The following is a 115343-nucleotide window of genomic DNA, read 5'->3' as shown; positions in this document are numbered from 1 at the left end:
GCACGGCATCAGTATCGAGAAAAATGAAATGAACCTGCGCCTGCTTACCGGCTATATTACCAGCATATTCTGGACGTTCACTTTACCCAAAGACCGGTTGATTTTAAGCACCGAACTGGAGCACACCCTATGCCAGGCCATGGAACAGCAAACCGCGCCGAATAACAAGAAAATACTGTTTGGCGCTTACCAAAACACCAGCTTAAGTGCCGAAGCCAAAAGCCGCATTTACCAGGTATGGCTAACCCAAAAGCCGCCGGCCGGTGTTAAACTGGCCGAAGATGATTATACCGGCATGGCGCTATCGATAGCCCTGAAAAGCGATACCGTTACTTCGGTATTAAAGCAACAGCAAGCCCGGATCAGCAACCCGGAACGCAAAAACAGGCTGGCTTTCCTGGCGCCCGCCCTCTCGCTGAACGTGCAGGAACGCGACGCGTTTTTTAACAGCCTGGCCGACCGTAAAAACAGGGCAAAAGAAGCCTGGGTTACCACAGGGTTAAGCTATTTAAACCATCCCTTAAGGCAAAGCACATCTATCAAATACCTGCCCAAAAGCCTGGAACTGGTTGAAGAGCTTCAGCGTACCGGCGATGTGTTTTTCCCGCAATCGTGGCTGGGCGCGGTGTTGGGGAGTTATCAAACAAAAGAAGCTTGTCAAATTGTGCGCGATTTTCTGCAGCGGCATCCTGGTTATAACCCTAAGTTGAAGGATAAGATATTGCAGGCTACTGATAATTTGTATCGGGCGCAGGGGATATTGGGGCGTTGATTTCTGTCCCCGCGGGGTCTCTCCAATGCTATTAAGTTAAGCTATTCAACCCCGTAGGGGTATAACATTTGTAGAAAAAATAGAAAAATAATGCTCCGTGCCGTAGGTACGGAACTTATGAAGCGTACCTACGGCACGCAAAAATGTTGATTTACAAGTGCTACAAATGTTTTGCTCCGATGGAGCAACCTGTGAACTCCTTAACTTAATAGCATTGGAGAGATCCTGAGGGGCAAAATGAACATTGAAAGAGCACCACCACCAACCCCTTAACCCCGTTTAATTTTTTTGCTGCGACAGAAAAGTTACCAGTGACGCAAACTCATCGTATGATAGTGCGTTGGCAAGACCGGTTGGCATCATGGATGTTTTCAGCTCTTTGCGGCTCAGTATGTCGGCGGTGTTAATGGTGAAAACGTCGCCGGTAATATTCCTCATCACTATTTTGCGGGCCGATTCTTCGGTAATAAAGCCCATGTAGCTCTTGTTGCCTTTCGCGGATATCATTACTGTGGCAAAGCCCTGTGAAATGGATGCATTCGGTTTAAGCACAGATTCTGCAATTTGTTGCCGCGTCATGATCGAGCCTATCTGCCCCATAAACGGGCCTTTCTGTTTTTCGGCCCTGGTTAAACTGTGGCAGGCTATACAGCCCTGGCGGGCAAAAAGAACCTTTCCCTTAAAAGGGTCGCCCTTTATTTTTGCAAGCATCAGCATGATATCTTCAATAGATGATTTTCCTATCTGGCCTTTCTTGTTGGCAATTTTTGCCAGGTCTATCTTCACTTCTTTGGTGGTTTCGGTTTTTTCTTCGCCGCCAAAGGCTGCAATCCCCATTTGATGGCGGGCGTTTAAATCGGCAAAAAGCTGTTTCCCTTTCGGGGTTGATTTTGTCCATTCGGTTTTTAAAAAACCGGCAATCCGGGCCGAGCCATCCCAGGTAACACCCTTGTAAATTGGTCCGTGCGAATCGGGCCTTGTGCCCCACCACCACGAAGCATCATAGTCAGCTTCTTTTTTGTACAGGCGCGACAGGGTTACCAGTATTTGCTTTTTTGTTTTTTCGTCTTTAACGGTTGAGTACGAAGCTATTAATCCATCAACTGCTTTGGTATCATACATATACCTTAAAGCCCATAATGCCAGGGTTGAATGTGCCGTGCCGATAGCTTTAACGCAATCATTAACCGCGTTTAAACCAACAAGGGCCCTTACCGCCAAATGTGCCGGAATAATTGCCGAATTTGGTTTGGCATGCGGGCCTTCCGCATTTTTGCCCGGTGCTACAAAACTGGCGGGTACAGGTGTTGCCAATAAGGGCTGTGCCGCCGCCTGGTTGCCAATACGGCCCAGGCCCACAATAGCTGCTGCCTTCACACGGTCGGAAGGATCTTTCAGTCCGGCCAAAAATGGATTCAATGGGATATTTTGTATGCCTTGTTTCCTGTCGGCCAGGGCCCTTAAAGCAAATTCTCTTAAATTGCCGTCCTGCGTTAGTTGTATCAATGCAGGTACGCCTTTTTCGCGTGTTGCCTGGGCATAGGTAAATACACCGGCTACACGGGCATATAATGGCAAGGTAGCGTCAGTTGCAACGGCCAGCGATAGCCTGCCGACTTCATCGGCCGAACGGGTGATTAATTCTTGTGATGCATTTAGCCTGGTAACCGCGCTTGCCGATTTCAGGTAGTTAGCCAATTCGGTTGCCGAAGCAGCCTTAAGGTCGGGGAATGCTTTATAGCTCCAGTTACGGGGTACCGCCCGCACTACGTAGCCTTTGGCAGGGTCGCCGGAGTAGCCGGCGCCATCCCAGGCCGAAAGGTAAAGCCGGCCGGAGCCATCTACGTCAAGGTCGGTAATTTGCGGTAATGCTATAAATTCTTCTTCTTTTTGTTGAAAACTGGCGCCATCAGCGGTCACCCTGTTAATATACAATTCGCTTCGACCCCAATCGGCAGTCATGGGTACATCGTTGTATTTTTCTGGCCAGGTAGGTTCGTCCATAAACAACGATCCCGTGCCCGATCCTCCGCCCAAATCTACAAGGGCGGGTAAAATCTCGTCGGTAAAATGCTGGAACAATACAGGGTATCCGTACTCGGCCGATTGGATGTGGTGCGAAAAACGGATGTTCCAGCCGCCACCATCATTGGTATTATCCCTTGTGAAAATATTCATGTAAGGGTCAATGGCCACATCATAAATGTTGCGGGTGCCGTGCGTATAAATTTCCATCTCGGTGCCGTTTGGCCGTACCCGCACAATGCCGCCGCCCAGCATGGTTAGCTTTTTGCCGCTTCGGTCGGTAGCGTCATGAAAGCCGAAATCGCCGACGGCGATATAAATCCAGCCATCAATGCCCATTCGTATGCCGTTTGTCGCATGGTCAGTTCCCCGCTCGGCCAGCATGTGCGCGTTGCTGATATGTTCAATAAGTGGCTTTGCTGGTCCATCGGCAATACCGTCCCTGTTTTTATCTTCAAAAACTTCCAGGTTCATGCCGGTAGCTTTGCCGGTTTCTTTTGAGAAAACGGTATGCATTACAAAAACCTGGTCGCCCATTACCAGTATCCCCCGCGGATCATCCACCTCGGCAAATTCGGTATGTTTATCCAGCTTGCCATCATTGTCGCTATCCACCAGCCTTAAAATTTTTCCTTTGCCGGGCGTTTTACCTAACGAGCCTATCATATCCACGCCTACAAATACCTCGCCTGTTGGCGCTGCAGCAATACAAGCCGGGCTTGGTGTTAGTTCCGGCCCCGCAAATGTGCTCACCATTAAATCGGCAGGCCATTTCAATGTATCCGGGTGCGGGTTAGTGTTACGTTTTTTTTGATGTTGTAACGCTGGCTTAGGTCCACCGGGTTCTGGATTAAACATGGTGCCGGCTAAGTAGCTAAGCATACCTAAAAAAATAATGACGAAAATAAGGTTGAAGGAAACTTTAAGCATAGGTGTGTAAATTGGTTTTGAATGAGCAGGTTAATCAAAAGATAAATCTATGTGTTTAGTTGAAGTATAGGTACAATTATTTTCAAATTAATTTGGGGGGCTCAGCTAAACCTAATGAGTTGGCAGAACTTATGGTTGTAAAACCATGCTGACATGGGATTAAAATTCAGGTTTTAAACAATGCTTAAAAAAAATAAAATTCTTTTGGGGGGTAGGGCATGTTCAATGCATCCTGCATATATAAACCATGAGAAAGTTTAATTTCAGGAAAAAACAAGTCTCTGCTAAAGATCAATCTTTGCAGGAAGAAATCGTAAATCAGTATTTTGACGAATTGGATTTGGGTACCTTGCCCGAAGCAAATCATCATGGTGTTGAATTTAACGGCGATAAGGTATACAACCGTATTGCAGCTCAAATTGATGGCGGTGGTAAAATAAAAACCTTAACCAAACAATGGTTGGTTGCTGCATCGCTGCTTGCCGGCTTGTGCTTGTCGGCATATTTGTACCGTAATGATATCCTTAACTATGTTTCGCCGATTGCCACCAAACAAATTACGGCGGCCAATGGCAAAATTGTAAATATAACACTTGCCGATGGCACTAAAATATGGCTTAACGGCGGCAGTAAACTTACCTATCCCGATAAATTCCGGGGCGACCGCCGCGAGATTACTTTAACAGGTGAAGCTTTTTTAGATGTAGCGCACGATGATCGTCAATCATTCATTATTCATACCGGCGCTGTGCGCACCCAGGTATTGGGCACAAGCTTTAATATAAAAGCCTATCCCGAAGATCATTTTGTAAAAGTGGATGTGTTGAGCGGTAAGGTGGGTGTAATAGCGGCGGCTAACAATGCCAAAAAATCGCAAACTGTTTTCTTGACCCCCGCGCAGGAAGTGATTTTTAATAAGGATAATAACCAGGCCGTTAAAACCGAAATGGTTGATGTTGATGTACTGGTAAGATGGAAAAGCGGCGACCTGGTATTTAAACGCATGCCGCTGCCAGAGGTAATAAGTACCATTGAGCATCGCTTCAATGTAAAAGTTGATGTAGATATCAACCTCGTGAGATGTTCAATAACAGCCGACCTGACCAATAAATCGCTGGAAACTGTAATGAAAGTTTTATCAAAAATTGTAAAAGGCAAGGCTATACAGGATAAGGGGCGCTACCGCCTTAAGGGCAAAGGCTGTTAACCAATAAAATAAACCAATTCATCCAAAATATAACCAATTATTAGCTAACCTAAATAGAAGAGCATGACAACATAAATACATACAAAAAACCCTGATCAAAGGGATTTGAACAGGGTTACTAAAATGCAGCGTATTAATAAGTGCAACGTTTCGAGGTCCAATTCAGAACAAAGCACTCAATTTCAAACACTTTAATTATCTCAAATCTATGAATATATCTCTATTTTCAAATGGAGTAGTTCGTTATGTATTAATATTAATGAAATTTACCTCGCTCGCCTGCTTTGTTGTTTGCTTCATGTGCCTTTCGGCGGTAGCAAATGATTCATTTGGCCAACGCTTTTTGGAGATTTCGGTTACGCTGAAGCTCAAAAACGCAAGGCTTTCTGATGCGCTCGATAAAATATCGGCCGATAAACATATTAAATTTGCTTACGCGGATAATGTGCTGAAGCCGGATTTCAGGGTAACGTTGAATGCCAAAAATGAAAGCATCAAAACCGTGCTGAATGAGGTGTTAACTCCATTTAACCTTAGCTATAAAATTATTGATGACGTAATTGTTATTGATGAAAAAGCCGAGGTAGAAAGCAGTACAGGCGGCATACAGCAGGCCCCGCCGGTCCCCATTAAAATTACAGGTAAAGTAACCGACGAAACAGGCCAGCCATTTCCTGGCGTGGGCATCAAAATAAAAGGAACCACAACAGGGACCATAACTGGCGTAGACGGTACTTTTGCCCTGCCTAACGTGGGCAGCGATGATATACTGGTATTTAGCTTTATTGGTTACGCACCAAAGGAAGTACCCGTAAACAATCAAACCACCTTTACCGTGCAGCTATCGCCCGAACGTACTTCATTAAACGAAGTAGTTGTGATTGGTTACGGTACACAAAAACGGGCCAATATTATAGGCGCTGTTGATCAAATCTCGTCAAAAGCCATTGAAGGCAAACCGTCTGTAAATTTAACGCAGGCTTTGCAAGGCACATCGCCAAATCTTATCATTCAGCAAACCAACTCCGAGCCGGGCGCTTATCAAAACATTAACATCCGTGGTGTAAGTACTTTAGGCGATAACAGCCCGTTGGTGGTTATAGATGGTATTACCGGCGGCGATATCAACCTGCTTAATCCGCAGGATATTGAAAGCGTTTCTGTTTTAAAAGACGCCGGTAGCGCTGCCATATACGGTTCGCGATCAGCAAATGGCGTAATATTGGTTACCACCAAAAAGGGCAAGAAAAACTCCAACACTCAGCTTACCTATAACGGGCAGGGCGGTGTACAGGAACCACATGTGGGTTATAAGCCTGTTCACAGTTACGAAAATGCTATCCTCAGGAACGAGGCTGTGGTAAATGCAGGCTTGCAACCAATTTACAGCCCGCAGGACATCCGCAATTTTCAGCAGGCAGGCGATCAGCAGTGGTTTTTGGATGCTATTTTAAAAAATGCGGTATTGCAAAGCCATAACCTGGCATTAACCGGTGGTAATTCATCATCATCATACCTGGTTTCGGCCGGAGTAACGGATCAGCGGAGCAACCTGGTTGGGCCGAACTATGGTTTGCGCCGCTACAATTACCGCATGAACCTGAGTACCGAATACGGTAAATTAAAGCTGACCAGCATCCTGGCTTATTCCCGCACCGAAATTAAGGAACATTCCTACAACACATCAACCCTTATTGTAGATGCGGGCAGAACGCCAACTTATTATAAAATTAAAGACGATCAGGGCCGGTATTTAACCAATGATGTGTTAACTGAATTTAACCCGCTTGGGATTTTAGAAGCAGGCGGTTACCGCAAACGCGACAACGACAACATCTTCGGTAATTTAAATGCAGAACTGGCCATTACCAAAGACTTTAAACTGAAAGGTGTTTTTGGCGGAACACTTCTATCAAACCACATGTTTGGCAGGGTGATTGAAGTTGATTATTTCCCGAAAGGAACATACGGCGCAGATAGGAATACCAACGACGAAAACAACAAGAACTTGTTTTTAAATACACAGGTAATTGCGCAGTATACCAAAACATTCAATAAATCGCATAACGTAGATGTATTGGTGGGCGTGGCCAACGAGTCGACAACTAACCAGGGGAACAGCCTTTACCTGAAATATACCGACCCTGAGTTGGGTACGCCCACAACAGGTACCATAATTGACCCTGCATCGTCAAACACCAATAATAACACCACGGAAACAAGCTTGAACTCAGCTTTTGGAAGAGCAAGTTATAATTATCAGAATAAGATATATGGTGAGTTTGATTTCAGGATAGACGCCTCATCAAAGTTTAATACAAAAAACCGCAACGCTTTCTTCCCATCGGGATCGGTAGGTTACCGCGTTACCGAAGAGAATTTTATGCAAAGCTACCGCGATAACTATGGCGATTTAAAGTTGCGCGCATCATACGGTATTTTGGGTAACCAGAACGTTGGCGATTACCAATATCAACGTACTTACGGCCCATTCCAGAATGCTTATGGCTTTAATAATGCCGGCGTTGGCGGCGCAGCCATATCATTTGCCAATCCGGATATTCGCTGGGAGCGTGCTGCCACATTTAATGCGGGTATAGATGCGGGCTTTTTAAAAAACACCCTAACCATATCTGCCGATTATTTTAATAAAGTAACAAAGGATATTTTGCTGCCACCAATAGTGCCAGGTGTGTTTGGCGCCGGACTGCCCGATTATAACGCCGGTAAGGTGCAAAACAGGGGATGGGAACTGACTGTTAACTACCGCTTATCAGGCAAAAACTTTAACCATTCGTTTTCATTTAACGTAGCCGATACTAAAAATAAAGTATTATCGCTTGAAGGTGGCGATCAGATTAAAACCTACGACGAATTGCAGGTTATTAACAAAGTTGGCCTGCCGATTGGCTCATACGTTGGTTTAAAACGCGATGGCTATTTTCAAAACCTTAACGATATTGTTAACGGGCCAAAACCTGCCGGTTTAACTGTTTCGCCGGGCGATAACCGTTATGTGGATGTTAACAAGGATGGCGTAATTGACGATAACGACAGGTTTGTATTAGGCAATGGTTTCCCACGCTTAACATTTGGCTTTACCTATAACGTAACTTACAAGGGCTTTGACTTCAACCTGTTTATGCAGGGCGTAGGCAAACGCAGCATGTTTGTTCGTGGCGAACAGGTTGAGCCCTTCCATTTCAACTATTCGCAGGTGATCTATCAGCACCAACTGGACTACTGGACACCTCAAAATCCTGATGCCCGTTATCCGCGCCTGGCAGCTGCCGGCAGCCAGTCAAACACCAATAATTTCAGGCGCGGGTCTGATATGTACATTTTTGATGGTTCGTACCTGCGAGTTAAAAACGTAACGCTGGGTTATTCGTTACCGCAAAGCATAGCTAAGGCCATAGGCACTCATAAAGTAAGGGCTTACGTTTCAGGTCAAAACATCCTCACCTTTTCGGGCATAAAATTCCTTGACCCTGAGTCGACGGAGTTTGATGGTAATGTACAGGCTCGGGGTGCTAATAGCGGCAGGGCCTATCCAACGCCGATATATTATGGGTTTGGTATTGATGTAACATTATAATTTATTATAGATGAAGAAATTAACGACATATAGAACCGTGTTTTTTATAGCCCTGTTAACTGTTATGGTTTCAGCCTGTAAAAAGCTCGATCTGGCACCGGTAAATAAATTTACCGATATCAACTTCTGGACAACTACCGAAAAAGCGAACAGCGTATTAAATACCGCGTATTCGCAAATGTTTCGCTCAGATTATTTCTTTTACAATGAAGGCGCATCCGACAATGCGTACAATGGCCGCGGCGACGCCAATGGAGTGGCGTCACTTGCAGCCGGAACTTATGATCCTTCGCTGGGGCGTATTAAAGAGGAATGGCAATATCATTACTCAGGTATCAAAACCTGTAATATTTTTTTAGAGAATGTGGACAGGGTAACCTCAATGGACGCCGCCCTTAAAGCCCGCATGAAGGCCGAGGCTAAATTTATTCGTGCTTATCATTATTTTCAGCTGGCTACCTGGTTTGGCGATGTACCGTTGTTTGATAAGGATATTTCGATAGCCGATGCCAAAACCATTGCCCGTACGCCAAAAGCGCAGGTGATTGATTTTGTATTGAAGGAACTGGACGATGCAGCCGCTGCATTACCGGTAAACACAGCTTATGCCGCTGCAGACAGGGGGCGTATTACCAAAGGCGCTGCCATTGCGCTTAAAGCAAGGGTTTATCTTTATGACAGCCGCTGGCAGGATATAGCAACAACCTGCGAAAAGTTGATAAATGATAACAGCAATGGCACCTATAGCCTGTTCCCATCGTACGAAGGCGTGTTTTTACCGCAAAACGAGTATAACAGCGAAGTAATCCTCGACCTTGAATTTGTACCGCTTATTAAAACATACAGCCAGTTTTTTGATTTTGCCCCACTTGCAGTTGGTGCCCGCCTTAATGCCCTTGCCCCAACACAGGAACTGGTTGATAGCTACCTGATGGCCAATGGTAAAAAGATTACCGACGCAGGATCTGGCTACGACGAGAACAATCCGTACGTAAACCGCGATCCGAGGATGACTAATACGGTAGTTTATAACTTATACAAATGGAAAAAACCGGATGGCAGTACCCAAACCATTTATACCAAACCCGGATCTGATCCTGGTACGGATAAACTGGATGAATATGCACCCGGTAAAGTGAGTTCGCCAACAGGTTATTACATCCGCAAATATTACGACCCTACATCTGCCGTAAATTTCCAGTCGGGTTTAAACCTTATCCTCATTCGTTATGCTGATGTTTTACTTATGTATGCTGAAGCTAAAAATGAATTGGGCCAGTTGGACGGCGGCGTATGGGACAAAACCATCAAAGCTTTAAGGAGCCGTGCCGGTTTTACCGACCCCGCCGCGCTTACTTTCAGTGGCGCTCCCCAGGCCGATCTGCGTACCATTGTTCGGAACGAACGCCGTACCGAGTTGGCTATGGAAGGCTTACGCATTTTTGATATCCGCCGGTGGAAAACTGCCGAAGTGGTATTAAACGGCTGGTCGCATGGTGCCAAATTCGGGCCGGCTTCTGTAGATAACGGATACATCAGGGCCGATTTGCGCAGTTTTGATAAAAGCAAAGCCTATTTATGGCCGGTTCCGAGAGACGAACGTGCTGTCGATCCAAATCTTACACAAAACCCAGGTTGGTAGTTCAATAATTATTTGTAAAAATATTATAATCAATTAAGATCATGAAAAAAATTACTTTCTGCCTGATGGCAGGCATATTGGCATTAATAATTGTATCCGGCTGTAAAAAGGATAAAACCCTTAACCATACGCAGGTATCGGCAGTAAAAAACTTTTTTGCGCCTGTTGATAACAAATTCATAAAACTTGAGCCAGCTTCCGGTTCGGCATCGTTTGAATGGGAGCAGGCACAGGCCGAAGATAATGGCCTGGTGATGTATGAAGTAGCCTTTGATAAAACAACCGGCGATTTTTCCAAGCCGATTTTTACCATGCCATCTGATGGTAATGGCTTATACAACAAGCTAACCATCTCTTTTAAAGACCTGAACAAAATTGCCGATCTGGCAGGTATCCAACCGCAGGAAACCGGTAAATTAAAATGGACGGTAATGTCGTCAAAAGGGATCAACGTACAAAAAAGTAGTTTATCGCGCACTATTGAAGTGCAGCGCGCGCCTGGATTTAGCGAAATTCCTGCCGATTTGTATATTACAGGAACAGCAACCGAAGGTGGTGATGACTTAAGCAAGGCCATACATTTAAAACAAATATCAACCGGCGTTTTTGAAGCATATACTTCATTAAAAGCAGGAACACTTCATTTTGCCGAACGCAACACAGGTACACCAGCAACTTATTCAATTGATGGCGTTAAATTGTTAAAGGATGGCAATACTACCATTGCAGGCGCTACCAAAGTTGAGCGGATAGTGGTTGATTTTACTACAGCATCGGCATCGATGACAGAAGTTGTATCGGTAGGTTTATGGTTCGCTGCCGATAACAAAATCTGGTTTAACCTTCCATACGTTGGTGGCAGCAGCTGGGAAATTGATAATGCATCCATCGTTTTCCACCAGGAATCATGGGGCAGGGATGAGCGTTACAAGTTTATGTTTACGCTTAAAGATGCTGCAGGAACAACATCAACGCAGTACTATGGCAGTACCAATTCAGATAACAGCCCGGCTACCGCAACCACTGCCGCATCCTATTATTATATGGTGCCGGTTAACAATTCACAATATGATTACTGCTTTAAATTTGATCACCGTGCCGATAATGGTAAAGCGGATATTAAAATTATCTGGAGCGCGGATGTACCTGCATATACCCATGTTGTTACCGTTAAGTAATAAATAAACCATCAATTCTGTACCGGCATCATTTTACCGGTACAGAATTTAAAACACAATTTATGAAGATCATAACCCAACATATTCAAAAATGGGCACTTACCGGCTTGATACCGCTTGTGCTTACATCGTGCTTAAAGGATAAGCCCTTTCCGCTTTATCCTAACAATAAAACAGCAACGGTTGATTACAAATACGCCGCCACTGCCGACTCGTTGCAGGAAAAAACTTACAGTACCTATCTGTCGGCAAATGGAAATTATTTTGTGCAAAATAACGCCGGTAATACCAATTATAACTACTGGCCCCAGGCACATACGTTGGACATTTTTACCGATGCCTTTTTACGTACCAAAAACGACGTTTATAAACAACGAATGAAATCGTTGTTAAATGGCACCCGCGTTACCAACGGTAATAAATATCAAAACGAATATTATGACGATATGGAATGGCTGGCCCTGGCAAGCCTGCGCGCCTACGCTGCAACCAATGATAATGATTACCTTGATGCCGCAAATACACTTTGGACTGATATTAAAACCGGCCAAAATAATAACCAGGGCGGTGGCATAGCCTGGCGCAAATCGCAGCTGGATTATAAAAATACCCCCGCCAACGCGCCCGCTGTTATATTTGCCTGTCGCTTGTATGCTTTAAAAAAGAACGATGCGGACCTTACAATAGCAAAAAGTCTTTACATCTGGCTGAACGCTACCCTGGTTGACCCTTCAAGCGGGATTATTTGGGATGGCATTAATGGAAACCACGACGGGCAAATCAGCAAGAATAAATTCACCTATAATCAGGGTGTTTATATGGGGGCCGCGCTTGAACTTTACCATGTGACTAATAATGCCGATTACCTTGCCGACGCCGTACGCAATGCCAAAGCTTCCATTAACGACACGGATATTTCGCCGGGTGGTTTACTGAAATCAGAGGGACAGGGCGACGGAGGGTTGTTTAAAGGTATTTTGGTGAGGTATCTTACTTTGCTGATTGAAGAGCCGGCTGTAAGCTCGACCGACCGGGATGCCTTTGTTAAGTTTCTGAAATTTAATGCCCAAACTTTATACACCAAAGGCATTAGCCGGCCGGCGCTTTTTGTAAGTCCTGACTGGAAAAGCCTGCCATCGGGCACCACAGATTTAACCACACAATTAAGTGGCGTAATGATGATAGAAGCTGCCGCAGCTTTAAAAGCAGATGGTAAGTTTTAATTTTGAAAATATCTATGAAAAACATAATATTAACCATCAGCTTTTGCCTGGCAATAGTTTTGAATGCTACCGCCCAAACTACAGCCAGTTATAAGGAACGTATCGCCATCATTAATAAAAACGTCTATGATGGGTTTTACGATGCCAAGGCAAATCTGTACTTCGAAACCAATGATAGTGCGGCCAATAAAGGTAATCACTCCTTTTTGTGGCCCCTGTGCGCAATGGTGCAGGCCGCCAATGAAATGGAGGCTGGCAACCCTTCAAAAAATCACATAGCTCCCGTTATGAAAGCTATTGATCAGTACTATTCTGCCAGGCAGCCGGTGCCGGCTTACCAGGCTATGGTAGTTAAAGAAAAAGTTGATTCACGTTTTTATGATGATAACGAATGGATTGCCATCGCCTTGATGGATGCCTATGCGCGCAATCATAAAAAGGATTACCTGGAAACTTCTCAAATGATTTATCGCTTCCTGTTATCGGGCCATGATAGGGTTGGTGGCGGCGGCTTTTATTGGGTAGAGGGCGATAAAAAAGGGAAAAACACCTGTTCTAATGGTCCGGCTATATTGGTGGCGTTGCAATTATACCAGGCTACCCATCAAAAAGCCTATTTGGATACCGCAATCGTAACTTACAATTGGGCAAAAAAACATTTGTTATCATCTAATGGCGTTTATTACGACGCAGTGAGGGTACCATCGATGAAAGTGGATTCGGCTTATTATACTTATAACGCGGGGACAATGCTTCAATCGGGTGTGATGCTATATAATATTACCAAAAACAAAAGGTATCTCAATGATGCACAAAATGTAGCCAAAGCTGCCGAACAACATTTTTACCGGAACGGCCGCTTACCGGGCAACTACTGGTTTAACGCCGTACTGCTTAGGGGATACATTGAATTGTATAAAGTGGACAAAAACAAAGCTCAATTGCAGTTCATGATAAACGATGCCAACCGTATCTGGGCCCAGGAAAAAGATGATCAAAACCTTTTGGGCCCTAAAAAGGTAAAATCATTGATAGACCAGGCCGCTATGCTCGAGATTTATTCCCGGCTGGATAATCTGAAATTATAGTTACAGCCAACTATGTTCAGCACATGTTCATTTTTTTAATAAAAATGGACATGTGTTTATTTTGTGTCCACTTCATGGTCACGATTTTTTATTATCTTTTAGTTCCCGCACTTCCTGTTGAAGGATAACCACTTCCCCCTCGAGAACTTTGAGGCGGATTTCGTTAACCCTGTTTTGAGTTTCCTGGGTTGAGCGGACATCGCGTATATCCCCCTTTAATTGAAAGTAAGTTGTCATCACCGAAACAACTATACTTATCGTGCTGATAATAGTAACGGTGATGTTTTTGAGGGTAATCCCCCTGATTTCACGTTGATCGAGTGTTGTCATAACTGGTTGAATTAATTATTTTTCCGAAGCTGTAATATCGGGTTCGGATTGTTTTACTGCAAGCTGGGCAATTGCCCCCATGGTTGTGCCCACGGCAGCTATTATGCCTGTAACGGCAGCCGGAATGATGCCAACTCCGGTGAGTGAAACCGAAATAGCCACAAGGCCCGCACCTAAAATTTGAACTTTTTTAAAAAATGAGGGCGTATCACTGGTGATACGTTCCCAGAACGAATATTTCTTTTCCATGATGAGGTGGGGTAAATAGCCTTCGGTTGAATACGGTTATGGGGTGAATAATATTGATAGAGCCTAATTTAAGCCTCTTAGAAAGAGCGGGGAATTGTTTTACGGGAGATTTAGAAGGTTTTGTTTTATGCCTGTAAAAACGTACGGATCAAATGGTTTTAGGCCGATTCTTACTGTTCAAAAAAGGGCGCTCGAATGCTAAATAAAACAAATATGATATTCCTATTATTGTTGGCAGGCCGACTATAATGAGCGCATAATAGGCACACAGTTGCGTTAAGTTAAAAGGGCGGATAACGTATTGCCAAATTACCTGTATTAAAGGAGCGTGTATCAAGTAAATACTGTAAGCAAAACTTCCTGTAAAAACCAAAGGTTTATATGATAGCACCTTTTGTAAAAATATCCCCTTCTGGCGGCACACCCCAATTAGGAAACAGAACGATACGCATCCGAACAAAACGTCATCCAGCAAAAAAGAGTGGTGCATGGGTTTAAAGTATGGGGAATTTAATAAAACACGGCTAGTAACAAGTAATAAAAAACTCAGTAGCAACCAGGGTACGATAGAACGGATAATAAATGTTTGAGCACTAAATGATATGTGGGCAGCTAACATACCTAACGCAAACAGGATAATATAAGGATTTATACCATCCAATTCGTCATTGATTTTGATAGACAGGCAGTTGTTGAAAAAGTTAAGCAGTATAAAAATGATAATGGATATTAAAATGGAGGTTAAAAGAGTATACATCGGCCCCAACTTTCGCCAAACAAACAGCAAGAAGGGGAATAATAGGTAAATTCTGAATTCTACCGAAATAGACCACATTGCATGATTTATTTTGGCCGCAGTATTGGAAAACAAATCTTGAATAAGCAGTAAATGGGTTACTATATCGCTCATAGATACGGGTATGCTAACGTCCCAATGTGAGCCTGTTTTTTTCCCAATTAAAGTGGCAATGAGTAACAGTGAAAACAACAAAGCAAAAAAATAAGGTAATATAATGCGCCTAAATCTTCTGCTATAAAAAGTAATAATACCATTACTCAAGGCAAACTTATCTGCTTTAATTATGGGGATAGTAAGGCAAAATCCCGAAAGAACAATAAAAAAATTAACTGCATAATGGCCATAAAAAAAGATACTTGTACTGTGACTTTGGATGCTGTTAAAGCCTGAATAGTCAAACTTAAACTGTAGAAAAATATGGTGCATTACAACATATAAAGCTGCGATAGCACGTAAGCCGTCAAGATAAGGTAAGTAGCTTGATTTTTTAAATGCTTTGTGTTCCATGTTGCCGTGACAAACTTAGAATTTATAATTATTCTTAGAGCGTTATTGCTGTAATATCGAACGGGTAAAAAGGATAATCAATCAGGTCAAGGCATCGGTCAATAAATATCCAACGGGCATACCTTCCAGGTAAATATTGTCAGCCTGTACGGATTAATCTGCAAAATCTGGAAAATATTCTAATTCGACACCACTTAATATTGATAAATCAAAATGAAATCAAAAAATACTATCAAAAGATTAAATCCGCTTGCAACGTGTTTTAGGAGATTTTATGGCAGTCATTTTAAACAAATGTGCTTCAGATCGCCTTTTTATTTGCCAATTTAAGCCCATAACGCAGGCGTTTTAAACTGCTAAATAGGGCCTTAAAAGACGATTAAATTGTATTACAAAGCAAGCTTATGTGTTGCTTTGGCTAAGTGGCCAGCATCGTTAGGGTGCAAGCCATCAGGCCTCAATAACGATGCGCCGCCATTGTTTTTCATATAGGCATAACTATCGTCGAAAACAACGCCGGTTTCTAAGCAAGCCTGATTTGCCGCCAATACATGCGCTTCATGCCGTGTTAAATCAGCGGCTACAGTTACACCATAAAAACCAACATACCCATCTCTGCCAGGCTGCTCATAGTATGATGGACTTTCAACGATGATATCCCTTAACGGCCACTCTCTTGAAATAGCGATTGCAATTACTTCTTTTAGCTGTTGTTTGTAATTGACTGCTGTGAAGTTTACGAGATTTAATCCTACATCATTAGTTCCGTATGATATAAATAATTTACCATATCCGATCATATAAGTAGGTATTAACACGCTGGCCGCATCCCTGAAGTTTGGTGCACCGGTGGGGTTCAAAGGAGTTGAGTTTTGTAAAGGAACGCCACTTACTCCATGATTTTCCTCAATATCGCCCTTTGCCGCACAATATAAAGCGGACCAACGATGTGAGTCATCAGATGCGCCAACGCCCATCGTAATGCTATCACCAAAAAAGATATGAGTTTTTCGCCCCTTTAAATTTAATATATGATTTAATATACTCATCGTGAAATTGCTGCAAATAGGGTTGACATAGCTGTATCTAATATTGCTGCTTGCGTTGTTGTTAAGCCCTTGCCAACAGATATAAATCCTAATTCTTGTGGTGAATAAGAATCCGCAGTACCCCCATCCATACTTGCAAAAGCGGATAATTCAACACTGTTTCCCGATGAAGTTGGACTTAGGGCTGTACTTGCCACATTAACGCCGTCTATTAGCACATAAGCATTGGGGGTAGTATTACTGGCTATAAAACGTCCGTTGGTGTTTGTTGTATTATGACTTAATGCCGCGCCGATACTAAAATAACTCGGATAGCCTGATGATAACGGATTTACACTGATAAGTATTTCAGTTCCTGTTGTACCTCTAACACCTACAGCATCATGACCGGCCCCACCGCCGCCAGCCTCATTAAGTCTTAAATAGGCACAAACATGGATGGAACCACTATTGCCGTTTGAAATTGCAGACCCGCCATCGTCCGGACTTATACCTAATCCCATACGACCTGTTGCACCATCACCCTTTGATCCTGTGGCCGAATGAGTAATTGTACCGTGTATAACACCATTAGAAACCCCTTTAAAACCCAAAACATTTGTTGCGGCGGTCCCCCCCTCAAACATCCACGCTTCGGTAATTAAGTTATAAATACCGTTTTGTTTCATGGTATCCCAAAATTCCTGATATGCAGCCCTGCGAGGACTTGAAATGCTATAGCCCGCTGTTGACAAACGCGCCACCCATGCCGCCACCTCGATATTTGCGTTAGGCAATATGACCTCCCCGTTTTGAGTTATGGAGGCATTATAGGAAACGCCGTCATAAAAAAATACTAAAAGATTAACAGTACCAACACCGTTATCATAAGCAGATGATGAAGCTAATACTTTAAATGCTGATATGTCTGGGATATTCGTGCCATCCGAAATTATCCTCTGCACCGCCCCACACCCCGCAACCGCACCAACAGTATTTGGTGTTATAACCAATGCTCCGCTCATGGTATGATCGCCAACCACGGTAAGCATATTATTAAAAGGAATACTATTAGTATCTGCAATACTAACGGGTAATGAGCCGCTGCCGCCAGATGGTGTTACCCAAGTGGTGTCTTGATCTGTGTTGCTGGCTTTGGTTAGTACCTGCCCTGTTGTTCCACCGTCGGGTACGTCGCCGCCTGTGGCTGGTAATTGCGCTAATGGAACCTTACCTGTGCCGTCTAATCCTGCATAGCCATTGGCTGTACCTTTGTTGGCGGCGTTTTCGGGGGTAAAGCCTAAAGGCTCCTGTTTAGTGTTCGCCTTTGAGGCAATATCGTTAATTTCGGCGGCGGTTAAGGTATCACCGGTGTTTTTGGTTGCAACTGTATTGTTTGCCATATCTTTAGCTTAATATTAGGGGTAATGTGTAAGTAAATCCTTCGCCTTCAGCAGGCAGTTTATAGCGCAGTTCGCCGGTATCGGTTTTGTAAAGTGTATAGGCCGATAGCCCGGCGGTTACTGCGGCTGCCTCGTTGGCGCAAACCGGGGCCATGGCAATAAAGGCCCGCATATCAAAGCTGCCTGTTAGCGCATCTATCTGTTCCTGTAATTCCTCGTCTGCCGCGCTTCTCAACTCAGCCTCATTAGCTATGGCTTCGGCATCTGTGTTATCCAGCGAAAATCCGGCCGGCCAAACACCGGCTGTCTTTGGGCCGAAAAAGGTGTAGGTTGCTGTGTTAACATAATAATCGCCATTGGTGCCGGTATACAAATTGGAGGGGTTGGTAGTGCCGCTTAAAATGGTTTTGCCATTGGCTCCGGCCGGGCCGGTTGCGCCTTGCGGACCAGCAACCCCGGCAGGGCCTGTTTGCATGGAAAATACCTGCGCCCAGGAGCCTGCCGCTTTTTTATAGAAAATGCCGGTCAGCGTGTTTATATAGGTATCGCCATTTTTGCCAGTGGCGGTTGCCGGGATGCTGGTGCTGTACAAAACAGTACCGTCGGCCGCATTTCCAGAGGGGAGGGTGTAAACCACTGCCCAGGTGCCGGCTATTTTTTGCGCCAGGGTACCCGCGGCAGTGTTAATAAAAACGTCGCCATTTTTGCCCGATATGTTGGCAGGCAGGGTATTGCCGAAGGAGATGGCCGCGCCTACGGTTACCCCGGCGCCGATAAACTCCAGCAGGGTGTTGAATGCAAACTGGTAATCAATACCGTTTTTTACCAGGATGGAGCTGTCGGACGCGGCGATGGCGGATGCTACCGGCAGGTCGGTTATTTTTTTGTCGGTTGCCATCAGTTTAAAAATTCGGTAATGGTTAAATTGTAATTGTTGTAGCTACCCGGATAGTTAAAGTCGGTTTTATCCACACCCCTTATCCGCGGACCGGCCTGCCTGCTGCTTTTGTTTTTGGCGTTGTATCGCCATAGCGGGAAATCGGCCTTGTTATCCCACAAAAACTTTTCAATGTCGTTGGCGTAGGCGTTAGCAATGCTGCGTTGCTGCTGTACCAGTTTTACCACTTCGGGCGATGAAAGGGCATCGCCGTTTTCATGCCTTTTAATTACAGGGCCGATTGCTGTATAATGCACCGCATCGTTTTCAATAAAACGGGCAAAGGTGAAGTATACCATGGTAGGGGCAAGGCCTTCGTACAATACAATATGGCCATAATCGTCAAGGTACTCGGTGCCGTTCAACAGGTCTTTGTAGGGTTGCGGGGCATCATCCTGCAGGGTGCCATCTTCGTTAAAATGGTTTAAAAAATCATAGTACAGGGCATGCCCTAAAAAAGGCTTTAAATCCAGTTCCTGCGCTTTTTTAATGAATACCTTCAGGCGTTCGGGTTTTATATTTACAGTAATATCCTCGTATTGCTGAAACGTGGTTTGGTTGATGAGATAGATCATAGGATAGCCCCCTCTAAATCTCCCCCTGAAGGGGGAGACTTTTGATTATGTTAATAGATAAGTTTATTGTAAGCCCCCTCTGAATCTCCCCCTGAAGGGGAGACTTTGGGCCGATGGATTAATGTTTGTTTTTAACTCCTCCCTTCACGGGTGTCCGGGAGAAATAAAAAAAGCGGCGGGGGTGCGATTCCTTCCTTGGGGAAGGAGGAGGTAGGGGTTAAATCAGGCGTTCAAGCCACTTTGCAACTCTCCGCTCGTGTAAACCCCTCCCTGCCTTTGCGCTCATTTCCGACCGCACCCCTCCCGTGGGGAGGGACTAAAAATTCTTCCGAACACATATGGTCCTTCCTCGGGGAGGATTAGGAGGGGCTGACTGCTATTTACACATCGCCTCCGCTTCGGCTTGTTTAAAGCCATAGGCATAAACCAGGGCAGCAATTTTATTTTGCAACGGGATGGCAGATGAAAGCAGGTTATTAATTGCATTACCCGCTTTGATCCCCGGGCTATCATCAGCGGCTATAGCAGGCACAGGTGTAATGGCCCAATTACCGGCCGGATTGATGTTGGTATAAAAGTGACTGAATACTTCGGCCAGCGTTTCCGCCAGGTCCAGCCTGTCGGGCGCGGTATTGTCGTTAAATTCGATGATGGCCTGTTTCTTTTCGCCGCCGTTGCTTAAGCCGGATGATTTTTCGGGATTAACCAGTTCTTTCGGTACCGAAAAGCCTTTGATGATGCGGGCTTCAACAGATCGTTCGGTTGTTTCAAAAAGCTTATCGTTATTCTGGATAGGGTAGGCCTTAAACTCGGGCTTTGAATTTTCATCCTCATATTCAATAACAATAATTTTTTGCGCGCTTTTTGTTCCCTGGAAAGCACCTAAATCCTGTTCCAACTGCGATGGGGTATTTATTCCTGCAAATTCATCTGCATCAGGCCTGCTGTTATCGGCCTCTTCGCGGCGCGATTTCATGAACAGCATGGTTGATGGCAAAAAGCCCGTGGTAACCTCGCGGTTGTTAAAAATCTTGATGCCGGCTTCGGTTTCAAAATCCTCCCAAACAGAATCTGCTTCTATCAGGGGATAATCATCAATTTCGGGGTTAAAATAAAGCAACTGTCCTTTGTATTTGTCCCACCCGCCGGCGTCGTCAACCTGTTGCTGCACAACCGCGGGGTTGGGGTCATATTTATCTAAAAATATGACCTTGCTGCGCATAATGTTTTTCCAGGTTTTGCGGCCCCAATCGTTATAAATGGCAAACTTATTGGCAGTTTCGGGGCAATCGGTATCGCCCATGCGGATGTCCTCGAACTTAATGTAATTAACCGAAGCTATTTTAAAATTGGCATTGTAATTTACATGGATGCCGAAGCCGGTAAAAAGCGCTTTATCTGTTGCCAGCGCTTTCAAAAGCTTAGCCAGGGTTAAGCCTTTGGCATTGATGACCTGTTTGCCTAAACCAGCTGCTTCAAACCCATTACCGCCTATAAATTTGGTCCTTTTGTTCCAGCAATCCTTAGCCGTTGGCGATCCGGCAACCAGTTCAAGCATCCGTTGGGGATAGGCGTTATCCAGGTCGTAATTTAGTATCCCGTAGGTTTGGTTGGGCCTTACCAATATTCTTCGCTCAATTTGCGGTAAGTAGGTTTTCATTTTAATTATTGAATGAGTGAGTTATTGAATTATTGATTGATAAGGGGGGTAATTAGTGAGTTATTGAATGAGTGAATTAGTGATTGATAAGGGAGGGTGAATGGAGTGCTCGGATTTATAATCGGTCATAATTCAATGAATCACTAATTCACTAACTCGCCAATTCACTAATTAAGCCGCCAACAGCGCCTCGATAGCCGCAATAGTGCTGGTGTAAGTGGCCGAACCTGTTTCGGGTGCGATAGAGATGGCACGGGGAGGGTAGGGCTCTTTTAATTTATCGGGGTTAGTTAATTTTAGTTTGTAGCCACCATCCAGGGTTTCGTCGGCTGCGTTACGTTCGGCATCTGTAAGGATCAATCCGTTCACGGCGCCAAAAAGCTCGATTGCCGAGTCGCTCGATTTGTAGTTGTTAACCGCTATGGCGCGTAACCGGCCGTAGCCCATCGCCATCAGCTGGCCTTTAATATCAACAGATAAACCGGCAATGTTAAAATCTATCTCTTCGGTATAACGCGGTCCCACCTGCGTTTTGGTGAGCTTGCTCATGGTGTTAAAGCTATTGTTGGTACCCTCAAATTTGTAAATTTTGGCGCTGCCTACCGCTGCAAGGCCGGTAATGATTAATGGATTGGTGACATCATAAGTAAGGGTGATATCATCCTGGTTAAAAATGTAAATAACATCCTCTATTCCCGATGTTACAGGCTCGTCTGTACCCAGTTTAAAGCCCGCGTTTATTTTATTGTAAATTGACATTGATTAATTATTGAATTATTGAATTATTGAATGACTGAGTTAGTGATTTTAGTATCAAGTAGTAAGTATCAAGATTTTTGACTTTCGGACAAAAGACTTTCGGATTCAAACTTCCTGCAGCTGTCTTGCTACTTGATACTTACTACTTGATGCTCTTATGCGCTTAAGTAAAACAGTTCGTTGGCAAACTTGAAGTTTACGGCTGCTTTCATGCGGGCTTTCATGCGTACTACGTTATCGTTGGTGTAGGGCTTCATGTAAACTGTTGAAAGTTCGGAAGCATCGCCTAACAGATCGACACCTAAAAATAGGTTTGATGAGCGGGCGCCAAGGATGGTGTTGGCCTGCCAGTGGTTCATGATTTGCAACGGAATACCCAGGTAATCCATCTTTTTCATATCCGTAAAGGCATTGATAACGTTTAGCGCCTTATTGGCCTGTGCCTGTGCGTAAGCATAACCTACGTGTAACGGGATCTGCAGGTTAAAATCTTCCTGGATGCGATCGGCAGGGTCAAGCTGGGCGTAAACGCTGCCCAATACCTGCAAAACATTGCTTACGTTAATGTAGCTGATGGTTGCCGCAGATGATGTATTCAGGAATGTTGCCGGTTTGCGGCTGTTAACCTCATTGTAGTTGCGCACCAGCCTAAACGTGGTTGGCGTTAATACCTGGATAAAGTACGATTGGCCGGTTAAATCGATGCCTGCGCCGCCGTTGGTAGTATCCTTGCTGGTACCGGTAACCTGGGTAACGGTTACTACATCGCCATCGGCTAAGGTTGATGTATCGGCTACGCTAACCACGCCGGATGCATTAATCGCGGTTGCACTCATAGATGTTGTTGGTTTGCCCAGGGCTACTTTGTACACGCCCGATGCTGCGGCAATGGTTGGCAGTAAGCCGGCGAACGGGGCACTAAAGGTGGCTTCTTTGGTTGAACTTTTGCCTAACCAGTACAGGCGCTCGTTTGCTACCTGTATTTTGGTTAAATAGCGCTGCACCATAAAGTCGGAAAGGTCTACAATGCCTTCGTAGTCCATAAAGGCTCCGGGTTTAAGGGATTGTGCTTCCCAGCTTTGGGCCAGTTTGTCCCATTGTTCCTGCTTCATAAATTCGTAAACTACAGGGTCAAGGTAGCTTTCGGTTTGCATGGTGGTGGTACCCTGGTCGTGGAATATGCCAGATGGATCTTGCAGTACCACGTCGTCGTCCACATCAAGGATTATTTTGCGGGCTTTAACGTCGTTAATAACGGTGAGCAGTCCACGCTTTACTGAGTCGGCTTCCAGCAGCGTGCTTGCCATGAACCCGGCCAGCGCTTCGCCGGCATAGGTGTTGTTGGTGAATGTAAATTGAGCCATAAAAAGGTTTGCCCCCCAGCCCCCTAAAGGGGGAGCTTTTTGATTAATGTGATTGAATTATAGGGATTAGCCCCCCGGCCCCCTAAAGGGGGGAGTTTTTGATTGGAATAGTTTTGACTTTTGGGGATAGCTTTATTAAATAAAAAGGACTAAAATGAATTTGCGAACTATCGTTCCCCCTTCAGGGGGTTAGGGGGCTGCGATTGCCCTTTTCACCGCATTTTTAGCCAGTTCGCTTTGCGGGGCGAAGAAAGGTGTTGTTTCGGTTTTTGCTTTGTTGCTGCGTTTGGAGCCTTCGGGACTGTAGGTTGATTTTATTTCGTTTTTAACTTCGGTGCGGGTTTTTTGTAGGCGGTTACTTGCTTCTTCAAGTGCTGTGCGGGCTTCGGTTAACAGCGCGTTTTGAGCGTGCAGCCGTGCTTTCAGTTGCTGCAGGCGGTTTTGAATTTCGGTAGCTTTTTTTGCCGGGTTTAATTTGCTTGTTGGTACATCATCGTCCTCATCTTCGGCCTCGGGGTCGGCTTCCGGGGCAGCGGCTACTTTTTGCACCTGGCCTTCTTTTATGTCAATCTTTTTACCATCGGCGGTGGTGTAGATGTCGGTTGCTGCCGGGGTGCTCATGTCTTCGTCGTTGTACACTTCGGCGCCTTCGGCCAGTTCGCCGGCGTGGTGCAGGGTGCCTTTGTCGGTAATGGTTTGCTTGTTAACCACTTTTTTGAAGAAGTTCATAATCTTATCCAAAACCGACGTGGTTTTCTCGATAAGTTCTTTGTTTTCGATGTTCATGTTGTTTTTATTGTTTAAGATTTTGTTAATGCATCGCTGGTAAACCGCGGGGGCGGTGCTGGTGTATTTTTTAATGAGGGCACTGTTGGTAATATCCAGGCTGTAATCCTCCACCTGGTCAATAAAGCCCATGTCAAGCGCCTGGTCGGCAGTCATCCAGGTGACGGAGTTTATTAAACTATTTACTGTTACTCCGTCCAACCCGGACTTGTCCATGTAGATTTGCGCCAGGCGCGATTGTACTACATTCAACATCTGCACATCTTTTAAAAGCTCATCGGCGTTACCGCCGCTGCCAACCATTGGTTTGTGAATCATGAGCAACGCGTATTTGCTCATCACTATGCTTTTACCGCCCATGGCCACTATAGAGGCTGCCGAAGCAGCCAGGGCATCAATATAGGTGGTTACATTGCCAGGATATTTTTTAAGGAGATCATATATGGCAATGGCATCAAACGCGCTGCCGCCTACCGAGCTGATGTGCACTTCCAGGTCCTGCCCGGCGGCCTCCTGCAGCTGCGTTTGTATGTATGCCGATGATAAACTGCCCGACCCGATGCAATCGGTTTCGGTATCGTATAAGTAGATTTTGTAGGTCATCTTTTTTAGATTTGAGATGTTAGATATGAGATTTGAGATTTTTGTCCGGAAGTCCGGGAAGTCGGAAAGTCCGGAAGTTTTATTTGGCTCAGATTAGCCTGAATTCGATTATTATTACTGATGTTATTAATGCCGATTGGCATAATTCAAAGGTCGTTATTAGTTCTTGTTTTGGTGGTGACAGTAGTTTGTCAGTAGGTGAATTTTTTTGTCTGAACCGGGATTTTTCGGATTTGTCAGATTTTTTGGATTTTGATTAGCAGGGTTTTGAATTCTGTTAATCCTTGAATTCTGTAAATTCTGATTCTGACGATTGAACTATACAAATATCGGAACAATAGTTTAATGCGATGGTGACAGTAGTTTGTCAGTAGGTGAATTTTTTTCTGAACCGGGATTTTTCGGATTAATCAGATTTTTTGGATTTTGATTAGCAGGGCTGTCTTGTCCTTTAAAAATCGTGTAAATCCTTTAATCTGCTTAATCGTGGTTCAGACAACCGAACTATACAAATATCGGAACAATAGTTTAGTTTGATGGTGACACTACTTTGTCAGTGGTTGACTTTTTGTGAACCGGGATTTTCGGATTTATCAGATTTTTTTGGATTTTGATTTGCAGGGTTTGGATATTCCGCTAATTATTGGATTCTGTAAACGGCGTAGCCCTCTTGAACACCTCTTAAAAACAAACAAAAGGTGAAAAATTCTGATTCAGACAACTGAACAATACAAATATCGGAACAATGTTTTAATGCGATGATGACACTACCTTGTCAGTGGGCCGATTTTTTTGAACCGGGATGGCTTTGTCGAAATTCAAATTAAGTAAAGTATTGCTTATAAGCATACTTTACTTAACGTATTATCTTTAGTAATTAAAGAGCACTAAATTTAACTTGCTTTAAATATTTTTTGGCGCTTTTTACTTTTTCAGGAAATAGCGTTTTATCCTTTAATTTATCTGCAACTAAAGATAATAAGACAGATTCCGGTACCTCGACCAGTTTTTCTTGTTTTTCTGCTTTAGTTTTCATAATACAAATTTATACATTAATTATTCTTAATTACAAATACTGAGTCGTATTTCTCCTCCGGAACATATGGCTCAATGAGGTTTTTGGCTTTTGAACCTCCAAAAAAACTGTATAATACTTTTAAATCGTCATAGTTTTTATTTACATAATTTCTGTAAACGTTTATTCTCCTGTTTTGATTTTTACAAATGGAGGCGTCCCCCACATTTTTTTCTGCAGGTTAATTTGCAGTTTTCTACAAATTCTGGAGTGCTATCGCTACCCTCAACCATTATAATTCCGTCACTAAATGCCTGGAAAAATTTGGGGATGGTATTCAACACTGTATGAAAAACTTTATAGGTATCTCCGTTATCAGAATTGGATGAATCATTAACAGTATCATTCACAATATCATAATCGCCAAATCCAAGGTTGAAAACCCTTTTATTGTGCATTGTACCTACTTCATCGAAAGCCACAACCTTAATAATAGTTTTGTATCCTTCACTGATAAAAAAATGTTTGATGCCGTTTTTTGATATTGTTTCTTCCGTATTATAACCTGTAGTAGCCATGAAATAAATTGTAAGGTAAATATAGCTACCAGAAGCGTTAGTTTGCGGTTTGATATCAATTAATTAGAAGTACCGGCGTCATCTGTAAAACAATTCAAGGCCCGCCAGATGGTACGCTCATCCCTGCCAAATTTCACCTCGGCTTCCAGCACCGCCTGGTTTTTGGTGATATTGCGGATCTGCATCTGGGCGTGGATCCAAAGGTAAATTTCGCGGTAAGTGAAAATTTTAGTGGTGATAAACCCCGCCTTGTACATGGCCGAAAATACGCCATCGTCAAATAATGTGTTTGCTGTTTTAATATTCATTTTTTAAAGTCAAAAGTCAAAAGTCAAAAGTCAAAAGTCAAAAGTCAAAAGTCAAAAGTCAAAAGTCAAAAGTCAAAAGATATGTTCGTTATGCTTTTTGGCATGGATATTCTTCAGCATACTCCTGTTTTTGACTTTTTAATTTTGACTTTTGAATTAAAGATTCACCCTATCCACCGTTTGCGCCAGTATATTTTGTTGGTTGTTAACGTCCTTCACATCTACATAAATCGGGGGGAAGTTGTTTATCATTTGGTAGGCTACGGTGTTGGCCAGTTCTTTTACATCATTTACCGGTTGGTTATAGTAGCGGTTGGCATTGCCGCCATCGGTAAATATGCCGCCGATGGCGTAGCCTTTGCCCGGGTTTGGGGCCGAAAAATCACGGCCGCCGTGGGCTACGTTAATGGCGCTTACCAGATTACGGGCCCAGGGGTTGCGCATGGCTTCGGATACCACTACCGCCTCGCCCGAGCGCAGGTAGGCGTTGGTATTGTCAGTACGGCTGTAGCCGGGTAACAAAGCCCCACGGCCATCAGAAATAAACTGCCCACCTCTTGCAAATTTTGGCGGCTTTTGCGATGCTATGGTGGCTATTTGCATGGCCGTCATAGCTACATCTGCCGCTATAAACGGAATGGCAGCTGGCAGGGCCATGGTCGACAAGGTTTTTGTAACGGCGATGGCCCCGTTAATAACCGCCTGGGCTATTTGCATTTTTTGCTCGGCTTTAAAGGCTCTTACTTTTTCGTCGTTTTCCTTTTTCTTGTATTTGGCCTCGATGGCTGCTTTCTGGCTTTTGGTGAGGTTGGTGTTGCTTAGCTCTTTGGCCTTATCACTTTCTAAAGCCTGTACTTTGGCTTCGCTGGATGATTTAATGCTGTTGCTGATGAGGGAGAAAGCGGCGCTGGCAACTTGCTGGGCTATCTGTATCTCTTGGTCCTTGCGTTGCTTTCGGCTTTGTTTATCCAAATCGGCAATGGCTTTATTTCGTTTGGTTTCAATTTGTAATATTTTTACGCTGTTACCATTAGCCGCATCAACTTCATATTGGGCCTGGTCCCATATTAGTTTCTTTTGTGCTGCCAGTTTTGCTGAAGGATTATTGGCGTTATCAACTTTTGATTGATCCTCATCAATATTATCCTGGTCTTTTTTTAGCTTTTCTTTTTGAGTGGTTTCTTTATCAATTTTCGCTAATTCCGCTTGTGTTTGGTTTTCAATTTCAATACGTTTGGCTGCGTTTGTTGCCAGTAGCTTTTCCTTTGCGCTTATTTTTTGGGCCAAAAGGCCTGCATCTTTGGTGTCGCCGGTAGCTATTGCCAATGCCATCTGAATCTGGAGGTTTTGCTGCTGTGCAATTATTTCATCGTCGCTTTTTTTAATTTGTTGTAAGCTTTCTTGCTGTTGCTGTATCAGGATTTTCTTTTGTTTTTCAGCGCCCTCCTGCATTCCTTTGTTTTGCAGGTCAATCAACTCGTTTTGGGCCTGCTCTGCTTTAGCTGCATCTTCACGGTTATACTTATCTATAAGTTTGCTTAAGTTACCATTGTGCTCGGCTGTAAGTTGTTTACTTACTTTATTAAACTCTTCCTGGCTGATCTTCTTTTTGGCTAAAAGGGTTTTCAGTCCTCCCAGTTCCTGTTCGTATCTCTTGTTTTCTGCCTGAGCTTCGGCACCATAACCCTCAAAAATAGTTTGAAGCTGCCGGGCAAGGGAATCCTTACGGAGTTTTTCGGCCTTGGATAGATAGTCTGTGTGGTCTTTTTTTTCTGGCGGGGTAACATCACGAACTGTGCCATTAAGTATATCAAGCTTTATTTGTAGTTTTTCAATTTCTTTAAAAGTTTTTGAACCAATAACCCCTGCGTCGGTTGCTTTTTTTAGCTTTTCAATCTCGGCTTTGGTTTTGTTTATTGGGCTATTTTTCTCTATTTCAGCAGCTTTTTCCATATAGTCAGCCGCAATTTTTAACAATGATTTTTCCTTTTCTTCAAACGGTTTCGCCGCATTTTTTCTGTTTTGTGCGGCGTTGTGTTGATACATTTTTTTTTCGGCCTCTCCGGTGGCATTTGCAAGACCGCTGGTTAAATAGTCTACACTTTCTTCATCCGATTTTGCCAGTTCTTTCTGCGCTAAAATTTGATTTTCTGCAGCTTCTTTTATTGTTGACATTGCCGCAGCTTTAAAAAGCATAGTTTTTACATAGTTGCTGGCATTATCTTTTAACATTGTTTCAACCTGGTCCAAAGATTTTACCTGGCCAATGGCTTGCCCAATCGTTTTATTGTACTCCTTAACCACCTCCGATTTATCAGTCATACCTTTTTTCGCAAGATCTACTTTTATCTTAAGTTGATTTAGATTTTCTATCGCGTTAGAATAATCTGTAGATGACAAGCCCTTATTTAGGCTATTCAAACTAAGCTTAGCTTGGTCAATAGCGTCTTTTCCTTTCAGTAAAGCCGAAACCCACTTAATTATTTCGGGACCAAAAGCTGTTATTACGGCCAGTCCTCCAGTTAAGGCAATTTGCCAGCCTTTTAAGGTTTCGGTAACCAGTGTTATAACGTTGCCCCATGTAGCAAAGGAACTCGAAAGATCAGCCAGCTTATTTGTAGCTTTATCTCCAGAGTTGATAAATTCCTGGTTTTTGGCATTGAGCTTATCCATCGAGCCGGTAAATTTCGTGAGGTCATTATTTAAGGAATTTAAATTGTTGGAGATTGTATTTAAAGGTTTTGAAAGATTTGTGATCGAGCTACGCAGATTATCAAACGCCTGTATGTATTGATCAAGTTGTTTCTGACCATCACTGTTAATATTAACATCAATGGATATCTTGTTATCATCGGCCATTATTTTGGTAGTTATTTTATTTGTAAATAAATATGAAGTGTGATTTAATAATTGTGAAAATGTTAGATTGAGAGCACAAAGGGTTAAACAATTCTTTAAACTAAGCAGATTATGTTCTTGATTCCGTTTGGCATAATTGGTCTAAAAAAACGGCCAACTAAGAACAGTCTGATATTATTATTTGCCTTTTTTTACTATTTTTTTGAGGGTAAAGTTAAATGATGGGTTAGAAAAAGCCTCTTTATCACCTTGGCCTATTGAATAACCTGTAAAGTCGATATTTCCTGTAACATCCTTTTCAAAGAACCCGTTAACTAAAACTGTATCGCCGCGCAATAATTCTTTAAGCGAATTTTTAAGTATGTTATCTGTTTGATCAACTTTGGCATTCAATACAACGGCATTAAAATCTGGATATTTTTCATCTAATTTAATTCCCTTTGAGATTAATAACGTAACGTCGATATAATTGATTGGATACTTTACCATGCTTATTTCGTGAACAATAGCGGGCCATTCTTTTACATCGGAGTGTAACGTGTCTATGATAAATTTTGAAATGTCACTCTTTCCTTTTTCAATTGCCTCTGTCTTTTTTATCTCATTTTCACTCGCGTTATATGCTGAATCAGCGATGCTAAGTCTTTTGATCAGGGATAGCTCGGTAGCCGGTCGGTTATCAACGGGCTTATTCATATAGCTTTGGTCGCAACTGGCAAGTAAAATTGATAAAAAAAGAATGTAAGGTAATTTCATGTTAAGGTTTAAAACGTTTAGTTGTTTTTTTTGCTAATTTTATTGGTAAAAATAATAAACACATTTGTTTGTTGCAAATAAGCCAACAACTTTATTTTTAGTATCATCCCAGCTTCACCAACTCCACCTTAGTTGGCTGGCCTTTGCGCCAGCTGTCAATTTTATTGATGTAGTAGTAACAGCTGTCCTGCTCCAGGTAAACGGGTATCAGCAAGTCAAGATCCAGGATGTCGTGCGGTGTAAGTAAAAAATAGCGCACTACCTTTTTGGTTTGCTGTAGTATTTTTTCCAGTTCGGGATAATACAGGGTTTTTAAACCTGGTAGCATTTTGCCCTGGCCGTTGCCCGGCATATCGGCAAAGCATAGGTTGTGTTCACCGTCGGGCTTGTAAAAATAGGGTGCCGATATAAAGTCGTTTACAAGCATATCATTGGCTGCGTCGCCATCGGTAAATTTGATGGTTTTGCCTGCCAGCGGCAGTTTGTGATCTATCAATATCCGGGGCGTAACGCCAATGCTGAAACTGTTATCGTCGGATGTATCGTCAATCATTTTTATCTGGGCAACGGTGCCGCCAATATAAGGCCGGTTAAGGGTGGGGGCAAACTGGCTTTCAAACAAATCGGCAGTGGCGGGCAGGGTTTTATCGGCTACTTTTATCTGCGCATCGGCAAAGTTTTTGGGTAGCACATTGTCGTCGGTTTTGTATTTCATGTTGTTTACCTGCGCGTAGCCACCCAGCTGGAAGCTTACGGTTTTACCCTGGTCGAGGCATTTGCTTGTCCAGTTTTTGGCCTTGGGGATATTGCCTACGATATCCTTAAAGGATGCGAAATTAATGGTACGCGTGGTATTGTCGGTTTGGCAGATAACGCCAAATCGCTGCAAGGTATCTTTCAGTAGGTCTTTCTGGCTGATATCCGGAAAAATACGTTCGCATTGAACATCCTGACCATATAACACCTGCTGATTTTGAACCGTTACTGTAAATGTAGCGCCTGCGTATATTGTAAAGTTGTAGGGGGCTTCGCCGTGAAAATCGTACTCGATGTGCAGCTGCTGGCCGGCGCCCAACTCCAGATCGGCTGTTTTGATAACCGTTCCTATGTATGTTTTGCCAGCCTTTAACGATTTACCACTTCCTTCGTATGTATCAAAGCCATCGTCGAAATTAAATGTCTTTATTGCCGGCGACTGCATACCTTCCCCTGGTGTATCCAAAATAATGCTGATATCTACCGAGCTTTTGTTATCACCTGCACTTCCGTAAAAATGGAACCTGGGAATGGTAAGGGTAGCCTGAACCGTAACAGTTTCACGCGCGGTGTATTTTCCATCGGTATAGTGGTTTGTTGGGTCCCATTGTACATTCGGAAAGGCAATAAGGCCGCCGGGTTGATGGCCCGAATTTTTTTTCTCTGCCTTAACGATGTCCATTCCATTGTAATAGCTGATTCCGTTGGTTGCCGGCTGATTTTGGTAATCACTGCCATGGTCAAAATTATCATTGCTAAACTGCGCTATCAGCAGCGGGTAAACCGGGTTTTTAAGTAACGAGCCCGTTGCCTTATACCCGTTACTCACCAGCATCAAATCGATAGCTGTTTTTATAAAAAAGCCCGGCCTTAACTGGCGTACATTGATTTCGTTATCGTTGGTAACCTTGTAAACCAGGCTACCATAATCAACAACAGGCCAAATCCAGCCATCTGTTTTTACTTGCGATTTTGCCGCATTTTCCACAGTCCATTTGTGCTGATAGGCATCGAAGGGTTTGTTAATGCCATACGGCGTTTTGTTATCGCCCATATCATACATCTTACCTTCAATAGCATCAAAAAAATCAACATTGCCGCTTAGCACGGTTATGCTGGCTGTATTTTGTTCGATGGTGTTTAGCTGGGCAATGCCGTAGGGCACAATCTCTAACCCATCCTGTAAAATGCGGGCATCGTAGTAACTGTAGGGTTGGGCAGTAGTAAAGGCCACATCATCGGGGAAGCCCAATATTTGCCGGTTGCGCTGGGTAAGCGGCAGTTTAAACTGGTTGCTGGTATTGCCCTGCTGGTTTTTAACCTCGGCCAGGTTATTAATCTGGAAGGTAAGCGCAATCGGGCTATCGTCGCTCAGATCGGCCTGCTGGTCATTGATATATAATTGTAAATCGTTCATCTTGTTGGTTCATTAGTTCACTGGTTCATTGGTTCATTGGTGCAAAGTTCATTAGTTTACTGGTAAGGCTGGCGTAATAGCTATTAGTTTTGATCCATTGGGCCCCACCTTATCCAACCAGACAAGACCAATGAACTAATAAAACAGTGAACCAATGAACGCTCACTGCGTTTGTATATTGATAGATGGCATATTAAACGTGATGCTGAAAGGGGCCTGGCCGTTGCGGGTTTCATACTCGCTGAAGGTGGCGGTGTTGATGACGATGGTTTGCCATTTAACCGGGTTTTTGTTGACCAGCATTTGTACTTTGGGTGAGTACTTGATGGATTGCAGGCCTTTAATATCAGCTACCGAGAGGTCTTCGGCCATTACTTTCATTTTTTGGCCTGCCGTTTTGCTGATCACTTCTTCAATACCCTGCTGGTTTTCCCAATCGTGTACGTAGTTTTTGATGATGGTGGCATTTTGCACATCAAGGCTAAGCTCCTGGTTAAAAACAAAACGGTAATAATTCCATGAACCGCTCAGCCCAATCCAGCGCAGGTAAACCGATTGATCGTCAACGGCGTCATCTATCCTTAGTGTCTGCGTTTGGGTAACTGTATGTGTGCCATGCTCATCGTCATACTTAAGGGTAAGGTTAAAGTAAAACGCCTCGCGGGGGAAGCTGTTATTAATCATTACCCGGTTTAAGCCCAACTGGCCGGGAACAGGAAAGGTTACCTGATTTTGCGCGGCAATGATGTATTTGCTCCCGTCCTGATTTAGCAGCCATGAGCCATCTTCGTTTAGCAGACTGCTTACCCCGGTTCCGCCGGCTAAGGGCTGGCGGTTAATATTTAGCAAGGTTAATTCGCAGTAGAGTTGCCGGCCAACCATCTCTTCGCTGTAAATAAATCCAATATCAAAAGGATAGCCTATGGAGTAGGCTGGTTCGGTAAAGTCGGTTATCCAGCGGGCGCGTTGGGCGGGGTTAGTTACATTGGCAAAGGGAACAAATGCAGCCAGGTTACCGGCATAGGGTTCACCCAGTTGCTTTGCGGCGTAAACAATATAGTATGGGTGTACTAAATTTACGTACTCCGATGTATGCCCATCGGTTGTGCCATCGTCCCAATGTTGGGCATATTGTATTTGGTAGCTGGCGCTCAGGTTATCGTCGCGGAAATTGGTTTGGGTATAATCGCTGTTATCGATGGGTAGTAAAAGGCTTTGCAAAAAGTTAGATAAATCTGCCTTTACCAGCCCCGTTCCATCGGGCCGGTTGTTTGAGGTGATGGTTTCCTGGCGGCCGGTGAGTTTATCGATATAGGTTATTTGGGTAATTACCTTGTAATAAGGCCGCAAATTATTAATGTTGATAAAGCCTGTTGCATCGCCAATAAATGGCGTTTTTATAACCAGCTGATTATAAGTATAGGGTTTTACTATTTCATAAACACCCTGGTAAAAGCCCGCGTTGATATAAATTTTGTCGCCGGTTTTTACCAGGTAGTCGCCGGCAAGGTTGGTTAGGTTTGTGTTTAGGGTGATGCAGGCGTAGCCGGCTTCGGAATTAACGGTAACGGCCGATACGCTAAAATCTTTACGCTGGTATGTGAACACCACGGGGTTAAATGCCGCGTTCCAGCGGGAGGTATTGCCGCCGATGGTTACCGATGGATCGCTGATCAGCAGATCGGATAGGGTAGGGATGTTTACCGAACCATAGGCGGTACAGCCCAGGCTGTTGCCATCTTTAACTTCGACTGAGAATATACCCCCGCTAAAGTTTGTAAACGTAGCCCCGGTTTGCCACGTGGTACCAGCATCAGTACTGTACAGGATAGGGCCATAGGTTGATGACGCATTAACCGTAACCTGGGCATCGGCTGCCCCAGGCGCAGATTCGGGCTTATCTATATGGATGAAATTGATCTTCAGGTCGCAGGTGTTTACCGGTGGCTCCGGATCGGGCACGGTGCCCAGCTGTGGCGTACTGAAAGTAACAAAGTAACCGGTTATTTTATCGGCAATTAGTCCGCCAAATATTTTGATGCTTTGCCCGGGTATGGTTACCGACCTTGTAGATATGCTGCCGTTTATATTTTGGGTAAAGGTTACAACAACGTTATTGCCATTAACAGGCTGATTAGTTTCAGAATCTGTTAAAAAAATGTGAGCGTCGCCATAAACCTGGTCGTCGCTGGGGCTGGTGGTGTTGGTAATGGTGATGTTTGCTACTATAGCCATATTTTTAATGTTTTGATTTTTAGGTGGTCATAGGTCAGCTTAAAATGTATCGTAGTACATGGTTGGGAGGGTTATAGTTAGCCCAATCCCCGTTGTATTTACATCAAACTTATTATAAACGGGCAGGCATTTTGCCTTGATGCCTGCCTTGATGCGGAAGTACCGGCCTTCGCCCTCGCGGTACTTTGATGCTTTTACTATAAACTGGTTGGCCATTTGCAGCGCCTGCTGCACATAGGTTTCATTATCAGCAGTAAACTGCCCGAAATCTGTTTTGAACAAAAATTCAAGATAGATGGTAAAAGTGTTATCAACAGATCCGTTTACCTGCGGCGATACCTCGATGGGCTGCAGAGGGTACAGAAACACACACGGGAAAGTTTTATCATCTGCCAGGGTGTTTAGCTCGTTTTGGGTACCGTAAGCAAATGTTGGGCTGCCGGTTAATGAGTGTACGATGGTTTCTAATTGGTTGCGCATAAAATTGAGCCCCCCGACCCCCTGAAGGGGGAGTTTTGAATATTTATTGCCTTACAGGGATAGGCGTTGTTAATAATTTAACTGTTGTTCCCCCTTCAGGGGGTTAGGGGGCTAAATCGCCGTACCTTTTCTGGTATTCTGCCTCGGTTTTGTTGAGCAGGAGTTTGGTGAGTACCCTTTCGTAGGGCATGTTCAGGATGATGTCCCATTTGGTGATATCGCCATCGGCAAGGGCGTTTATGGTGTTGATATATTTAAACTTTTCGAACGATTGGATGCCCGCGCGTTTTTCCAAAATTGTTGCAGGCGATGCCAGAAGCTTATTTTCGGTTTCGATAAGCTGGGATAACAGGAAAAAAAATGCTTCGAGATGGGCAGTGCCTCCGTTACCCGCATGTTTTTTATATGGTTGATAAATTCTTCGGCCTGGTATTCGTTATAGGGTTTGCTTGTTACCCGGCAATAAAAATAGTGGGCCAATACCTGGCAACAGGCGTTTAATGATGGGTTAAAGTTTTCTTTCCAGTCCTCTTCGCCAAATTGTTTAATGTGGGTGGTTACCTCATCGGCAATAATCTCCCGTGCGGCCATAAAAGCGCCTGCGGGCTCCACCGATAGGTTATCTAACACTTTTACTGTTTTCGGCCGGTTTTGGCCTGGCAGCAGGAAACTCACCTGTTTGGGTATCGCGTCGCTGTTGTACAGGTATTTAATCTGGTATGCCAGCGCAAGCACGGCGTCAGCAAAAACAAGAAAATCATTGGCATCTTTTACTTGTTGAAGTTCTTGAATAGCTATGCCCGATAAAATGCTGATGGCTTCAATGTCGTTTAAATTGGGTTTGGCCTGCATGGCCATCATTTGCCCAAGCGTAACATCGCTTAATTGAGTGGGAATTTTGATGTGCAGTTTGCCGGTAGTTGTTTTTAAAGTTTTTTCTATCATAATGAGCCCTCCAGCCCCCTGAAGGGGGAGTTTTTGATTGGTTAATTTACAGGGATAATGTTATTGGTTGCCCCAGCCCCCTGAAGGGGGAGTTTTAATGGTCGATTAAAAACGCGAGCCAATTAGTTCATCGAACATGCTGCGGCCAATTGATTTTGGATTATATGGCAGCCGAGATTTTAGTTTGGTGTCGCGATTTATTGTTAGTTTATTTAAAGCCACATACCTTAGCGCATCTATCAAGTGGTTGTAGGAATCTACGGCTTCGTTGATGGTTTTGCCGCTGCGGTCGATGCGCCATTTATAACGGTCGAGCTCCTTGCGCAGGTTAACGCTGGCGCGGGTTACATTTAATTTGTACCTTTTAAGTATATCAATAGAATTGTTGATGCTATCGGCACCTTTTTTTGCCCCGGTGATGTACCAGCCCATGCGTTTAAATTCTTCTATCGATTTTGGCTCGGCGCTATCGGCAATAATCTCGGTTTTAATGCTCAGACCTTCGGCTTTTAGCCTTGTGGCTATATCGGTATTGGTGAGCCCAGTTTGGTATATCAATTCGTGTATCCATAGCTCGCCATTTTGAAGGTATACCTGTAAGCAGGCTGTGGGGTCGTTGGTAAAACCAAAATCCAGGCCGGTGGCAATTAGCCTGGCCTCGGGAGGTATCTGTTCGCAAATATACCAGTTAGGGAATATGAGGCCCGATATTTTACCGGTAAGGCCCCGGGCATACACTTTCCATAATTCGATATCCTCAGTTCTTAGCGATTCTATTTTGGCCCTTACGCTATCATCCAAAAAGGGGTTATGCCTGTGATCGGATATAATGGTTTGTACTCCCGGCCTGCCTATTACCTGTTCATGAACCCAAAAGGTGCTGTTGGGGTTATAATCTATATAAATGCGTTTGCGGGTTCGCAAGGCCAGCTCGGCATAAACCGCGTAGCTGATGCCATTGGCTTCGTTTATAAACAGGTAATCGCGCTTGCCCGATTTGGCGTCCTGCGGATCGGCATAGCTTTTAAATTCGATTAGCGTACCGTTATGGAACTCAAATATCCGGTCGCTTTTATTATAGCTTTTCACCGCCGTTTGTAATACAGCCGAACTATTGTAAATGCTTAGCGCATCGCGCAGCACACCTGCTTTTAAATTGGGGATATCCTGGCCTACTATGGTTATAACCTGTTTGGGTGCCTGGCAAGCTATACAAAACAGCACCTGCCCAATGGCGTAGGTTTTACCCGAGCTTGTGCCACCCTGGTTTACCACAACATGGGCATCGGTATTATAATTTTGCCCAAACAGGATGGATACTTCAAATTTGGGGTCGTCGGTTAGTTGGTCATTAGTCATTTCGCTGCGCTGTCATTAGTCATTGGTCATTTCGCTGTGCTGTCATTGGTCATTGAATGGCGGGCAATCAATTTTCAAATTTTCAAATCCTCAAATTTTCAAATTCGAAAAATCCTCAAATTAAAACATCCACTTCCTTTTCGGTAGATGCAGGTTTGGGGCCGGTGCTGGTCATCTCGACCTTGAGGGTTTTGTGGGTTTCGGTTGATGTTTTAGTTGCTCCCGGCTTGTCATTCCAGCCCATGCTTTTCAGTGCGAATATGGTAGCGGTTGGTTTTTCAAAAAGTAATTGCTGGTATGCAGCTTCAATACGCAATCTGGCATGGTTAAAAGGTCTTGAATACTTTCGCATCTCTTCATATTGCTTAAAATCTGTCATACTATCAAATCCCAGGAATAAAGCCAGGCTGCTAATGGTAGGGAATTCTGGTTCACGGCTATAAATTTTCTGAATTGGTTTTGCTGATCGTCCTTTTGGCTGTGTTAATTCATACTCTCCTTTAATGTATAAAAAATAATCGTCTATCAATTCCCCCAACTGTTGGGCGTTTTTGAATTTATAAGAAGTTTTCATTGTTATGTTTAAAATGCCGATTGGCATAAAGTAGAATCAAATGTAAGGATTATTTTTTAATTATGCTAATTTTTTTGGTAAAATATTTTGGTTCATTGGCTCATTAGTTCATTAGTTCATTGGTCTTGTCTGGCGGTGCATGCCGTTTAATACGGCCGGTTCATAGTATTTTTCGGCGATATCACCATTTTAATTATCGAAGCGATACCAATGAACAAATGAACCAGTGAACCAATGAACTAAAAGAACTAAATTATTTTCTTTTTAAAAAGAAAATAATTACATTTGTGTATGAAATCAGTAAAAGGGCAATATACCACAACAAAGGTTGAGCAGGCGCCTTCAAAGCCGTATGTAATTCCTGAACATGATGCATCGGCATTTATGTTACGTGATTTTTTTGTGCCTTACGAAACGTATTTTAAATCGCCCCTGGCCAAGCTTGGCGCTATAAAACAGGGTTTGCAATCTGCTGCCATTACCGATTTGATTCGTGTTACAGGGGCCACGCAAATTGATGTTGCTAAATGGCTTGATATTACCGAACCAACCCTGCGTAAACACATCCAGGGTTCACGGGATTTGAACCAGGGCCTGAGCGAGCACATTATCCAGCTTTTTGAGCTTTTTAATAAAGGCCTTGATACCTTTGGTACGCTTGATGAATTTAAAAGCTGGTTAAAACATTATAACCCAGGTATTGATGCTGTTCCCTTTGATTTGCTCGATACCATCACCGGCATAAACATTGTAATAACCCAGCTTATTCGTATTGATTACGGGGTACTTGCTTAATTAATTATTGAATTATTGATTGTGCATGGTTGCCTCAAATTTAGATAATCCGACTAAATCAATAATTCAGCAATTCAGTAAATCAATAATTCAATAAATCAATAATTCAGCAATTCAATAATTAAACTTGCTCACCTACCGCATAAGCCAAACCAAATATGCCTATGACCGTAAAGGCTCAGGAATCGACGGGAGATGGAACTCGTTGGGGCAGTATGTAATTTACACCGGCGGTTCGCTGGCGCTTTCCTGTTTAGAGAAACTTGCCCATTCGGTTGGTACGTCGTTACAGAGCGGCGATTTTTCGGTGATCATTATTGAGGTTCCGGATAAGTTGGCTATCACCGAAATTACGATCAGGCAACTTACCAAACTCAACCAACACTGGGCTAAAGTGATTAATTATCCCATTACCCAACAGTTGGGCGATGAGTGGCTGTATAAAATGGAAACCGCGATTTTAAAAGTGCCATCGGCAATTATCGACCTGGAATATAACTACCTGCTTAACCCGGCCCATCCGGATTTCGAAAAAATTAAAATTCGTAGCGTAAATAAATTTACCTTCGATCCCAGGTTAAAGGCGCAATAGGCAATTAAGGTAATTCTATCATAAATTTGACACCTGGTTATTTAAAAATGACAATGACCATTTATATTGTATTTTTGTTGATAAGGGTAAACTAATTAAATAAATGAATAGGATATATTTAGCAGAAGCTAAACTACAGGGTTACCGAACTATTAAAAATCTGGACGTTAAGCTAAACCCAGGTTTAAATATCATTATTGGTAAAAATGGTAGCGGTAAAACCAATTTTATAACATTTTTAAATGACGTTTTAACTTATAACCATAAAAACCTGATTAACAGTAAAACAAGATTGACTTTCACCGGAAAGGATAAATTTGAAATATCTTCCGATAAAACTATCGACATAAATATAAGCGACGCTGCTGATTTTAAAGAGTTTCTTGCCAATGATAACGGAAAATTTATTTTTGAATATAACGGAAAACCTAAACGTTACAACTCTTCTAATTCACTTCAAAAAGAAATTTTAGAAAAAGGGCTATATTGTTTCCCTATTTTGCTACCTCATGGTTTGCGGAATCCTGAAAACAATCTGATTATTTCTTCACCCTTTTCTTTTGAAGTTGGTGGCACCATAGGAAATAACAAGTTGATTGAGACAACCAGTGAGGAACAAAATTCTTATTATTTAAGAACCGTTTCATTTGATTTGTTTGTTGAATTATCTCAAGTTAGAAAAAAACTTAGAAGTGGTAATATTTCAATTGTTGGTGAGTCGACTGAGATTATCTCCAATTATTTTAAACTGCAATGCGACCTTTTCAACCAATCAATTAGTAGCTATCTTCCAATTCAAAAAATTAGGCTAAGTCCATTTTTCAAAGTATACTTTGATGAAAGTAATAAATTGTTAAAAGTGGAAAATGTAGTTTTGGAATATCTTATAAATGATGATTGGTTGCCTTTCTCGAGTCTTTCTGATGGAACCAAAAGAATGTTTTGTTTATATGCAGACATTTCAATAAAAGAAACTCTAAGTGAGCTCCCAGGTGATGATCTAACCGCAGATCGAAGCAGGATAATTTTACTCGAAGAACCTGAATTAGGTATCCACCCGCACCAGTTAGAGCAATTTATGAACTTTTTAAAGATTGCTTCAGAAGATGCGCAGATAATTATTACAACCCACTCGCCCCAGGCATTGGATGTTTTAACTAAGGATACCCTGAGTTCTCTTTTTATATGCAGCCATGACCCTGAGAATGGAACAACCATATCAAACTTAAATGCTAATCAAACCGAAAAAGCAAAAGCTTATATGGATGAAATGTATTTAAGTGATTATTGGCGCTACTCGGATTTAGAAAAATAGTATGAAGATTGGGTTAGTGGGTGAAGCTCCACACGATACAAATTGCATAAGTGTGTTATTGAATCAGATTTATAACGATGTGCTGTTTTTTCCGTTGATTAATCACATTCGCGGATCGCAGCTTGATCAGGTTCAGCCAACCAAAAGATTATTGCGCCTTGAGTACCAATATGAAAAACCTGATCTGGTGATTTTTATCCGGGATTTAGATGGCTTAATTAATGAACAAGACAAAATAAGATTGAGAAAAGAGTACTTTGCCGAATATAGGCGGGTAGTAGATGGCAAAGCTATTTTCCTGTTAAATATTTATGAACTGGAGGCGTTGATATTTTCGGATATAGATAAATTCAACCATATATATAAATGCAATATTCCGCAACACAGCGATCCATCTTCGATACCCGATCCCAAGGGCGAACTTAAGTTGCAAAGCAAAGGAAGGTATTCAGAAACCCATAATTTAAGAATCTTTGAAACTTTGGATATTCAAACAGTTGCTACAAATTGTTCGTATTTTAACCAGTTCTTAAATAGCCTTCAAAATCATCTGGATATTAATTAAGAATTGTCAAGCCGAAAGGTTGAGTAATTATGCTATACTTGCAATTTTACCGAACTTTAAAATGCCAATAATAATGCCTGGCAAAAAAATATTCACTTTTAGCTTTGCACTCATTGTCCTGTTGTTCAGTTGCACGATTTCCTACGCGCAGGATAAAAAGTACATCCCCCTTGGTCACTCTAAACTTAAAGATACCATTGTTGTCGCCCCGGCCGATACCGCCAATGAAAAAGATATTATTGATGTTATCAGCTCGGTTTTTGTTAAGGCTGATAAAAATGCAAAGGTCGATTCTATTGGCACAAAACCTGTTATTTCCATTTTACCGGCTTTTGGCTATACTCTGCAAACATCACTGGCAGCTACCATATCCGGTAATATCGCTTTCCGCACGGCTTTAAAGGCCCGTATATCTACAATAACTGTAAACCCGGCCTATACCGAAAAAAAGCAAATTATAATCCCGCTGCTGGCCAGCATCTGGACGAAGGACAATCAATTTAATATCATCAGCGATTTAAGGTATTTTAAATATCCGCAAAGTACCTTTGGCCTTGGCAGTTACTCTAACATCGCCAACGAAAATCCGCTCGATTACTCTTTTTTCAGGATTAATGAAACGGTGCTACGAAATGTAGGCGGGAACTTTTTTGCCGGCCTGGGTTATATTTTTGACGACCGCTGGAATATGCAGGAAAAAGGCCAGCTAAACGGTGGAGTGTCCGATTACGAAAAATACGGACCCATAAAACGTGCCATATCAACCGGCCTGACTGTTAACGCATTGTTTGATAGCCGCGATAATTCTATAAACCCGGCGCACGGCTTTTATACAGCAATAACTTACCGGGATAACTTTACATTTTTAGGCAGTACAACACCCTGGCGTTCGCTCATTATTGATATCAGGAAGTACTACCATTTGCCTGGCAACTCTGATAACGTTTTTGCCATATGGTCATACAACTGGCTTATACTTAACGGGCGCCCTGCTTACCTTGATTTGCCCTCAACGGCTAATGATCAAAACTTCACAACCGGCCGGGGCTATATCCAGGGGCGTTTTCGTGGCGCCCAGATGATGTATCTTGAGGGGGAGTATCGTTTTAAAATTACCCGCAATGGTTTGTTAGGCGGGGTAATGTTTGTAAATGGCCAGTCGTTTTCGGCAGCACCGGGCAGTGGTTTGCAGGCTGTACAGCCTGGCTACGGGCCTGGCTTGCGTATTAAACTTAATAAAGTATCAAAAACAAATATCGCCATTGATTATGGCTTTGGCCGGGAAGGATCAAAGGGCTTGTTCATTAACGTAGGTGAAGTTTTTTAGGCCTGTAATAAGTATCCGGATACGGCGTGCATACCCTCTTTCGGGGAGCTTGTTAATTAATTATATTGGGGGCTAACCGGTGATATTTTTAATAATATCCTGAACAATAATAAGGTAACGTTATTTATTTATCATAAGGGCGTTAAAAAAAGTTAAATATTTACTGAATTAATTTGAATTGATAAAATTTTAGAATTTTTATTGTTAGCTTTAACCATCAAATAGCCTATGAACGGTATCCGGTTTACTAAATGGTTTGCGTTATATGCCTTGCTCATTTCGATGGTGGTTTCATCCTGCCAGAAAGATGAGAATGTTAAGGATATGGAAACCACTAAGCCGGCAACTGCAGCTGATAGTACTGCCTTAGGTATTATTAATACCCCCGGTAATTTTTTAGCAGGCAAAGGTGTGTTAAAAATAACTATCGAAGATTCTACCTACACTTTTGACGCCGCTACAGATTCAATAGCCTTCATTAACGTACATAACAGCGATAATAAGTATTTTGGTATTACAGCTATTAACAAAGCCCATACCATGAGTTTTGGTATAAGCTCGGAGGGTCTTGCCTCGGGCAGTGTTAACAGCAAGGTTGCCGGCAGCCAGTTTTTATTTACAGTTGACGAGAAAAAGCCACTGCTGCAATACACACTGACTAAATTTGTTGGCAAGGATGACGCGGGCAAAATTACCATTGATAAATACAATAAAGATAATATGATAGCGAAAGGTACATTCTTTACCTTTTTAGCTAAAGACGATAAAGAAAACTCCCCATTTTATCGTGTAGAGGGTAGTTTTGAGCTCCAACTGAAATAATTATCATTCAGTTTAACAGCAGTTATTTATATTGTAAGCCAGTATTGTTTGCGTAATTTAAAGGTAAAAAAGCCGTTGCAACTAAGCTATTTATAAAGGCAGCAGCTAAAATCCCCCTTATTTTTTGTACCTTTATGCAAATTTTAAAGACATTGATGAAAGTATTTATTGCAGGGCTTCCTTTAGAAGTAGATGAGGCCGAATTAACAGCAGTTTTTGGTGATTTTGGGCCGGTTAAGTCCCTCAGGATCATTAAAGACCGCGAAACAAAAGAGAGTAAAGGTTTTGGGTTTGTAGAGATGGTGAACGATAACGAAGCGAAGGAAGCGATAAGGTGTATGAATGGTGCAAGTTATTATGGACGCAGGATTACGGTTAACATAGCCGAAGACAAGGGTCCTGGTTTTAACGGCGGTGGTAACACCGGCGGTGGTAAAGGCGGTTTCAGACGCAACTAAGAGCTTTAAAATTTATTCTTTTTTAAATATAAGCCGGGCATTGCCTGGCTTTTTTATTGGGGTTATTTCCTGCTTTTATTCAATTCAAATGATTGTGCCGGTTATTAGTGTTTTCGAAATAATTGTATAAATTAGGCAATGATTATATGGTGTTATAAAGCTATATAATTAAATATTGATATGCCCAAACCTGCATCTGTTTTTCTGCAATTTCTGAAGAATAAAAACAGGCATCGGTTGGTTTCACAATTTAACCTAAGCACGTGCGCTCATCTGTAAAAATCGGGGTATTCTTTCTGCTTTGGCTGGCGGCTTTAACTGTTTTTGGGCAGGCACCGGTAATTACTTATACAACACCAAATGTTTATAAAGTTGGCACAGGCATACCTGCCTTAATCCCGGCTAATACCGGCGGCGCCGTGCCAGCGACGGTTTACGGCCAGACAGATGTGTTTGCGGGCACTGGTTTACACGGTACACAGAATGGTAATACAAACCAGGCACAGTTTACTGAGCCGTATGGGATGACGATTGACGCCGCGGGCAATATTTACCTGGCCGATGCCGATAACTACCGCATCCGAATGATAACACCTGCAGGCCTGGTATCAACACTTGCCCCGGATGGCATTCCGGGTGGTCCCAATTTTGCTTCACCCAAATTTAACCTGCCACATGGCGTGGTGAGGGACGCCGCGGGTAACCTGTTTGTAGCCAATTATAATAACCACAATATATTAAAAATTGTGCCTGATGGCACAATTACCGTATTTGCAGGCGGGTTATTAATTGGTACGCCGTTGGATGGACAAGGTACGGCTGCCAGTATTATTAACCCCAATGCAATAGCGATTGATGCAGCCGGTACGCTGTATGTATCTGATGGGAATAACCTTATCCGCAAAATTTCTCCCACTGGTTATGTGTATACATTTGTTGGTAGCGGGGCAGCAGCCACAGTTGATGGTAAATACAATACTGCAAGTTTTAACCAGCCGGCCGGTATAGTTGTTGATGCCGCAGGAAATATTTATGTGGCCGAGCAAAGAGGGAATGTGATCAGAAAGGTAACGCCATTTGGTGATGTAACTACTATAGCAGGCAGCGGGCAATTTGGAGCAAATGATGGCACGGGCTCAGCAGCAAGTTTTGCTTCGCCTACCGGCATCACCATTGATAAATCTGGAAATTTATATGTAACCGATTGGGGTAACGGCAAAATAAGAAGAATATCTCCGGATAATGTTGTTACTACCATAGCTGGCGGCGGGCCACAAGGAACAAATAGCGGGGTTGGCAGCCAGGTTTATTTCAATCTTCCGGCGGGTATTATTTTGGATAACGAGGGTAACTTACTTGTATCTGAACTCAATGGCAATATTATCAAAAAGGTTATTGCTACGGGCTATACTATTGATAAAGCGCTTCCGCCCGGTTTAGTATTTGACCCTAAAACAGGTATTATTACCGGAACGCCTACTGTGGTATGGCCACCTACCGATTATAAGGTTACAGCTTATAATGCAGGGGGCAGTAGCAGCTTTACATTAAATATTGAAGTAAAACCCAATGTTTTCCCCCCGGTTACAATAGCCCCTCCCAAAATTAGTTACACAACTCCCAATGTTTATATCGTAAATAAAGTTATACCTGCGTTGACTCCTAAGAACACCGGTGGGCCGGTGCCTGCAACTATTTACGGGCAGGTTACTACTTTTGCAGGTGGTGGCAAAGGCGACTATTTTAACAGCCCAACGCGGCTTGCCCAGGACCCATCCGGGAATTTGTATCTTGCCGATAGGGATAACAACCTGATAAAGAAAATTACGCCCGATGGAGTTGTAACTGTATTTGCAAGTGGGTTCAACCAACCCAATGGAGTTACTGTTGATAGCAAAGGAAATATATTTGTGGCTGATGCTGCAAGTAATCAAATTAAAAAGATTACTCCTGACGGAACTGTTTCTGTTTTTGCAGGTAGCGGCTCGCGCGGAAATGCAAATGGTCCGGCGGGTTCGGCAAGCTTTTATTACCCTTACTCGGTAGTTGCTGATAAAAATGATAACCTTTATGTAGCGGATTCTCAAAATAATCTTATCCGAAAAGTAACACCGGCCGGCGATGTTTCGGTACTTGCAGGAAGTGGAGCTGCCGGGTTTGACGATGGTGATGGTATCCTGGCTTCTTTTTATAGCCCCAGTGGTGTAAATATAGATGCCGATGGAAATATATACGTAGCAGATCATCATAGAATAAGAAAAATAACCCCTGCCGGGGCTGTAATCACTATTGCAGGCAGCGGTGGAATCGGTTCAGCTAATGGAGCTGCGTTGTCAGCAACTTTTAACGGTACTGTCGGTGTAGCAGTTGATGCTGCCGGTAACGTTTATATTGCAGACATATTAAATAACCTGGTCCGGAAAATGGACCCACAGGGAATTGTTACAACGCTTGCCGGTAGTGGTAGTTCGGGGGTTGCCGATGGGGTAGGGGCTTTAGCGAGTTTTAGTCACCCTAACGATGTGCAGGTAAACCCTAACGGCTTTTTATATATAACAGACTCTGGTAGTAGCCTGGTACGAAAAGTTGTTGTTACCGGCTATACCATTGATAAAGCGCTTCCGCCCGGTTTAGTATTTGACCCTACAACAGGCATCATAACGGGCACTCCAACAGTAACCTGGCCTGCAACAGATTATTTGGTTACAGCTTATAATACAGGTGGCAGCAGCAGTTTTACATTAAACATCGAGGTTAAAACCCAAACTACGCCACCGGTACTTGTAGCCCCTCCCAAAATTAGTTACACAACTCCCAATGTTTATATCGTAAATAAAGTTATACCTGCGTTGACTCCTAAGAACACCGGTGGGCCGGTACCGGCAACCATTTATGGCAAGGTAAGCACTTTTGCCGGTAGTGGAGTACAAGGTAATACCGATGGCACAGGCACCGGTGCCACCATGTATTTTCCTTTTACTGTTGCCACCGATTTGCAAAACAATATTTATGTGGCAGATGAAGGTAACCATAATGTGCGCACAATAACACCTGCCGGCGTTGTAAAAACACTGGCAGGCAATGGCAATAGCTTTTCTGTTGACGGAAATGGCCTGGCTGCAAGCTTTGATGTCCCTTTGGGGATATCCACTACTGCAGAGGGTAATATATTTCTTTCAGATGCAGCTTCAAATCTAATACGCCAAATAACCCAGGCAGGTGACGCTACTACGTATGCTGGTAGTGGTGCTCAGGGTTTTGATAATGGGCCGCGCCATACAGCTACTTTTAAAAATTCTGCAGGTACGGTGACCGACGCTGCGGGCAATCTATATATTGCTGATCTGGGCAATAATGTAATCAGGAAAATAGATGGGAATGGCAATGTAAGTACGTTTGCAGGTAGCGGAATTGCCGGTAATGTTAATGATTTGGGTTTGGCTGCCAGTTTTAATGCACCTAACGGACTTGCTATTGATGGTAATGGCAATATATATGTTGCCGATGAAAACAATAACCTTATACGTAAGGTAACACCTGCCGGGCTGGTTTCAACGCTTGCCGGGAGCGGAGTTGCCGGAGCCCAAAATGGTACAGGTACAGCGGCTTCTTTTAATCTTCCAATATCTGTGACTGTTGATGCTGCCAATAATGTCTACGTCGCGGAACTTGGAAACAACCTGATACGTAAAATAACTCCGGATGGTGTGGTGACCACTTTAGCAGGCAGCGGGCAAGGAGGGGCTATTGATGGTATTGGCAGCCAGGCATCTTTTAACGGCAGTACAGGCGTGGCTGCAGATCACAACGGAAACCTTTATGTTGGCGATTTTGGTAACCATAAAGTGCGTAAGATACTGATTACCGGCTATACTATTGATAAAGCCTTACCTGCAGGTTTAGTTTTTGACCCAACAACAGGCATTATTACCGGCACACCTACCGTTTTATGGCCTGCAACAGATTATTTGGTTACGGCTTACAATGCAGGTGGCAGCAGCAGTTTTACATTAAACATCGAGGTTAAAAACCAAACTACGCCACCGGTACTTGTAGCCCCTCCCAAAATTAGTTACACAACTCCCAATGTTTATATCGTAAATAAAGTTATACCTGCGTTGACTCCTAAGAACACCGGTGGGCCGGTGCCTGCAACTATTTACGGGCAGGTTACTACTTTTGCAGGTGGTGGCAAAGGCGACTATTTTAACAGCCCAACGCGGCTTGCCCAGGACCCATCCGGGAATTTGTATCTTGCCGATAGGGATAACAACCTGATAAAGAAAATTACGCCCGATGGCGTTGTAACAGTGTTTGCAAGTGGTTTTAATCAGCCCAATGGAGTTACTGTTGATAGCAAAGGAAATATATTTGTGGCTGATGCCGCCAGTAATCAAATTAAAAAGGTTACTCCTGATGGTACTGTTTCTGTGTTTGCAGGCAGTGGCTCGTCCGGAAGTAATAATGGCCCGGCCGGGGGGGCAAGTTTTTATTACCCTTATTCGGTAGTTGCTGATAAAGATGATAACCTGTATGTGGCCGACTCACAAAACAATTTAATACGCAAGGTAACACCGGCCGGCGATGTTTCGACACTTGCAGGTAGCGGTGTTCCAACATTTGCAGATGGTGACGGTATCCTGGCGTCTTTTAATAGTCCTACTGCTGTAAATGTGGATGCCGATGGCAATGTGTATGTAGCAGACCCGTATAATTACAGGGTAAGGAAAATAACCCCTGCGGGCGCTGTTGTCACTATTGCCGGTAGCGGCGGGGTCGGCTCGAATAACGGAGCGGCATTGTCGGCAACTTTTAATGTTCCTGCCGGTGTGGCAGTTGACGCTGCCGGTAATATTTATGTGGCCGATATATCAAATAACCTGATCAGGAAAATAGATGCGCAGGGAGTTGTTACAACGCTTGCCGGTAGTGGTGGTTCAGGGGCTTTTGATGGGATAGGGGCCTTTGCAAGTTTTAGCCGCCCTAACGACGTACAGGTAAACCCCAATGGTTTTTTATATGTAACAGATTATGGTAACAGTCTGGTAAGAAAAGTAATAGTTACCGGCTACACCATTGATAAAGTACTTCCGGATGGTTTAGCGTTTGACCCGACAACCGGTATCATAACCGGGACGCCAACAGTAACCTGGCCTGCAACAGATTATTTGGTTACAGCTTATAATACAGGTGGCAGCAGCAGCTTTATTGTAAATATTAAAGTAACAGAATTGGGTGGTAGTATTTCGGCTTCAACGGTAAGCGGAAATATAAGTAATTGCGAAAACGTAGCTTCGGCCTCATATCAGCAATTTACGGCTTCAGGTACCCTTTTGTCTGATAATATTAAAGTTACAGCGCCCGCCGGTTTCCTTGTTTCATTAAGCCCAACTGCCGGCTACAATAATTCGATCTCGCTTGCCCAAAGTGGCGGTAAGGTAAGCCCAACAAAGATTTATGTAAAACTGGCTGATAAAGCGATTGCCGGTAATTACGCAGGTAGCGTAATTTTATCATCTGCCGGTGCTACTGATGTTTTGGTACCTGTAAGCGGCGAAGTGCACAAATTACCGGTGGTTGATCCCATATCTGATCAGCCTGGAATTTGTAGCGGTGCCACGCTAACTGTAAACTTTGCAGGTACAGCAGATGTTTACAGCTGGGCAAATAGCGACACCCGTATCGGGCTTGCTGCAAGCGGTACAGGCAATATATCCTTTAAAGCTCAAAATAGCACCAGTGTACCCATAACAGCAACAATAACCGTTACACCAAATTCAACATCGGGCGTGTGCCCTGGTAAACCGGTTACTTTTAAAATTACGGTTACACCTTCTGTTACGCCTGTTGTCGATATTAAGCAAGTGAATGTTACCTGCCCGGGTCAGGTAGTAATATTTAATGCTACGGCAGGTAGTGCGGGCATTAGTCCTGTATATCAATGGCAAGTAAACGGCTCAAATGCGGGTATCAATAATGCGGTATTTAGCAGCAGCACTTTGCAGGCCAATGATTTGGTTACATGTGCAGTTACCAACACCGGCAATTTTTGCAATGTACCGGCTTCGTCAAATACACTTAAAGTATTTTATAAGCCTGATGATGTGCCGCCAACCGTAAGTATAGATAAAGTGGGTGACGTTAGCGGATGTGCAGGGACAGATTTTTCTTTCACGGCTATTGCGGTAAAAGAAGGCATTAACCCAGCCTATCAGTGGTTGTTAAACGGCCTGCCGGTCCCCAATAATACGGGCAAAACCTACACCAGTAATACATTGGCCAACGGCGATAGGATAACATGTGTAGTTATTAATAATGATGGCTGTAATCCAATTGTTTCACCTGTATCAGCACCGGTAAATATTGTTATTTCACCATCTCAGCAGGTAAGCACCGTAGTTATTAATTCGTCGGTTAACATGCCGGTATGTGCAGCAAGTACGCTTACTTTTACCCCAACACCGGCAAACTATCAAACAGCCGCAGGGGTACCAACTTATGTTTGGTATGTTAATGGGAGCATTGTTGGCAATAAAGATACCTATACTACAAATACCCTTATCGAAGGCGACCTTGTGTATTGCGTTATGACTACCTATGAAAAATGTTTTGCCCCGCACCAAACTAAATCAAACACTATTAAAGTAATAAACAGGCAGGCCCCGGCACCGCCCTCGGTGAGCATTAGCCCCAATGGTGGGATTGCTTCTTGTGCAGGCTTTCAGCTTGTGTTTACAGCGGCCAGCCAGGGCGCGGGCAGTAATCCAACTTACCAATGGATGGTGAACGGCCAGCAAATTAATAATCCAGGGAGTGTTTTTACCACGAGTACACTGGCGGCTGGCGATAAAATAACCTGTATAGTGATTAATAACGATGGATGCACATCAGTTTCTTCGCCGGTATCTGAAACTGCTGATATTATTACAACGCCGGTTCAGATAAGCACGGTAACTATTTCGGCTTCTGTAACAATGCCGGTATGTGCTGGAAAAGAAATAACCTTTACACCTACACCCTCAAATTATCAAACATCGGCAGGTGTGCCAACTTATGTCTGGTATGTTAACGGCATGCTCGTAAGTGATAAAGATACTTATACCACCAAAACCTTAGCCGATGGCGACCAGGTTTATTGCATCATGACCACTTATGGCAAGTGTGTTGCCCCCACACCTGCCCAATCAAATATCATCAATATAAGTCTTGCCCCAGAAAGTGGCTGTATAATACCGCCAATAGTTATACCCAATGCCTTTACGCCCAATGGCGATGGTCAGAATGATACCTGGAACATACCGGCCCTGGCAAATTATCCCGGATGTATCGTAAGTGTGTTTAACCGTTATGGGATTTCGGTATTCAGATCGGTAAATTATGCAAAGACATGGAACGGGAATTATAACAACAGCGCGGTGCCATCCGGAACCTATTATTACATTATTGATCCTAAAAACGGCCAGGCAAAATTATCTGGATATGTGGTTGTTATAAGATAGGGGCATAAAGTAAAACAAGCAAAGCCACCCTCGCTCAAAGCAAGTGTTTTTATGTTGATAAAGGTCAATTAAAAAGATTGCGATAACTCTGCGCCATCTGTATTGAATTTACTCAATAAGCTGTCGAGCTTGCTATTTAACTCGTTTAAATGAATTTTACCCTCGTTAAAGGCTTGTGTTAACTGCGCTATTTCAAGCTCAATTTCGGTTAAGGCTGTTGTTTTGCTTTCAATTTTTTCGCGCCTTAGCTGCTGCTTGTTTTCTAACGCGTTAATTTTATATTCGGCAGTTGTGAGCAGGTAAAGTTGTTGCACATCATCAGTGTAGATGTTGTTACTTACCTTGCTACTTTGTTGCTTATTAAGCATAACTAAAATAATTGCGGCAACGATACCACTAATTAAAAGTGACATTACAGGATCCATCTTTATTCTTCTTCTCTTTCGTTTATAATTTAGTTTGCACAGTTTTGGAGTATTAACCGTGACATTGGCTGAAATAAATATATGGTTATTGTATATGAATGTTTAGTATGTGTTAATAAATCGGTCAAATGTTAATAACTATTGTATAAATCGATGTTATTAAGTGTCTTATAGACTAAAAATGCGATATTTATTGGCGTTTGCAAGTTGCTTATCTAAACAGGCAATAATTGCGGGCTATTTACTCATGCTCTAATCGAGTCGTTTTTCGTAACAATAAAATCGCAGGCCGGGCCTGAAATTTAAGCCAATCTCTCCGGCAAAAACATATCCCAATTTGGGGAACAACATTTGAGTGGCCTTATTATGTGTGTTGGTATCAATCCTAAGTGTTTTTATGCCACGCCGGATAGCCTCAAATTCAGCTTGCTTCAATAATGCAGCAGCGATGCCGAGGCCGCGATAATTCGGGCTTACTGCCAGTCTGTGTGTAACAATAGCCACCTCAGTAATATCCCAGCCCACTTGCGTGTATTCCGCCTCTTGGTTGGTTGTTATAGCGGTAACGCCGGCAATCATTCCATCTATCTCTGCCACCCAAAGGTAGCCAAGAGCTACATCATCTGTAAAAACACCTGTGTTGGGGTAAGTGCTATCCCATTGAAGGTTGCCAGAGGCAATCATTTCGGGTATAAGCCCCGCAATAACTTCCATTATAAAAGGGATGTCATTTAATGTAGCAAGCCTGATAAGCATAAATTGAAAGATTAAACAGTGAAATTATGATTAATCTGCTTATGGCTGGAAGGGTATAAAAGATTTTCAGCGGGTATTACTGGCCAGGTAACTCTTTTTGGTTCACTCGGATATTGCCCGCTGCCGGATAGGTAGATGTTTAGTTTGTAGCTGCGCAATAATCAGGCAAACTAAAAAGGCTAACATCCCGTAAAAAAGGATGTTTTGCAAGGCACTGCCAACGCTGAGTTGCTGGGCGATAAAATATGGTACCTGGCTTGCCATGTTTGTTGTTTATATTATAAACGAAACGGTCATTAAAAAATTGTTTTACAGCTTTTGGGAATATAATAAAGATAAAATTTATATCATTGGTACGGGTGCCGCTGCAATATAAACCGGATACAGTGCAGGGGAACCGCCCGTTTGTTTATACCTTTGTTGGGGTATATAAACAGCGGGTTATAAAGTTAAATAATAAATTATGAATCCCGAAGAGTTTTTGAAACAAATAAAAAAGGAATCGGTTGATATTGAGGGTTTAACTAAGCGTAACTACTTTGTACACCTTGATAAGATGTTTAAAATGATAGCTTATGATGGCGATCGTTTAAATAAAAAGCACAATCTTATGATTACTCCTTACCTGCAATATTTGAGTAACACCAGCCGGGATGATTTCAGGGAAGCCTTATCCCAAACAGAACTGGATGAGTTGATTGAAAGTGTAAAAACAGACCTCGACTGTATAATCTTCAGGATGAGTCCGCCAATCTCTTGAACGCAGTATCTGCACACTTGAAATTTGAAATCTGCACATCAGTTCTCTTAGATTAATGATTGTGTTTTTTATGAATGTCTTTTACCAGGCAAAGTTTTTTGATATCGGTAATGTTGATAGGGAAGGGGGCGTATTTTAGGCGATTGCCAATCATTTCGGTGGTATTATCCGAGTGTGCTATCACTTCATCGGGGGTATCCCCGGCCAACAGCCTTTTATACATGCGATAATCGCCCCATTCAATATAGTAAACTTCGCCCGGTAATATTTTCTTATCGTGAATAATTTTTAAGGCTACCCAGCAACCATTTTCCAGGTATGGATACATGGAGTGTCCCCAAACTGGTAAAGCAAAGTCACAATCCTCGATGCCCGGGAAGTTCATGCGCCCCACTGGTTGGGAGTCATTAATGTCATTATACACTTCTACACCCGATGCTGTGGCAATAATTTCATACATCGGAATGCCTTCTTCTGTTTTATTTACTGTAGTTTTTTCTTGATTTATTGATGGTTTCTTGCTATGGATAAAATCTTTATATTTTTCTTTAAAAATTCTGAATTTTTCTGGATCGATATTCTGCCTGCTTTTTACAATTTCGGTAATGGAGCTGGGTGAATTAAAGCCTAATGCTTCTGCGAGTTGTGCATTGCCCGCAAAGGCTTTTCCTTTCAATTGAGTATATAAAATAATAAACTCTAATGTTTCGGGGCGAATTGTCTTGATTTTGCCGGGTTTTAATGCATCATCCATGGTAAAAAAATATTACAGATTTTTCTTGATTATATTAAAGATAATTCTTTATATTTGTCCTGTTGTCTTTTGCTAATTTAAAGTAAATTAAATCAAAAACAAATTTAATTACATAAAATTTAAAGAAATTCAATACAGAGAAATGTTTAGCAATTAATAGCCGGAAATATAAATAACCAAAATCTACTCATATGCATATTGCCTACTCAGCCTTAAATCAACCAAATGCAGCCGCGGTGTTTCCACTGGATTCAAATATCGATAGTAACGATGATTTGCCCGAGTCACTGCTGCGTTACCAGGCCTACCTGGCCGCCTGTCAAAAACTCAGTAAAGAAATTACAGCCATTCAAAAATACAGCCCCGGCTGGATGCCTGCCTTTCGGTGAGCAGTTTGCGGTTGGCAGTTTGCAGTTGCCAGTTTGCAGATAGCAGTTTACAGTTGCCAGTTTGCAGTTGTCAGTTTGCAGATAGCAGTTTACGCTGGCAGTCCCCTGCCAGGCAATGACCAATGACCAATGACCAATGACCAATGACCAATGACCAATGACCAATGACCAATGACCAATGAACTAATGAACCAGTGAACCAATAAACTAACATAAAATGAAAATTACACAAAAACTAAAAGACCAGCTATGGTGGATGATTATATCTGTTGATTACGATTATAGCCGCATAGCCATTGCCGATTATGAACTTACCGACGATGCCCTGATTTTATGGCTGGAGGACAAGCAGGATTTTAAAAACTCGCTGGATGAATGTTTGCAGCTGGATGTAAAAGCACGCGATTTTGCAAAGGTAATTAAGGCCGAGAACCTGAATAGCTACGAGGGCAGCAAAATGCACCCTACAAAAAGCTTTGTTTATAAAGCCCGTATCGAAATTAATAGCCCGCTTAAATGGTACCAGGAGGATGCCTCGGCTATTGAGCAGCAATGGGCGCGTGAGGCAACATTGAAGGCTATACTTACCCAGCTTGTAGAAACAGAAGCCGCTGTTACTTACGATTGATTTATGCTGATTGGAATTGTAAGCATATTTAAATCCTTGTCAACTGCCTTGAATTTTATCCGCTGTTATCAAGGTTTATTCTTCAGGGTACCTAAAAATGAATTAAAATCAGCATAATAAACAATTATTATGCTGATTTTAATTGCAGTCAATTCGCTGCTGGTTTAATTTACCGAACATCAACTTAGCCTGTTTGTTTATTTAACTTTTACCTGTTGTTGTTCTTTTTCCAGTTGCTCTATCAATTCCTCTACTTCGCTTAATGCCTCGGCTGGCTGGCTGGCGTAATTGAGTTTACGGAAACGCCATTGGGCAAACGCTGGTTCCTGGAAACGGTTTATCAGTTTAAAAAATTTAGGAAAATTGTGTACCTCTTCCAGTAACACGCCTGTAACAATGCCATTATTATCCAGTATCTCACGAATGGTGTATTCCTTATCCCTGGTTATCCAAATCTCAAAATCACGCCGTATTTCTTCGCTTTTTTCGGGATCTATCTTATCATTAATGCAAATTACCTTATCTCCTGGTTTCATATAGTATTAGCGTTTTAAAATGTTGTTTTGTTGCGCTATATTAAGTAAATACAAAGTACTGCTTTTTAAAGCAGATAAAAAAAAGAGCTTACTAAATTACTGCATAGTAAAATCGTTAAACATTGAGCAAAAGAAAGCTTTAAACTATCCCCTGGTTAACCGCCCGTTAAGCTGTTAAAAACTTTTATTAAATATGCCGTAACCAATAGTTTAAAATAAGCGTATTACGTGGTAGTTAATCACTATTTATTTTAATGTTATGGACGCTTTTTACTTTTTTGTAATCCTGGGATCTGCCGCTGTGTTTTTAATATTACACTTTGATAAGCAACAACGCCGTAAAGTGAACCAAATATTACATCAAACCAATGATGTTGAGCCCTTGTTGCTAATGCAAAGCCTCGGACAAAAACTGGAAAGGTTAAATAGTGCCTTTAATAAAACCGCTGCACCCTCAAACGCCGAACAACAATTCCAAAAGCTAACTTCAGACTATAAATCGGGACGAATGAGTATCAGCGCCTACAACAAGCACCTTACCGAACTATTGCATATGGTAGAAGTTCCAAAGCAAGAAATTCGGTACTAATTTGTTCATTAGTTCATTGGTCTTTTCTGGCGGGATTGCCAGATAGGCAGGAGACATTCAGCCAAAAAGCCATTTGCCCGCTATGCCCGCGTTCCAATGAACCAATGAACCAATGAACCAATGAACCAATGAACCAATGAACCAATGAACCAATGAACCAATGAACCAATGAACCAATGAACCAATGAACCAATGAACCAATGAACCAATGAACCAATGAACCAATGAACCAATGAACCAATGAACCAATGAACTAACGAACAAATTGTTTATTATTGCAGGCATAATATGTCTGACGAAGCAATAATAAAACGGTTAAAAGTAATTGTACAGGAGCATGGCGGTCAAATGGGCTTAGCCACGGCTATCGGTGTTGATCAGGGTTTTATCAGTAAAGTGGTTAATAAAAAACAGGATATCAGTTACTATCTTATCCGTAAACTTTGTTTCCAGCTTAAATACTCGCCCGAGTGGCTTATCCTGGGTACAGGCGAAAAAAAAATCAACAAACCCGAATCGGCCAAATTAATTACCGAAATACAAATGATGCGTACCGAAGTTGATATTTTGCAGGCCCGGATGCGTGCCTATGAAATGGAGTTAAAGGAATTACGCGATCATCTGCACGATGAGGGCAGAAAAGCGGTTTAAAAATTCAAAATTAAAAAGTCAAAATTCAAAAAATATAGAGGGCCAGGTTTCGTAACGATGCCTGGTTTTTTTATAGGGCTAAGATTTGCCGGGCTATAAGTACGATTGTTCTTATTTGCAATATTTTGCGATAATCGCCGGGGCATCTTTCGATCCAAACTCGGCGGCTTTGCTCATATCGGCACAGGCCCCGGTCTTATCATTAAGCGCTATTTTGGCAAGGCCGCGTTGCAAATAGGCGCGGGAGTGTTTCAGGTTGAGCTTTATAGCCAGGTTACAATCGGCAACTGCGCCGGCGGCGTCCTTCAGGTTTACCTTGGCAGCGGCACGGTCGGTATAAGTATCGGCGCTGTTTGGGTCGGCTTTTAGGGCTGCTGCAAAATCGTCATTTACACCTTGTGTATCGCCCAGGTAACTTTTGGCTATACCGCTATGAGATAGTGCCCTGGCGTAGGTAGGGTTAAGGTAGATGGCGTTATGATAGTCGTCGGCCGCACCGGCATAATCTTTTAAAATAAGCTTCAAATCGCCCCTGAATAAAAAAGTCTCCTCGTTTGAAAATATGGAAACCGCCTTGTCAAGATCTTTCATCGCGGCTTTATAGTTGCCTTGTTTGGTTTCTATGTAGCCCCTGTTTTGGTACGGCAATGCTGCCGCGTCAGATGTTGAATCTATCTTTAATGATGTATTAAAATCGGCCATGGCACCTATGTAATCGTCTTTGGTGGTTTTAACCAGGCCGCGTTTAAGTAGTATGGCCGTGTTTTTGGGAGCTTTGACCAGGCCGGCATCAAAATCGGCCATGGCGCCTGCAAGGTCGCCTCCTGCAGCCTTAGCCTCGCCACGATGCAGGTAAAAATTTGAATTGGCCGGGTTTAGGGCGATAGCTGCAGTAAACAATTGCACGCCGTTGGTGGTGTATTTATAAAAATTGCTCACATTCCCCAGCCGTGTATATGCTTCTTCCTTTTTTGGTGCTATAGCTATCAGTTTTTCAAAATCTCTCACGGCGCCAATCTTATCATTCATCTTATCTTTTTCAATCGCCCGGTTTAAATAAGCATATGTGTAATTTGGATTTACCTGGATGGCTTTTGTGTAATCATTTATGGCGGCTACCATATCACCAAGATCGCGGTGGGTATCGCCACGCACCAGGTAGGCTTCGTCGCTTTTGCCATTAATGGCTATAGCCAGGGCAAGGTCGGCCATTACACCGGTGGTATCCTTCATGGCCAGTTTTGCTTTACTGCGGCTTATATAGCCATTTATGTTTTTAGGATCAATGGATATTGCAGTATCGGCATCCAGTTTAGCTCCCGAAAGGTTGTTTGCAGATAGCTTTGCATACGACCGGCTTTGATAGGCTTCGGCGCTCCTGTTGCCTAATGCAATCGACTTGTTAAAGTCATTCATAGCCGCCTCATAATTATTCATATTGCTCTCAACTACACCGCGGTAAAGATATAGTAGGGCGAGTTGGGGATGCTGCGTAATTGATTTGTTAAAGTAATCAAGCGCACCTTTACTGTCGCCCATTTTGCCCTGGGTATTGGCCAGGTAAAGAAAAACATTTTTCAGTTCCGGATTTATTGAGGCTGCCTTTTTATAGTCCTCAATAGCACCTTTAAAATCCTGGAGTTCGGCTTTGGCATTTGCGCGGTATAGAAAAGCTTCGGCGTTTTGAGGGTTAATGGTCACGGCGATTGTATAGTCGGCAACTGCTCCGTTCTGATCGCCCATGCTGGCTTTTGCGCCGGCACGATACCCATAAACAGCACCTTTTTGGGGATTTAGTTTGATGGCGATATTATAATCGTCAATGGCGGCAGCAAAGTTTCCTTTGTTGTTTTTAGCCAGGCCCCTATACTCATAAATCTCTGCCTTATCCGGCGATAACTGTAACGCTATCGTGAAATCGGCAATGGCGCCGGCATAATCCTTAAGGTTTGATTTTGCATTGCCCCGATAAAGGAACATTTCGGCTGTTTTCGGCCCCAATGCAATTGCCCGGTTAAAATCGTCAATAGCAGCCTGGTAGTCCTGTACATTGCTTTCGGCATTTGCTTTATAAAAATATGCAGTGGTAAAATCAGGTTTAAGGACAACGGTTTTGGCATAATCGGCAATGGCCGACTTGAAATCACGAAGATTGCCGTTTGCATTTGCACGATAGAAATAAGCATCGCTGCTTTTATCATTTAATTCGATAGCTTTTGTGAAATTTTGAACAGCTGCTTTATAGTCTTTTTCATTAGCCCTGGCATTTCCGTTTTGAATATAAGTGCTTGCTGTTTGAGCAAATGCAGTAATCGGTAAAAGTAGGAGGAATAGGACTTTTTTCATTTAAGAAATAGCTGTTGGTCAAATGTCGATAAAAATACCGATATCGGTAGAGCAAAGGCCATACCGAAAGCCAATGTATTGAAATTTTGGCAAAAACATCGATGGAATTATATTGTAGAGGAAATTTGGGGCATAATAGCCCCATTTGGACCTGATGTATTCACCAGATGTTCATATCAATTTAACAACCGCAATGACTTTTATGCTCACAACAGCTTGTTTGTTTTAATCTTCCAGTATCTGGCTGCGTTTTTTACCATAGCTAATTGCAGCAGTACAAATCAGGATGCAAAAAATGAGCCCTATTTCAATACCGACGTGGGTTAACGGTATGCTGCCTGGGTTTTTTGAAAGTAAAACGCCTGCGTCTGGTAATAGCAACCCAAATAATGGGAAGCAGAAAAACATTCTCAATATTATTAATTTTTCCATAATTATTAACATTTAGTATGATAATGCTAAGGTAGTGATTATTTTGTTATAATTTAAATAAAAAGCAAAACTTAACTGTATTACAAAATAAGCCATGCTTTGTTTGGTTATTTATTACTTTTTATGATATTATTTTTTGCAGAGGCGATAGTGGGGGATTGTGCCGCTTATCTGATTAGCAAACAGAATAAAAAACACGGCTGAGTTTCGGTGTGTTATTTTCCGCGCGGTGTAAAAATGATAATGCAGGCACCCGCCAAGGCTACCAGGGCGCCAATTACATCGTACCTGTCGGGCTTAAAACCGTCAACGCGCCAGGCCCATATCAAAGCCATTATTATAAAAATACCGCCATAGGCTGCATATACCCGCCCGAAACCGGCCGATTGCCAGGTTGCTGCCACGCCGTAAGCCGCCAGTATAATACAGCCCAAAATGCCATACCACATTGGTTTGTCCTGTTTTAACCATTGCCAGATTAAATAGCCGCCGCCAATTTCACACAAACCGGCAACTATAAAAACTACAAGGGAGCGGAGGATGTTCATACCGCAAAATAATAGTTTTTAAGCTGAGATTTTGGCCATTGAAAAGAAAAGTTATTTTTGAATAAGCGAACCTTCACTTTTTGCCAAGCGGCTGCTTTGGGAGTCATCTACGCAATTTTGTAGTTGTACCTGTTGCATCCGATATGGAATTGCAACAATTTATTAATAACCACCTGGCAGTAAAATAAGAAGATTTTAAAGATGGTAAGGGCTGTACTCCTTTTTAGCGGACTGCACCCCGTTAAAACACCTACTGTGCTATAGGTTAAAACACGGGGTGCTTACACTTGCATATGCGCGGCCCACGTAATAGTTTTGGTAAACTATACAATGGAGTCATTTGAATTACAGGTTGATCAAAGAACCTACAAGGTTATACAGTCGGCTATCGGGAAAACAGCAGTTTTTAGCGTTTTTAGTCATTCTTCATTTCATACCATAACTAAGGTAGGTGCCGATTGCTGGGAGGTGGTTGAGCATCGCTTTGGCAATCACAAAATTCCTTTACAGGTAATAGGCAAAAGTATCGACGATTATTTTGGTTTATAATTGGCATTAGACCTTAATAAGTTTTGGCGAGAAATTGGTTATGTGTTTAATTACATCGAAAATATATTTTCTTTTTAATTGTAATAAATTGGTTTTATTCCGAAAAGTTGTATCTTGTGGTTAATATACCGACTTATAAACTTAAATTTAATATCCCCTGCCTGGTTGCGCTGCAAACCAGGCATTTTTATTTGTTGTATCAGCACTTCCACGTAAAAGCCCCAATTACAAAACCGTAAAATCCGAATGATAAATCCGTATTACCCCTGGTAATTTTAACAAACGGATAGTATACTTTTGAATAATAAGTTATGTAATCAGGGACAATAGCTTAGGGGCAGCCGCCTGCAGTAATGCAGCGGCTGTTTTTTTATTTAAATTTCACAGGTTGCACCAGATTTTACTGATTTTGAAATTGGGGCTCAACTACTTCAATCTTAATAGGCAGGCATCTATTTATATTAAACAAAAATGGCTTAGTTTTATGGGAATAAACCAAAACATCAACCATGAGTATCCGTATTTCAAAACTCCCTGCATTGGCAGCTGTACTTTGTATCGTTTGCCTGAGCTTTTATACAGCCAGTGCACAAAAAAATAAGCCTTTTAAAGTAATAGCTTTTTATACAGGCCGTAATGATAAGGCGCATATCAGTTTTATGCACGAGGCCAATAAGCGTTTCCCGGAGATGGGCAAAAAATACAATTTTACCTACGATTCTACCAATAACTGGAGTAATATGAACGCTGCTTTCCTGGCCAAATACCAGGTGGTACTTTTTTTAGATACCCGGCCGGATGACCCTGCTCAGCGCGCCGCGTTTGAACTATATATGAAAAATGGCGGCGGCTGGATGGGTTTCCATTTTTCGGCTTTTGCACTCACACCTTCAGATTATCCGCAAAACTGGGATTGGTACCATAACGATTTCCTGGGATCTGGCCAGTATGTGAGCAATACCTGGCACCCAACCCCGGCTATTTTAAGGGTTGAAGATGCTAAACACCCGGTAACCAAAGGCATACCGGTAACTTTTAAAACACAACCCAACGAGTGGTACCGCTGGGAGCATGATTTGCGTAAGAATCCGGATATTGAGATCTTATTGTCTATAGATTCAGCCAGTTTCCCGCTGGGAAATGGGCCCAAGCAATATGAAATATGGCATAGTGGCTATTACCCCGTAGTATGGACAAATAAAAAATATCGTATGGTTTATTTTAACATGGGCCATAATGATATGGATTATGACGGAGGCACCAACCGTACTTTATCTTATACTTTCGATAACGATACACAAAACCAACTGCTTATTAATAGTTTGTTGTGGCTGGGCAGGGGGAAGTAGCCCCCGGCCCCCTCAATGCTATTAAGTTAAGAGGTTTTTCGCGCAAAGACGCAGAGGCGCAAAGTGATTTGCTTATTTTTTCTTAGCGTCTTGGCATCTTTGCGCGAAACTTAAATTTTGATATTTTCCTTAACTCAATAGCATTGCCGGCCCCTGAAGGGGAAGTTTAACCTTTTTAGGGGGCCGGTTACTCAGCATTTTTTTACATTTACTTTTTGAACATGATACCGCCAAATGAAGAAACTAAAACTGCTGCACCGCTACATCCTCGCTTTAGAGAATAAAGAAGATGTTGATTTAACAGATTTGCTTTGGCAACTCATCTGCTATTCGCCCAAAATGCAGCCGAGGCTGCAGCAACAGCAATTGTTGGATGAAGCCCAAAAGTTTACATTGCTGGTTGATGATCCGCATTTTGCAAAATCGGTATTAAACTTTAATGGATTTATTTGGGGCGACGGCAGTAAAAAGGTTTTGATAACCCATGGCTGGGGGTCAAAGGCCATTGATTTTGATGAAGTGATAACCGGATTAAAAGCAATTGACGATATCCAGATCATCGCCTTTGATGCGCCGGGCAATGGCAGTTCAGAAGGTTCACTATCCAACCTGATATTATTTGCAAAAGCTGCCGAGGCGATTATTAGCCGATATGGCGCACCGGATGTTATAATAGGCCATTCGTTGGGCGCCATGGCCAACGTTATAGCCATAAACGAAACTAATATTAAACCGGTCTTGCAGATCAGCATTGCCCCGTTAATTAAACTAAAAGAAAACTTTAAAGCCACCATGAATGCCGCCGAAGTACCGGTATCGGCACAGGAGAAGTTTTTTGAAAGTTTCAGGGAACTTTTTGAACTGGATGCTTCTTTTTTTGATATCAACAACAAACACATAGCCGGGGCGCTAAAGCATTGGCTGGCTTTTGATAAGGAAGATAAGGTATCGCCATATGACTATCTGCAAGAGTTTTTGACTTTTAACCCGGAGATTGTTACTCATGAATATTTGGGACTTGGGCACGAAAGGATTGTTAAGGATGCCGGGGTTGTGGCGGATATTGTTGGGTTGGTGAAGGAGATTGTTGTCTAAATAAGATGTCGGGGAACGAAGCAACATTGTTCGCGATTGCTATGCTGCGCTTATAATGACGTGTTTGTAAGTTGCTGACTGTAAGTATCGAATATCCGTCATTGCTTCGTACCTCGCAATGACGGTAGTTTAGTGCATTCGTTTAACTATATCCGTTGCACGTCATAACGATTTTTTTTTAGGTTTTACTGATGGATACTCGTAATGACATAAAGAGTTTTTAATATTAATGGTTTTGATTCTCGACTTAAACCTCTTAATTCTCCTCTAAGCAACTTCATTTTGTACCCCCGAATAATACTTCAGCTCAATCAAATCATGCGGCAACGTTTTACTATTCCAACAGGAATGGATGGCTAAAGCCGTGCCCACAGCGGTAGCCTGCGCCATAGATGCGGCATAAACCTCCAGTTGGGGAAACGCCAGCGCCAGCAGGTGCATAAACACGCTGTTTTTGCTGAAACCACCATCTACAAAAATCCTTTGCACTTTACAGCCCTGTAGTACGTAATTAGTAGAGATGGTTTGCTGGTTAACAATATCGATCATCAGTTGGTGATATGCTTCAACATCATCGGCAAAATCATTTAAATTTCGCTGTTCAAAAACTGATTTTTGCAGTTCGCCATCCTGTTTGCTGCTTTTTAAAGCGCTATTACGCGAGGTTAGCTTCGTGGCTATTGCGGCATCATAATTAATGGTCCGGTAAACAATTACATCCTGGTTAAAGTGGTCTGCAATTCGTTTTACCTGTTGTTCATACTCGTACCCGGTAAACAGTCGTGAGGCTTTAACCGGGCTGCCTTTGTATTGCAGGTAGTTGAGGCAATCGTTTTTTAATTCATCCGCTGTAAGCGGTGTTTGATTAAAAGGGTTTAAGCTGATAGACCATGTGCCGGTAGATATCAGCACAAAAGGCATATTGAAGCTTACAAGGTAGGGGATAAGCGCCGCCGAGCTATCATGCAGGCCAACTCCCACACAAAACGTGCTGCCCGGAAACACCGATGGTAAAACACTATCGGCAGGCTTTAGCGGAGCCATTTTAGGTAGTATAGCCTCATCTTTTACCCATTTGTGGTAGTCATTTGCGGCAAAATCCCAAAGGGCAGTATGGCAGCCTATGCTGGTTAAATCGGTAACCATTTGGCCGCTTAACAGGTAGCTCATGTATTGGGGCAGGTGCAGAGCGTATTTAATTTTTTTTAACACCTCCGGTTGCTGGTATTTAAGCCGGTATAGTTGCAAACCCGAGTTGAGGTTGCCCAAAACCGGCGAGGCAGTTTCACGTGCAAACCGGGCTTCATCGCCGTAGGTTTGGTAAAACTGCCTGCTCAACTCTGGCGGATATGGTTTAAGGTAATTATACAATGGGGTAAGCGGGGTGCCATCTTCATCTACATAAACAAAGCTGGCGCCGTAGGTTGAAAAGTTCACTGCCTTCAGGTCGAACTCTTTATGCTTAAAAATCTCGCGCAGCGAGTCAAATACTGATAGGCGCAGACTATCGAGGTTTTCGCATGGGTCGCCATCTTCGTCGTGGGTTTCCGTGAAGCGGGCTGTGCGTTCAAAAACTATCTTGTAGTTCTCGTCGAACAGGAACAGCTTCTTGTTGGTTTTACCCACATCAAAAACAGCTATAACAGGTATTTGCGCCATATTATAATCCGGTTGATACAGCTTTTGCTCCGCGTTCTTTAATCAATTGATTACGTACTGCCTGTGCCCTGTACAGGGCAAGAGGATCCAATGCTCCGCCGGCGCACAAACGTGCCTCGGCTAATAGCGATCGTACATCAGTACGGTAAGCATGCTGTAATATTTCCTGTGCTTTAACTACATCATTATCCTGTTGTGCTTGTTTTAGCGCAGTTACATCAACCAATAAGGCCTGAGCATAGGCAATTTTAATAGCCTCTACCGATTGGATCAGATCCTCGATAGGGTCTTTCACGTTATGAGATGCATCAATCATCCAGCCAATGGCCGTTGCATGATTCATGCCGCGGGCGTCCATACCCTCTACCAGTTCATTAAATATCAGGAACAACTGGTATGGATTGATGCTGCCGACGGTAAGGTCATCATCACCGTATTTAGAGTCGTTAAAGTGGAAACCGGCCAGCTTGCCTTCCATCAGCAATAAAGAAACAATTTGCTCAATATTGGTGCTGCCCAAATGGTGCCCCAAATCGACCAGGGTTTGTGCCTTGCTGCCTAATTTGGACGACAGGAGGTAGGATTGGCCCCAATCGCCAATGGTAGTTGAATAAAAATTCGGCTCGTAAGGTTTGTACTCCACCCAAACTTTCCAATCGGCGGGCAGGGCCTCGTAAATTTCCTGCAAGCTTTCCAGCGTACGCTCAAAAGCGCCACGCATGTTTAGTTGCCCCGGGAAATTTGATCCGTCAGATAACCAAACCGATAAAGCTTTTGAATCCAGCTCTACACCATACTTAATCACTTCAATATTGTGGGCAATAGCCTGCTTGCGCACAGCTTTATCTACATGGTGCAACGAGCCATATTTATAGCTCAGCTCCTGCGTTGGCTGGTCCTGGAAGGTGTTGGAGTTAACCGCATCAAAATGCAGGCCTAAAGCAGCGGTGTGTGCTTTAATAGCATCCGCATTTTTAGGGATATCCCACGGAATGTGCAGCGAAATTGAATTGCTGCTGCGGTTTAAGGCGTGGATCAACCCCACATCTTCAATTTTTTCTTCCAGGCTGCGTGGCTCGCCACCGCCAGAGAAACGGCCAAAACGTGTACCACCGGTACCTAAAGCCCAGCTTGGTATGGCGATATTAAAATCACCTAATTTTTTCAGGATGGTATCCAACCCTTTTATATCCTCAGCAACAAAATCAAACTTACGCTGGTGCGCGGCTTGTTGCTGATGGTTAGTTTCTTCGATTATGCTCTTCTCTAATTGCATGTTTATAATGGTTAAGCCCCACCCAAACCCTCCCCTAAAGGGGAGGGCTTAAAAAGGACAATTCAATCCTCGTTGCAGAGGAGATTTATTTTTTAGATGCTCTTTTTTTAAAGTCTCCCCCTTCAGGGGGAGATTTAGAGGGGGCTTCTACCTCACAAACGCCATTGCCACCCCGCCATCAACATTCAACACGTTGCCGGTTGATTTGTTGAGCAGGCCGCCGGTAAAGGCGAAGCAGGCGTTGGCGATATCTGCCGGTAAAATTACCTCGTTTAATAAGGTACGTTTGGCGTAGTAGGCAGGTAGTTCGGCTACGGTGATGCCGTAAGCTTTTGCCCGTCCCTCGGCCCAGCCGCCGGCCCAGATGTTACTATCGCTGATAACCGCATCCGGGTTAACTACGTTCACGCGGATGTGATCGGCACCTAACTCGGCAGCGTTTAAGCGGCTTAGGTGTAGTTGGGCTGCCTTGGCAGAGCCGTATCCAGCGTTGTTTGGTCCGCTTACTAAGGCGTTTTTACTTACAATGTTAATGATATCGCCACCAATAGCTTGCTTTTTCATGGTGGCTACGGCGGCCTGGGTAATAAAAAACTGGCCTTTTACCAAAACATCATACAACAGGTCCCAATCTTTTTCGGTATGATCACCGATTGATTTGGAGATGGATAAGCCCGCGTTGTTGATAACAATATCCACCCCACCAAAAGCAAGGGCGGCAACTGTTAAAGCAGAGTCGATCTGCTCGCTGCTGGTAACATCAAGTACTGCGGTGGCATACGAGTCTTTGCCATACAGCTTTTTAAATTCTTCGCCTGCACTTTCCAAACGTTCGGCATTCATGTCGTTCAGGATCACAACAGCGCCTTCGTCAACAAATTTTTTGGCGATGGCTTTGCCTATGCCGCCGGCACTGCCGGTTATTAAGGCAATTTTGCCCGATAAAGCCTTTGGTTTTGGCATGCGTTGTAGCTTGGCTTCTTCCAATAACCAGTATTCGATATCAAACGCTTCCTGGCGAGGCAGCGAAGTATATTCCGATACTGCCTCGGCGCCCTTCATTACGTTGATGGCGTTGGTATAAAACTCTGCTGCAACGCGGGCGGTTTGTTTATCTTTTGAAAAGGAGAATAAGCCGACACCCGGGTACAGGATAATTACCGGGTTGGTATCCCTGATAGCAGGACTGTTTTCGTGCTTGCAGGTGTTGTAATAATCGGTATACATTTGGCGGTAGGCCTCAAATGCGGGGGTAAGGCGCTCCTGTAAAGCTTTAACGTCGCTCAAATCTTCGCCCGGTGTAAGATCCAATACCAGCGGACTAATCTTTGTACGCAAAAAGTGATCAGGGCAGCTGGTTCCTAAAGGCGCCAAACGGTCAAGATCATTGGAGTTGATAAACTCCAGCACGCGGGCATCATCTGTAAAATGCCCAACCATATGGCGCTCGCTCGAGCAAAAACCACGCAGGATAGGGGCAATAGCGGCAGCCTGTTTTTTACGGTCGGCCTCGTCCAGGCTTTCAATTTTTTGACCGCCAAAAACAGGGGCTTTTTTGCCATAGTTTTCTTCCAGGTATTCGGCACAGCGCTCAATTACTTCTAATGTGTTAACATAGCTTTCATAAGCGGTGTCGCCCCAGGTAAATAAACCGTGCGAACCTAACATGATGCCACGGATGCCAGGGTTTTCGTCTAAACATTGTTTCAATTGCAAGCCCAGTTCAAAGCCCGGTTTTTTCCACTCTACCCAGCCTATGGTACCTCCAAAAAGCTCTTGTGTTATTTTTTTACCATCTTTTGCTGCTGCGATAGCTATAGCTGCATCGGGGTGCAGGTGGTCAATATGGGCGAAGGGTAAAAAGCCATGTAAAGGAGTATCAATAGACGGCGCTTTGGAGGCAAGGTCATAAATGCAATGGTTAAACAATTCCACCATTTCATCTTCATATTCCACACCGCGGTAAACATTTTTAAGGCTGCGCAGCCGGTCGACATACAGGGCTGCCAAACCGCTTTTTTTCAACGTGCCAATGTCGCCGCCCGATCCTTTAATCCACATTACTTCAACATCACTGCCGGTTAAAGGATCTTTGGAGATTACTTTGCACGAAGTGTTGCCCCCGCCATAGTTAGTTAACCGCAAATCGGCACCTAATAAGTTTGATCGGTATATTAATAATGCTACCTCGTCGCCGGCGAGCCCGGCTGCTTTGGCATCATCCCACAGGTAGCTTACATGCTTAAATTGTGTTGTTTTGACAGACATATGTGTGTTTAATTATTGAATTATTGAGTTATTGAATTATTGAATTATTTTAATTGTTGAATTAATGTTTGCTCATTATTGATAAAACCGTATTGCAGCTCAATCAGTAATTCAGTCAATCAATAATTCAATTTTTAATTGTTGAATTAATGTTTGCTCATTATTGATAAAACCGTATTGCAGCTCAATCAGTAATTCAGTCAATCAATAATTCAATTTTTAATTGTTGAATTAATGTTTGCTGATTATTGATAAAACCGTATTGCAGCTCAATCAATAATTCAGTCAATCAATAATTCAATAATTATTTTAACGAGTTACCGTAACCCACCACCAGCACAGATAATATAATTACGGCTATGCCGGCTATAACCGTGGTAAAGGCTTTTTTACTAACGCCTTTCCATTCTTTTAGCACCAGGCCCCAGGTGTTGGCTACCAGGATAATGAAAGCCATGTGTAAAATCCATGAACTGGCCCCGTTGCCCATTTTGCTTTCGCCCATACCGTAAAAAAAGAACTGTAAAAACCAGGTGGTGCCGGCAAGCGCAGCAAACAGGTAGTTTTTAAGCAGCGGCGTTTTTTTATCGGTATAATTACCAAACGTTTTGTTGCGGGCGTTAAGCACCATACACCATATAAAATTGGTGGTTAAGCCACCCCATAGTATAATAATGTACGTTACATTGTTTTGATACAGAAAGTTACCCTGCCCCGGGTGTGCAGCCTGCCAAAGATGGTTTGCGGTATCGGCCATTGATTTACCCGCTTCGATGCCAAAGTTAAAACAAGCGCTTAACACCCCCGATACTACAGCTACCAGGATACCCAGCCCAAAACGGTAGTCTTTGTTTTCGTTGGCGATAGTTTTATCGGACGATAGCTCTTTCTCCTTCATCATCCCGGCTTTACCGCATATAACTATACCAGCAACACATAGTAACACACCTAATAATACAAACTGCCCCCATTGGTTATGCAACATCATGCTAAACGTATCCTTACCCTCTTTTGGAACCAGGTCATAATATACCGATGGTATTAATGCCCCGAATACCGAACAAAGGCCCAATATAATAGTACTGCCCAGCGATACCCCAAGGTATCGTACACCTAAACCATAAGTGAGGCCACCGATGCCCCATAGTAAGCCCATTAAATAAGTCCACCCGATAACGGATGTGCTTGTATGGCTGATGATATCGGCAAAGCCAGGTATGGTTAACCATGCGGCCAGCGGCGGAACTATAAACCAGGAAAAAATGCCACCTACTATCCAGTAGCTTTCCCAGGCCCAGCCCTTAATTTTTTTGTAGGGGATATAAAAACTCCCCGAAGCGAACCCGCCGATAAAATGGAAAAAGACTCCAAAAATAATTTGCATACTCTTAACTGGTTTAAATTGGTAAAGCTAATGTAGGCAATAGTAATCCGGGAACTGTCATGGACTGTCATGAGTTAGGCGGGGCGGCAATGTAGAGGATTTTCGCGCAAAGACGCAGAGACGCAAAGTGATTTGCTTGTTTCATCTTAGCGTCCTGGCATCTTGGCGCGAAATCAATTTTTTAAAGCTTTCCTCAATGACGTTGGGAGAATGGTATTGACTTAAGAACGTGCAAACCGTATAAGCGGTTCAATATCACCTTTATCGGCGGCTCTTATGGCAGTTAGGTATAATTTTCTGCTCTGGTCTGCTTTTATTAGGTTTGAACTTCCCCATGAATACACCGGCAACTTAAAAAGATGTTCAATTATAATATCACCTATCAGCCTGGAATGTCTGCCATTTCCATTTGCGAAACAGTGAATGCTGACTATGCGATGTTTAAAACGAATAGCTATTTCATTTGGCAGGTAAATGGATTTATCCATCCAGAAATTAGCATCGTCCAATAAGGTTCTTAATTCTACGCTTACCCTAAAGTAATCTACTCCAAGGTTTTTATTTGTGTTTCTGAATTTGCCTGCCCATGCCCAGGTATCCCCAAACATCCGGTAATGAAGTTCTTTAATGAATTCTTCCGTTAAAACTTTGTCTGGTTTAAACTTTCGGGTTAGCGTCCACTCAACAGCTTTTTGAATGTTCAGTTGCTCAAATTCATCCAATTCTGCGCGGGTAGTAATTGTGCCGATAAGCAAGCCCTCTTTTTCCTCTTCGTCCAAAGGGGTTTGTCCATCCTGATATTCAAAGTTTATTCCCATAAATATTTTGGCAATTCTGCTTTGATTTCTTCTGCTTTCTCATTTATGGCTTTTTCTATCCTTTCAGTCGAATTTTCCTGGTCTTCCAATTTCATTGAATTAGATGTTCGCAACACAATCTTTTGGGCAAGCTCCTTAGCTCGTTTTTCAATCATTAATTCGATGGAACCGTCCTTTGGTATTATCCCATATACAAATTTCATATCTAAAGCATTAGCAGCTTCCCGCAAACGGTTTAAGCTTATAGTGCCCAGGGCTTCCCGCATTTCCAGGTCATTTGCGCTTTGTGCCGTAATATTTAAACGATTGCCTAATTGTTGTAAAGTCATTTTAAGAGATACCCGCACAGCATTTAACCAGCCTTTTGACGGTATAATAACATTCTCAACTGATTTAAAAACGGTAAGCTTTTTATCCATTTGTTCAATAACCAGCTGTTGTTTTCTGTTTTTCATATCCTTTATCGCTTTACTACCAAACAAAGTTAAGGCTATAGTATGAAATAAGCAAACTTATTTCATACTATAGCCTTAAAAAATAATTTATTTATCAGTCTTAAGGCTGATATTTTTAAAATCGGTTTTTATCGTTTATTGAAAGATTTTTCAAAAAAGTCATCAACCAGTTTGTTAAACTCGTCTTTATGTTCAACAAGCGTTGGATGCCCCGAGTTGGGTACAATCCATAAATAGGATTTAGGGATATTTTGAGAAATAATTACCGTATGCTCAACGGGGATAAGGTCGTGGTCGCCGCCTATAATAAGCGAAGGGCACTTGATTTTGTGTAGTTCGGTTAATTTGATGTGCGGTTGGTTATAATCCAGCATGAATATTTTCCAGTCGTTTTTTTCTTTAGCAGTTTTCCAAACCTCATTTTTATGTGCCGCGTAGTTTTTCTGCATATCTTTCCATAAGCTGGGTATTAACCCGGTCGAGTCGGGCCAAAGGTTTGCACCTGTCGACGCCAGTTTTATAACTTTATCCGGATGGCGCATAGCCAGTTCCAGCGCATTAATGCCCCCGTCGCTCCAGCCAACCACGTAAGCCGAATCGATATGCATTGCATCCAGCAGGGCAGCAAAATCATCGGCCATCTGCTCAAAACTCAACGAATCGGCTGCATCAGTTGATTTGCCATGCGCACGGCTATCCACAGCTATAACCTTATATTTTTTTGCAAAATAAGGGATGTTGTTTTTGAAAGCGCTCATTTTATCGCCGTTGCCGTGTATCATCAGCAAGGGTTTGCCGCTTCCGTAAGTTTCGGTATATAGCTTAATACCACGTATGTTGTAATATTTGCCTACCGATGCATTGTCGCCGTAAGGCAATTGTTTTTGCTGGCTGTAACTGGTTTGTACAAAAAAGATGGAAACGAACAGGGTAAATAGTAGTTTTTTAATTGGCATATATCAAATGGTAAGTAGTAAAACATAAATATAAAAATTTAAACATGATTTGTATGATCCCGGTATCGCTTTAACGATTTTGTTGTTTTTTGAATCGCAGTGACGTTAAAATGTTAACTAATACTACCTTTGCGGAATTTAATTAAACATACATTTAAACTGAGTACACCAAACAATATCTTAATTATGGCATTTATAGTTAAAATATTTAAAGTACCTATATACAAAATTCTTCATGTTTTCCATCTACCTAAAAAGTACGCGTATACTTGTATTTGCTTGTTTTTTCTTCGGTTTGCTTTCTGCTAACACTTTATACGGACAAGAAGGCGGTGCATCAAAACCGGTTACAAATCACTTCAAGTTCAAAACACTTATAATTGATGCTGGCCATGGCGGTAAAGACCCCGGCGCGCATGGTGCTACCTCAAAAGAAAAAGATATTGCCCTTAGTATAGCCAAAAAACTGCGCGATTTGGTAAATAACGAAATGCCCGGTGTTAAAACCATCATGACCCGTAGTACGGATACCTTTATCGAACTGCATAAACGCACCGAAATAGCCAACAGCAACCACGGTAACCTGTTTATTTCTATCCATTGTAATTCATCGCCCCAAAAAAGGGCCAAAGAGCACGGCACACTGGTGTTGGTTTACGGTTTTCACCGCAGCCAGGAACAGCGTGAAGCATTGCGCGAGAACGCTTCCATTTTTATTGAAGATGACTACAAGAACAAATACAACGGTTACGGCGAAGATAATGTGGTGAATACCATTGTGCTGAACGCTTTTCAGCAAAAGTACCGTAAGCAAAGTATTCATTTTGGCGATATGATTATTCACCAGGTTAAAAAAGCGGATGGCCACCATACCTTTGGCGTAAAGGAACAGGGTGTACTGGTACTGGCCCAAAGCGGTATGCCGGCGGTGCTGGTTGAAACTGGCTTTATCAATAACCCGGCCGACGAAGAATACCTGAACTCAAAAGACGGACAGTTCACAATTGCTACTTCGATATTAAGGGCGCTTAAGGAATATAGGGGTAGTTTGGAGGGACGGTAACTCTGGCGATAAAATCAAATTAAACGCCGGTTATAATCTTATATTATCGCGAAAAATATTTATTTAATAATAGACTTTTTGGTAAAATAACGGCAAATAAATGCCGTTTCAACTGCTCAACAAACTATTATTACAATATGAAAAAAATCCTGCTTTTAGTCCCTGCATTTTTATTGGCTTTTCAAATTTCAAAAGCCCAAACCGAAAAAGGCTCGCAAACATTAGGTGTGAATTTAATTTTCAACACTCAAAAATCAAGTAATGTAAGCGTAAATCCATCTACCGGCGCTTCAAGTAATACCAAAAACAAGTACAATAATTTTGGTATAGGGCCCAATTACAGCTATTTTATTGCCGATAAATTGGATATAGGGGCCAATTTGAGCTATGATCATTTAAGTGTCGACAATGGCGAATTCAGTTCGCCGTCAACACAACATCAGTATGATTATGGCGCTCAGATATTTATCAGAAAGTACTTTATGTACGGCGAAAAATTAGGTTTACGCGCCGGCCCATACCTGGGCTATAGCCGATACAATGTAAAATATACCTACGATTATCCCGGCGCTACTGTAAATTCAAACTCAAGCAAAACTGATAGCTATAACGCCGGTATAAATCTTGGCCTTGTTTATTACCCAACAAAAAAAATAGGAGTATCGGCCACATTGGCTAATATCTATTATGCTCATTCAAAATCAGATGATGGAGCGCAAAGCCACGGAAGCACAGATAGCTTTAACGGCAGTTTTATAAGCAATGGATTGGGCTTTTCATTATTTTATGTGTTTGGCGCTAAGTAAAAAAAGCAACAAGGCAGATAAGTGAAGTATTTATCTGCCTTAATTTAAATAATATCACCAACATGGTCTTATAGAGGTCTCAGCCGCAAAGAGGTATTGTTGGCTAAGTCAGATAAATAGTTTTGCCGCTCGTGTAAACCGAAACGTAAAAAGCGGGATCTCTGGAAGGAGAACACTTAAATATGATAGCAATTGACACCATTCACCGCAGCCCCAACTCAGTGAAAATAGGGTACTTGTATGCAAAATATCGTTATATTTGTGTTTAATTTTCTAATATGACAACTAAAAGTGTTCAAGAACAAATTGCCGCTATAAAGGCTGTCACTTCTAAAGCGAACGTGTCAAAGGAAACCGCTATGGCATTTTTAAAAAGTGCGGGCATAATTTCTGCCGATGCTATAAAAGGTGAAACGTCTAAATTATCTTCAATAACAAAGTCTAAATAATTAATGTCCGACTATCAGTCATTAAATGTCATTGGTTTTCATAGCTGTGACAGAGAAGTTGGTAACAACTTGGTGATGGGGCGGGATGAGTTGAGACCGAGTGATAATGCTTGGGATTGGCTCGGACCAGGAAGTTATTTTTGGGAAAGCGATCCGACACGGGCTTTACAATATGCCATTGAAAACGCAAAAGGAATTCAAAAAAATAAAGAAGCAGTTAAAACCCCTTTTGTAATAGGCGCTATTATCGAACTTGGGAATTGCCTCAACCTTGTTGAAGCAGAATCGTTAGAGATATTAAGTGAATCGTACAATGGTTTAAAAGATCTTCTCGGCACATCGGGTTTAGCAATGCCTGTCAATCGTGAAAATAACAGGGCACTTGATTGTGCGGTAATTAAGTATATACACGAATCGAATAAAAACACCGGCCGGGAGCCTTATGACACTATACGTTGTGCTTTTCCGGAGGGAATAGAAGCTTTTCCAGGATCAAAAATTACATCAAGGTTGCACATACAAATATGTGTTTGTAATCCGGATTGTATTAAAGGCTATTTTTTACCAAAACCGCTAAGTAAATATAATCCCTATTTAATCGCAAGGTTAGCTTAAAGCTTATTACCCCACTAAATCAGTCGTGATTTGTCATCCCAATTTAATAATTAAATGTTTAAACATTTAACGGCTTGTTATTCCAATTCTTTGTATACTTTTGGATCATAAAAAAAACAAAACCTCAAGTAAAATGAAAAAAATCTTTATCCTGTTAGCGTCAGCATTTTTGTATACTGCCGCTTCGGCACAAACAACCTGGACGGTTGACAAAGCACACTCAAATGTTAAGTTTACAGTTACCCACTTATTGGTAAATGATGTTGATGGTACCTTTAAAACTTACGATGCTACTATTGTTGCTGCAAAGCCAGATTTTAGCGATGCTAAAGTTTCGTTTACTGTACAAACAGCATCTGTAAGCACAGATAATGATTACCGTGATAATCACTTAAAATCGGCCGATTTTTTTGATGTTGCAAATAAGCCAACACTTACTTTTACAAGCACAGGTGTTTCAAAAACATCTGAAAAACATTACGCAATTACCGGTAACCTTACTTTAGCAGGTGTTACCAAACCTGTTACATTCGACCTTTGGTACCGTGGTACTATCCAAAACCCAATGAGCAAAGCCGATGATGCTGGTTTCCAGTTAACAGGCACAATAAAACGCGCTGATTTTGGCTTTGGTAGCAAATTTGGTTCGGCTATGTTAAGCGATGAAGTTACCATTAAAGCTAACGGCGAATTTGCTAAAGCTAAATAATTATAATATTGCTTAAAACGCTAAACGGCGTACCTGGCAAACCGGGTACGCCGTTTGCTTTTTTGTTAATTTTTATTGCGCTGGTACTGTACTTTAAGTTGCTGTTTTTGCAGATAGTAAATGATAATACTACAAATGGCAATTGCTGCCACAAGTGCTGCACCGGCAATAACGTGTATAAGTGGCACCTTGTAATTGGGGTTTATTAATGATTCGGTAACGTTGGGGATAATAAGCGCGATGAGGGGTAAACAAATAAATAACCGTAGTAGTCCGAGTTTTTTCATAATGATCAATAAATTATGTAAGCCTTTGCTACAGGTGGCCAATTAAATAGGGGGCCAGGAGATAAAGGTTTTAGTGATGGTTTGTAGTGCCAAATATCACAAATTGGTGTTTAATAAAAAATACCCATAATGCGGTATTTTAACCGGATTGCTTTTATGCAAAGCACAACATATTTCAGGGAAAAGTGTGTTTCGGGTATAAAAGAGGCTTAGTCGGCCAGGAGTTGTTTTAAGGTATCAAACCAGAGTTGGTTTTTTGTGCCGAAAAACCGAAGATCAACAATGAGGTACACAACAGCAGTATCGTCGCCTTGTTTGTAGCGCAACCTTAAGGGCTGACAAAAGAGACCTTTATTTCTGACTAACGATCTTTTATAAATGTCATCAAAGCCAAGGTATACCTGTTCAAGCTTGTTTAAAGGGATATTTAAGTAGTTGTACCCATCAATAACCAGGTTTGTTGGAGTCAATACAATTTCACCCTCACGATGGTGGGGAGGCGGAGTTAGCGAAAAGAGGGCTCCGGCTTCATCGATCAGTGTAAGCGCCGCGATTTCGTAATCGTAGCTCCACAAGACCTTGCCAATTTGTAAAATTTGCATTGATGTAATGTATAAATAATAATTGATAACTGCAAGTATTACATTTTCGTCAAAATTTGGCGCTGTATAAATTCCTATATTTGAGGTGCGAAAATGTTTTTCGCGTGATAAAAAGTATGGCTACAGAAGTTAAGTGCCCCAGTTGTGGTTTTGGTTTTCCGATAGAGGAGGTGATGGCCGAGGAGTATAAAAAAGAGCTCCGGGTTAAAATGCAGGATTATACCCGCCAAAAAGAGGAGGAATACCGTAAAAAAGACGAGGAGTTTTTGAGCAAAGAACGGCAGCAAAAAGCCGAGTTTGAACAGCGCCTGAATGCCGAAAAAAAGCAACTGCAGCTGGTGCTGGAGGAAAACCTGCGTAAATCCATAAGCCAGGATTATGAAAACCAGGTGCTGATGCTTAAAAATTCGGCGCAGGAAAGCGAGGAAAAGCTAAAGCTATCGCGCCTGAAAGAGCTTGAGTTTTTACAGCGCGAAAAGCAGTTGCTGCAAAAAGAAGAGGAAATGGAGCTTGCTCTGCAACGTAAATTACAGGAGCAGCGTAACGAACTGAGCGAGCAGATACGCCGGCAGGAAGCCGAACGCCATAGCATAAAGGATATTGAATACCAGTTAAAAGTAAAAGAACTGGAAAAACAATTGGACGACCAAAAGAAGCTTGCCGAAGAAATGAAGCGCAAAGCCGAGCAGGGATCGATGCAGTTACAGGGCGAGGTGCAGGAACTGATATTGGAAGAATTGCTGCGTAACTATTTTCCGTTTGACGTGATAAGCGAAGTTGGTAAAGGCGTTCGAGGTGCCGATTGTATTCAAACTGTACGTAACCAGTTTGGGCAGGAGTGCGGTAAAATTATTTACGAAAGTAAACGCACCGCTACCTTTGGCGCCGACTGGATTGACAAACTCAAAAAAGATATGCGTAGCGTTGGCGTTGATGTAGCGGTTATTGTTACGCAATGCTATCCTAAGGGGATGGACTGTTTTGGCGAGAAGGATGGGGTTTGGATTTGTAGTTTCGACGAGGTGAAAGCAGTATCGTATATCCTGCGCGATGGCGTGATCAAGCTATCAAACCTCATCAAATCGCAGGATAATAAAGGCGATAAAATGCACCTGTTGTATGATTACTTAACCAGCAGCGAATTTTCTGAACAGTGGAAAGCCATTCGGGAAGGTTATATGGGCATGCGCCTGTCTATCCAGAAAGAACGCGACGCAATGGAAAAAATGTGGAAATCGCGCGAGAAACAGCTTGATAAGGTATTGTTAAATGCTGCGCACATTAAAGGCAGCATTGAAGGTATTGCCGGGGCTGATAGCATTCAGCTAAGCCTTACAGATGATGAGGATACTTTGTTGTTGGATTAGGAACGCAATTTGATGATTTGCCAGATTATCAGGACCTTTCAGGGTGAAAAAGATGGTTTTAGTATTTATTTGGCCATTAGATTTTTAAGTGTCCAACTTTGGCATTAAATTTATCTGCTCGTTTTCGGATTTTCGGATGATACCTAAGATGATGTTATCGAGTTCATGCACCGATAAGGAAATGAAATTGAGCAACTGGTCGTAATCCGTTGCATGAGTATTTTCATCAAGTAATAAATCAACCAGGCCAATGAGCCGGGCAACCGGGGTTCGTACTGTGTGGGCCTGGGTCCATGCTATTTCTTTGAGTTTAATATTTTGTTTTTCGATAGCGGTAACGTGGTTTTTTGTTTGGGTAACATCGCGCTCAATCGAGATCCAATGGGTTATTTTGCCAGCCGCATCCTTAACAGGTGATACCGATTTACTGCTCCAAAATCTTTCGCCATTCTTTTTATAGTTAATTACCTCAACCTCAAATGCCGCTTGCTGATCAAATGTAGTCATCAAATTGTTTTGAGCTGTTCCGGCAATGTTATTACCCCATAAAACATCGGTTACCATTCCAATTGTTTCCTGCTGGGTGTAGCCGGTAATATTGGTAAACGCCTCGTTTACATATACTAATTTTCTTTGCTGATTTTCATTGGCTTCGGCTTCAAAAATCAAAACCGCGTCAGTGGCATATTTTAATACCGATTCGGTAAGGCGCAGCCATTGCTCTTCTTCTTTTTGGCGGGTAATGTCCTGCATGGCGCCAATAACCCTTACGGGTTTGCCGCCTGCTTCTCTTATTATCAAAGCTCTGTCAAGTATATGTTTATACTTACCATTGGCGCATAAAAAGCGGTATTCAAGCTGTAGGTGATTGTTTTTGCCTGTAAACGCCCTGGTAAGGCCTCCGGTAACTTTTTCGGCATCGTCTGGGTGTAGCTTGGTGTTCCACCAGTTGGTTACATTGGCTACTTCGCTTAATTTGTACCCAAAGGCTTGGTTCATCCCATAATTGTACTGAATGGTATCGTTAATGATATCCCAGTCCCAAATGGTATCGCTTGTGGCCTGTGCAACCGTTTCATACCTGTTGTTACTTTGCTGCAGCCCGTTAAAAAGCGTGGGTAATAGTTGCGCCGTAACAGCACTTAAAATAATAAGGTTTATTGATACAGCTATCCACGAGCCAAGACTATATTGCAAGGCAATACCATCAGATAAAAGTTTAAAGTGAATGCAAATACCAACCGAAATGCAAATGGCCGTGTTGATGTAAACAGTACAAAATGGGCGCTTACCGGGAAATATAAGCAAACAAAAAATGGTTATTACCAGTAAATAAAGCAAGCCTGGCCCGTACCAACCAAGGTAGTAAAGCAAAAACACGGCAAGCAGGTACAGGAATGTAATAAGCAGCAGTTTACGGGCCGGTATACTTATACCATGCAATAATGCTACTGCCGAAATAGCAGCTACAATAAGTAAATCAAAAACAGCAAGCGCGTAAAAATGATTTATAATGCTCATATACCCTCCGGGGACCAGGGCGACGACAAAAAGCGGCAACAAGTAGGTCATTATTACGGCAAATAACTTGTTGCTCCAGTAAGGCAAGCCATGCAGTTGCTCGGTATTACCTAAACAATTGCGGTTAATCAGGGTTTTATAATGTTGCCATATATAATGCATCAATAGCGGTAAATGCCGGTATTTTAGGGGGAGGCCGACATTATGCGCTACAAGATATTAAATAAACGTAAAATTTACACGAATAAATGCTTCAATGGGTGATTTTTATAATATTTACATTTTATTATTGCCATTAACGGTAATTTTTTGTGTTTTTTTGGCTGTTTTTAACTTAATTTTTACTTTTTTTTATCGATAAAGCCCTAATTTGATGAAAAATATACATGTCCGGTACCTGTTTCTGTTGATGACCGTTATTTGGTTAAGCCCCGCGGCTGCACAAAAAGCTGATAAATTGCCACAATTGCTGATAAGGCTTGACGATATAGGCATGAACCATTCGGTAAATATGGCCGCCGAAAAAATGGCTAAAACTGGCCTGCCTTTTTCTGTATCGTTGCAGTTTGCCTGCCCCTGGTACCAGGAAGCCGTGGAGATTTTAAAAAAGTATCCAAACGTGAGCGTTGGAGTACACTTAACACTTACATCCGAGTGGAAAAACTACCGCTGGGGGCCAGTTACCGGGCGAACTGCAGTGCCAAGTTTAGTTGATGAAGTAGGCTATTTCCCGCATTCAACGTCATCGTTCGCGAAGAGTGGATATAAAATGGAGGAAGTAGAAACCGAGCTATCGGCACAAATTGAACGTGCACTGGCCTCGGGGCTTAAAATTACCTATATCGACCCGCACATGGGGATAGCGTTATCGACACCCGAGTTGCGGGCACTAACCGAAAAACTGGCCCATAAATATAAATTAGCCATATCAACCCTAAGTAGCGTTACCTATTTTGGAGAAACCTATATGGAAATGTGGGGCGAGCCGATAGCCACCAAGAAAAAGGTTTTTCTGAACTATGTAAGCACTAAGCTTAACCCCAACAAACCAAATCTGGTGGTTATTCATACAGCTACGCCCAGCCCCGAGATGGACGCACTGGTGGATATGAACAGCAACATGATGAATGCCAAAGACGGCAAACCCCTCACCAGTATTCACCGCCAAACAGAACTGAATATGTTGCTTTCGCCGGAATTTAGAGCGATGGAGGGCAAAAAATTCAGAATGATTAATTATGCGCAGTTATTGGCCGATAAAGATATAAGCGTGCTTAAGGCGGTCGACAATAAATAGCGTTTTGTCATGCTTAGTCTTTAGTCGAAAGTCTTAAGCCCAAAGTCAGAAAAGAGAATTCAGCCCAGGGCAAAAGACTTATTACTTAATTCCAGCTTATTTACTTTTTGATAAGGCAATTACTGCTATGCCGCCAATAATTAATGCACCGCCTAAATACGGGGGCCAGTTAACCGTTTTTTGCTTATCAACAGAAACCTGGAGTGGGCCGGCATCAATAACCTTTTCCTTTTTAGTATAAGTAAAGCTCGTCCAGATGAGCATAATGGCACCTATAATTATAAGGACTCTACCGATGGTTTTGTTCATGGTGATGATTTTGAATGTCTTGCTGCAATAAGAATGGCTATTGGTGTAAATTGTTTGCCCGGATATAAAATATAAGCTTTAGTTTTTGTTGACAGCAAACTTTTTATAGCTTAGGTGCTTTATTAGGCCTCAATTATTTGCCTTTACCAAAACTTAAGCGATAAAAAGTACACAGGAATGCAAGATGATTTGATACTTGAAACCATATCTGTTACCAAAAACTTTTTTGGCGATAAATCAACCGGGGTAAACAATATAACCATATTTGTGCCCAAAGGGAAGATAACCGCTATAGTTGGCGAAAGCGGCAGTGGTAAAACCACGCTCCTGAACTTATTGTTTGGCACGCTGCAGCCAGATCATGGCGAGGTTTTTTTTAAGGAAGAAAGGGTATTAAGCCGCGAGCACGGGATACAGCATGCCCACAAGGTAATGCGGATGGTTACCCAAAATGGTGTTGATATGAACCCCAAATCGTCTGTTTGGGAAACTGTGCGCGATGGGATGCCCCCCGAAGACCGTAGCCACGAAATAAAGCTGGTTACCGAAGCTCTTAATATGCTTAATATTTACCCGCTGCGAGATTACCCTTTTGGCAAACTAAGTGGCGGCGAAAAGCAGCGTGTTACTATAGCCAAAGCCCTCATAAGCCGGCCACAGGTATTGCTGCTTGACGAACCTTTTAACCAGGTTGACGCCTATTATAGGGAAGCCCTGCAGCACGATATCAGGCAGATTGTGAGGGAGTGGAAGACAACCGTGGTATTGGTATCGCATGATCCGGCCGAGATATTATCAATGGCCGATGAACTTATTGTTATAAAAGAGGGCGAAATTGTTGAACACGGTCCGCCCGATCAATTGTATCATTCGCCCAAATTGCTGTATACCTCGCAAATACTGGCCAGTAGCAGCGTATTAACATCAACCCAGGCCAAAACTTGTGGTATCAAGAGCAGGCGTGGCATTGTTGTTGTGTATGCCGAGCACGTAAAAATAGTAAGGATTGGAAAGAAATGGCTGGTAAAAATGATCCTGTTCAAAGGCTTTTTTGAAGAATTGATTATCGATAATAACGATGTTACCCTGCGTGTAATGAACTACAACAGGGGCAAATATAAAGTAGGCGGCAAGGTGAGTATTAAAATTACCAGGTACTTTGAGTTTGGGAAATGGGAAAATTAGAGTCAAGAATTAAGAGTCAAGATTCAAGATAGGCCATCAATTTCCTGGATCGTGACTCTTGACTCTTCTCTTCGAATGTGTTACTCAACCAAAATCGCTTCCTGTTTCACTGCTTTCTCTTTCCGGTACTTGCTCAAATTAATCAGCAGCACGCTTGCCAATATCACCACCAGGCCGGCTACCTGTATCAGGGTAACGCCTTCGTGGGCAAAAAGCACACCTAATATAACAGCGATAACCGGGTTAACGTAAGCGTAAGTGCCGACTTGTGTAGCGGGGCGCACCTGCAACAGCCAAACATAGGCGCTAAATGCAGCTATCGATCCAAAAACGATGAGGTATAGCAGTGCATACCAGCTATGTGCCGGGATGGCGCTCCAGTTAAGTGACTGAACTTCGTGGTGGAAAAAGCTTGATGGAATAAATACAACGCCTGCAACCAGCATTTGCCATGCCGTGTTTACCGCTGCCGATCCTTGGGTATTGTAATATTTTGAATATAGGGAGCCCGATGCCCAGCCCAATGTACCCACTATTAATAAAAGCATTCCGGGGAGTTTTGACGGCCCGGATGCCGGGCCCATCATGCTTTCTATTTGCTCACTAAATAACAATATTACACCCACAAAGCCAATTATCAGGCCAATAATGGTGCTTTTGCTTTTAAAGTTAGTGCCCCAGTTTGGTTTGTCAAGTAATACAAACCATATGGGGGGCGATGATACCATAATAGCAACCATAGCACTGGGCAGGGTTTGCTCAACCCATATTACAACGCCGTTACCAATTACCAGCAATAAAAATCCGCTCACCGCCGCATGAATCATATTGCGCTTTACAAAAATCTGCTCGCCTTTAATAGCACACCAAATAAGCAATAAAGCACCTGCCATAAAAAAACGGATTGCGCCCAGCAAAAATGGGGGGAAACCATCCACCGCCATTTTTATAAAAAAGTAGGTAGAACCCCAAACCAGGTAAACCGTAGCAAAAGCTATGATAACCAATAGGGGCGAAGCTGATTTTTGTGAAGATGAGGCCATGGTATATTTATTTTTCGGGTATAACTAATTGTTGTTGTTCTTTCACGGTCTCGAGCACGATGGTGGTCCGCGTGTTCAAAATGTGTGGTATTTTGCTAAAGTGCGTACGCATAAGGTGCATTAACGATGCCGAATCATAAGTGCGTACCTTAATAAGATAGCAATCGTCGCCGGCTATATGGTGTACCTCTTGCACTTCGGGTATTTTGGCCAGCTCCTGCGTGGTTTTATCCGAGCCTGGTCCATCGGCCGCTTTCATGAAAATGAAGGCCAGCAGTTTTTGCTGTAGGGCAATCGGGTTTATTTTGGTTACATATTGCTGGATAACGTTTTTCTGTTCCAGTTTTTTCACCCTTTCCAATATCCCCGAGGGCGCCATCCCCAGCTCGCGTGCCAGGTCGGCGTTTGATATGCGGGCGTTGTCCTGCATCAATCGTAATATCTGCAGATCTGTTTTGTCTAAAACGATGTCTGTTTCGTTAATCATACGGTAATATTACTAACTATCAGAATTAAATTCATTAATTAATTATAAAAATGAATTTAGTTCGACAATTGTGGTGTTTTGGTGGCTGGTTGGATTAGTTAACCAAAGTCGCTTTATGAAACGTATAATCAATATGGGGTGATTCCCGTTTTCGGCTGACTGTAATTTGAAGCTTTCTTGATTCTTAACTCTTGATTCTTCCCAAAGGGGCAAAAAAGCAAACCCCTATCAAACGTATGACAGAGGTCGCTTACAAGGTTAAGGTATAAAAATGAAGGTTTAGGCTTTTTGTTAGTTATTTTAGGCGGAAAGACTCAATAATCTGTCGGATTTTGTTTCATCAAAAACAGTACGCAGATATTTAAGACCACCTTTAGTTATTGCTGTAAGCAACCTGAATTTATTGCCTTGCTCGTCAAGAACATAAGCCATTCCGTTATCATTTATCCAATCGAAGAGTACATCCCTGGTAGTGATGCCGCGGTTTTGAGTATGATCATCAATCCACATTAACGAGTTGATAGCCAGATAGGGGTTATCATGCACATCGTTGGTTCTGTGAACACCGATTATTTGTAGGGGCATCGTTAGTTAATTTCAGGGGTTAACGATGTTAAATCTCCGAAATTTAATAACGGCTGTCAATCCGTGAAAACACTGTATTTGACCCCGTTAAAATACGGGGTCAAAAAGTTGTATCAAGCCTTTGTAATATGAAAATAAATGTTATAGTAATTAAATTTTAATAACCTTATTGCGCTTACCGTCAGGCTGCTTGTGGTTATCGGGCTTGGGTATATTTTTAACTATAGTGATAAGCGCATTTGCAATAAGCCTGGTGGCCTTTAGGCCAAAATGAACAAAAGGCTTCATCACGTCCCAGGTACTGTGTACTGGTTTTACCGCGGTGTTCTCTTTTCCTATTTCTTTTACGTTGGATGTTGCCATGGTTTTATGTTTTTATAGATATGGCATATTAGGTATAAAAACCTTGCCAGAAATCAGGATGCCCAATCCATATCGCATAGTACAACAAACCAGCTTCCTTTTTTCTTCTCCAGGAAAATGTCATAACCCTGGGCTACAACCAACCCGCCGCGTTTTTCAATGTAGGCAAAGGCTTTAGTTCTATCCTGATTGAAAAATACTGCCGACATCCTGAACATTCCGGCGTTAAAGAAAACCGGAGGCAAATTTTTTCGCTGGTTATACAGCGTGTATTCGTAATTACGAGTGAAAGCCAAATTTTTCAGTTGGAACATGCCTGGTTTTTCGTTGATGACCACTTCGGGGGCCCAGCTATCTACCAGCATGTTTTTTATCATGTCCTTATCATTCCTATGGCGGCTTTTTGCTTGTTTTTTTAGATAATCTTCTGGTATCCTTATTAATGTATCTGCAATAAAAATATACAGCCTGGCGGTATCTAACTGTTTTTTTAGTTGCTCAATGTTATCCGTTTCGGATGCGGGGAATTTGTATTTAATTAAATGCGCTTTTAAAACACTGTCTGATGGCATAATGTAATTAAAAGCAAGCGTTGTAATCTTGGCCTCGTCTGATGGGACATATAATTTATTAACCACATGCGGTTTGGGATTCCTGCACGAAGCAAAAATCAGTAGTACCAAAATCAATTGCAGCAATTTGTTCATATCGATGTGGCTAAGCTGTAACCTTTTTCTTCAACTCAATAACAGTAACCTCGGGCCAGATGCCCAGCCTGCCGCTAAAGGCCAGGAAACCAAAGCCCCGGTTTACGTATAAATAGCGTTGGTTTTGGTTGGCCAGGCCGGCCCAGTCAAGATACCTGTATTTAACCGGGCTCCATTTAAAGCCAGGGATTTCCACGCCAAATTGCGCACCATGTGTATGGCCAGCCAGGGTGAGATGAATATTGGCCGGGTTATGCCGCACATGATCTTCCCAATGGGTAGGGTCGTGCGAGAGCAACACCTTAAAAGCATCTTTCGGAACGCCTTGTAAGGCTTTATTTAAATCGCCCATTTGTATAAATCCCCTGCCCCAGTTTTGAACCCCGATGAGCGAGAGCTGCTGGCCATCTTTTTTAATGGTGACATTCTCGTTAAGCAGCAAACGGTAGCCCAAAGTTTTATGGTGCTGTTTCAGGGTCTCCAGGTTGGCAGCTTTGGCTTCGGGGCTTTTCCATTCAATATAATCACCATAATCATGATTACCCAAAATAGAAAACTGGCCGTAGGGCGCTTTTATCGATCCAAACCTATCTAAATAAGGCTCAATTTCTGTGGCTGCATTGTTCACCAGGTCGCCGGTAAAAACAAACAGGTCGCTTTTTTGCGCTTTGGCCATATCTATTCCTTTTTGCATAGCCGCTGCATCGTCAAAACTACCCGAGTGAATGTCGGAAAGTTGGGTTATGGTAAACCCATCAAAAGCGGCAGGCAAATCATCAAAATAAAGGGTTATTTTGTGTAAGCGGTAATCATATTTGCCCTTCAACATTGCGTAAAAAAGAGAAGTAAATGGAATTGCGGCTACCAATACAGCGATTTCGCTGATGAATTTTCGGCGGGCCGGAAATACCGGCTTCTTGTGAGATTGTGTCGCCAGTTTAAATAAGCCTGTCAGAAACCGCCCGATATCGCCCAAAAACATCACGACTATAAAAAACAGTTTGGTGATAAAAAAAGTGAGGAACAGGCTCAAGATCCATTCATGGAATGGACGCATGCCGCCAACGGTTTTAAAAGCAGGCAAGCCTATTACAAGTAAAACGGTAACACCAACTGAAATCAGCAGGTATCCCCATAAAACTATTTTTTGCCAGAGCCGGGAGGGCCAGCCGGCAATTAATGTTTTTAACCCGGAGAACACATACCAGTCGAACAACAAGCTAATTGCGGATATAACCAGGAAAACTTTCAGAAGACCGTTGCCATGCATAAATAGAAGAAAAAGGAACCTATGAGGTGTAGAGTAGGTGATCAAAATTGATGTACCGTAATTTACATAAATAATGCAATCTCACAAATTCAATGCTCACAAAAACCAACATCCAACCCGTTTTTGTTTGTGAGTAATCAGTACAAATTTACGCGCTTCCTTTTATATTTCAAAACTGCCATTTATTCATGCATAAATAACTAAAAATAAGGTAATTATTGCTCATTTTTTGGCAATAAATGCACAATTTATCGACACAAAAACTACAAATATTCACACAAAAATAACATGGAGATTTTTTACGCAAAAATTCAAAAAAGACAGCCTGAAAAATAGGGTATCTTAAGTTTTAAAGCCGCCAGGTTCGCCACCACTCCGTCGTTGTTGTTGAGGGGAAATTAAACCAGGCGGCTAAAATAATTGAAAATGGTTAGCCATACTATCTGTCCAAAAACCATAAAAAATTTATTTAATAAAATATTAGCAGTTCTCAATCGTCATCATATTAAAGGGCGACCGGTTACGAGCTATTTGTTAAACAATGTTAAACCTTTTGAGGAGTAACAATAGATAGAGTTTTTAAGGCGTTTTATAAAAGTTAATCAAATGATTAATTTTTGACTTTAAACAAACACAGCATTAACAACAAACAATTATTTTTGAAATATCAATTAAAACAAACAACTACCATGGCAATATTAACAATCCAAATCCCCGACACCGAAGTAACCACGCTATCAACCATTGTTGAGCGTATTGCAGGCAGCATATTAAAAGTAAATGCAGATGAAGACGTTTACACCAACGATTGCTTACAAAAAGAAGAAGATCATTTTATAAAAAGCAAACTGGCCACATCATACCCATTTAACCACCTCTGGAACGATTAAGCCCGTAGCGAAAATAATTTGATATCCTGTTAATACGCCATATGGGAAAGCTGAAAACTCAAAGCTTTCCTAAAAAAAGACGCCGGACTTGAAAAATCCGGCGTCTTTTTTTGTTTTATGGCGCTTTGTATGGGTAACATCGATGTGGTTGCTGATCGGTTTCTAAAGATATATTTTGTTGACACATCGGGGCTTATTTAGAGGCGTAGCCTCGGCCAATCTTGTAGCCACGGGTTTTAACCCGTGGAAAAAAACGAAGAAAATGATTGAGAGCCGTAGGTTCGATCCATATGAGCGACGCGTATATATCGTTTGAACAAATTGAAAATACCTGGATTTACACCCTAATATGTGCAGTGCCGACGGCCCTTAGGAAGAGTTATGTAGAAGCTAATTGAAATTGAACAACCCATACTAAGCGTCATAGAGCCTTTTTTTGTTTTTAATAATATTAACCACGCTGTGATTTATAAGATAGAGTGTGCTACTCTGTATAAGGTGCTATTTATATGTTCTTGCTGCCAGCCTGTTGTTTAGTATCATAAATAAGCCCCCAAACAATAAAAAAGCTACCATCACAAAAAAAGAATTGATAGCCACTTGCTGATAGCCCAGTTTATCGGCATCAACAAAAGGGTAGGGGTAAAAATGGTAAATAGCACCGCGAATAAGCACATAAACAAGGTATAATAAAGGATACCACAACCAACCTGCCGCCTGCCGCCATGATAGTTTTGTTTTAGGGGTAAAAAACAACCAGAAGATAACGAAAGCTATAGGGTTAAATACGTGGGTAAGCTCGTTGGTTAGTGCAAACAAGCCCTTTAAATGTACAATACTACGTAATACAGTGTTGAAAATTAGGCCCACTATGGTGATATAAAGCGCTACAGCGGTAACTACACTGCTGCTGCCAAAGAATTTTTTAAAAGCCGAAGCTTTGTTTAAAACAACAGCAATAAGGCAAAACCCAACCAGTATATTACTTAGTATTGTAAAAAAACTAATTATTTGAACTATGGCGCCACCAAAGGTGCGGCCCTGTTGCACATAGGCGGCTGTAGAGATAAAAAATTGCAAAATGACAGAAAACCAAACAATCAGCGCTAACAATATGGCGTATATGAATGCCGGTTTATTTAGTTTTTGCACAATCATGGGTCGGGTTTTATCGCTTATTAACGCTGTCTAACATAACTTGTAACGAATGGTTGTTTTTACGCACACTCTCTATTACACCAACATTTGTTTTTACGAAGGAGATTAACTTATCCGAGGGCTCATCGGCCCTGATCACCTTGTTGGCTTTCATGTTACGGAACAATGCCTGCGATGTGCGTATAATTCCCCAGGGTAACCCCCACCAGCCCATTAAGGCTGTTGACGAGGTAGCACGTTGGTTGGCTTGTTGCAGGCATGACGGGCAGGCAATCATGAGCTTTTTTTTGTACTGTGTTAGTATAATAAAGCTTTTAACGCTGCCAATTACTATTGCGTTAAGTGGTTGGGCCGTACTACTGCAAACCGGGCATGGCTGGTTGCGGATAAGCGAGATATAGCTATCAATGGCTAAACTGTCCGGAGTGGTAAGTTGCACATTTACGCCGTTCATAATACCTTCATCCAGCCCGCGGCTTTTTATCTCGGCTTTTAGTAAATCTAACGCTTCGGGTCTTAGGCTTGCGGCTTCGGTTATGGCAAGGCGGGTAAGCTTATCGTCGCTTAGGTTTTTGTAGGTGGTTTTTAACTGTTCAATATCGGGTTGCATGGCAATAAATGTAAATAAAAGAAATTAATAGGCGGCCGGATATTTAATAAGTTCGGGGGCTGCTTGAATACCTGGGGGCAATAAAATATTTAGGCTAAAATATTTTTATTGTGTTATGTTAACAATAAAGCAACCGTAACAGATTATTGAACGTAAACATGAATAATATGAGGAGTTACGTTAATATACCAAAAACCATAAACTGCATGTTTTGTAAAACATGCGGCGCGCGCCCGGTTATTGAACTGGCGCCAGAAGGGCTTTATGTAGTTAAATGCCCTAACGATGACGGCCATTATCAAACCCGTATGGGTTTAATAGATATTGACGACTGGAACAGGAATAATACGGTTAATGTTGTACCCGAACACGAGTTTAATCACCAATATCTGTTTAAGTAATATTTCTGTGATTTGGTCTTAGTGTTATATAAACACATATCTTTAGGTTTTTTAACCAAAAAACTTAAAATGAGCCTTTTACTCAATCTTAATACCCGCAAACCGGGTAACCTAAAATTAATATGTTTAATTGCTGCCCTTGTGTTACCGGGCTTTTGCTTTGCCCAATCGGGTACCGATGCCGTACCCGTGGTTGACCATATTGCCATCTGCGTAAAAGACCTTAAAAAAAGCGTTGCTTTTTATACCGATGTAATGCATCTGCGCAAGGTAGGCAACCCTTTTAAAGATACCGTGCACCAATGGTACAGCCTGGGCAACGGGGTAAAATTACATGCCATCCAGGGCGACTGCGCCGGCGTACACCCAATAGCCGAGCATTTGTGTTTTTCGGTAGGGTCGGTTCAGGAGTTTGCCAAAGTTTTAGACAGCCGCAATATTAAATACAGCAACTGGAAAGGTGATAGTAAAGAACCAACCTTAAGGGCCGACGGCGTGCTGCAACTTTATTTCCAGGATCCGGATGGTTATTGGATTGAAATTAACAGCCCGGCGCCTAAGAAGTAGTTTAGGTTGTACGTTTTACGTGATACGTTTTGCTTGGGTCTATAAGAATTACGTACAACGTCCAACTTACAACGTTATCCGTAGAGTAGCTTGTACGTTTTGCGGTTGTGTAATTGTTACTTTGATAATTATTTAATGAACTATAATGTAATTGGCAACGCCTTAACTTTTGCTAATAAAACAAATGTCGATTTTGAATACCCTATTTTAAAGATATTAGAAGTTGATGATTTGCTGATAGTCGTATTAGATACCCCGAACACGAAGGACGACAATAGAAACGTTTTTGCATTTAGCATAATAGGCGATTACCTGTGGCAAATAAAGGATGTAGAGCTTTATTACAAAGGCAATTGGTGTCCGTACATTGGTGTGGCTATCAACAAAGAAAACGAAGTTGTTCTTTTTAACTGGTGTGATACTGCTGTTGTGATAAATCCGCAGGATGGTGGAGTACTCAGAAGATACCAGACAAAATAACCTTTGCGTTTTTGGAAGTATTAATTTACGCAACAGTTTTCGGGATAGTAGAACTATGATCTGTTTGATATTTAGCTATCACATGTAATTTGTGTAAAGTGATTATATATCACACGAGAAAGTTACCATTCCTCAAGGTACTATTTGAGGGGCTTCCAGAAGACAAAAACGATTTGTTTATTTTGTATAATGAAACCGTAGCGAATATACTGTAATGATGTTTTTCTCTACTTTATATACTATGCGGTGTTCCTGATTGATCCTTCTTGACCAGGCGCCAGAAAGATTATGCTTCAATGCCTCTGGTTTGCCGATACCCGAAAATGGATCGGTGGATATTGCCTGCAATAATTGGCGAATACGCTTTAAAATAACTGTATTACCGCTTTTTTTTCAGTATTACAGTTCTGTTAAAGCCTCGGTGGTAAAATTTATTTCTTCCATATATCATCAAGACTTAGCTTGGTGATTTCTCCCCTTTTTTCCTGCTCTATCGACTTTTTTAAGTGCGCAGCATTGGGCGGTGATGCGTTCAGATATGTCGTGTCGTCCATTTGTTCGCTGGCATCATAGTCTACATGCAGCGCATCCAAAAAAAATCGGATTGCAGTTTCTTGCTTATCTGATACAGGGTGGACGGTCAATGTTGTCATATAACAAATATGCTTTTTTTTTAAATGTTCCGTCAATCAAAATTGTTTTTGCATTTCTTTTCAAGAGGTTCTGTGAAACGTTTGCGATTTACGCCGACTTTCCGGCACAGGAGAAGTAAGTTTGGAGGGGTTGCACGTCGTACGTTTTACGTTTTTTGTTCGGGTGTATAGGAACTACATACAACGTCCCATTTACAACGTCATCAGTATTCCGGAACCGCAGAAGAAAGGTTGTAAAGGTTGTACGTAGTACGTTAGATGTTTTACGCTTTTGGGGGTTGTATAGGAACAACGTATAACGTAAAACGTCACACGTACAACGTTATCAGTATTCCAGCTCCTGGCAATGTATCCCTGCGCCAATCAATAGCCTTTCGATGTAGCGGGGCGAAAGGTTGTCGGCCTCAATGCGGAGTATATTATCGCAGTCTTCCAGATCGAAATTCCATTGGGCGATAGCCGGAATTTTGGTAAGCAAAGTGGTTACTTTGTTTACCTGCCTTTTTTCTTTAACGCTTGTTGAAAATACCAGGATATCCATATTCAGTAGTAAGTAGTTAGTATCAAGTAGTAAGATTTTTGGAGGATGGTTGTGGTGGGTAGTTTCCTTTTTGAAACTACTCACCACTCACCATTCAACCATTCCCTAATCTCCTTTTTCCTCCGTCGATGCAAAATCGTCCCATGGGCGGCGGCCAAATCCGCCGTGGCCGTGGTTGTCCCAGTTGCACATGCGGTCTTTCAGTTTGGCTTTAAATTTTTCCTTTTCTTCGGGGCTCATGTTTTTAAAACGTTCTTCCATACGTTTGCGCATCCACGGCGAGCCTCCGCGGGCCCAGCCCGGTTTACTGCCCTTACCAAAGCCAAACAGTATTTTGCATAGTATAAATATGCCCATTGCCTGCCAAAACGTTATTACGCCTACGTGCAATATTACAGGCAGCAGATTGTTCCATAACTGCATCACCACAAAACTGATGAGCGCCAGGATGGCGGCTGCTCCTATAGGGAACAGTATAAACCGCGCTTTATAAAATGATCTTTTCATTATCTTTTAATGTTTTAAATTCTTTTTAATATTCTGTTATTTCAAGGTATAACTGTTTAAGCCTTTTGCGCAGGTGCAGCACGGCGTACCGCTTGCGCGATACCAGGGTGTTGATATTTTGGCCGGTGCGGATAGCTATCTCCTCAAACGGTACATCATCAAGCTCATGCCAAATAAAAACTTGTTTCTGCTCTTCGGGCAATTCATCCAGCGCCAAAAATAATTCGTCCCAAAACAGGTTGCGCAGGTATTCGGTTTCGGGTGTACTGGTTTCGGCAAACAGGATCGATTTAAAATTATCGGTATCCTCTTCATCGTCATCAGTAGCAAGCATATCATCCAGCAGGGTCTCCGTCTTTTTTTTATGCTTATCGGTTATTTTGTTGCGGGCTACACGGTACAGCCACGCGCTTGTTTGCTCAATAGGCTCCGAGTTGATAACCGAACTAAACTGGTACCACACATCCTGCAGAATGTCTTCGGCATCGGCATCGTTGTTTACCCGCCGCCTTATAAAACTCAACAGGCTTTTACCATACGCTTTAATGGTATGTATAATATGACTGTTTTTGTCTTCGGGCATTACGGCTGTTATCAATTTATTATTCCTTTAAAGGTACAGACGATTGATGATTGAAAACATTTTAAATTATTTGAAAAAAGATTTTTGGACAGCCGGACGAAGACTTCCAGATGTATGGACATAGTTTTTTGGGGATTTACTATCAGCCCACCCGAAAAAGCATTATAATAGGTTTTTCGCGCAAAGATCGCTAAGGCGCAAAGTGATTTGCTTGTTTGTTCTTAGCGGATATCGAGATGGTTTATCTGGACAGTGGGTAAAGGCAACTGTACAGGACTCTTTAACAAAACTTAGCGTGGCAGGCTCGTCCAGGTTGAATCTAAATGTATACGGAACGGGCATATCTATCTACCTAAGTTGTTAATTTCACTTCGCCAAAATCCACTTTCTTTAAATATATTGGCGTTAAGTTTTTTAAATTCGTCCTTTAGGTCTGTAATTTGAGCGGTAGAGAAATCCGAGTTCAAAAAAGCATCCTCGCCATTCTCATCTTGTACCCTTTTAACAAAGTTTTTATAAAATAGCAAGCACGATGCTAATTCTACAATATTGTTATTTATCACAGTAATAATTTCAAAACCCTGTTCGTGGTCAAGAAGTATAATTTTATCATCCCGGGTAATATCAAAACAAATTGGATTGCCGGTATTATCAGAACCAAGAATCCAGTAGTTTTTGGTTCTTTCATCTAAGTTAAACTTGGAGTAGCAATCCCAGATACTTAGAAATTTCCCTCGATAACTTCGCCACCCAAAGTCAAGGAATGGAGCAGCAGTTTCTGGAAATCCAATTTTTAAAAAATCCTTTGTTGAATTGTTAATTGGGGCCTTTTCTATTTCACTAACATCAAATATTTCCCATTTGCTAAAGTTGTCAGGTTTCCATGACTTTTTAAATTCTTCTATAAATTCCATTGTTATGACGGTGATAAATTAGATTCTATAGGTACGGTAGATGATAACTGTTCTGTTTGTTTTTTACCCTTAAAGGTATGAGTTATTATGAATAGCTACAAATTGTCGAAAAGGAAGGTGAGTCTCGACGTTGTCCCAAATATTTGGATGCGCCAAATTAAGCAATACATTAGTTTAGTGTTAACCATGTTAAAATATAAAATATTGATTATCAAATATTTATAAGTTTTTTATCTGAAATGTGTTAAGTTATGTTAACCCAATCAGATGCGTTTGCCCTGTCATCCTTATTGCTTTTGTTGCTTAAATTACAAATTGTACTTACTTTCAACCTTTAATGAACAAATGCCCATCTGCCTATAAAATATTGCCCAAATTACTGCTGCCCATATTGCTTGCGGCGGTTACCACGGCCAGCGCCCAGGAGTTTGGTGGCAATCCGCCATCTATCAAATGGAAGCAGGTAAATACGCCGGCAGCTAAAGTTATTTTTCCGTACGGCATGGATACCGCAGCGTTTAATGTGGCCAATATTGTGCAGCAAATGAACGGGCTGATAAAACCTACTATAGGTAATAGGCAACGGCAAATTAGCATTGTGTTACAAAACCAAACTACGATATCAAACGCCTACGTAGGTTTGGCACCGTTCAGGAGCGAGTTTTTTTTAACACCCGAGCAAAATAGCTTTGATATAGGCAGCCTGCCCTGGCAACAGCAACTGGCCATACACGAGTTTAGGCATGTGCAGCAATACAATAATTTCAACGTAGGGTTATCCCGTTTTCTGCGCATACTTTTTGGCGAAGGCGGGCAGGCCCTGGGGAATGACCTATCGGTACCCAACTGGTTTTTTGAGGGCGATGCCGTATTTAACGAAACCCATGTAAGCCAACAGGGCAGGGGGCGCCTGCCATACTTTTTTAATGGCTACCGGGCATTGTGGGCGGCGGGCAAAAATTATAGCTACATGAAGCTGCGCAACGGATCGTACCGCGATTATACACCCGATCATTATCCGCTGGGCTATATGCTGGTTTCGTACGGCCGGGATAAATATGGCGCCGACATCTGGAAAAATATCACACATGATGCGGCGGGTTTTTATACGGGTTTATATCCATTTCAAAACGCCGTAAAAAAATATACGGGGACCAGCTTTAAAGCATTCGCAAACCAGGGACTTGATTACTTTAAAGGGCAGTTTGCGGCAGATATGCAAAACCAGCCTGTTAAAACAGCAGCCCCCAAACACTTTGATGCCGATAGGGAGTACCCTGCTTTTGTAAACGACAGTACGCTCATATACATGAAGAGCAGTTACGATCATGTGCCTGCCTTTGTAGTTAAAACAGGGGATATCGAGCGTAAAATAAGTACACGTTCCTACTCGCTCGATAATTATTTTGATTACCGCAACGGTAAGGTAGTTTATGCTACCTATCGCCCCGATGTCCGCTGGGGATACCGTGATTACAGCGAACTGATGCTGTTGGATGTAAATACTGGCCAGGAGCATCGCATTACCCAAAAGGCCAAATATTTTGCCCCTGCTTTTAGTGCCGATGGTAATAGTATTGTAGCTGTGCAGGTTGGTCCGTCGGGTAAAAGCGAACTGCATATTTTGAATGCCGATGGTAAGCTGCTGAAGGTTGTGCCTAACCCGCAAAAGCTGTTTTATACTTACCCTAAATTTTACAAAAGCGACCTACTGCTTTCGGCAGTGCGCAATTCCGAAGGTAAAATGACCCTGGCTCTGATTGATATAGCCACAGGCGATGCCAAATATTTGCTGCCGTTTACATTTAAACCAATAGGTTTTACAGCGCTAAAAGGCGATACGGCATATTTTTCGAACGTAGCAGAGCGGCAGGACAGGCTGTTTGCCTTAATGATTGGCGCTAATAAGCTTTACGAGTTATTGCCAATGGCAAATGATGCTACGATAGGCAGTTATCAGCCGGCTGTTACCGATCATAAAATGGCCTGGGTTGGCTTTACCGCAACAGGTTACAAAATAACCGAGGCAAACCGTAAAGAGCTGAAATGGATTGATGCCGGTGATTTATATGCCAATAGTAATTTGCCCCTAATGGGGATACATGCGCTTGAAAAAGACAGCTCGGCCAATATGCTGGCCCGCGTTGCAGATAAACCATTGCCGGTTTCCAAATATTCAAAACTGCATGGCCTGTTCAACTTTCATAGCCTGATCCCCAACATCAGCGACCCTAATTATTCGGTGGCCATTGTGGGCGAAAACGTTTTGAATACATTTCAATCGCAGGTTTCTTTCAATTACAATACTAACGAAGGTTACAAAGAGTTCAGCTTTGATGCCATATATGGCGCGCTGTTCCCGTACCTGTCTGCCGGTGCCGATTATACTTTGGATAGGCGGGGCTTTGCCAAAGGCAACTACGTATACTGGAACGAAACCCAGCTACACGGCGGTTTACAGGTACCACTCAATTTTTCGCAAGGCAAAAACTTTACCGGCCTCACCATTGGCAGCGACCTGTATTTTAATCGTACCAGTTTCCAGCAGCCCTACGCCGCGCAGTATGCCGATAGGAGCTATACCTACCTCAATAATTACATATCGTTTAACAATCAAACCCAAAGGGCCCGCAAAAATATTTACCCGGCCTTCGCGCAAAGCATCAGCATAAATTATAAGGCTACGGTTGCAGGCGCAAGCGCTACACAATTGTTGGCTACAGGTTCGTTTTATTTCCCGGGCCTTGTTACCAACCACAGTTTTGTAGTAAGCCTGGCGCACCAGCAAAAGGGTAAGGATGATGTAATCAGTTTCTCTAACAACTTCCCTTTCAGCAAAGGTTACGCCGCCCAAAACCTGGAGGATATGAACAAGTTGGGCTTAACCTACCATTTCCCGATAGCCTATCCCGATGGCGGCTTTGGCAATTTGGTTTACCTGCTGCGTTTGCGCGGGGCTTTATTTTTTGATTACACCCACGCTACCGCCGGTAATTTTTACACCGATGGCAGCAGCTTTAAACAAAATTTCCGCTCGGCCGGAGGTACTCTGTTTTTTGATACCAAATTTTTTAACCAGAACAGCATCTCGTTCGGTATCAGGTACAGCCGTTTGCTGGATGAAGATTTTTTTGGGGGAACCGGGAGGAACAGGATAGAGCTGGTATTGCCGGTTACGTTTTTTTAGGGGGAGAGGGCTGATAATAGTGATATAAGGGCAAGCAAAAGCAAAGCCCTGTGCAATTCCCTCCCTTGGGAGGGCAGGGAGGGGTTCTACGCCATTAAGGTAGCCGTCATTTATTTTAATAATTCAAGATTGAACTCCTTCGGTAATTTTATTTCAGGATTAACCTTAACGATATCGACAATTGCGCTTTCGATGACCCTGATCACATTAAGCATATCATTTTTCATTTCAGATTCAGAAAATCGAATAAAAAATATCCCAAAGCTTTCCAGCTTTTGCTGCCGCAATTCGTCTTTTATAAATGCTTCCTCATAATTGTGCGACATGCCATCTATTTCTATAGCAAGCATCAAATCTTTACAATAAAAGTCGACTATGAAATTATCAATACAACGTTGCCTGTCAAAATCAAAGCCCATGACCTTATTGTCCTTTAATTCATTCCATAGTAACACTTCGCCAAAGGTCATGTCCTTTCTGAGCTTGCGGGCTAAAGCTTTTAGTTTTGGATTATAAGGGATGATTCTTGACATGGGTATTACGTTGGTTTGAAAGGACGCTTTGAGAAACCCCTCCCTACCCTCCCAAGGGAGGGAATCGCACGTAGCCCTTCTTTTTTTGCAACGTTAAAATGGTATTGCCTTAACCCTTGATTCTTGTCTCTTGATTCTAATTTCCATTCGCCAACTCAATCAATTTCTTCACCCTTTCAACACTGGTAACATCGATAGTCTCCTCGTCACCAGGCACATCGCTGAGCAGGATATGGTCGTTATGGTATTCCATTTTGCTATGAACAGGTATGCGTGCCGATGAATGCACCTCAGTTACTTTGGTAAAACGCACCAGGTCGGCAACGTTGGCTTCGTTTACGCCGGCGCCTGGCATAATGCTAATACGGCCGGCTGCGTTTTGTACCAGGTGGTTTAAAACAGCAGCGCCTTCCATCGCTGTGCTTTTACCGCCGGAGGTGAGGATCCTGTCGCAACCTATTTCAACAATATCTTCCAGCGCTTTATAATGGTCTTTACACATGTCAAAAGCGCGATGAAAGGTAACACCCAGTCCCCATTGTTTAGCAAGGCGCACCATTTCAATACAGCGCTCTTTATCTATAGTACCATCGGCATGCAGGATACCTATAACCACTCCATCGCAGCCAACGTCAATGCAATAACGAATATCGGCCATCATGATATCATATTCCAGGTTGGTATACAAAAAATCGCCGGCGCGGGGCCTTATCAATACAAAAAGTTTAATATGCAGTAGCTTACGGGCCATAAGTATTTGCCCGTGCGATGGGGTTGTGCCGCCTTCTTTCAGGTTCTCGCAAAGCTCAACACGGGTAGCGCCGCCTTCCTGTGCAGCCACAGCCGATGTAACCGAATTAGCGCAAACTTCGAGAGAAACTTTATTGGTCATTTTGAGATTCGTGTTTTCTGGTTCGAGGATCATGTTTTCTGGTTCGAGGTTCGGGTTGCCGGGTTCGAGATTGCATAGTCATCAACGAAACCATCATTGTTTAAGCCCTGCACCTGATCCTCGCACCCCGATAACCGAACCTCTATTTATAATAGCTTTTACCTGGTATTAATAAATCCTGTTGTTTGGCATCACACACCGCGAACGAGAAACCACTTTGGATGGCATAGGCACCATATTCGCCCTTTTTATTGATAGCTAAAAAGCCAACCTGTATTTGTTTGGCTGTTTCGGGTTTCTTTTTGATGATGCGGTGCACAGCTTCTTTACAGGCATCCTCGGGCGATAGGCCCTGGCGCATCAGTTCAACCACCAAAAAGCTGCCTACGTTACGTATCACTTCTTCGCCAACACCGGTTGATGTGGCGCCGCCAACTTCGTTATCTACATACAAGCCCGCGCCAATGATGGGGCTATCGCCCACGCGGCCATGCATTTTAAAAGCCATGCCGCTGGTAGTGCAGCCACCAGATATATTGCCCTTGGCGTCAATGGCGAGCATGCCAATGGTATCGTGGTTATATTTACCACCGGGGCGCTTACTGCCATTCTCTATATTCATTACGGGGCTGTATTTGGCGGTTTTAAGCCATTCTTTCCAGGCTGCTTCGGCCTTTGGGGTTAATAGCTTTTCCTTCTTCATACCCTGCTCAACGGCAAATTGGGTAGCACCCTCGCCAACCAGCATTACGTGGGGTGTTCTTTCCATCACCATACGCGCAACTGATATAGGGTGCGCTATGTTTTCCATTGCCGCAACAGACCCGCAGTTGCCCAGCTCATCCATAATACATGAATCAAGTGTAACGTGGCCATCACGATCGGGCGTTCCCGTACGTCCAACAGTGCCGTTGGTTATGTCCAGTTCTTCGGGTACGCGTGCACCCGCTTCAATAGCATCCAGCGCGCGGCCGCCTTTTTCGAGGGTTTTCCAGGCCTCCTTGTTGGCTAAAATTCCAAAATCCCAGGTGGATATCACGATAGGGAAATTAGCTTCGGGTTTTAATGAAACGGTTTTTGCTATAGCTGACTTTGAAAGTGCTGCTAAAGAGGCACCTGCAGCTGATATTTTGATGAACTTACGGCGATTGTACATATCGCTAATATAGGTAAAACATGCAAAAAGTAAAGAGCCTCACCTAAATCCTCTCCAAAGGAGAGGACTTTTAAAAGAATAGTTTGGTATGTTTAAAACCATGATTTTTTATACATATAGAACCTGCAAATCAAGAACCCTCTCCTTTGGAGAGGGCAGGGTGAGGCTCTTTACTCAAAATCCTGGTGACAGTTAAAACAATGCCATGCCTTGCGGGCATAAAACGGGAAAACCAGCAGTAAAAACGATACAATGGCGGTAAGCCAATGTACCCTTTCAACCGTAGCCTCGCCATGGCGTACGTTGGTTGAGCCACAAAAAGGGCATATTACCGCGCTGTTGGTTTCTTCATCCAGTTCTATATGGTCAAGCTCGTGCATATCGCCTTCGGCGGCTAATATGGCGCGGCATCGCTCCAGGTCGCGTTCAAATATTTTAAGTTTGATGCCGCCTACAGCCTGGTTGTATAATGGGTTTGCGGTAAGTGTATTTTCGTCGGCGATAAAACAGGGAATTCCATTATCTTCCAGCTTGGTGCGCACAATGTGCGCCAGCATAACATCGTAATAGTTTTCAAATGTTATAATTTTGTCGTCCTGTTCAAGAGCCATAAAGCTGATAATTGAAATAATAATACAAATGTAACCCCTTTTTTGTTTAATTTGGTGTATGAACCGCATCGACCGCATATCTGCCATTTTGATTCAGTTACAATCGCGCCGGGTTGTTAAGGCCGGTGATATTGCCGAACGCTTCAATATCAGCCTGCGCACGGTGTACCGCGATATTAAAACCCTGGAAGAGGCGGGTATCCCCCTGATAGGCGAAGCTGGTGTAGGTTACTCCATTATGGATGGCTACCGCCTGCCGCCTGTAATGTTTACCCGCGAAGAGGCCACCGCTTTTTTAACGGCCGAAAAGTTTGTAGAAAAGCTTACTGATGCAAGCACCAACGCGCAATATCAATCGGCTATGTATAAGGTGCGGGCTATCTTGAAAACATCAGAAAAAGATGCGCTTGAAAACCTGGATGGCAGCATTGAGGTGATGAAAAGCCACAGCCAGCGGCGGGCCACTGGTACTAATGATCACATTCAAACTATACTGGATAGCATTATTCATAAAAAGGTATTGTGTATTGATTATTTTGCCGCCCATAGCCAGGAGAATACCCGTCGCGATATAGAGCCTGTTGGCGTGGTTTACCTGGATGCTTTCTGGCACCTGATAGCCTATTGCCGCCTGCGCAATGATTACCGCGATTTCCGGATCGACCGTATTCGCAAACTGGTGGTTACTGATAACAGCTATAGCAGTAGCAAGCACCCAACTTTAAAAGCCTACATAGCCCAAACCATCAAAGAAAAAGATTTGCAGATGGTGGTGATCAGGGTTGATAAAGAGATTTACAATTACCTGGAGCACCAGAAATATTACAGTGGCTTTATCTCGGAAAAAAACGTGGGCAATAAAATAGAGATGACCTTTTTAACCGCGTTTATAGAAGGCTTTGCCCGCTGGTATATGATGTTTGGCGACCATGCCGAGATCATTAAACCCGATACCCTGAAAGATAGGGTAGCAGAAATAATTACTGCTATAAGCCAGAAAAATTTGCAGGAGTTAAATTCCTACTGACATACTGCTGTCATCGGCCTGTGTTTTATTTGTGCTATCATCAAATCTAAAACACATGGAAATTAAAACAATCCTTCTTTGGGTGCTGTTATTGGCATATTTGGTACCCGGTTACATTTTTGGCTTCCAGAAATTACTCGGTCAAAAAGAAAAAGTGCAGCAATTTAAAGACTGGGGCTACCCGCTTTGGCTTATGCACTTGCTGGGCTTTGTAGAAGTGCTGGGCAGCAGCCTGATGCTTTACGGGCCAACCCGCATATACGGCATGGCGCTGTTCCCGGTAATTTTGGCCGGCGCCGTTTACACGCACATCAAATTCCGCGACCCTAAAAAAGAGGTAATGACACCCGTTTACGTAGGGCTGCATTTATTGGTCATATTTTTGTTAACCCTATCAATAGCTTAACGTTATGAAATACTGGATAACCGTAGTATCAAAAGATCATATTACCCGCGGCGTGGCCGGCGGGTTTATGCAAGCCAATCATGGTAAACAAGGGCCGCTAACCCGCATGGCAACCGGCGATTGGGTAATCATCTATTCGCCTAAGAAGAGTATGGACGGCGACGAAAAACTGCAGGCATTTACTGCCATAGGGCAGGTTGCTGCCGATGAGATTTATCAATATAAAATGAGCGAAGATTTCAAACCTTTTCGTCGCGATGTTACTTACTATCAATGTAAGGAAACACCGATAGTGCCCCTGGTAGATAAATTGAGCTTTATGCCTAATAAAAAATCATGGGGCTATCCCTTTAGGTTTGGTTTTATTGAACTGCCCGGACACGATTTTGAGCTGATAAAAAATCAGATGCTGATAAACGAACCAACACCAATAAACAATAAATAAAACACCTGATTATGGAAAAGCTAACGTTAAAAACCGAAATTAAATTTAAAGCCCCTGCCGCTAAAGTTTGGCAAGGCCTTACCGACCCGGCAATGGTAAAAGAATACTTTTTTGGTACCAATTTAGAATCGACCTGGAAGGTAGGAGAGCCCATTAAATTCAGCGGCGAATGGGATGGGCATAGATATGAAGACAAGGGTACCATCCTGGAAATTGAGCCGGGCAAATTTGTTACCTACAGCTATTGGAGCAGCATGGCCGGTACCGAAGATAAGCCCGAAAACTATGCCAATATCACTTACAGCCTGGACGAAGAAAACGGCGAAACCACATTAATCATTATCCAGGATAATATTAAAAATCAGGAAGCCAAAGAGCACTCTGAACAAAACTGGAAAGGTATGTTTGAAGGGCTGAAAAAGATGATTGAGTAAGACTCCGCTCGTTATTGCGAGGTACGAAGCAATCCCGAACTATGTGTGACTTTGCATGTAGGGGATTGCTTCGTACCTCGCAATGACGGTTCGCAATGATGAATAATAATATTAAGTAAGCTACATAATAAATTGACTAAAAGTTAATTATAAATCAGTATAACAAATAGTAATGACATCAATAACAGCAAAAGAGCATCTTAAAGGCTTCTTTTTGGAAGGCATTTCTGTACGCACAACAAATCAAAATGGCCAGTCGGCAAAGGACATTGGCGAACTATGGGGCCGGTTTATGGACAATAACGTGCTGCTGCAGATTGAAGACAGGATAACAGACGAGATATACTGTGTATACACCGATTACGAAAGTGATTATACCGGCTTTTATACTGCTGTGTTGGGTTGTAAAGTAAGTTCGCTGGATAACATCCCCGAAGGGCTGATAAGCCTGATAGTGCCTGCGGCCGATTATGTAAAATATGTTGCCAAAGGCCGTCTGCCCGATTGCGTGGCCGAGGCCTGGCAAAACATATGGGGCAGCGATTTAGATAGGAAATACATTGCCGATTTTGATGTTTGGGGAACCAAAGCCCAAAACCTGGAAGACGCTGAAGTGGATATATATGTTGGGGTAAAGTAGCAATTTCTCCCTCTTGGTACCTACCCATGACATGTTCTATTTTCCTGTCTGTCATCCTGAGGTACGAAGGATCTATTAGCCGTACGTGACCGATAGAAAAGTTCGCGAATAGATCCTTCGTACCTCAGGATGACAGTCTTTTATTTTGAATGTCATTGCACCTTCAGAGTCCCCGGATTTTACAATTTGCTATGACGGATGGCTTAAAGAATTTTCTGTATCAAATAAATGTCACTCCTGCTACCTGTTAAAATTCAGGCGTTTACCGGCTTTACCTTCTACCAGGCTTCCGTTGGCGTACACAATATTGCCCGATACCAGTGTGTAAGCTATCCGCGAGCGGAAGGTAGTGCCTTCAAAAGGGCTCCAGCCACATTTATATAAAATGTTGGCCTTGTTTACGTTCCAGGGGTTATTCAGGTCAACTAAGGCCAGGTCGGCCCAGTAGCCTTCGCGGATAAAGCCGCGCCTGTCAATCTGGAAGCAGGTAGCAACGTTATGGGCCATTTTTTCGGCTATTTGTTCAAGCTTAATTTTGCCATGGTGGTAAAGTTCCAGCATGGCAGGCAAGGCGTGTTGTACCAACGGGCCGCCCGAAGGGGCCTGTAAATAAGGCTGTGCTTTCTCTTCAATGGTGTGCGGGGCGTGGTCGGTGGCTATTACATCAATACGGCCATCTAAAACAGCCTGCAAAATAGCGTCTCTGTCGCTTTCTTTTTTTACAGCCGGGTTCCACTTAATCAGGTTGCCTTTAGTCTCGTAGTCGGCATCTGTGAACCACAGGTGGTGTACGCAGGCCTCGGCAGTAATGCGTTTGTCTTTAAGCGGGGTGGTATTATCAAAAAGGTGCGTTTCAAGCGCTGTTGAAATATGCAGGATGTGCAGGCGTGTATTATGCTTTTTAGCCAGCTCCACCGCCAGCGACGACGACAGGTAACAAGCCTCGGCGCTCCGGATCTTCGGATGAAGTGTTATCAGGATATTTTCGCCCAGTAACTGTTTGTAGTGGTTAAGGTTGCCTTTAATAGTGGCCTCATCCTCGCAATGCACCGCTATCAGCATGGGGGAATTAGCAAAAAGGTTATCCAAAGTTTGCGGATTATCTACCAGCATGTTGCCCGTTGATGATCCCATAAAAACCTTAATGCCACAAACATTAGCTGTATCGGTGCGCAGTACCTGTTCCAGGTTGTCGTTAGATGCGCCCATGAAAAACGAGTAATTAGCCAGCGAATTACGCGATGCAATATCGTATTTATCCTGTAGCAACTCCTGGGTTAACGTGTTAGGTACCGTGTTGGGCATCTCCATAAATGATGTGATGCCTCCTGCTACAGCTGCACGCGATTCAGAATGAATATCAGCCTTGTAGGTAAGCCCCGGTTCGCGAAAATGCACCTGGTCGTCAATGCAGCCGGGGAAAAGGTAAAGGCCTTCGGCGTTTATAACTTCCTCGGCATGGGCATCAATTTGCGGGTCTATCCGGTCAATCAAACCATCTTTAATCAATACGTCGGCTATCAATTGTTTGTTTTCGTTAACGATGGTTGCTGATTTAATGAGAATAGTTTTCATATGATTTGGGAATTCGGATGTTCGATGTCGGATTTATTGATGGGCAAATTTAGAATTTAGGGCGATATATTTGCGTATGGTCCAAGCACTGATTTTGGTAGCACCGCCGATATTCAACAACATTCAGCAACCTGAACTAATATAAACTGTATCTTCAACCCATTATCACAATTTATTACCTATGGAGCAAAAAATAATTCATATTAAATTTAACCGCGTACTTTTTGCGAGCGCGCAAAAAAGCCTTTGGAAATTTGCTATGCGGAAGCCCTTTAAGCAATATATCTATATGTCGGTAGTGGCGGCCATATTAACGCTGATAGAATTCGCGCCCGACAATAAAAACCAGTTTTCTGTGAGCAAAACAATCGCCTCTGGGTTTATTTTTTACATAACCTTGGTGTGGATAGGTTTGATAGAACGATGGATAAAGCTCCAAAAGAGAATTAAAACTGTTGGCGACCGGTTTGAAAAAGAAAGGATGGATTGCACCTATATTTTTAACGACGATGGCATTTTTTACGAAGACAAAGAAAAATCCATGAAGCTAAGCTGGCAGCTTTTTAAACCTTTTGAAGCTTATAAAGATAACATTTACATTAAACAGAAAGAAACGGGTTCCGTTGTATTTCATCTCAGCCGCCAGGAACTTGGCGATAAGGATTATGATGAGGTTTATGCCTTATTGGAAAAGAAAATAGGGTAATGACGATAAAAAACAGGGGGGATTTTTCCGGGATCAAAGCTTGCTTAGTTCTTGGTCAAACTCAACCTAATCGCGCCACAAATAAGGAAAAAGCAATAATGCTGTTGTAATTACGATAGCGTTGATGGCAAATAAAACCCCGATATCGCCGTAACTCAGGCTCCGCTCTAAACCATCCATTGCTCTTTTGCTTAGGCGGATAAGGATCAGTATCACCGGTATAATTACCGGGAAGCTTAAAATAGCCATGAGCGTGCCGTTGTTGCCGGCTTTTGATGCTATGGCCGATATCATGGTAAATACTGTTGAAAAGCTAATGCTGCCCATTAACACCGCCAGCAAATAAAACCATAGGTCGCCAAGCTTATTGGTAAAAAAAACCTGGTATACCAGCAGGGCCAAAAAGCTAATGAGGGTCATCAACAAAATATTGTATATGGTTTTTGAAAGTATAATAGCCTGTGGGCTGGCAATGGAGTAGTAATACAGTAATCGGCTTTTACTCTCCTGCATAAAGCTTTTGGCAATGGCATTTACCGATGCAAACAGCATAATGATCCAGAACAACACATTCCATACCAGTGGATAGGCGGTGGTGCCGCTGAGACCCGAGCTTTGATTAAACGAAATATAGCAAACAAACACGGTGGATACCACGTACAGCAAAACCCCGTTAAAAGCATATTTCGACCGCCACTCCAGCAAAATCTCTTTTTTTAATAAATGGATGGTTTCCTGAACAAGCCTCATGCGGCAAAGGTAATAATTTGTGATAAGGGATTTTGAAGCATTTGTTTGATAGCCCCGATTACTTTAATTTTGATTACAATTAAGAAACCATGCCCATAGCATATTACCGTACGCCTATCGGAATCGTCCGCATTACGCAGGATGGCGATTTTATTTCGGGGATCTCTATCCGGGACGAGGAATATGAAATAGAGCCGGCCTGCACCCCGCTCCTGCAGATGGCTATTGATCAGTTGCAGGAATATTTTGATGGGACAAGAAAAACCTTCGATTTCCCTATTAAGCAACCGGGCACCGATTTTCAGCAGCGGGTTTGGGAATGCCTTTTAAATATTGAGTACGGCACTACAACAACTTACCTCCAGCAGTCGCAGCAAATGAACAACCCTTTGGCCATTAGGGCCATTGCCGCTGCCAACGGAAAAAATCACCTTTGGGTAGTAGTACCCTGTCATCGGGTGATAGGCTCAGACGGAAGTTTAACCGGTTACGCCGGCGGCCTTTGGCGCAAGCAATGGCTGCTGCAACACGAAGCTAATGTTATGGGCGTGGGCCAAACCAGGTTAAATTTTTAGCTTTTGGATACCGGCATTTAAAAGCTTGCTCATTTTTTCGTGCAGCTGATACGGCTGGAATGGTTTCGACAATACATCATTCATGCCGGCTGTTAAGGCCTCCTGTTGCTCGTAGCCAAATGAGGCTGCCGAAAGTGATATAATAGGTATACTCCGTTTTGGTTCCGCAAAATCAACCCTGATGGTTTTTGCCGTTTCGTAACCATTCATATCGGGCATGTGGGTATCCATCAATATAATATCGTAGTGGTTGGTTCTTAACTTATCAAGTGCTTTGCGGCCATTATCAACCATATCTACCTGTACCTGCCAGTCCTTCAGTATTTTCGATAACATAAACTGGTTTACCATGTTATCTTCGGCTACCAATACGCTTACATTTAAAAAGGGAGCAAGTGTTTTATCTGGTTTCGCAATGGGCTTTTCAACCGGTTTGGCCGATATGGTGTACCAGTTATAGAAACTGAAAGTACTGCCCTCGCCAATTTTGCTGTTTACTGTAAGTTCACCGCCTTTTAGCTCCACCAATCTTTTTACTATAGCAAGGCCCAGCCCGGTGCCTCCGTATTTGCTAACAGTATCCTCATCGGCCTGCTCAAATGATTCAAACACCCGGTTAAGCTTATCTTCCGGAATCCCTATCCCGGTATCTTCAATGCTATATTTTACCCTTACCTTATCGGTGTGCCTTTGTATAACCGATATTTTTAGCTTTACGTAACCTCTTTCGGTGAATTTAATAGCATTGCTAAGCAGGTTCATCAATATCTGGTTTAAACGCAACGAATCAACCATCATATACGGCGGCAATTCAGGATCTATCTCCAATAAAAACTCGATATTTTTTTCGTCAGCCCTAAATTTAAGAAGGTCAAATGCTGATTTAATAATATCATATACATTGCTTGCCGTACGGATAATGTTAAACTTGCCAGCCTCTATTTTAGAAATATCCAGCACATCATTAATAACCCCAAGCAATGATTTTGATGAAGTTTCCAGCAGATCAAGCATTCCCCTTTGCTGATCATCTACATTAGTTTTAAGCAGCATAGCGGTAATACCAATAATGCCGTTAACCGGGGTCCGCAGCTCATGGCTCATATTGGCCAAAAACGTTTCCTTAACTTTTTTGGTGTATTCTGCCTGATCTTTTGATTTGATGAGCTGTTCCTGGTAGCTTTTTTGGGGCGATATATCGCTGATATTGATAAATATCATTTTATTATGGTATGCTGCCCGGCACTCTCCCCATATTACCTGTTTATCAAAACGTTCAAACCTGCCTTCAAATACCGCGAAGGCCAGGTTGTCTTTAATAATTTCGCCCAGTTTTTTCCGGAATGCAGGCTGATGCTCGGCAATAGCAAGGTTAACAACGCTTGTACCTTGTAATTCGCCGGGCTTAAAGCCCAAAATGTTTTCTACTGCGGGATTAATATTTTCAATCCGCAGGGTTTGTGCGTCGACAGAACAAATGATATCTGCCGAGTTTTTTACGACTATCGAATAGTTTTTCAGCTCTTCATTTTTGAGTTTTATTTCGGCCTGCGCGCGGGCCAGGTGAACAAAAGAATCAACCTTGGCCGATGTTATATACGGGTCGAGCGGTTTGTACAGGTAATCAACAGCGCCTGTGCCGAGGCCCTTAACTGCATATTTGGTTTCCTTTGATATAGCGGTAACAAAAATTACCATAATATCTTTTGTCCGCGGGTTGGATTTGAGCATTTCAACCAGTTCAAAGCCGTCCATTTCGGGCATTTGTACATCCACCAATGCTATGGCAATTTGCGTTTCCCAGGCTATTTTAAGCGCCTCGTTAGGGGATGTTGTAGAAAATATGCGGATATCATCGCGTTTTAATAAGGCCTCAAGCGCTATTATGTTCTCTTCTCTGTCATCAACAATAAGAATATTCACAGGGGTCATGTAATATTGATTAGTGTATGGTGAATTACCTATGTACTTAATAATGTAAAAATTTCGTCAGTATGTAAAATATATTCTGCGGCTCCAATATTAATTGCCGCCGTCGGCATTTCGTCCATTTCTGCATCTTCGGGATGCTGGGCAATGGTTGTGGCGCCGCTATTCCTTAATTTAAGTAATCCTTCTGCGCCATCCTGGTTTGCACCGGATAGCAGGATGGCCATACAACGTTCTTTGTAAACTTCGGCCGCGCTTTCAAAAGTTACATCAATTGATGGTTTTGAAAACCAAACCGATTCTGATACATCGAGGGCAAATATACCTTCCTTTTCAATTAAAGTATGGTAATTTGCCGGCGCTATATAAATAGTATTCTTGTTTAAAATATCCTTGTCGCCAATTTCGCGCATCAGCATCCGGCTGTTTTCGGCAAAGAGTTTTTCAATTTCACTAAAAAAGTTCTTTTTGCGGTGAATTACAATAATTACAGTTTTGTTTAGGTTGGGAGCCAGCAATTTAACTATCTGGAATAATATTTTAAACGAACCGGCAGAACCACCGAGCAGCAGTATTTCGGCAGATTTCCAACGTTCGACCAGGTGTTTATCAGGAGCCAATTTTTTGATAAATATTTTCCTTTGGATTAATCACCTTAAACTTCTTTTTAAAAGTATCCGATCGGATTGTTTCTTTACTCCCCAGGCACAAATAACCCAATGGGCATAAACTTTTATAAAAAAGCTCCAGGATGTGTTCCTGCAACTCAGTTTCAAAATAGATAAACACGTTACGGCAACTTATAAGCTGAAACTCGTTGAATATACCATCTGAAACCAGGTTATGTACAGAAAACAACGTATTTTGTTTCAATTCATTGTGAATTGAAGCCGCATCGTACAAGATAGTAAAATGATCTGATATGGAACCCTTTAAACCGGTAAATTGATAATTTTCTGCATAACTTTTTATATTACGCAGGCTGTATATGCCACGGCGGGCGTCCCTGAGCACTTCGGTATTAATATCGGTGCCGTAAATGAACGATTTATTGCTCAGTCCGGCTTCGCGCAGCAGGATAGCCATTGAGTACACTTCCTCGCCGGTAGAGCAGCCGGCTACCCATATTTTAGAATGCTGATAAGTGGAAAGGTACGGTATAACCTGGTTGTTTAAACCTTTGTAAAACGAAGGGTCGCGAAACATCTCGGTTACATTCACCGTTATCTCTTCCAAAAACTCCTGGAAAAAATTCTGATTGTTTACCAGTGCATGCTTAAGGTCATAAAAGCTTAGTTTTTTTAGCTGCATGATTCTGGTAATCCTGCGTTTTAATGAGGCTTTGGTATAGCCCGAAAAATCAAACCCATGTACCCTTTTAACAAGGTCGATAAGTTCGGTTATTTGGGCTGCGGTTATGATTACATTAATATCAGTCATAAATTAGCTTTCCAGCCATAATTGCATGAGTGAAATTAACCTGTCCATATCAACCGGTTTTGTAATATAATCGTTGGCTCCTGCTGCTATACACTTTTCGCGGTCGTCTTTCATTGCTTTGGCTGTTAAAGCTATTACAGGTAGTTTGGCCCATTTGTTTTGCTTACGGATATATCTTGTAGCCTCGTAACCATCCATTTTAGGCATCATTATATCCATCAAAACAATATCGATATTCGGAACCTCTTCCAACTTGGCAATAGCTTCCTCGCCATCGTTGGCAATTTCCACAATCAGGTCATAGCTTTGCAGGGCGCTGCTCAGGGCAAAAATATTGCGCATATCATCATCAACAATAAGTACTTTTTTGCCTTTAATGGCATCCTTGCCTTTTGCCGGTAATTTTGGTTTTGATAGCTGTGCCGTTTGGCCACTGCCCGACGATTCGCTGATTTTGTTCAGGAACAGGTTAACCTCGTCAATCAGCCTATCGGCCGATTTATTGGTTTTAACCACCATGGCGTTTGCATATTGCATCAGCCTGTTTACCGATACTTTATCCAGCTCCATAGCTGTGTTTACAATTACCGGCAGGGCGGCAAACCTATCAACCTCTTTTATTTTATCCAGCAGGTCTAACCCCGAAATGTCGGGTAGGTTAAGGTCGAGTATTACGCACTGGTATTCATTTTCATGCAGCATACGGAATGCCGATGCGCCGTCAAAAGCCTGGTCTACAGTGATGCCCTGGCCCTGCATCATATCTTTTAAGGCCTGGCTTTGCGCCCGGTGGTCTTCAACCAGTAGTATTTGTTTAAACCGGGTGCCGCTTTGCAGCATAATATCGGCAAACAGCTTATCCAGCGTTTCGGTATTGATAGGCTTTTTAAGGAAGCTGATAGCGCCTTCTTTACGCACACGATTGGCTGCCGCTTCGCCAGCCGACATGAGGTGTACGGGGATATGCATAACAGCCTCATCGGCCTTTAACTCTTTCAATACCTGCCAGCCATCCTTGCCGGGCAGCATAATATCCAATATTACAGCATCGGGTTTGGCTTCTTTTATGGTTTCAACTGCGCGGTTGCCTTCATAAACCACAATGGATTTATAACCATGGTCCCGGGCGTAATCCTGTAGTATGCCTGCAAAGTTTTTATCATCTTCAACAATTACCACCAATGGCTCGCGGTTATCTTCGCGGGTTATCGGTTTAGCCGGTTTCAGGAAATTGCTCTCGGCCTTAAAGGTTTGGGCGGCTGGTGGTACCTCTTCGTTAATAACCGGCACTACTTTGGCCTCAAACGGAATTGTCAATATAAATTCGCTGCCTATTCCTGGTTCGCTGGTCATGCTTATGCTGCCCCCAAGTAGTATTGCCAGTTCGCGACTGATGGACAGCCCCAACCCTGTGCCGCCATATTTACGGCTGGTAGAGCCATCGGCCTGCTGAAAGGCTTCAAATATGATCCGCTGTTTTTCGGCCGGGATACCGATGCCAGAATCTTTAATGGCAAAGCTGACGGTGCTTTCTTTAAGCCCGGGTTTTACGCTGATGGAAATTGACCCGTTCTCGGGCGTAAACTTAAACGCGTTCGAGAGCAGGTTTTTTATCACCTGCTCAACCCTTACCTTATCGGTAAATACGGTTGCAGGTACATCTTTAATGCTGGTGGTATAGTTTATCTTTTTGCTGCTTGCTACTTCGGCAAACAGCATTTCCATATCGTTCACAATTTCGGATATGCTGATATCCTCATTTTGCATATCCAGCTTGCCCGATTCTATTTTGGATAAGTCGAGAATGTCGTTTATCAGTGTGAGCAAGTCGTTACCTGCATTGAATATTACACTGGCGTATTTAATCTGATCTTCTGAAAGGTTTGCCGGCTTATTATCCTTCAGGATACGCGCCAGCACCAGGATACTATTAAGCGGTGTGCGCAATTCGTGGCTCATGTTGGCCAAAAATTCCGATTTGTATTTGCCGGTAGTTTCCAACTCATCAACTTTAAGGTTAATGGCTGCACGCGCCTCTTCAATGGCCTGATTTTTTTCTTCAAGCAAGCTTGCTTTTTCTTCAAGCTCGGCGTTAATAGTTCGCAACTCTTCCTGCTGTACCCGTAATTCTTCTTCCGATGCCTGCAACATTTCTGTTTTATTTACCAATTCTTCGTTGGTAACGCGCATTTCTTCTTGTTGCGCCTGCAGTTCTTCGGCCTGCTGCTGGGTTTCTTCAAACAAGTCGTGCATAATGGTGCGGGCCTGGGCTGTATTAACAGCTATGCCAATATCATTGGCTACGGCCAGGATATATTCGCGTTGGTTGCCGGTCAGTTCGCCGGTAAAGGCAACCTCCATTACACCCTTTAATTTTTTATCAAAAAGAAAGGGGACAATAAATGTTTCGGTAAGCACGTCCTTTACTACAGACGATGATAGCTCCAGGCTGTTATTCAGCTTGCCTTTTACAACCGCTGCCCTTTCATCTTCTGCCACCTGGCCAAGCCATCCTTCTGATAACTGTATCTTCTTTTTTAACAGTTCGGGGTTATGAAAAGCGTATGCCGCAAATAATTCCAGTTGCTGCTCGCGGTCATCATATAAATACAATGTACCGGCGGCGGCCTTGGTATAAGCACAAACTTCAGACAGGATACTTTTTGATAATTCTTTTTCGCTTTGCTGGCCCTGCATTTTCTCGTTAAGGGTGCCGGTACCGGTAAGCAGCCAGTTTTTGGCCTCGTTTTCGGCCAATACTACGCTTAGCTCGGCATTAGCAATTTTAACTGCTTCTTCGGTTTTCTTTTGCTTATCAAAAGTTCCTTGAATGTAGCGGAACAAAAACAGAATAATAAACAGGAATATTAATGAACCGTAAATGATTACATAAATAGCCCGGGTTGAAGCCGTTTCGGAGTTGTTTTTGCGGATGCTGAGCAAGCTGTTTTCGTTTTCGGTAATACGGGCAACCAGTGCGCGTATCATATCCATATTTTGCTTGCCCCTTATAAACATATGGCTGGCAACCATAAATTCGAGCCCCTTGCTGTTGCGGGTATCGATATTTTCTTTTAGGTAATTATGTTGCAAATTAACAAGGGTGGTAAGCGTATCAATACGCTTCACCTGATCACCGTTATCTTTTGTGAGCGTCTTTAACGTTGTCAAATCGGCATCAATAAGCGGCAAAGCCTCGTTATAGGGTTCAAGAAGAACCTTGTCGCCGGTGGCTGCAAAACCACGTACCCCGGTTTCGGCATCAATCATGTGCTGCAGCAGGTTGGTTGACGACTTGATGACATGCTGAGTATGGTCAACCCAGGCATTATCGTCTTCTAACTGGCGAATACTTTTGTATGCCAGGATACCTACCACAAAAACCAGGACAACAGATATAGCAAAGCCGGTTAGTACTTGCTGGCGAAAAGAGAATTTAACCATCAATAAATTTATTTATCTGGCTACAAATATGTTTAAAAAAAACATGTTTACGTAAAAGTATGCAGCAATAAACATATTAGGAATGGTTTGATTTTGTTAAACCACCCCGGGCGGTTTAACAAAAGTTTTAGGCTTGCCACTTAGCGCTCCTGCCAGTGCCAATACAGGCCCCGCGAATAGTACAAACCAGCCCCACTTAAATTTGATTTGCCTGGTTAAAAGCGCATCAAACTTACGAAAAGGAATAAAACTAAAAGAGGTTTCAACCTTTACAATGGCGGCTATAAGTAATACCCCCACCAAAATAACCGACGCCCATGCACAAGCACGTGTAATTTTATACTGGTTTAAAAATGATGAAATAACACCAATGACAGCCACCAGTACAAGTACTATACCGTACGGCTGGTTAAGCTGATAAACGTTCCAGTTAAATAAATGAAACGGACGTAACAACGGACAGTATGTACCTGCAAAAAGCAATACAAAGCCCACAAATGATAAAATTGAACTAAGGCGCATATAGGTTTTAAATTAGTATCAAGTAGTAAGTATCAAGTAGTAAGATAGCTGCAAGCAAAAATAGTATCAAGTAGTAAGTATCAAGACAGTTGCAAGCAAAAATAGTATCCTCACTCACATTTCCCAATCAAAAATCTTGATACTTACTACTTGATACTTACTACTAAATTATTGTTTAATTTCCATTTTATCGGCAAAGTGGGCGCAGTAGTCGCGCAGGTCTTCAACGATGTTCTTTTCGCCGGTGGCGCGTAAAAAACTGTCGCCCATGGTTTGCAGGGTTTCGTAAAAAAAGCGTTTCATTTCGTCAACGGGCATATCCTTGGTCCACAGGTCAATGCGCAGGGTGTTTTTGTAGCTTTGGTCCCACAGGGCCAGCATGAACGATTTTACGGGCAATGCCTCTTTTGATTGCGAATCGGTTGATTCCCACATGATATTTTCGGGCACGTTATTATCATCCAGCGTAACGGTGAGCTTTATTTCGGCAGTTTTCATTTTCTGTTTTATTGAAGTCGCAAAAGTAGGTTATTTTACAGCGACCAGATTATAATGGGTTTGTAATTTTTGAAGTATGCATTTTTTACGACTTAAAATCAAGGGACGAAGGAAACAAAAAAGCCATTCTATGTAGGAATGACTTAAGTTTTTTCTCTGGGTATAAAATAGCCCTTGATACAATCAGGGTTTCTTACACATATCTGGATATGGTTTTTTTGTCTGAATCCCGCATTGTCATATAATTCATTGCCCTCCAAAAAAGCAGACATAACGCTATCGTATTGCCGGTCTTTATTTAATTTGTGAAGCGATTCTATTACAAAACAATCTAACTTTCTTAACAACGTTTCATCTGATCCCTGAGGCCTTATGTTCTCCGGCATTTTTAATTTTGCAGATTTCATTATTTCTGACAATAAATTATAAGTATCCTTTACTATCGTCAGATTTTTATATTCCAGTAAATCAAGGCAATATTTTAAATCGATAACGGCGCCTAAAACAGATGGAGTTTTGATTTTTGAACTTAACCTCTGTTGACTTGCAAATTCAAGGGCTCTTTCGGGAGAATTTGCCCAAAAATATATGCCGGAACCAAGCCAATCGTGATCATTTGAACTTGGCTTAAGTGTTGTTTTATTTAAAACAACACTATCCCTA

The 115343-nt window shown here is 42.6% G+C and carries 114 protein-coding genes (2 of these 114 only partly in view); 43 read left to right on the top strand and 71 right to left on the bottom strand.

Going from position 1 to position 115343, the window contains the following annotated elements; all coding sequences use genetic code 11:
* Positions 1-772, top strand: the 3' portion of a protein-coding gene (locus AC1RM2_RS03665) for a M1 family aminopeptidase (protein ID WP_492983483.1). Its footprint begins 1796 nt before the window's first position; the window shows 772 of its 2568 coding nt (coding positions 1797-2568); its start codon lies off the left edge, out of view; it ends in the stop codon at positions 770-772.
* Positions 773-1051: 279 nt separating this feature from the next.
* Here the strand turns inward: AC1RM2_RS03665 and AC1RM2_RS03660 are convergent, their stop codons facing one another.
* Positions 1052-3727 carry a DUF7133 domain-containing protein gene (locus AC1RM2_RS03660; protein WP_492983481.1) on the bottom strand — a complete coding sequence of 892 codons (2676 nt, stop codon included), beginning with the start codon at positions 3725-3727 and terminating at the stop codon, positions 1052-1054.
* Positions 3728-3974: 247 nt separating this feature from the next.
* Between AC1RM2_RS03660 and AC1RM2_RS03655 the strand changes: the two genes are divergently transcribed.
* From AC1RM2_RS03655 to AC1RM2_RS03630, 6 genes are all read left to right on the top strand, one after another.
* Positions 3975-4934: a FecR family protein gene (locus tag AC1RM2_RS03655; RefSeq protein ID WP_492983479.1), complete on the top strand. Its 960-nt coding sequence runs from the start codon at positions 3975-3977 to the stop codon at positions 4932-4934.
* A gap of 208 nt (positions 4935-5142) precedes the next feature.
* Positions 5143-8532 (top strand): TonB-dependent receptor, encoded by a 3390-nt coding sequence (locus AC1RM2_RS03650; protein ID WP_492983477.1) that lies wholly within the window; start codon positions 5143-5145, stop codon positions 8530-8532.
* A 10-nt stretch (positions 8533-8542) separates the two neighbouring features.
* Positions 8543-10174: a RagB/SusD family nutrient uptake outer membrane protein gene (locus AC1RM2_RS03645; protein WP_439698804.1), complete on the top strand. Its 1632-nt coding sequence runs from the start codon at positions 8543-8545 to the stop codon at positions 10172-10174.
* A gap of 41 nt (positions 10175-10215) precedes the next feature.
* The gene (locus AC1RM2_RS03640) at positions 10216-11352 is read left to right on the top strand and encodes a SusE domain-containing protein (RefSeq protein WP_492983474.1); all 1137 of its coding nucleotides are present in this window, start codon (positions 10216-10218) and stop codon (positions 11350-11352) included.
* 62 nt (positions 11353-11414) lie between these two features.
* A complete protein-coding gene (locus AC1RM2_RS03635; RefSeq protein WP_492983472.1) occupies positions 11415-12575 on the top strand; it encodes a glycoside hydrolase family 76 protein in 1161 nt (386 codons plus the stop codon).
* A 14-nt stretch (positions 12576-12589) separates the two neighbouring features.
* A complete protein-coding gene (locus tag AC1RM2_RS03630; protein WP_492983470.1) occupies positions 12590-13663 on the top strand; it encodes a glycoside hydrolase family 76 protein in 1074 nt (357 codons plus the stop codon).
* Positions 13664-13741: 78 nt separating this feature from the next.
* Here AC1RM2_RS03630 and AC1RM2_RS03625 read toward each other — a convergent pair whose 3' ends face one another.
* The 23 genes from AC1RM2_RS03625 to AC1RM2_RS03515 all read right to left on the bottom strand — a co-directional run bounded on the left by AC1RM2_RS03625 (position 13742) and on the right by AC1RM2_RS03515 (position 37945).
* Complete coding sequence (locus AC1RM2_RS03625; protein WP_492983468.1) at positions 13742-13993, bottom strand: hypothetical protein; 252 nt, start codon at positions 13991-13993, stop codon at positions 13742-13744.
* Between the two features lie 15 nt (positions 13994-14008).
* A complete protein-coding gene (locus tag AC1RM2_RS03620; protein WP_492983466.1) occupies positions 14009-14242 on the bottom strand; it encodes a hypothetical protein in 234 nt (77 codons plus the stop codon).
* A 148-nt stretch (positions 14243-14390) separates the two neighbouring features.
* The gene (locus AC1RM2_RS03615; RefSeq protein ID WP_492983464.1) at positions 14391-15548 is read right to left on the bottom strand and encodes an acyltransferase family protein; all 1158 of its coding nucleotides are present in this window, start codon (positions 15546-15548) and stop codon (positions 14391-14393) included.
* A gap of 389 nt (positions 15549-15937) precedes the next feature.
* Complete coding sequence (locus tag AC1RM2_RS03610) at positions 15938-16597, bottom strand: SGNH/GDSL hydrolase family protein (RefSeq protein ID WP_492983462.1); 660 nt, start codon at positions 16595-16597, stop codon at positions 15938-15940.
* Positions 16594-17979, bottom strand: a complete 1386-nt coding sequence (locus AC1RM2_RS03605; protein ID WP_492983460.1) for a hypothetical protein — start codon at positions 17977-17979, stop codon at positions 16594-16596. Before AC1RM2_RS03605 ends, AC1RM2_RS03610 begins: the two co-directional genes overlap by 4 nt.
* Positions 17980-17983: 4 nt before the next feature.
* Positions 17984-18877: a hypothetical protein gene (locus AC1RM2_RS03600; protein ID WP_492983458.1), complete on the bottom strand. Its 894-nt coding sequence runs from the start codon at positions 18875-18877 to the stop codon at positions 17984-17986.
* Positions 18877-19491, bottom strand: a complete 615-nt coding sequence (locus AC1RM2_RS03595; protein WP_492983456.1) for a DUF6712 family protein — start codon at positions 19489-19491, stop codon at positions 18877-18879. Before AC1RM2_RS03595 ends, AC1RM2_RS03600 begins: the two co-directional genes overlap by 1 nt.
* 376 nt (positions 19492-19867) lie before the next feature.
* Positions 19868-21151: a hypothetical protein gene (locus tag AC1RM2_RS03590; RefSeq protein ID WP_492983454.1), complete on the bottom strand. Its 1284-nt coding sequence runs from the start codon at positions 21149-21151 to the stop codon at positions 19868-19870.
* 171 nt (positions 21152-21322) lie between these two features.
* The gene (locus AC1RM2_RS03585) at positions 21323-21910 is read right to left on the bottom strand and encodes a hypothetical protein (protein WP_492983452.1); all 588 of its coding nucleotides are present in this window, start codon (positions 21908-21910) and stop codon (positions 21323-21325) included.
* Between the two features lie 155 nt (positions 21911-22065).
* Positions 22066-23274 (bottom strand): hypothetical protein, encoded by a 1209-nt coding sequence (locus AC1RM2_RS03580; protein ID WP_492983450.1) that lies wholly within the window; start codon positions 23272-23274, stop codon positions 22066-22068.
* 189 nt (positions 23275-23463) lie between these two features.
* Entirely contained in the window at positions 23464-24663 is a 1200-nt protein-coding gene (locus AC1RM2_RS03575; RefSeq protein WP_492983448.1) for a head maturation protease, ClpP-related, read from the bottom strand.
* 877 nt (positions 24664-25540) lie between these two features.
* Positions 25541-25699: a hypothetical protein gene (locus AC1RM2_RS03570; protein ID WP_492983446.1), complete on the bottom strand. Its 159-nt coding sequence runs from the start codon at positions 25697-25699 to the stop codon at positions 25541-25543.
* Between the two features lie 182 nt (positions 25700-25881).
* On the bottom strand, positions 25882-26256 hold the full coding sequence (locus AC1RM2_RS03565; RefSeq protein ID WP_492983444.1) for a DUF6934 family protein: 375 nt from the start codon (positions 26254-26256) through the stop codon (positions 25882-25884).
* A gap of 59 nt (positions 26257-26315) precedes the next feature.
* Entirely contained in the window at positions 26316-26564 is a 249-nt protein-coding gene (locus AC1RM2_RS03560) for a hypothetical protein (RefSeq protein WP_492983442.1), read from the bottom strand.
* Positions 26565-26720: 156 nt separating this feature from the next.
* Positions 26721-29423: a hypothetical protein gene (locus AC1RM2_RS03555; RefSeq protein WP_492983440.1), complete on the bottom strand. Its 2703-nt coding sequence runs from the start codon at positions 29421-29423 to the stop codon at positions 26721-26723.
* A gap of 177 nt (positions 29424-29600) precedes the next feature.
* Positions 29601-30179: a hypothetical protein gene (locus tag AC1RM2_RS03550; protein ID WP_492983438.1), complete on the bottom strand. Its 579-nt coding sequence runs from the start codon at positions 30177-30179 to the stop codon at positions 29601-29603.
* A gap of 103 nt (positions 30180-30282) precedes the next feature.
* On the bottom strand, positions 30283-32352 hold the full coding sequence (locus AC1RM2_RS03545; RefSeq protein WP_492983436.1) for a hypothetical protein: 2070 nt from the start codon (positions 32350-32352) through the stop codon (positions 30283-30285).
* 162 nt (positions 32353-32514) lie between these two features.
* A complete protein-coding gene (locus tag AC1RM2_RS03540) occupies positions 32515-34587 on the bottom strand; it encodes a hypothetical protein (RefSeq protein ID WP_492983434.1) in 2073 nt (690 codons plus the stop codon).
* A 39-nt stretch (positions 34588-34626) separates the two neighbouring features.
* Complete coding sequence (locus AC1RM2_RS03535) at positions 34627-35067, bottom strand: hypothetical protein (protein ID WP_492983432.1); 441 nt, start codon at positions 35065-35067, stop codon at positions 34627-34629.
* A gap of 103 nt (positions 35068-35170) precedes the next feature.
* On the bottom strand, positions 35171-35362 hold the full coding sequence (locus AC1RM2_RS03530) for a hypothetical protein (protein WP_492983430.1): 192 nt from the start codon (positions 35360-35362) through the stop codon (positions 35171-35173).
* Positions 35305-36012: a hypothetical protein gene (locus AC1RM2_RS03525; RefSeq protein WP_492983428.1), complete on the bottom strand. Its 708-nt coding sequence runs from the start codon at positions 36010-36012 to the stop codon at positions 35305-35307. Before AC1RM2_RS03525 ends, AC1RM2_RS03530 begins: the two co-directional genes overlap by 58 nt.
* A gap of 105 nt (positions 36013-36117) precedes the next feature.
* Positions 36118-37371: a PBSX family phage terminase large subunit gene (locus AC1RM2_RS03520; protein ID WP_492983426.1), complete on the bottom strand. Its 1254-nt coding sequence runs from the start codon at positions 37369-37371 to the stop codon at positions 36118-36120.
* A 115-nt stretch (positions 37372-37486) separates the two neighbouring features.
* Positions 37487-37945: a hypothetical protein gene (locus AC1RM2_RS03515; RefSeq protein ID WP_492983424.1), complete on the bottom strand. Its 459-nt coding sequence runs from the start codon at positions 37943-37945 to the stop codon at positions 37487-37489.
* A gap of 291 nt (positions 37946-38236) precedes the next feature.
* Between AC1RM2_RS03515 and AC1RM2_RS03510 the strand changes: the two genes are divergently transcribed.
* The 8 genes from AC1RM2_RS03510 (at position 38237) to AC1RM2_RS03475 (ending at position 51318) form a co-directional block, all read left to right on the top strand.
* Entirely contained in the window at positions 38237-38740 is a 504-nt protein-coding gene (locus AC1RM2_RS03510) for an Xre family toxin-antitoxin system antitoxin (RefSeq protein WP_492983422.1), read from the top strand.
* Positions 38741-38867: 127 nt separating this feature from the next.
* Positions 38868-39332 carry an RES family NAD+ phosphorylase gene (locus AC1RM2_RS03505; RefSeq protein ID WP_492983420.1) on the top strand — a complete coding sequence of 155 codons (465 nt, stop codon included), beginning with the start codon at positions 38868-38870 and terminating at the stop codon, positions 39330-39332.
* 103 nt (positions 39333-39435) lie between these two features.
* The gene (locus AC1RM2_RS03500) at positions 39436-40647 is read left to right on the top strand and encodes an AAA family ATPase (protein ID WP_492983418.1); all 1212 of its coding nucleotides are present in this window, start codon (positions 39436-39438) and stop codon (positions 40645-40647) included.
* Position 40648: 1 nt separating this feature from the next.
* The gene (locus tag AC1RM2_RS03495) at positions 40649-41212 is read left to right on the top strand and encodes a DUF4276 family protein (protein WP_492983416.1); all 564 of its coding nucleotides are present in this window, start codon (positions 40649-40651) and stop codon (positions 41210-41212) included.
* A gap of 73 nt (positions 41213-41285) precedes the next feature.
* Entirely contained in the window at positions 41286-42539 is a 1254-nt protein-coding gene (locus tag AC1RM2_RS03490; RefSeq protein WP_492983414.1) for a hypothetical protein, read from the top strand.
* A gap of 228 nt (positions 42540-42767) precedes the next feature.
* Positions 42768-43361: a hypothetical protein gene (locus AC1RM2_RS03485; RefSeq protein ID WP_492983412.1), complete on the top strand. Its 594-nt coding sequence runs from the start codon at positions 42768-42770 to the stop codon at positions 43359-43361.
* A gap of 155 nt (positions 43362-43516) precedes the next feature.
* Positions 43517-43819: an RNA recognition motif domain-containing protein gene (locus tag AC1RM2_RS03480; RefSeq protein WP_090651108.1), complete on the top strand. Its 303-nt coding sequence runs from the start codon at positions 43517-43519 to the stop codon at positions 43817-43819.
* 263 nt (positions 43820-44082) lie between these two features.
* Positions 44083-51318, top strand: a complete 7236-nt coding sequence (locus AC1RM2_RS03475) for an NHL domain-containing protein (protein ID WP_492983410.1) — start codon at positions 44083-44085, stop codon at positions 51316-51318.
* A gap of 68 nt (positions 51319-51386) precedes the next feature.
* Here the strand turns inward: AC1RM2_RS03475 and AC1RM2_RS03470 are convergent, their stop codons facing one another.
* The 3 genes from AC1RM2_RS03470 to AC1RM2_RS03460 all read right to left on the bottom strand — a co-directional run bounded on the left by AC1RM2_RS03470 (position 51387) and on the right by AC1RM2_RS03460 (position 52763).
* Positions 51387-51731 (bottom strand): hypothetical protein, encoded by a 345-nt coding sequence (locus AC1RM2_RS03470; RefSeq protein ID WP_492983408.1) that lies wholly within the window; start codon positions 51729-51731, stop codon positions 51387-51389.
* Positions 51732-51995: 264 nt separating this feature from the next.
* Complete coding sequence (locus AC1RM2_RS03465; RefSeq protein ID WP_492983406.1) at positions 51996-52499, bottom strand: GNAT family N-acetyltransferase; 504 nt, start codon at positions 52497-52499, stop codon at positions 51996-51998.
* Positions 52500-52601: 102 nt separating this feature from the next.
* On the bottom strand, positions 52602-52763 hold the full coding sequence (locus AC1RM2_RS03460; RefSeq protein ID WP_492983404.1) for a hypothetical protein: 162 nt from the start codon (positions 52761-52763) through the stop codon (positions 52602-52604).
* Between the two features lie 199 nt (positions 52764-52962).
* Here AC1RM2_RS03460 and AC1RM2_RS03455 point away from each other — a divergent pair, with 199 nt between their 5' ends.
* Positions 52963-53259, top strand: coding sequence for a hypothetical protein (locus AC1RM2_RS03455; protein WP_492983402.1), 297 nt, complete (start codon positions 52963-52965; stop codon positions 53257-53259).
* Positions 53260-53311: 52 nt separating this feature from the next.
* Here AC1RM2_RS03455 and AC1RM2_RS03450 read toward each other — a convergent pair whose 3' ends face one another.
* Positions 53312-54013: a S24 family peptidase gene (locus tag AC1RM2_RS03450; RefSeq protein ID WP_492983400.1), complete on the bottom strand. Its 702-nt coding sequence runs from the start codon at positions 54011-54013 to the stop codon at positions 53312-53314.
* A gap of 191 nt (positions 54014-54204) precedes the next feature.
* Here AC1RM2_RS03450 and AC1RM2_RS03445 point away from each other — a divergent pair, with 191 nt between their 5' ends.
* Both AC1RM2_RS03445 and AC1RM2_RS03440 read left to right on the top strand, forming a co-directional pair.
* Positions 54205-54402 (top strand): hypothetical protein, encoded by a 198-nt coding sequence (locus AC1RM2_RS03445; RefSeq protein ID WP_492983398.1) that lies wholly within the window; start codon positions 54205-54207, stop codon positions 54400-54402.
* A gap of 217 nt (positions 54403-54619) precedes the next feature.
* Positions 54620-55030, top strand: coding sequence for a hypothetical protein (locus AC1RM2_RS03440; RefSeq protein ID WP_492983396.1), 411 nt, complete (start codon positions 54620-54622; stop codon positions 55028-55030).
* 197 nt (positions 55031-55227) lie between these two features.
* Here AC1RM2_RS03440 and AC1RM2_RS03435 read toward each other — a convergent pair whose 3' ends face one another.
* Positions 55228-55566 (bottom strand): hypothetical protein, encoded by a 339-nt coding sequence (locus AC1RM2_RS03435; RefSeq protein WP_090651100.1) that lies wholly within the window; start codon positions 55564-55566, stop codon positions 55228-55230.
* A 259-nt stretch (positions 55567-55825) separates the two neighbouring features.
* Between AC1RM2_RS03435 and AC1RM2_RS03430 the strand changes: the two genes are divergently transcribed.
* A complete protein-coding gene (locus tag AC1RM2_RS03430; protein WP_492983393.1) occupies positions 55826-56155 on the top strand; it encodes a hypothetical protein in 330 nt (109 codons plus the stop codon).
* 57 nt (positions 56156-56212) lie between these two features.
* On the opposite strand, the gene AC1RM2_RS03425 is transcribed toward AC1RM2_RS03430, so the two are convergent.
* Positions 56213-56440, bottom strand: a complete 228-nt coding sequence (locus AC1RM2_RS03425; RefSeq protein WP_492983391.1) for a hypothetical protein — start codon at positions 56438-56440, stop codon at positions 56213-56215.
* A 3-nt stretch (positions 56441-56443) separates the two neighbouring features.
* On the opposite strand from AC1RM2_RS03425, the gene AC1RM2_RS03420 reads away from it, so the two are divergent.
* Positions 56444-56806, top strand: a complete 363-nt coding sequence (locus AC1RM2_RS03420; protein WP_492983389.1) for a hypothetical protein — start codon at positions 56444-56446, stop codon at positions 56804-56806.
* A gap of 111 nt (positions 56807-56917) precedes the next feature.
* On the opposite strand, the gene AC1RM2_RS03415 is transcribed toward AC1RM2_RS03420, so the two are convergent.
* The 3 genes from AC1RM2_RS03415 to AC1RM2_RS03405 all read right to left on the bottom strand — a co-directional run bounded on the left by AC1RM2_RS03415 (position 56918) and on the right by AC1RM2_RS03405 (position 60132).
* Positions 56918-59152, bottom strand: a complete 2235-nt coding sequence (locus AC1RM2_RS03415; protein ID WP_492983387.1) for a tetratricopeptide repeat protein — start codon at positions 59150-59152, stop codon at positions 56918-56920.
* 225 nt (positions 59153-59377) lie between these two features.
* Positions 59378-59584, bottom strand: coding sequence for a hypothetical protein (locus tag AC1RM2_RS03410; RefSeq protein WP_492983385.1), 207 nt, complete (start codon positions 59582-59584; stop codon positions 59378-59380).
* A gap of 215 nt (positions 59585-59799) precedes the next feature.
* The gene (locus AC1RM2_RS03405) at positions 59800-60132 is read right to left on the bottom strand and encodes a YnfA family protein (protein ID WP_492983383.1); all 333 of its coding nucleotides are present in this window, start codon (positions 60130-60132) and stop codon (positions 59800-59802) included.
* Positions 60133-60462: 330 nt separating this feature from the next.
* Here AC1RM2_RS03405 and AC1RM2_RS03400 point away from each other — a divergent pair, with 330 nt between their 5' ends.
* The 3 genes from AC1RM2_RS03400 (at position 60463) to AC1RM2_RS03390 (ending at position 63125) form a co-directional block, all read left to right on the top strand.
* Positions 60463-60681 carry a hypothetical protein gene (locus AC1RM2_RS03400; protein ID WP_492983381.1) on the top strand — a complete coding sequence of 73 codons (219 nt, stop codon included), beginning with the start codon at positions 60463-60465 and terminating at the stop codon, positions 60679-60681.
* 509 nt (positions 60682-61190) lie between these two features.
* Entirely contained in the window at positions 61191-62030 is an 840-nt protein-coding gene (locus tag AC1RM2_RS03395; RefSeq protein WP_492983379.1) for a ThuA domain-containing protein, read from the top strand.
* 234 nt (positions 62031-62264) lie between these two features.
* On the top strand, positions 62265-63125 hold the full coding sequence (locus tag AC1RM2_RS03390) for an alpha/beta hydrolase (protein WP_492983377.1): 861 nt from the start codon (positions 62265-62267) through the stop codon (positions 63123-63125).
* Positions 63126-63392: 267 nt separating this feature from the next.
* Here AC1RM2_RS03390 and AC1RM2_RS03385 read toward each other — a convergent pair whose 3' ends face one another.
* The 7 genes from AC1RM2_RS03385 to AC1RM2_RS03355 all read right to left on the bottom strand — a co-directional run bounded on the left by AC1RM2_RS03385 (position 63393) and on the right by AC1RM2_RS03355 (position 71941).
* A complete protein-coding gene (locus tag AC1RM2_RS03385; RefSeq protein ID WP_492983375.1) occupies positions 63393-64784 on the bottom strand; it encodes an FGGY-family carbohydrate kinase in 1392 nt (463 codons plus the stop codon).
* A gap of 1 nt (position 64785) precedes the next feature.
* The gene (locus tag AC1RM2_RS03380; RefSeq protein ID WP_492983373.1) at positions 64786-66060 is read right to left on the bottom strand and encodes a sugar isomerase; all 1275 of its coding nucleotides are present in this window, start codon (positions 66058-66060) and stop codon (positions 64786-64788) included.
* 147 nt (positions 66061-66207) lie between these two features.
* Positions 66208-68328 (bottom strand): bifunctional aldolase/short-chain dehydrogenase, encoded by a 2121-nt coding sequence (locus AC1RM2_RS03375; protein WP_492983371.1) that lies wholly within the window; start codon positions 68326-68328, stop codon positions 66208-66210.
* Positions 68329-68632: 304 nt separating this feature from the next.
* Positions 68633-69712 (bottom strand): L-rhamnose/proton symporter RhaT, encoded by a 1080-nt coding sequence (gene rhaT / locus AC1RM2_RS03370; RefSeq protein WP_492983369.1) that lies wholly within the window; start codon positions 69710-69712, stop codon positions 68633-68635.
* A gap of 221 nt (positions 69713-69933) precedes the next feature.
* Entirely contained in the window at positions 69934-70530 is a 597-nt protein-coding gene (locus tag AC1RM2_RS03365) for a mobile mystery protein B (RefSeq protein ID WP_492983367.1), read from the bottom strand.
* Complete coding sequence (locus tag AC1RM2_RS03360; RefSeq protein WP_492983365.1) at positions 70521-70985, bottom strand: mobile mystery protein A; 465 nt, start codon at positions 70983-70985, stop codon at positions 70521-70523. Before AC1RM2_RS03360 ends, AC1RM2_RS03365 begins: the two co-directional genes overlap by 10 nt.
* A 128-nt stretch (positions 70986-71113) precedes the next feature.
* Entirely contained in the window at positions 71114-71941 is an 828-nt protein-coding gene (locus AC1RM2_RS03355) for an alpha/beta fold hydrolase (RefSeq protein WP_492983363.1), read from the bottom strand.
* Between the two features lie 235 nt (positions 71942-72176).
* On the opposite strand from AC1RM2_RS03355, the gene AC1RM2_RS03350 reads away from it, so the two are divergent.
* The 5 genes from AC1RM2_RS03350 (at position 72177) to AC1RM2_RS03330 (ending at position 75583) form a co-directional block, all read left to right on the top strand.
* Positions 72177-73004: an N-acetylmuramoyl-L-alanine amidase family protein gene (locus AC1RM2_RS03350; RefSeq protein WP_492983361.1), complete on the top strand. Its 828-nt coding sequence runs from the start codon at positions 72177-72179 to the stop codon at positions 73002-73004.
* A 137-nt stretch (positions 73005-73141) separates the two neighbouring features.
* On the top strand, positions 73142-73810 hold the full coding sequence (locus AC1RM2_RS03345; protein WP_492983359.1) for an autotransporter outer membrane beta-barrel domain-containing protein: 669 nt from the start codon (positions 73142-73144) through the stop codon (positions 73808-73810).
* Between the two features lie 278 nt (positions 73811-74088).
* Positions 74089-74259 (top strand): hypothetical protein, encoded by a 171-nt coding sequence (locus AC1RM2_RS03340; protein WP_492983357.1) that lies wholly within the window; start codon positions 74089-74091, stop codon positions 74257-74259.
* A 3-nt stretch (positions 74260-74262) separates the two neighbouring features.
* Positions 74263-74874 (top strand): hypothetical protein, encoded by a 612-nt coding sequence (locus tag AC1RM2_RS03335; RefSeq protein ID WP_492983355.1) that lies wholly within the window; start codon positions 74263-74265, stop codon positions 74872-74874.
* Positions 74875-75007: 133 nt separating this feature from the next.
* Positions 75008-75583 carry a YceI family protein gene (locus AC1RM2_RS03330; RefSeq protein WP_492983353.1) on the top strand — a complete coding sequence of 192 codons (576 nt, stop codon included), beginning with the start codon at positions 75008-75010 and terminating at the stop codon, positions 75581-75583.
* 65 nt (positions 75584-75648) lie between these two features.
* Here the strand turns inward: AC1RM2_RS03330 and AC1RM2_RS03325 are convergent, their stop codons facing one another.
* Positions 75649-75870, bottom strand: coding sequence for a hypothetical protein (locus AC1RM2_RS03325; protein WP_492983351.1), 222 nt, complete (start codon positions 75868-75870; stop codon positions 75649-75651).
* A gap of 209 nt (positions 75871-76079) precedes the next feature.
* Positions 76080-76472, bottom strand: coding sequence for a hypothetical protein (locus tag AC1RM2_RS03320; RefSeq protein WP_492983349.1), 393 nt, complete (start codon positions 76470-76472; stop codon positions 76080-76082).
* Positions 76473-76588: 116 nt separating this feature from the next.
* Between AC1RM2_RS03320 and AC1RM2_RS03315 the strand changes: the two genes are divergently transcribed.
* Complete coding sequence (locus AC1RM2_RS03315) at positions 76589-77839, top strand: DUF2130 domain-containing protein (RefSeq protein WP_492983347.1); 1251 nt, start codon at positions 76589-76591, stop codon at positions 77837-77839.
* Between the two features lie 84 nt (positions 77840-77923).
* Here AC1RM2_RS03315 and AC1RM2_RS03310 read toward each other — a convergent pair whose 3' ends face one another.
* Positions 77924-79522 (bottom strand): PAS domain-containing protein, encoded by a 1599-nt coding sequence (locus tag AC1RM2_RS03310; RefSeq protein ID WP_492983345.1) that lies wholly within the window; start codon positions 79520-79522, stop codon positions 77924-77926.
* Positions 79523-79733: 211 nt separating this feature from the next.
* Here AC1RM2_RS03310 and AC1RM2_RS03305 point away from each other — a divergent pair, with 211 nt between their 5' ends.
* Positions 79734-80657, top strand: coding sequence for a ChbG/HpnK family deacetylase (locus tag AC1RM2_RS03305; protein WP_492983343.1), 924 nt, complete (start codon positions 79734-79736; stop codon positions 80655-80657).
* 96 nt (positions 80658-80753) lie between these two features.
* On the opposite strand, the gene AC1RM2_RS03300 is transcribed toward AC1RM2_RS03305, so the two are convergent.
* Positions 80754-80966 (bottom strand): hypothetical protein, encoded by a 213-nt coding sequence (locus AC1RM2_RS03300; RefSeq protein ID WP_492983341.1) that lies wholly within the window; start codon positions 80964-80966, stop codon positions 80754-80756.
* A gap of 177 nt (positions 80967-81143) precedes the next feature.
* Between AC1RM2_RS03300 and AC1RM2_RS03295 the strand changes: the two genes are divergently transcribed.
* A complete protein-coding gene (locus tag AC1RM2_RS03295) occupies positions 81144-82151 on the top strand; it encodes an ABC transporter ATP-binding protein (RefSeq protein ID WP_492983339.1) in 1008 nt (335 codons plus the stop codon).
* An 80-nt stretch (positions 82152-82231) separates the two neighbouring features.
* Here AC1RM2_RS03295 and AC1RM2_RS03290 read toward each other — a convergent pair whose 3' ends face one another.
* The 6 genes from AC1RM2_RS03290 to AC1RM2_RS03265 all read right to left on the bottom strand — a co-directional run bounded on the left by AC1RM2_RS03290 (position 82232) and on the right by AC1RM2_RS03265 (position 86606).
* Positions 82232-83194 carry an EamA family transporter gene (locus AC1RM2_RS03290; protein ID WP_492983337.1) on the bottom strand — a complete coding sequence of 321 codons (963 nt, stop codon included), beginning with the start codon at positions 83192-83194 and terminating at the stop codon, positions 82232-82234.
* A gap of 7 nt (positions 83195-83201) precedes the next feature.
* The gene (locus tag AC1RM2_RS03285) at positions 83202-83681 is read right to left on the bottom strand and encodes an Lrp/AsnC family transcriptional regulator (RefSeq protein WP_492983335.1); all 480 of its coding nucleotides are present in this window, start codon (positions 83679-83681) and stop codon (positions 83202-83204) included.
* A gap of 300 nt (positions 83682-83981) precedes the next feature.
* Entirely contained in the window at positions 83982-84266 is a 285-nt protein-coding gene (locus tag AC1RM2_RS03280) for a hypothetical protein (RefSeq protein WP_492983333.1), read from the bottom strand.
* Between the two features lie 150 nt (positions 84267-84416).
* Positions 84417-84629 carry a hypothetical protein gene (locus tag AC1RM2_RS03275; RefSeq protein WP_492983331.1) on the bottom strand — a complete coding sequence of 71 codons (213 nt, stop codon included), beginning with the start codon at positions 84627-84629 and terminating at the stop codon, positions 84417-84419.
* Between the two features lie 53 nt (positions 84630-84682).
* Positions 84683-85336, bottom strand: a complete 654-nt coding sequence (locus AC1RM2_RS03270; protein ID WP_492983329.1) for a hypothetical protein — start codon at positions 85334-85336, stop codon at positions 84683-84685.
* A 10-nt stretch (positions 85337-85346) separates the two neighbouring features.
* Positions 85347-86606: a metallophosphoesterase gene (locus tag AC1RM2_RS03265; RefSeq protein ID WP_492983327.1), complete on the bottom strand. Its 1260-nt coding sequence runs from the start codon at positions 86604-86606 to the stop codon at positions 85347-85349.
* A 689-nt stretch (positions 86607-87295) separates the two neighbouring features.
* On the opposite strand from AC1RM2_RS03265, the gene AC1RM2_RS03260 reads away from it, so the two are divergent.
* Positions 87296-87496 carry a hypothetical protein gene (locus tag AC1RM2_RS03260; protein WP_492983325.1) on the top strand — a complete coding sequence of 67 codons (201 nt, stop codon included), beginning with the start codon at positions 87296-87298 and terminating at the stop codon, positions 87494-87496.
* Between the two features lie 501 nt (positions 87497-87997).
* On the opposite strand, the gene AC1RM2_RS03255 is transcribed toward AC1RM2_RS03260, so the two are convergent.
* Both AC1RM2_RS03255 and AC1RM2_RS03250 read right to left on the bottom strand, forming a co-directional pair.
* Positions 87998-88648, bottom strand: a complete 651-nt coding sequence (locus AC1RM2_RS03255; RefSeq protein ID WP_492983323.1) for a Pr6Pr family membrane protein — start codon at positions 88646-88648, stop codon at positions 87998-88000.
* 16 nt (positions 88649-88664) lie between these two features.
* Positions 88665-89264, bottom strand: a complete 600-nt coding sequence (locus AC1RM2_RS03250) for a hypothetical protein (protein WP_492983321.1) — start codon at positions 89262-89264, stop codon at positions 88665-88667.
* Between the two features lie 206 nt (positions 89265-89470).
* Between AC1RM2_RS03250 and AC1RM2_RS03245 the strand changes: the two genes are divergently transcribed.
* From AC1RM2_RS03245 to AC1RM2_RS03235, 3 genes are all read left to right on the top strand, one after another.
* Complete coding sequence (locus tag AC1RM2_RS03245) at positions 89471-89665, top strand: hypothetical protein (RefSeq protein WP_492983319.1); 195 nt, start codon at positions 89471-89473, stop codon at positions 89663-89665.
* 69 nt (positions 89666-89734) lie between these two features.
* Complete coding sequence (locus AC1RM2_RS03240) at positions 89735-90232, top strand: VOC family protein (protein WP_492983317.1); 498 nt, start codon at positions 89735-89737, stop codon at positions 90230-90232.
* Positions 90233-90367: 135 nt separating this feature from the next.
* Entirely contained in the window at positions 90368-90712 is a 345-nt protein-coding gene (locus AC1RM2_RS03235; protein ID WP_492983315.1) for a DUF7957 family protein, read from the top strand.
* Positions 90713-90889: 177 nt separating this feature from the next.
* Here the strand turns inward: AC1RM2_RS03235 and AC1RM2_RS03230 are convergent, their stop codons facing one another.
* From AC1RM2_RS03230 to AC1RM2_RS03205, 6 genes are all read right to left on the bottom strand, one after another.
* Positions 90890-91084 carry a Txe/YoeB family addiction module toxin gene (locus AC1RM2_RS03230; RefSeq protein WP_492988233.1) on the bottom strand — a complete coding sequence of 65 codons (195 nt, stop codon included), beginning with the start codon at positions 91082-91084 and terminating at the stop codon, positions 90890-90892.
* 59 nt (positions 91085-91143) lie between these two features.
* Positions 91144-91365, bottom strand: a complete 222-nt coding sequence (locus AC1RM2_RS03225) for a DUF2683 family protein (protein ID WP_492983313.1) — start codon at positions 91363-91365, stop codon at positions 91144-91146.
* Positions 91366-91690: 325 nt separating this feature from the next.
* A complete protein-coding gene (locus tag AC1RM2_RS03220) occupies positions 91691-91906 on the bottom strand; it encodes a hypothetical protein (RefSeq protein ID WP_492983311.1) in 216 nt (71 codons plus the stop codon).
* Positions 91907-92011: 105 nt separating this feature from the next.
* Positions 92012-92413, bottom strand: a complete 402-nt coding sequence (locus tag AC1RM2_RS03215) for a hypothetical protein (protein ID WP_492983309.1) — start codon at positions 92411-92413, stop codon at positions 92012-92014.
* Positions 92414-92438: 25 nt separating this feature from the next.
* Positions 92439-93011 carry an RNA polymerase sigma factor gene (locus tag AC1RM2_RS03210; protein WP_255369948.1) on the bottom strand — a complete coding sequence of 191 codons (573 nt, stop codon included), beginning with the start codon at positions 93009-93011 and terminating at the stop codon, positions 92439-92441.
* 329 nt (positions 93012-93340) lie between these two features.
* Positions 93341-93910 (bottom strand): hypothetical protein, encoded by a 570-nt coding sequence (locus AC1RM2_RS03205; RefSeq protein WP_492983307.1) that lies wholly within the window; start codon positions 93908-93910, stop codon positions 93341-93343.
* Positions 93911-94247: 337 nt separating this feature from the next.
* Between AC1RM2_RS03205 and AC1RM2_RS03200 the strand changes: the two genes are divergently transcribed.
* On the top strand, positions 94248-97097 hold the full coding sequence (locus AC1RM2_RS03200; protein ID WP_492983305.1) for a hypothetical protein: 2850 nt from the start codon (positions 94248-94250) through the stop codon (positions 97095-97097).
* A gap of 110 nt (positions 97098-97207) precedes the next feature.
* Here the strand turns inward: AC1RM2_RS03200 and AC1RM2_RS03195 are convergent, their stop codons facing one another.
* The 4 genes from AC1RM2_RS03195 to AC1RM2_RS03180 form a co-directional block, all read right to left on the bottom strand.
* The gene (locus AC1RM2_RS03195; protein ID WP_492983303.1) at positions 97208-97630 is read right to left on the bottom strand and encodes an endonuclease domain-containing protein; all 423 of its coding nucleotides are present in this window, start codon (positions 97628-97630) and stop codon (positions 97208-97210) included.
* 136 nt (positions 97631-97766) lie between these two features.
* Positions 97767-98555 (bottom strand): copper homeostasis protein CutC, encoded by a 789-nt coding sequence (locus tag AC1RM2_RS03190; protein WP_492983301.1) that lies wholly within the window; start codon positions 98553-98555, stop codon positions 97767-97769.
* Between the two features lie 109 nt (positions 98556-98664).
* On the bottom strand, positions 98665-99678 hold the full coding sequence (locus tag AC1RM2_RS03185) for a glycosylasparaginase (RefSeq protein WP_492983299.1): 1014 nt from the start codon (positions 99676-99678) through the stop codon (positions 98665-98667).
* A gap of 170 nt (positions 99679-99848) precedes the next feature.
* A complete protein-coding gene (locus AC1RM2_RS03180) occupies positions 99849-100289 on the bottom strand; it encodes a putative signal transducing protein (protein ID WP_492983297.1) in 441 nt (146 codons plus the stop codon).
* A 58-nt stretch (positions 100290-100347) separates the two neighbouring features.
* On the opposite strand from AC1RM2_RS03180, the gene AC1RM2_RS03175 reads away from it, so the two are divergent.
* The 5 genes from AC1RM2_RS03175 (at position 100348) to AC1RM2_RS03155 (ending at position 103241) form a co-directional block, all read left to right on the top strand.
* On the top strand, positions 100348-101316 hold the full coding sequence (locus AC1RM2_RS03175) for a helix-turn-helix transcriptional regulator (protein ID WP_492983295.1): 969 nt from the start codon (positions 100348-100350) through the stop codon (positions 101314-101316).
* Between the two features lie 55 nt (positions 101317-101371).
* Positions 101372-101722, top strand: coding sequence for a DoxX family protein (locus tag AC1RM2_RS03170; protein ID WP_492983293.1), 351 nt, complete (start codon positions 101372-101374; stop codon positions 101720-101722).
* A gap of 4 nt (positions 101723-101726) precedes the next feature.
* Positions 101727-102167, top strand: coding sequence for an EVE domain-containing protein (locus AC1RM2_RS03165; protein ID WP_492983291.1), 441 nt, complete (start codon positions 101727-101729; stop codon positions 102165-102167).
* An 11-nt stretch (positions 102168-102178) separates the two neighbouring features.
* Positions 102179-102601 carry an SRPBCC family protein gene (locus AC1RM2_RS03160; RefSeq protein ID WP_492983289.1) on the top strand — a complete coding sequence of 141 codons (423 nt, stop codon included), beginning with the start codon at positions 102179-102181 and terminating at the stop codon, positions 102599-102601.
* Positions 102602-102773: 172 nt separating this feature from the next.
* On the top strand, positions 102774-103241 hold the full coding sequence (locus AC1RM2_RS03155) for a GyrI-like domain-containing protein (protein WP_492983287.1): 468 nt from the start codon (positions 102774-102776) through the stop codon (positions 103239-103241).
* Between the two features lie 240 nt (positions 103242-103481).
* Here the strand turns inward: AC1RM2_RS03155 and AC1RM2_RS03150 are convergent, their stop codons facing one another.
* Entirely contained in the window at positions 103482-104816 is a 1335-nt protein-coding gene (locus AC1RM2_RS03150) for a dihydroorotase (RefSeq protein ID WP_492983285.1), read from the bottom strand.
* A 181-nt stretch (positions 104817-104997) separates the two neighbouring features.
* Between AC1RM2_RS03150 and AC1RM2_RS03145 the strand changes: the two genes are divergently transcribed.
* Positions 104998-105522, top strand: a complete 525-nt coding sequence (locus AC1RM2_RS03145; protein ID WP_492983283.1) for a hypothetical protein — start codon at positions 104998-105000, stop codon at positions 105520-105522.
* 66 nt (positions 105523-105588) lie between these two features.
* Here the strand turns inward: AC1RM2_RS03145 and AC1RM2_RS03140 are convergent, their stop codons facing one another.
* Positions 105589-106272, bottom strand: a complete 684-nt coding sequence (locus AC1RM2_RS03140; protein ID WP_492983281.1) for a heme exporter protein CcmB — start codon at positions 106270-106272, stop codon at positions 105589-105591.
* Positions 106273-106361: 89 nt separating this feature from the next.
* Between AC1RM2_RS03140 and AC1RM2_RS03135 the strand changes: the two genes are divergently transcribed.
* Entirely contained in the window at positions 106362-106847 is a 486-nt protein-coding gene (locus AC1RM2_RS03135) for a methylated-DNA--[protein]-cysteine S-methyltransferase (RefSeq protein ID WP_492983279.1), read from the top strand.
* Here AC1RM2_RS03135 and AC1RM2_RS03130 read toward each other — a convergent pair.
* The 7 genes from AC1RM2_RS03130 to AC1RM2_RS03100 all read right to left on the bottom strand — a co-directional run.
* Positions 106836-108779, bottom strand: a complete 1944-nt coding sequence (locus AC1RM2_RS03130) for a hybrid sensor histidine kinase/response regulator (RefSeq protein ID WP_492983277.1) — start codon at positions 108777-108779, stop codon at positions 106836-106838. The genes AC1RM2_RS03135 and AC1RM2_RS03130 overlap by 12 nt on opposite strands.
* A 29-nt stretch (positions 108780-108808) precedes the next feature.
* The gene (locus tag AC1RM2_RS03125; RefSeq protein ID WP_492983275.1) at positions 108809-109396 is read right to left on the bottom strand and encodes a chemotaxis protein CheB; all 588 of its coding nucleotides are present in this window, start codon (positions 109394-109396) and stop codon (positions 108809-108811) included.
* Positions 109386-110216, bottom strand: a complete 831-nt coding sequence (locus tag AC1RM2_RS03120; protein ID WP_492983273.1) for a CheR family methyltransferase — start codon at positions 110214-110216, stop codon at positions 109386-109388. Before AC1RM2_RS03120 ends, AC1RM2_RS03125 begins: the two co-directional genes overlap by 11 nt.
* Before the next feature lie 3 nt (positions 110217-110219).
* Complete coding sequence (locus tag AC1RM2_RS03115) at positions 110220-113660, bottom strand: response regulator (protein ID WP_492983271.1); 3441 nt, start codon at positions 113658-113660, stop codon at positions 110220-110222.
* Positions 113661-113756: 96 nt separating this feature from the next.
* Positions 113757-114182: a hypothetical protein gene (locus AC1RM2_RS03110; RefSeq protein WP_492983269.1), complete on the bottom strand. Its 426-nt coding sequence runs from the start codon at positions 114180-114182 to the stop codon at positions 113757-113759.
* Positions 114183-114350: 168 nt separating this feature from the next.
* Positions 114351-114680 (bottom strand): gliding motility protein GldC, encoded by a 330-nt coding sequence (gene gldC / locus AC1RM2_RS03105; protein WP_090653031.1) that lies wholly within the window; start codon positions 114678-114680, stop codon positions 114351-114353.
* A gap of 143 nt (positions 114681-114823) precedes the next feature.
* A protein-coding gene (locus AC1RM2_RS03100) for a hypothetical protein (protein WP_492983267.1) crosses the window boundary here: on the bottom strand, positions 114824-115343 show its 3' portion. Its footprint extends 56 nt past the window's final position; the window shows 520 of its 576 coding nt (coding positions 57-576); the start codon falls outside the window, past its right edge; it ends in the stop codon at positions 114824-114826.

This window comes from Mucilaginibacter sp. GW822-FHT03E02 (genome assembly GCF_058801545.1).
This window is presented reverse-complemented; position numbering and strand designations above follow the sequence as displayed.

Bases quoted from the DNA above. Each gene is read 5' to 3' on its own strand.
- AC1RM2_RS03340 (WP_492983357.1), top strand. From the start codon at position 74,089: ATGACAACTAAAAGTGTTCAAGAACAAATTGCCGCTATAAAGGCTGTC.
- AC1RM2_RS03490 (WP_492983414.1), top strand. From the start codon at position 41,286: ATGCCTGGCAAAAAAATATTCACTTTTAGCTTTGCACTCATTGTCCTG.
- AC1RM2_RS03165 (WP_492983291.1), top strand. From the start codon at position 101,727: ATGAAATACTGGATAACCGTAGTATCAAAAGATCATATTACCCGCGGC.
- AC1RM2_RS03130 (WP_492983277.1), bottom strand. From the start codon at position 108,779: ATGACCCCTGTGAATATTCTTATTGTTGATGACAGAGAAGAGAACATA.
- AC1RM2_RS03545 (WP_492983436.1), bottom strand. From the start codon at position 32,352: ATGAACGATTTACAATTATATATCAATGACCAGCAGGCCGATCTGAGC.
- AC1RM2_RS03140 (WP_492983281.1), bottom strand. From the start codon at position 106,272: ATGAGGCTTGTTCAGGAAACCATCCATTTATTAAAAAAAGAGATTTTG.
- AC1RM2_RS03295 (WP_492983339.1), top strand. From the start codon at position 81,144: ATGCAAGATGATTTGATACTTGAAACCATATCTGTTACCAAAAACTTT.
- AC1RM2_RS03580 (WP_492983450.1), bottom strand. From the start codon at position 23,274: ATGGCTCAATTTACATTCACCAACAACACCTATGCCGGCGAAGCGCTG.
- AC1RM2_RS03420 (WP_492983389.1), top strand. From the start codon at position 56,444: ATGTCTGACGAAGCAATAATAAAACGGTTAAAAGTAATTGTACAGGAG.
- AC1RM2_RS03180 (WP_492983297.1), bottom strand. From the start codon at position 100,289: ATGGCTCTTGAACAGGACGACAAAATTATAACATTTGAAAACTATTAC.
- AC1RM2_RS03305 (WP_492983343.1), top strand. From the start codon at position 79,734: ATGAAAAATATACATGTCCGGTACCTGTTTCTGTTGATGACCGTTATT.
- AC1RM2_RS03550 (WP_492983438.1), bottom strand. From the start codon at position 30,179: ATGAAATTACCTTACATTCTTTTTTTATCAATTTTACTTGCCAGTTGC.
- AC1RM2_RS03215 (WP_492983309.1), bottom strand. From the start codon at position 92,413: ATGAAAAGATCATTTTATAAAGCGCGGTTTATACTGTTCCCTATAGGA.
- AC1RM2_RS03160 (WP_492983289.1), top strand. From the start codon at position 102,179: ATGGAAAAGCTAACGTTAAAAACCGAAATTAAATTTAAAGCCCCTGCC.
- AC1RM2_RS03415 (WP_492983387.1), bottom strand. From the start codon at position 59,152: ATGAAAAAAGTCCTATTCCTCCTACTTTTACCGATTACTGCATTTGCT.
- AC1RM2_RS03175 (WP_492983295.1), top strand. From the start codon at position 100,348: ATGAACCGCATCGACCGCATATCTGCCATTTTGATTCAGTTACAATCG.
- AC1RM2_RS03300 (WP_492983341.1), bottom strand. From the start codon at position 80,966: ATGAACAAAACCATCGGTAGAGTCCTTATAATTATAGGTGCCATTATG.
- AC1RM2_RS03500 (WP_492983418.1), top strand. From the start codon at position 39,436: ATGAATAGGATATATTTAGCAGAAGCTAAACTACAGGGTTACCGAACT.
- AC1RM2_RS03470 (WP_492983408.1), bottom strand. From the start codon at position 51,731: ATGTCACTTTTAATTAGTGGTATCGTTGCCGCAATTATTTTAGTTATG.
- AC1RM2_RS03635 (WP_492983472.1), top strand. From the start codon at position 11,415: ATGAAGATCATAACCCAACATATTCAAAAATGGGCACTTACCGGCTTG.
- AC1RM2_RS03325 (WP_492983351.1), bottom strand. From the start codon at position 75,870: ATGAAAAAACTCGGACTACTACGGTTATTTATTTGTTTACCCCTCATC.
- AC1RM2_RS03280 (WP_492983333.1), bottom strand. From the start codon at position 84,266: ATGCCCCTACAAATAATCGGTGTTCACAGAACCAACGATGTGCATGAT.
- AC1RM2_RS03435 (WP_090651100.1), bottom strand. From the start codon at position 55,566: ATGAAACCAGGAGATAAGGTAATTTGCATTAATGATAAGATAGATCCC.
- AC1RM2_RS03405 (WP_492983383.1), bottom strand. From the start codon at position 60,132: ATGAACATCCTCCGCTCCCTTGTAGTTTTTATAGTTGCCGGTTTGTGT.
- AC1RM2_RS03410 (WP_492983385.1), bottom strand. From the start codon at position 59,584: ATGGAAAAATTAATAATATTGAGAATGTTTTTCTGCTTCCCATTATTT.
- AC1RM2_RS03110 (WP_492983269.1), bottom strand. From the start codon at position 114,182: ATGCGCCTTAGTTCAATTTTATCATTTGTGGGCTTTGTATTGCTTTTT.
- AC1RM2_RS03485 (WP_492983412.1), top strand. From the start codon at position 42,768: ATGAACGGTATCCGGTTTACTAAATGGTTTGCGTTATATGCCTTGCTC.
- AC1RM2_RS03345 (WP_492983359.1), top strand. From the start codon at position 73,142: ATGAAAAAAATCCTGCTTTTAGTCCCTGCATTTTTATTGGCTTTTCAA.
- AC1RM2_RS03600 (WP_492983458.1), bottom strand. From the start codon at position 18,877: ATGGCAACCGACAAAAAAATAACCGACCTGCCGGTAGCATCCGCCATC.
- AC1RM2_RS03135 (WP_492983279.1), top strand. From the start codon at position 106,362: ATGCCCATAGCATATTACCGTACGCCTATCGGAATCGTCCGCATTACG.
- AC1RM2_RS03350 (WP_492983361.1), top strand. From the start codon at position 72,177: ATGTTTTCCATCTACCTAAAAAGTACGCGTATACTTGTATTTGCTTGT.
- AC1RM2_RS03425 (WP_492983391.1), bottom strand. From the start codon at position 56,440: ATGCCTGCAATAATAAACAATTTGTTCGTTAGTTCATTGGTTCATTGG.
- AC1RM2_RS03240 (WP_492983317.1), top strand. From the start codon at position 89,735: ATGAGCCTTTTACTCAATCTTAATACCCGCAAACCGGGTAACCTAAAA.
- AC1RM2_RS03595 (WP_492983456.1), bottom strand. From the start codon at position 19,491: ATGATCTATCTCATCAACCAAACCACGTTTCAGCAATACGAGGATATT.
- AC1RM2_RS03660 (WP_492983481.1), bottom strand. From the start codon at position 3,727: ATGCTTAAAGTTTCCTTCAACCTTATTTTCGTCATTATTTTTTTAGGT.
- AC1RM2_RS03610 (WP_492983462.1), bottom strand. From the start codon at position 16,597: ATGAGTATATTAAATCATATATTAAATTTAAAGGGGCGAAAAACTCAT.
- rhaT (WP_492983369.1), bottom strand. From the start codon at position 69,712: ATGCAAATTATTTTTGGAGTCTTTTTCCATTTTATCGGCGGGTTCGCT.
- AC1RM2_RS03360 (WP_492983365.1), bottom strand. From the start codon at position 70,985: ATGAAAAACAGAAAACAACAGCTGGTTATTGAACAAATGGATAAAAAG.
- AC1RM2_RS03335 (WP_492983355.1), top strand. From the start codon at position 74,263: ATGTCCGACTATCAGTCATTAAATGTCATTGGTTTTCATAGCTGTGAC.
- AC1RM2_RS03310 (WP_492983345.1), bottom strand. From the start codon at position 79,522: ATGCATTATATATGGCAACATTATAAAACCCTGATTAACCGCAATTGT.
- AC1RM2_RS03390 (WP_492983377.1), top strand. From the start codon at position 62,265: ATGAAGAAACTAAAACTGCTGCACCGCTACATCCTCGCTTTAGAGAAT.
- AC1RM2_RS03195 (WP_492983303.1), bottom strand. From the start codon at position 97,630: ATGTCAAGAATCATCCCTTATAATCCAAAACTAAAAGCTTTAGCCCGC.
- AC1RM2_RS03400 (WP_492983381.1), top strand. From the start codon at position 60,463: ATGGAGTCATTTGAATTACAGGTTGATCAAAGAACCTACAAGGTTATA.
- AC1RM2_RS03615 (WP_492983464.1), bottom strand. From the start codon at position 15,548: ATGGAACACAAAGCATTTAAAAAATCAAGCTACTTACCTTATCTTGAC.
- AC1RM2_RS03560 (WP_492983442.1), bottom strand. From the start codon at position 26,564: ATGAATATTAAAACAGCAAACACATTATTTGACGATGGCGTATTTTCG.
- AC1RM2_RS03645 (WP_439698804.1), top strand. From the start codon at position 8,543: ATGAAGAAATTAACGACATATAGAACCGTGTTTTTTATAGCCCTGTTA.
- AC1RM2_RS03385 (WP_492983375.1), bottom strand. From the start codon at position 64,784: ATGGCGCAAATACCTGTTATAGCTGTTTTTGATGTGGGTAAAACCAAC.
- AC1RM2_RS03190 (WP_492983301.1), bottom strand. From the start codon at position 98,555: ATGATCCTCGAACCAGAAAACACGAATCTCAAAATGACCAATAAAGTT.
- AC1RM2_RS03625 (WP_492983468.1), bottom strand. From the start codon at position 13,993: ATGACAACACTCGATCAACGTGAAATCAGGGGGATTACCCTCAAAAAC.
- AC1RM2_RS03570 (WP_492983446.1), bottom strand. From the start codon at position 25,699: ATGAAAACTAAAGCAGAAAAACAAGAAAAACTGGTCGAGGTACCGGAA.
- AC1RM2_RS03620 (WP_492983466.1), bottom strand. From the start codon at position 14,242: ATGGAAAAGAAATATTCGTTCTGGGAACGTATCACCAGTGATACGCCC.
- AC1RM2_RS03200 (WP_492983305.1), top strand. From the start codon at position 94,248: ATGAACAAATGCCCATCTGCCTATAAAATATTGCCCAAATTACTGCTG.
- AC1RM2_RS03355 (WP_492983363.1), bottom strand. From the start codon at position 71,941: ATGCCAATTAAAAAACTACTATTTACCCTGTTCGTTTCCATCTTTTTT.
- AC1RM2_RS03290 (WP_492983337.1), bottom strand. From the start codon at position 83,194: ATGGCCTCATCTTCACAAAAATCAGCTTCGCCCCTATTGGTTATCATA.
- AC1RM2_RS03510 (WP_492983422.1), top strand. From the start codon at position 38,237: ATGAAATCAGTAAAAGGGCAATATACCACAACAAAGGTTGAGCAGGCG.
- AC1RM2_RS03585 (WP_492983452.1), bottom strand. From the start codon at position 21,910: ATGTCAATTTACAATAAAATAAACGCGGGCTTTAAACTGGGTACAGAC.
- AC1RM2_RS03590 (WP_492983454.1), bottom strand. From the start codon at position 21,151: ATGAAAACCTACTTACCGCAAATTGAGCGAAGAATATTGGTAAGGCCC.
- AC1RM2_RS03365 (WP_492983367.1), bottom strand. From the start codon at position 70,530: ATGGGAATAAACTTTGAATATCAGGATGGACAAACCCCTTTGGACGAA.
- AC1RM2_RS03245 (WP_492983319.1), top strand. From the start codon at position 89,471: ATGTTTTGTAAAACATGCGGCGCGCGCCCGGTTATTGAACTGGCGCCA.
- AC1RM2_RS03380 (WP_492983373.1), bottom strand. From the start codon at position 66,060: ATGCAATTAGAGAAGAGCATAATCGAAGAAACTAACCATCAGCAACAA.
- AC1RM2_RS03320 (WP_492983349.1), bottom strand. From the start codon at position 76,472: ATGCAAATTTTACAAATTGGCAAGGTCTTGTGGAGCTACGATTACGAA.
- AC1RM2_RS03495 (WP_492983416.1), top strand. From the start codon at position 40,649: ATGAAGATTGGGTTAGTGGGTGAAGCTCCACACGATACAAATTGCATA.
- AC1RM2_RS03265 (WP_492983327.1), bottom strand. From the start codon at position 86,606: ATGCATGGCAACGGTCTTCTGAAAGTTTTCCTGGTTATATCCGCAATT.
- AC1RM2_RS03235 (WP_492983315.1), top strand. From the start codon at position 90,368: ATGAACTATAATGTAATTGGCAACGCCTTAACTTTTGCTAATAAAACA.
- AC1RM2_RS03260 (WP_492983325.1), top strand. From the start codon at position 87,296: ATGGCAATATTAACAATCCAAATCCCCGACACCGAAGTAACCACGCTA.
- AC1RM2_RS03250 (WP_492983321.1), bottom strand. From the start codon at position 89,264: ATGCAACCCGATATTGAACAGTTAAAAACCACCTACAAAAACCTAAGC.
- AC1RM2_RS03395 (WP_492983379.1), top strand. From the start codon at position 61,191: ATGAGTATCCGTATTTCAAAACTCCCTGCATTGGCAGCTGTACTTTGT.
- AC1RM2_RS03525 (WP_492983428.1), bottom strand. From the start codon at position 36,012: ATGATAGAAAAAACTTTAAAAACAACTACCGGCAAACTGCACATCAAA.
- AC1RM2_RS03170 (WP_492983293.1), top strand. From the start codon at position 101,372: ATGGAAATTAAAACAATCCTTCTTTGGGTGCTGTTATTGGCATATTTG.
- AC1RM2_RS03145 (WP_492983283.1), top strand. From the start codon at position 104,998: ATGGAGCAAAAAATAATTCATATTAAATTTAACCGCGTACTTTTTGCG.
- AC1RM2_RS03220 (WP_492983311.1), bottom strand. From the start codon at position 91,906: ATGGATATCCTGGTATTTTCAACAAGCGTTAAAGAAAAAAGGCAGGTA.
- AC1RM2_RS03450 (WP_492983400.1), bottom strand. From the start codon at position 54,013: ATGGATGATGCATTAAAACCCGGCAAAATCAAGACAATTCGCCCCGAA.
- AC1RM2_RS03575 (WP_492983448.1), bottom strand. From the start codon at position 24,663: ATGACCTACAAAATCTACTTATACGATACCGAAACCGATTGCATCGGG.
- gldC (WP_090653031.1), bottom strand. From the start codon at position 114,680: ATGAAAACTGCCGAAATAAAGCTCACCGTTACGCTGGATGATAATAAC.
- AC1RM2_RS03285 (WP_492983335.1), bottom strand. From the start codon at position 83,681: ATGATTAACGAAACAGACATCGTTTTAGACAAAACAGATCTGCAGATA.
- AC1RM2_RS03520 (WP_492983426.1), bottom strand. From the start codon at position 37,371: ATGACTAATGACCAACTAACCGACGACCCCAAATTTGAAGTATCCATC.
- AC1RM2_RS03185 (WP_492983299.1), bottom strand. From the start codon at position 99,678: ATGTACAATCGCCGTAAGTTCATCAAAATATCAGCTGCAGGTGCCTCT.
- AC1RM2_RS03375 (WP_492983371.1), bottom strand. From the start codon at position 68,328: ATGTCTGTCAAAACAACACAATTTAAGCATGTAAGCTACCTGTGGGAT.
- AC1RM2_RS03430 (WP_492983393.1), top strand. From the start codon at position 55,826: ATGGACGCTTTTTACTTTTTTGTAATCCTGGGATCTGCCGCTGTGTTT.
- AC1RM2_RS03535 (WP_492983432.1), bottom strand. From the start codon at position 35,067: ATGCGCAACCAATTAGAAACCATCGTACACTCATTAACCGGCAGCCCA.
- AC1RM2_RS03515 (WP_492983424.1), bottom strand. From the start codon at position 37,945: ATGAAAACTTCTTATAAATTCAAAAACGCCCAACAGTTGGGGGAATTG.
- AC1RM2_RS03605 (WP_492983460.1), bottom strand. From the start codon at position 17,979: ATGGCAAACAATACAGTTGCAACCAAAAACACCGGTGATACCTTAACC.
- AC1RM2_RS03330 (WP_492983353.1), top strand. From the start codon at position 75,008: ATGAAAAAAATCTTTATCCTGTTAGCGTCAGCATTTTTGTATACTGCC.
- AC1RM2_RS03540 (WP_492983434.1), bottom strand. From the start codon at position 34,587: ATGGCTATAGTAGCAAACATCACCATTACCAACACCACCAGCCCCAGC.
- AC1RM2_RS03275 (WP_492983331.1), bottom strand. From the start codon at position 84,629: ATGGCAACATCCAACGTAAAAGAAATAGGAAAAGAGAACACCGCGGTA.
- AC1RM2_RS03655 (WP_492983479.1), top strand. From the start codon at position 3,975: ATGAGAAAGTTTAATTTCAGGAAAAAACAAGTCTCTGCTAAAGATCAA.
- AC1RM2_RS03150 (WP_492983285.1), bottom strand. From the start codon at position 104,816: ATGAAAACTATTCTCATTAAATCAGCAACCATCGTTAACGAAAACAAA.
- AC1RM2_RS03555 (WP_492983440.1), bottom strand. From the start codon at position 29,423: ATGGCCGATGATAACAAGATATCCATTGATGTTAATATTAACAGTGAT.
- AC1RM2_RS03640 (WP_492983474.1), top strand. From the start codon at position 10,216: ATGAAAAAAATTACTTTCTGCCTGATGGCAGGCATATTGGCATTAATA.
- AC1RM2_RS03270 (WP_492983329.1), bottom strand. From the start codon at position 85,336: ATGAACAAATTGCTGCAATTGATTTTGGTACTACTGATTTTTGCTTCG.
- AC1RM2_RS03445 (WP_492983398.1), top strand. From the start codon at position 54,205: ATGCATATTGCCTACTCAGCCTTAAATCAACCAAATGCAGCCGCGGTG.
- AC1RM2_RS03315 (WP_492983347.1), top strand. From the start codon at position 76,589: ATGGCTACAGAAGTTAAGTGCCCCAGTTGTGGTTTTGGTTTTCCGATA.
- AC1RM2_RS03630 (WP_492983470.1), top strand. From the start codon at position 12,590: ATGAAAAACATAATATTAACCATCAGCTTTTGCCTGGCAATAGTTTTG.
- AC1RM2_RS03440 (WP_492983396.1), top strand. From the start codon at position 54,620: ATGAAAATTACACAAAAACTAAAAGACCAGCTATGGTGGATGATTATA.
- AC1RM2_RS03480 (WP_090651108.1), top strand. From the start codon at position 43,517: ATGAAAGTATTTATTGCAGGGCTTCCTTTAGAAGTAGATGAGGCCGAA.
- AC1RM2_RS03205 (WP_492983307.1), bottom strand. From the start codon at position 93,910: ATGGAATTTATAGAAGAATTTAAAAAGTCATGGAAACCTGACAACTTT.
- AC1RM2_RS03460 (WP_492983404.1), bottom strand. From the start codon at position 52,763: ATGGCAAGCCAGGTACCATATTTTATCGCCCAGCAACTCAGCGTTGGC.
- AC1RM2_RS03465 (WP_492983406.1), bottom strand. From the start codon at position 52,499: ATGCTTATCAGGCTTGCTACATTAAATGACATCCCTTTTATAATGGAA.
- AC1RM2_RS03225 (WP_492983313.1), bottom strand. From the start codon at position 91,365: ATGACAACATTGACCGTCCACCCTGTATCAGATAAGCAAGAAACTGCA.
- AC1RM2_RS03455 (WP_492983402.1), top strand. From the start codon at position 52,963: ATGAATCCCGAAGAGTTTTTGAAACAAATAAAAAAGGAATCGGTTGAT.
- AC1RM2_RS03120 (WP_492983273.1), bottom strand. From the start codon at position 110,216: ATGACTGATATTAATGTAATCATAACCGCAGCCCAAATAACCGAACTT.
- AC1RM2_RS03650 (WP_492983477.1), top strand. From the start codon at position 5,143: ATGAATATATCTCTATTTTCAAATGGAGTAGTTCGTTATGTATTAATA.
- AC1RM2_RS03155 (WP_492983287.1), top strand. From the start codon at position 102,774: ATGACATCAATAACAGCAAAAGAGCATCTTAAAGGCTTCTTTTTGGAA.
- AC1RM2_RS03115 (WP_492983271.1), bottom strand. From the start codon at position 113,660: ATGGTTAAATTCTCTTTTCGCCAGCAAGTACTAACCGGCTTTGCTATA.
- AC1RM2_RS03565 (WP_492983444.1), bottom strand. From the start codon at position 26,256: ATGGCTACTACAGGTTATAATACGGAAGAAACAATATCAAAAAACGGC.